The sequence below is a fragment of the Bacillus sp. FSL K6-0042 genome (assembly GCF_038006685.1).
Lineage (GTDB): Bacteria > Bacillota > Bacilli > Bacillales > Bacillaceae_G > Bacillus_A > Bacillus_A pseudomycoides.
In genome coordinates, this window is record NZ_JBBOVS010000001.1 from 115,343 (window position 1) to 230,685 (window position 115,343).

At 33.9% G+C, this 115,343-nt stretch carries 117 protein-coding genes, 22 pseudogenes, 2 riboswitches and 1 other annotated feature (1 of these 142 cut by a window edge); of the genes and pseudogenes, 97 read left to right on the top strand and 42 right to left on the bottom strand.

The window, feature by feature from the left end; all coding sequences use genetic code 11:
• The 3 genes from pdxR to MHH45_RS00560 form a co-directional block, all read left to right on the top strand.
• A protein-coding gene (gene pdxR / locus MHH45_RS00550; protein ID WP_016115540.1) for a MocR-like pyridoxine biosynthesis transcription factor PdxR crosses the window boundary here: on the top strand, positions 1-770 show its 3' portion. The gene continues 673 nt to the left of window position 1, outside the view; 770 of the gene's 1,443 nt are visible here — the last part of the coding sequence; the start codon falls outside the window, past its left edge; its stop codon occupies positions 768-770.
• An 11-nt stretch (positions 771-781) separates the two neighbouring features.
• Positions 782-1,696 (top strand): D-alanine--D-alanine ligase, encoded by a 915-nt coding sequence (locus MHH45_RS00555; RefSeq protein ID WP_016115539.1) that lies wholly within the window; start codon positions 782-784, stop codon positions 1,694-1,696.
• 387 nt (positions 1,697-2,083) lie between these two features.
• Entirely contained in the window at positions 2,084-2,491 is a 408-nt protein-coding gene (locus tag MHH45_RS00560) for an NUDIX hydrolase (protein ID WP_088094246.1), read from the top strand.
• Positions 2,492-2,555: 64 nt separating this feature from the next.
• On the opposite strand, the gene MHH45_RS00565 is transcribed toward MHH45_RS00560, so the two are convergent.
• Entirely contained in the window at positions 2,556-3,707 is a 1,152-nt protein-coding gene (locus MHH45_RS00565) for an ArsR/SmtB family transcription factor (protein ID WP_088094245.1), read from the bottom strand.
• Positions 3,708-3,832: 125 nt separating this feature from the next.
• Here MHH45_RS00565 and MHH45_RS00570 point away from each other — a divergent pair, with 125 nt between their 5' ends.
• Positions 3,833-4,312, top strand: coding sequence for a GNAT family N-acetyltransferase (locus MHH45_RS00570; protein ID WP_088094244.1), 480 nt, complete (start codon positions 3,833-3,835; stop codon positions 4,310-4,312).
• Positions 4,313-4,349: 37 nt separating this feature from the next.
• On the top strand, positions 4,350-5,582 hold the full coding sequence (locus tag MHH45_RS00575) for an MFS transporter (protein WP_088094243.1): 1,233 nt from the start codon (positions 4,350-4,352) through the stop codon (positions 5,580-5,582).
• Between the two features lie 81 nt (positions 5,583-5,663).
• Here the strand turns inward: MHH45_RS00575 and MHH45_RS00580 are convergent, their stop codons facing one another.
• Positions 5,664-6,128 carry a DMT family transporter gene (locus MHH45_RS00580; protein ID WP_088094242.1) on the bottom strand — a complete coding sequence of 155 codons (465 nt, stop codon included), beginning with the start codon at positions 6,126-6,128 and terminating at the stop codon, positions 5,664-5,666.
• 14 nt (positions 6,129-6,142) lie between these two features.
• Complete coding sequence (locus MHH45_RS00585) at positions 6,143-6,565, bottom strand: DMT family transporter (protein ID WP_016115533.1); 423 nt, start codon at positions 6,563-6,565, stop codon at positions 6,143-6,145.
• Between the two features lie 376 nt (positions 6,566-6,941).
• On the opposite strand from MHH45_RS00585, the gene MHH45_RS00590 reads away from it, so the two are divergent.
• The 6 genes and pseudogenes from MHH45_RS00590 to MHH45_RS00615 all read left to right on the top strand — a co-directional run.
• On the top strand, positions 6,942-7,145 hold the full coding sequence (locus MHH45_RS00590) for a hypothetical protein (protein ID WP_249922719.1): 204 nt from the start codon (positions 6,942-6,944) through the stop codon (positions 7,143-7,145).
• Positions 7,146-7,291: 146 nt separating this feature from the next.
• Complete coding sequence (yeiL, locus tag MHH45_RS00595) at positions 7,292-7,984, top strand: transcriptional regulator YeiL (protein WP_016115531.1); 693 nt, start codon at positions 7,292-7,294, stop codon at positions 7,982-7,984.
• A 73-nt stretch (positions 7,985-8,057) separates the two neighbouring features.
• Positions 8,058-8,795, top strand: a complete 738-nt coding sequence (locus MHH45_RS00600; RefSeq protein ID WP_016115530.1) for a metallophosphoesterase family protein — start codon at positions 8,058-8,060, stop codon at positions 8,793-8,795.
• A gap of 309 nt (positions 8,796-9,104) precedes the next feature.
• On the top strand, positions 9,105-10,172 hold the full coding sequence (locus MHH45_RS00605; protein WP_016115529.1) for a flavin-containing monooxygenase: 1,068 nt from the start codon (positions 9,105-9,107) through the stop codon (positions 10,170-10,172).
• Positions 10,173-10,498: 326 nt separating this feature from the next.
• Positions 10,499-10,747, top strand: coding sequence for a hypothetical protein (locus MHH45_RS00610; protein WP_016115528.1), 249 nt, complete (start codon positions 10,499-10,501; stop codon positions 10,745-10,747).
• A gap of 55 nt (positions 10,748-10,802) precedes the next feature.
• A pseudogene (locus tag MHH45_RS00615) lies at positions 10,803-11,098 on the top strand (DUF4180 domain-containing protein); the annotation flags it as partial.
• Between the two features lie 79 nt (positions 11,099-11,177).
• Here the strand turns inward: MHH45_RS00615 and MHH45_RS27935 are convergent.
• From MHH45_RS27935 to MHH45_RS00625, 3 genes and pseudogenes are all read right to left on the bottom strand, one after another.
• Positions 11,178-11,318: a zinc ribbon domain-containing protein gene (locus MHH45_RS27935; protein WP_422851253.1), complete on the bottom strand. Its 141-nt coding sequence runs from the start codon at positions 11,316-11,318 to the stop codon at positions 11,178-11,180.
• Between the two features lie 3 nt (positions 11,319-11,321).
• Positions 11,322-11,612: pseudogene (locus MHH45_RS00620) on the bottom strand (helix-turn-helix domain-containing protein); the annotation flags it as partial.
• A 523-nt stretch (positions 11,613-12,135) separates the two neighbouring features.
• Positions 12,136-13,173, bottom strand: a complete 1,038-nt coding sequence (locus tag MHH45_RS00625; RefSeq protein WP_016115524.1) for a serine hydrolase domain-containing protein — start codon at positions 13,171-13,173, stop codon at positions 12,136-12,138.
• A gap of 280 nt (positions 13,174-13,453) precedes the next feature.
• Here MHH45_RS00625 and MHH45_RS00630 point away from each other — a divergent pair, with 280 nt between their 5' ends.
• Positions 13,454-13,801 (top strand): PadR family transcriptional regulator, encoded by a 348-nt coding sequence (locus MHH45_RS00630; protein ID WP_016115523.1) that lies wholly within the window; start codon positions 13,454-13,456, stop codon positions 13,799-13,801.
• The gene (locus MHH45_RS00635) at positions 13,788-14,786 is read left to right on the top strand and encodes an HAAS signaling domain-containing protein (RefSeq protein ID WP_016115522.1); all 999 of its coding nucleotides are present in this window, start codon (positions 13,788-13,790) and stop codon (positions 14,784-14,786) included. Before MHH45_RS00630 ends, MHH45_RS00635 begins: the two co-directional genes overlap by 14 nt.
• A gap of 301 nt (positions 14,787-15,087) precedes the next feature.
• On the opposite strand, the gene MHH45_RS00640 is transcribed toward MHH45_RS00635, so the two are convergent.
• Complete coding sequence (locus MHH45_RS00640) at positions 15,088-16,068, bottom strand: ketoacyl-ACP synthase III (RefSeq protein WP_016115521.1); 981 nt, start codon at positions 16,066-16,068, stop codon at positions 15,088-15,090.
• A gap of 142 nt (positions 16,069-16,210) precedes the next feature.
• Here MHH45_RS00640 and MHH45_RS00645 point away from each other — a divergent pair, with 142 nt between their 5' ends.
• The 3 genes from MHH45_RS00645 to MHH45_RS00655 all read left to right on the top strand — a co-directional run bounded on the left by MHH45_RS00645 (position 16,211) and on the right by MHH45_RS00655 (position 17,599).
• Positions 16,211-16,411 (top strand): VOC family protein, encoded by a 201-nt coding sequence (locus tag MHH45_RS00645; protein ID WP_016115520.1) that lies wholly within the window; start codon positions 16,211-16,213, stop codon positions 16,409-16,411.
• Between the two features lie 394 nt (positions 16,412-16,805).
• A complete protein-coding gene (locus MHH45_RS00650; RefSeq protein ID WP_016115519.1) occupies positions 16,806-17,294 on the top strand; it encodes a DUF1648 domain-containing protein in 489 nt (162 codons plus the stop codon).
• 23 nt (positions 17,295-17,317) lie between these two features.
• Positions 17,318-17,599 carry a hypothetical protein gene (locus MHH45_RS00655; RefSeq protein ID WP_016115518.1) on the top strand — a complete coding sequence of 94 codons (282 nt, stop codon included), beginning with the start codon at positions 17,318-17,320 and terminating at the stop codon, positions 17,597-17,599.
• Between the two features lie 159 nt (positions 17,600-17,758).
• Here the strand turns inward: MHH45_RS00655 and MHH45_RS00660 are convergent, their stop codons facing one another.
• From MHH45_RS00660 to MHH45_RS00675, 4 genes and pseudogenes are all read right to left on the bottom strand, one after another.
• Positions 17,759-18,136, bottom strand: coding sequence for a hotdog domain-containing protein (locus tag MHH45_RS00660; RefSeq protein ID WP_016115517.1), 378 nt, complete (start codon positions 18,134-18,136; stop codon positions 17,759-17,761).
• 143 nt (positions 18,137-18,279) lie between these two features.
• Positions 18,280-18,426, bottom strand: a pseudogene (locus MHH45_RS00665) (IS1595 family transposase); the annotation flags it as partial.
• A 32-nt stretch (positions 18,427-18,458) separates the two neighbouring features.
• Positions 18,459-18,749 carry a DUF3784 domain-containing protein gene (locus tag MHH45_RS00670; RefSeq protein ID WP_016115516.1) on the bottom strand — a complete coding sequence of 97 codons (291 nt, stop codon included), beginning with the start codon at positions 18,747-18,749 and terminating at the stop codon, positions 18,459-18,461.
• Positions 18,750-18,771: 22 nt separating this feature from the next.
• Positions 18,772-19,338 (bottom strand): annotated as a pseudogene (locus tag MHH45_RS00675) (LysR family transcriptional regulator substrate-binding protein); the annotation flags it as partial.
• Here MHH45_RS00675 and MHH45_RS00680 point away from each other — a divergent pair.
• From MHH45_RS00680 to MHH45_RS00700, 5 genes and pseudogenes are all read left to right on the top strand, one after another.
• Positions 19,319-20,107: pseudogene (locus MHH45_RS00680) on the top strand (MFS transporter); the annotation flags it as partial. The pseudogenes MHH45_RS00675 and MHH45_RS00680 sit on opposite strands and share 20 nt — an antisense overlap.
• Positions 20,082-20,330 carry a MazG nucleotide pyrophosphohydrolase domain-containing protein gene (locus MHH45_RS00685; protein WP_033671330.1) on the top strand — a complete coding sequence of 83 codons (249 nt, stop codon included), beginning with the start codon at positions 20,082-20,084 and terminating at the stop codon, positions 20,328-20,330. The pseudogene MHH45_RS00680 and the gene MHH45_RS00685, both read left to right, overlap by 26 nt.
• Positions 20,331-20,361: 31 nt before the next feature.
• Positions 20,362-20,838, top strand: a complete 477-nt coding sequence (locus tag MHH45_RS00690) for a GyrI-like domain-containing protein (RefSeq protein WP_016115512.1) — start codon at positions 20,362-20,364, stop codon at positions 20,836-20,838.
• Positions 20,839-21,023: 185 nt separating this feature from the next.
• Positions 21,024-21,167 (top strand): annotated as a pseudogene (locus MHH45_RS00695) (TetR/AcrR family transcriptional regulator); the annotation flags it as partial.
• A gap of 124 nt (positions 21,168-21,291) precedes the next feature.
• The gene (locus MHH45_RS00700; RefSeq protein ID WP_422851252.1) at positions 21,292-21,759 is read left to right on the top strand and encodes an IS66 family transposase; all 468 of its coding nucleotides are present in this window, start codon (positions 21,292-21,294) and stop codon (positions 21,757-21,759) included.
• Between the two features lie 82 nt (positions 21,760-21,841).
• Here the strand turns inward: MHH45_RS00700 and MHH45_RS00705 are convergent, their stop codons facing one another.
• Positions 21,842-23,221: an aldehyde dehydrogenase gene (locus tag MHH45_RS00705; protein ID WP_016115509.1), complete on the bottom strand. Its 1,380-nt coding sequence runs from the start codon at positions 23,219-23,221 to the stop codon at positions 21,842-21,844.
• A gap of 220 nt (positions 23,222-23,441) precedes the next feature.
• On the opposite strand from MHH45_RS00705, the gene MHH45_RS00710 reads away from it, so the two are divergent.
• Together MHH45_RS00710 and MHH45_RS00715 are read left to right on the top strand one after the other, a co-directional pair.
• Positions 23,442-23,573 (top strand): hypothetical protein, encoded by a 132-nt coding sequence (locus MHH45_RS00710; RefSeq protein ID WP_016115508.1) that lies wholly within the window; start codon positions 23,442-23,444, stop codon positions 23,571-23,573.
• 26 nt (positions 23,574-23,599) lie between these two features.
• Positions 23,600-23,803: pseudogene (locus tag MHH45_RS00715) on the top strand (TetR/AcrR family transcriptional regulator); the annotation flags it as partial.
• A 99-nt stretch (positions 23,804-23,902) separates the two neighbouring features.
• Here the strand turns inward: MHH45_RS00715 and MHH45_RS00720 are convergent.
• The gene (locus MHH45_RS00720) at positions 23,903-24,226 is read right to left on the bottom strand and encodes a winged helix-turn-helix transcriptional regulator (RefSeq protein WP_016115506.1); all 324 of its coding nucleotides are present in this window, start codon (positions 24,224-24,226) and stop codon (positions 23,903-23,905) included.
• A 130-nt stretch (positions 24,227-24,356) separates the two neighbouring features.
• Between MHH45_RS00720 and MHH45_RS00725 the strand changes: the two genes are divergently transcribed.
• Complete coding sequence (locus tag MHH45_RS00725) at positions 24,357-24,887, top strand: NAD(P)H-dependent oxidoreductase (RefSeq protein WP_088094241.1); 531 nt, start codon at positions 24,357-24,359, stop codon at positions 24,885-24,887.
• Between the two features lie 426 nt (positions 24,888-25,313).
• Here the strand turns inward: MHH45_RS00725 and MHH45_RS00730 are convergent, their stop codons facing one another.
• Positions 25,314-25,733, bottom strand: a complete 420-nt coding sequence (locus MHH45_RS00730; protein ID WP_016115504.1) for a VOC family protein — start codon at positions 25,731-25,733, stop codon at positions 25,314-25,316.
• Positions 25,734-26,348: 615 nt separating this feature from the next.
• Here MHH45_RS00730 and MHH45_RS00735 point away from each other — a divergent pair.
• The 6 genes and pseudogenes from MHH45_RS00735 (at position 26,349) to MHH45_RS00760 (ending at position 32,147) form a co-directional block, all read left to right on the top strand.
• Positions 26,349-26,519: a hypothetical protein gene (locus tag MHH45_RS00735; protein ID WP_154214521.1), complete on the top strand. Its 171-nt coding sequence runs from the start codon at positions 26,349-26,351 to the stop codon at positions 26,517-26,519.
• Between the two features lie 350 nt (positions 26,520-26,869).
• Positions 26,870-27,868 carry a DUF3994 domain-containing protein gene (locus MHH45_RS00740; protein ID WP_016115502.1) on the top strand — a complete coding sequence of 333 codons (999 nt, stop codon included), beginning with the start codon at positions 26,870-26,872 and terminating at the stop codon, positions 27,866-27,868.
• Positions 27,869-28,681: 813 nt separating this feature from the next.
• Positions 28,682-29,314: pseudogene (locus tag MHH45_RS00745) on the top strand (class I adenylate-forming enzyme family protein); the annotation flags it as partial.
• A 479-nt stretch (positions 29,315-29,793) separates the two neighbouring features.
• Entirely contained in the window at positions 29,794-30,432 is a 639-nt protein-coding gene (locus tag MHH45_RS00750; RefSeq protein WP_314001943.1) for an SDR family NAD(P)-dependent oxidoreductase, read from the top strand.
• A gap of 30 nt (positions 30,433-30,462) precedes the next feature.
• Positions 30,463-31,230, top strand: coding sequence for a GNAT family N-acetyltransferase (locus tag MHH45_RS00755; RefSeq protein WP_088094239.1), 768 nt, complete (start codon positions 30,463-30,465; stop codon positions 31,228-31,230).
• Positions 31,231-31,247: 17 nt separating this feature from the next.
• On the top strand, positions 31,248-32,147 hold the full coding sequence (locus tag MHH45_RS00760) for a PhzF family phenazine biosynthesis protein (RefSeq protein WP_016115498.1): 900 nt from the start codon (positions 31,248-31,250) through the stop codon (positions 32,145-32,147).
• 36 nt (positions 32,148-32,183) lie between these two features.
• Here MHH45_RS00760 and MHH45_RS00765 read toward each other — a convergent pair whose 3' ends face one another.
• Positions 32,184-32,393 (bottom strand): hypothetical protein, encoded by a 210-nt coding sequence (locus MHH45_RS00765; RefSeq protein WP_016115497.1) that lies wholly within the window; start codon positions 32,391-32,393, stop codon positions 32,184-32,186.
• 176 nt (positions 32,394-32,569) lie between these two features.
• On the opposite strand from MHH45_RS00765, the pseudogene MHH45_RS00770 reads away from it, so the two are divergent.
• The 5 genes and pseudogenes from MHH45_RS00770 to MHH45_RS00790 all read left to right on the top strand — a co-directional run bounded on the left by MHH45_RS00770 (position 32,570) and on the right by MHH45_RS00790 (position 36,258).
• Positions 32,570-33,318: pseudogene (locus MHH45_RS00770) on the top strand (Nif3-like dinuclear metal center hexameric protein).
• Between the two features lie 14 nt (positions 33,319-33,332).
• Positions 33,333-33,830 (top strand): NUDIX hydrolase, encoded by a 498-nt coding sequence (locus MHH45_RS00775; protein WP_088094238.1) that lies wholly within the window; start codon positions 33,333-33,335, stop codon positions 33,828-33,830.
• 125 nt (positions 33,831-33,955) lie between these two features.
• Positions 33,956-34,804, top strand: a complete 849-nt coding sequence (locus tag MHH45_RS00780; protein WP_016131736.1) for an aminoglycoside phosphotransferase family protein — start codon at positions 33,956-33,958, stop codon at positions 34,802-34,804.
• 44 nt (positions 34,805-34,848) lie between these two features.
• A complete protein-coding gene (locus MHH45_RS00785) occupies positions 34,849-35,673 on the top strand; it encodes an MBL fold metallo-hydrolase (protein WP_016115492.1) in 825 nt (274 codons plus the stop codon).
• Positions 35,674-35,688: 15 nt separating this feature from the next.
• Entirely contained in the window at positions 35,689-36,258 is a 570-nt protein-coding gene (locus tag MHH45_RS00790) for an SGNH/GDSL hydrolase family protein (protein ID WP_016115491.1), read from the top strand.
• Positions 36,259-36,298: 40 nt separating this feature from the next.
• On the opposite strand, the gene MHH45_RS00795 is transcribed toward MHH45_RS00790, so the two are convergent.
• Both MHH45_RS00795 and MHH45_RS00800 read right to left on the bottom strand, forming a co-directional pair.
• Positions 36,299-36,469, bottom strand: a complete 171-nt coding sequence (locus tag MHH45_RS00795) for a DUF1272 domain-containing protein (protein ID WP_016115490.1) — start codon at positions 36,467-36,469, stop codon at positions 36,299-36,301.
• Positions 36,470-36,642: 173 nt separating this feature from the next.
• Positions 36,643-37,008 (bottom strand): annotated as a pseudogene (locus tag MHH45_RS00800) (cysteine hydrolase family protein); the annotation flags it as partial.
• A gap of 177 nt (positions 37,009-37,185) precedes the next feature.
• Here MHH45_RS00800 and MHH45_RS00805 point away from each other — a divergent pair.
• The gene (locus tag MHH45_RS00805; RefSeq protein ID WP_140386076.1) at positions 37,186-38,055 is read left to right on the top strand and encodes a pentapeptide repeat-containing protein; all 870 of its coding nucleotides are present in this window, start codon (positions 37,186-37,188) and stop codon (positions 38,053-38,055) included.
• Between the two features lie 405 nt (positions 38,056-38,460).
• Here the strand turns inward: MHH45_RS00805 and MHH45_RS00810 are convergent, their stop codons facing one another.
• Positions 38,461-39,348, bottom strand: a complete 888-nt coding sequence (locus MHH45_RS00810; RefSeq protein WP_016115487.1) for a DMT family transporter — start codon at positions 39,346-39,348, stop codon at positions 38,461-38,463.
• Positions 39,349-39,585: 237 nt separating this feature from the next.
• Between MHH45_RS00810 and MHH45_RS00815 the strand changes: the two genes are divergently transcribed.
• The 8 genes and pseudogenes from MHH45_RS00815 (at position 39,586) to MHH45_RS00850 (ending at position 47,070) form a co-directional block, all read left to right on the top strand.
• Positions 39,586-39,960 (top strand): SH3 domain-containing protein, encoded by a 375-nt coding sequence (locus MHH45_RS00815; protein WP_016115486.1) that lies wholly within the window; start codon positions 39,586-39,588, stop codon positions 39,958-39,960.
• Positions 39,961-40,155: 195 nt separating this feature from the next.
• A pseudogene (locus MHH45_RS00820) lies at positions 40,156-40,601 on the top strand (SRPBCC family protein).
• 135 nt (positions 40,602-40,736) lie between these two features.
• Complete coding sequence (locus MHH45_RS00825; RefSeq protein ID WP_018766274.1) at positions 40,737-41,144, top strand: MerR family transcriptional regulator; 408 nt, start codon at positions 40,737-40,739, stop codon at positions 41,142-41,144.
• A 124-nt stretch (positions 41,145-41,268) separates the two neighbouring features.
• On the top strand, positions 41,269-42,591 hold the full coding sequence (locus MHH45_RS00830; protein WP_016115483.1) for a hemolysin family protein: 1,323 nt from the start codon (positions 41,269-41,271) through the stop codon (positions 42,589-42,591).
• A gap of 53 nt (positions 42,592-42,644) precedes the next feature.
• Complete coding sequence (locus MHH45_RS00835) at positions 42,645-43,055, top strand: ATP synthase subunit I (protein WP_016115482.1); 411 nt, start codon at positions 42,645-42,647, stop codon at positions 43,053-43,055.
• Positions 43,056-43,198: 143 nt separating this feature from the next.
• Entirely contained in the window at positions 43,199-43,744 is a 546-nt protein-coding gene (locus MHH45_RS00840) for a DUF2179 domain-containing protein (protein ID WP_016115481.1), read from the top strand.
• Positions 43,745-44,205: 461 nt separating this feature from the next.
• On the top strand, positions 44,206-44,832 hold the full coding sequence (locus tag MHH45_RS00845; protein ID WP_016115480.1) for a hypothetical protein: 627 nt from the start codon (positions 44,206-44,208) through the stop codon (positions 44,830-44,832).
• A 690-nt stretch (positions 44,833-45,522) separates the two neighbouring features.
• Entirely contained in the window at positions 45,523-47,070 is a 1,548-nt protein-coding gene (locus tag MHH45_RS00850) for a malate:quinone oxidoreductase (protein WP_077295080.1), read from the top strand.
• Between the two features lie 320 nt (positions 47,071-47,390).
• On the opposite strand, the pseudogene MHH45_RS00855 reads toward MHH45_RS00850, so the two are convergent.
• Positions 47,391-47,999 (bottom strand): annotated as a pseudogene (locus tag MHH45_RS00855) (hypothetical protein); the annotation flags it as partial.
• 320 nt (positions 48,000-48,319) lie between these two features.
• Here MHH45_RS00855 and MHH45_RS00860 point away from each other — a divergent pair.
• Positions 48,320-48,652 carry a nitrous oxide-stimulated promoter family protein gene (locus MHH45_RS00860; RefSeq protein ID WP_016115477.1) on the top strand — a complete coding sequence of 111 codons (333 nt, stop codon included), beginning with the start codon at positions 48,320-48,322 and terminating at the stop codon, positions 48,650-48,652.
• A 524-nt stretch (positions 48,653-49,176) separates the two neighbouring features.
• Positions 49,177-49,548: a MerR family transcriptional regulator gene (locus MHH45_RS00865; RefSeq protein ID WP_016115476.1), complete on the top strand. Its 372-nt coding sequence runs from the start codon at positions 49,177-49,179 to the stop codon at positions 49,546-49,548.
• 272 nt (positions 49,549-49,820) lie between these two features.
• Here MHH45_RS00865 and MHH45_RS00870 read toward each other — a convergent pair whose 3' ends face one another.
• A complete protein-coding gene (locus tag MHH45_RS00870; protein WP_016131730.1) occupies positions 49,821-51,491 on the bottom strand; it encodes a ribonuclease J in 1,671 nt (556 codons plus the stop codon).
• A gap of 578 nt (positions 51,492-52,069) precedes the next feature.
• Here MHH45_RS00870 and MHH45_RS00875 point away from each other — a divergent pair.
• The 4 genes and pseudogenes from MHH45_RS00875 to MHH45_RS00890 all read left to right on the top strand — a co-directional run bounded on the left by MHH45_RS00875 (position 52,070) and on the right by MHH45_RS00890 (position 54,951).
• Positions 52,070-52,174: an MBL fold metallo-hydrolase gene (locus tag MHH45_RS00875; protein ID WP_340861714.1), complete on the top strand. Its 105-nt coding sequence runs from the start codon at positions 52,070-52,072 to the stop codon at positions 52,172-52,174.
• A gap of 62 nt (positions 52,175-52,236) precedes the next feature.
• Complete coding sequence (locus MHH45_RS00880) at positions 52,237-52,662, top strand: hypothetical protein (RefSeq protein WP_016115474.1); 426 nt, start codon at positions 52,237-52,239, stop codon at positions 52,660-52,662.
• Between the two features lie 208 nt (positions 52,663-52,870).
• Positions 52,871-53,248, top strand: a pseudogene (locus MHH45_RS00885) (FAS1-like dehydratase domain-containing protein).
• A 266-nt stretch (positions 53,249-53,514) separates the two neighbouring features.
• Positions 53,515-54,951, top strand: a complete 1,437-nt coding sequence (locus MHH45_RS00890; protein WP_088094547.1) for a YcdB/YcdC domain-containing protein — start codon at positions 53,515-53,517, stop codon at positions 54,949-54,951.
• Between the two features lie 318 nt (positions 54,952-55,269).
• Here MHH45_RS00890 and MHH45_RS00895 read toward each other — a convergent pair.
• Positions 55,270-55,401: pseudogene (locus MHH45_RS00895) on the bottom strand (DUF3267 domain-containing protein); the annotation flags it as partial.
• A gap of 236 nt (positions 55,402-55,637) precedes the next feature.
• On the opposite strand from MHH45_RS00895, the gene MHH45_RS00900 reads away from it, so the two are divergent.
• Both MHH45_RS00900 and MHH45_RS00905 read left to right on the top strand, forming a co-directional pair.
• On the top strand, positions 55,638-56,510 hold the full coding sequence (locus tag MHH45_RS00900) for a YitT family protein (RefSeq protein WP_016115471.1): 873 nt from the start codon (positions 55,638-55,640) through the stop codon (positions 56,508-56,510).
• An 86-nt stretch (positions 56,511-56,596) separates the two neighbouring features.
• Positions 56,597-56,848 (top strand): annotated as a pseudogene (locus MHH45_RS00905) (GNAT family N-acetyltransferase); the annotation flags it as partial.
• A gap of 50 nt (positions 56,849-56,898) precedes the next feature.
• Here MHH45_RS00905 and MHH45_RS00910 read toward each other — a convergent pair.
• Positions 56,899-58,083 (bottom strand): MDR family MFS transporter, encoded by a 1,185-nt coding sequence (locus MHH45_RS00910; protein WP_088094548.1) that lies wholly within the window; start codon positions 58,081-58,083, stop codon positions 56,899-56,901.
• A 105-nt stretch (positions 58,084-58,188) separates the two neighbouring features.
• Here MHH45_RS00910 and MHH45_RS00915 point away from each other — a divergent pair, with 105 nt between their 5' ends.
• The 3 genes from MHH45_RS00915 to MHH45_RS00925 all read left to right on the top strand — a co-directional run bounded on the left by MHH45_RS00915 (position 58,189) and on the right by MHH45_RS00925 (position 60,623).
• A complete protein-coding gene (locus MHH45_RS00915; RefSeq protein WP_016115469.1) occupies positions 58,189-58,743 on the top strand; it encodes a CGNR zinc finger domain-containing protein in 555 nt (184 codons plus the stop codon).
• A 68-nt stretch (positions 58,744-58,811) separates the two neighbouring features.
• Positions 58,812-59,270 carry a tRNA (N6-threonylcarbamoyladenosine(37)-N6)-methyltransferase TrmO gene (tsaA, locus tag MHH45_RS00920; RefSeq protein WP_016115468.1) on the top strand — a complete coding sequence of 153 codons (459 nt, stop codon included), beginning with the start codon at positions 58,812-58,814 and terminating at the stop codon, positions 59,268-59,270.
• A 231-nt stretch (positions 59,271-59,501) separates the two neighbouring features.
• Positions 59,502-60,623, top strand: a complete 1,122-nt coding sequence (locus tag MHH45_RS00925) for a PepSY-associated TM helix domain-containing protein (RefSeq protein ID WP_016133098.1) — start codon at positions 59,502-59,504, stop codon at positions 60,621-60,623.
• Positions 60,624-60,926: 303 nt separating this feature from the next.
• On the opposite strand, the gene MHH45_RS00930 is transcribed toward MHH45_RS00925, so the two are convergent.
• Positions 60,927-61,070, bottom strand: coding sequence for a hypothetical protein (locus MHH45_RS00930; protein ID WP_003198661.1), 144 nt, complete (start codon positions 61,068-61,070; stop codon positions 60,927-60,929).
• Positions 61,071-61,169: 99 nt separating this feature from the next.
• Positions 61,170-61,313, bottom strand: a riboswitch (cyclic di-AMP (ydaO/yuaA leader).
• Between the two features lie 42 nt (positions 61,314-61,355).
• A complete protein-coding gene (locus MHH45_RS00935; protein ID WP_016115466.1) occupies positions 61,356-61,814 on the bottom strand; it encodes a GNAT family N-acetyltransferase in 459 nt (152 codons plus the stop codon).
• A 487-nt stretch (positions 61,815-62,301) separates the two neighbouring features.
• Here MHH45_RS00935 and MHH45_RS00940 point away from each other — a divergent pair, with 487 nt between their 5' ends.
• Entirely contained in the window at positions 62,302-63,423 is a 1,122-nt protein-coding gene (locus MHH45_RS00940; RefSeq protein WP_016115465.1) for an AI-2E family transporter, read from the top strand.
• An 80-nt stretch (positions 63,424-63,503) separates the two neighbouring features.
• Here MHH45_RS00940 and MHH45_RS00945 read toward each other — a convergent pair.
• Positions 63,504-63,749, bottom strand: a pseudogene (locus MHH45_RS00945) (1-deoxy-D-xylulose 5-phosphate reductoisomerase); the annotation flags it as partial.
• Between the two features lie 140 nt (positions 63,750-63,889).
• Positions 63,890-64,100: a binding site (T-box leader), on the top strand.
• A gap of 41 nt (positions 64,101-64,141) precedes the next feature.
• Here MHH45_RS00945 and MHH45_RS00950 point away from each other — a divergent pair.
• Positions 64,142-65,140 carry a tryptophan--tRNA ligase gene (locus MHH45_RS00950; protein WP_016115464.1) on the top strand — a complete coding sequence of 333 codons (999 nt, stop codon included), beginning with the start codon at positions 64,142-64,144 and terminating at the stop codon, positions 65,138-65,140.
• 8 nt (positions 65,141-65,148) lie between these two features.
• Here MHH45_RS00950 and MHH45_RS00955 read toward each other — a convergent pair whose 3' ends face one another.
• A complete protein-coding gene (locus MHH45_RS00955; RefSeq protein ID WP_016115463.1) occupies positions 65,149-65,616 on the bottom strand; it encodes an NUDIX hydrolase in 468 nt (155 codons plus the stop codon).
• Positions 65,617-65,635: 19 nt separating this feature from the next.
• Positions 65,636-66,475 carry a DUF2785 domain-containing protein gene (locus MHH45_RS00960; protein ID WP_016115462.1) on the bottom strand — a complete coding sequence of 280 codons (840 nt, stop codon included), beginning with the start codon at positions 66,473-66,475 and terminating at the stop codon, positions 65,636-65,638.
• Positions 66,476-66,600: 125 nt separating this feature from the next.
• Between MHH45_RS00960 and MHH45_RS00965 the strand changes: the two genes are divergently transcribed.
• The 3 genes from MHH45_RS00965 to MHH45_RS00975 all read left to right on the top strand — a co-directional run bounded on the left by MHH45_RS00965 (position 66,601) and on the right by MHH45_RS00975 (position 69,530).
• Positions 66,601-67,434, top strand: a complete 834-nt coding sequence (locus MHH45_RS00965) for a hypothetical protein (RefSeq protein ID WP_016115461.1) — start codon at positions 66,601-66,603, stop codon at positions 67,432-67,434.
• A 122-nt stretch (positions 67,435-67,556) separates the two neighbouring features.
• A complete protein-coding gene (locus MHH45_RS00970; RefSeq protein ID WP_016115460.1) occupies positions 67,557-68,579 on the top strand; it encodes a tyrosine-protein phosphatase in 1,023 nt (340 codons plus the stop codon).
• Positions 68,580-68,834: 255 nt separating this feature from the next.
• Entirely contained in the window at positions 68,835-69,530 is a 696-nt protein-coding gene (locus MHH45_RS00975; RefSeq protein WP_016115459.1) for a YjjG family noncanonical pyrimidine nucleotidase, read from the top strand.
• A gap of 104 nt (positions 69,531-69,634) precedes the next feature.
• Here the strand turns inward: MHH45_RS00975 and MHH45_RS00980 are convergent, their stop codons facing one another.
• Both MHH45_RS00980 and MHH45_RS27940 read right to left on the bottom strand, forming a co-directional pair.
• Positions 69,635-69,838, bottom strand: coding sequence for a helix-turn-helix transcriptional regulator (locus tag MHH45_RS00980; protein ID WP_016115458.1), 204 nt, complete (start codon positions 69,836-69,838; stop codon positions 69,635-69,637).
• Positions 69,817-69,918: pseudogene (locus MHH45_RS27940) on the bottom strand (DUF3796 domain-containing protein); the annotation flags it as partial. The pseudogene MHH45_RS27940 and the gene MHH45_RS00980, both read right to left, overlap by 22 nt.
• Before the next feature lie 117 nt (positions 69,919-70,035).
• Between MHH45_RS27940 and MHH45_RS00985 the strand changes: the two are divergent.
• The 8 genes and pseudogenes from MHH45_RS00985 to MHH45_RS01020 form a co-directional block, all read left to right on the top strand.
• Complete coding sequence (locus MHH45_RS00985; RefSeq protein ID WP_033671327.1) at positions 70,036-70,230, top strand: hypothetical protein; 195 nt, start codon at positions 70,036-70,038, stop codon at positions 70,228-70,230.
• Positions 70,231-70,590: 360 nt separating this feature from the next.
• On the top strand, positions 70,591-71,316 hold the full coding sequence (locus MHH45_RS00990) for an ABC transporter ATP-binding protein (protein WP_016115456.1): 726 nt from the start codon (positions 70,591-70,593) through the stop codon (positions 71,314-71,316).
• Positions 71,309-72,964 (top strand): putative ABC transporter permease subunit, encoded by a 1,656-nt coding sequence (locus MHH45_RS00995; RefSeq protein ID WP_016115455.1) that lies wholly within the window; start codon positions 71,309-71,311, stop codon positions 72,962-72,964. The genes MHH45_RS00990 and MHH45_RS00995 overlap by 8 nt, the downstream gene beginning before the upstream one ends.
• 112 nt (positions 72,965-73,076) lie before the next feature.
• Positions 73,077-73,835, top strand: coding sequence for an SDR family oxidoreductase (locus MHH45_RS01000; protein WP_016115454.1), 759 nt, complete (start codon positions 73,077-73,079; stop codon positions 73,833-73,835).
• A gap of 386 nt (positions 73,836-74,221) precedes the next feature.
• On the top strand, positions 74,222-74,887 hold the full coding sequence (locus MHH45_RS01005; RefSeq protein ID WP_016115453.1) for a hypothetical protein: 666 nt from the start codon (positions 74,222-74,224) through the stop codon (positions 74,885-74,887).
• Positions 74,888-75,108: 221 nt separating this feature from the next.
• A complete protein-coding gene (locus MHH45_RS01010; RefSeq protein ID WP_170927968.1) occupies positions 75,109-75,273 on the top strand; it encodes a hypothetical protein in 165 nt (54 codons plus the stop codon).
• Between the two features lie 511 nt (positions 75,274-75,784).
• On the top strand, positions 75,785-76,174 hold the full coding sequence (locus tag MHH45_RS01015; RefSeq protein WP_016115452.1) for a VOC family protein: 390 nt from the start codon (positions 75,785-75,787) through the stop codon (positions 76,172-76,174).
• 285 nt (positions 76,175-76,459) lie between these two features.
• A pseudogene (locus tag MHH45_RS01020) lies at positions 76,460-76,549 on the top strand (RNA chaperone Hfq); the annotation flags it as partial.
• A gap of 911 nt (positions 76,550-77,460) precedes the next feature.
• Here MHH45_RS01020 and MHH45_RS01025 read toward each other — a convergent pair.
• Positions 77,461-77,637 (bottom strand): DUF4021 family protein, encoded by a 177-nt coding sequence (locus tag MHH45_RS01025; protein ID WP_016115451.1) that lies wholly within the window; start codon positions 77,635-77,637, stop codon positions 77,461-77,463.
• A 461-nt stretch (positions 77,638-78,098) separates the two neighbouring features.
• On the opposite strand from MHH45_RS01025, the gene MHH45_RS01030 reads away from it, so the two are divergent.
• From MHH45_RS01030 to MHH45_RS01045, 4 genes are all read left to right on the top strand, one after another.
• Positions 78,099-78,362: a transcriptional regulator SplA gene (locus tag MHH45_RS01030; protein WP_016115450.1), complete on the top strand. Its 264-nt coding sequence runs from the start codon at positions 78,099-78,101 to the stop codon at positions 78,360-78,362.
• A complete protein-coding gene (gene splB, locus MHH45_RS01035; RefSeq protein WP_016115449.1) occupies positions 78,359-79,387 on the top strand; it encodes a spore photoproduct lyase in 1,029 nt (342 codons plus the stop codon). Before MHH45_RS01030 ends, splB begins: the two co-directional genes overlap by 4 nt.
• A gap of 658 nt (positions 79,388-80,045) precedes the next feature.
• The gene (locus tag MHH45_RS01040; RefSeq protein ID WP_016115448.1) at positions 80,046-80,246 is read left to right on the top strand and encodes a helix-turn-helix transcriptional regulator; all 201 of its coding nucleotides are present in this window, start codon (positions 80,046-80,048) and stop codon (positions 80,244-80,246) included.
• 5 nt (positions 80,247-80,251) lie between these two features.
• Positions 80,252-80,545, top strand: coding sequence for a hypothetical protein (locus MHH45_RS01045; RefSeq protein ID WP_016115447.1), 294 nt, complete (start codon positions 80,252-80,254; stop codon positions 80,543-80,545).
• Between the two features lie 106 nt (positions 80,546-80,651).
• Here MHH45_RS01045 and MHH45_RS01050 read toward each other — a convergent pair whose 3' ends face one another.
• The gene (locus tag MHH45_RS01050; RefSeq protein ID WP_088094730.1) at positions 80,652-80,975 is read right to left on the bottom strand and encodes a hypothetical protein; all 324 of its coding nucleotides are present in this window, start codon (positions 80,973-80,975) and stop codon (positions 80,652-80,654) included.
• 112 nt (positions 80,976-81,087) lie between these two features.
• Positions 81,088-81,357, bottom strand: a pseudogene (locus tag MHH45_RS01055) (IS6 family transposase); the annotation flags it as partial.
• A gap of 39 nt (positions 81,358-81,396) precedes the next feature.
• On the opposite strand from MHH45_RS01055, the pseudogene MHH45_RS01060 reads away from it, so the two are divergent.
• Positions 81,397-81,687, top strand: a pseudogene (locus tag MHH45_RS01060) (recombinase family protein); the annotation flags it as partial.
• A gap of 459 nt (positions 81,688-82,146) precedes the next feature.
• Here MHH45_RS01060 and MHH45_RS01065 read toward each other — a convergent pair.
• A complete protein-coding gene (locus MHH45_RS01065) occupies positions 82,147-82,566 on the bottom strand; it encodes a PH domain-containing protein (RefSeq protein ID WP_088094752.1) in 420 nt (139 codons plus the stop codon).
• Between the two features lie 490 nt (positions 82,567-83,056).
• Here MHH45_RS01065 and MHH45_RS01070 point away from each other — a divergent pair, with 490 nt between their 5' ends.
• From MHH45_RS01070 to MHH45_RS01085, 4 genes are all read left to right on the top strand, one after another.
• Positions 83,057-83,743, top strand: coding sequence for an IS6 family transposase (locus MHH45_RS01070; RefSeq protein ID WP_016131757.1), 687 nt, complete (start codon positions 83,057-83,059; stop codon positions 83,741-83,743).
• 673 nt (positions 83,744-84,416) lie between these two features.
• Positions 84,417-85,955, top strand: coding sequence for a thiol-activated cytolysin family protein (locus MHH45_RS01075; RefSeq protein WP_340863369.1), 1,539 nt, complete (start codon positions 84,417-84,419; stop codon positions 85,953-85,955).
• A gap of 487 nt (positions 85,956-86,442) precedes the next feature.
• Complete coding sequence (locus tag MHH45_RS01080) at positions 86,443-86,835, top strand: RidA family protein (protein ID WP_088094722.1); 393 nt, start codon at positions 86,443-86,445, stop codon at positions 86,833-86,835.
• A 158-nt stretch (positions 86,836-86,993) separates the two neighbouring features.
• Positions 86,994-88,354, top strand: a protein-coding gene (locus MHH45_RS01085) for an IS3 family transposase (RefSeq protein WP_088094721.1) whose coding sequence is annotated in 2 segments (ribosomal slippage) — positions 86,994-87,450 and positions 87,450-88,354 — 1,362 coding nt in all. Because the reading frame shifts where the segments join, the coding sequence is not laid out codon by codon here.
• A 1,101-nt stretch (positions 88,355-89,455) separates the two neighbouring features.
• Here MHH45_RS01085 and MHH45_RS01090 read toward each other — a convergent pair.
• Complete coding sequence (locus tag MHH45_RS01090; protein ID WP_016115441.1) at positions 89,456-90,748, bottom strand: histidine--tRNA ligase; 1,293 nt, start codon at positions 90,746-90,748, stop codon at positions 89,456-89,458.
• A gap of 444 nt (positions 90,749-91,192) precedes the next feature.
• On the opposite strand from MHH45_RS01090, the gene ybaK reads away from it, so the two are divergent.
• Complete coding sequence (ybaK, locus tag MHH45_RS01095) at positions 91,193-91,666, top strand: Cys-tRNA(Pro) deacylase (protein WP_016115440.1); 474 nt, start codon at positions 91,193-91,195, stop codon at positions 91,664-91,666.
• Between the two features lie 304 nt (positions 91,667-91,970).
• Here the strand turns inward: ybaK and MHH45_RS01100 are convergent, their stop codons facing one another.
• Entirely contained in the window at positions 91,971-92,180 is a 210-nt protein-coding gene (locus MHH45_RS01100; protein WP_016115439.1) for a hypothetical protein, read from the bottom strand.
• A 482-nt stretch (positions 92,181-92,662) separates the two neighbouring features.
• Here MHH45_RS01100 and rraA point away from each other — a divergent pair, with 482 nt between their 5' ends.
• The 7 genes from rraA (at position 92,663) to MHH45_RS01135 (ending at position 100,393) form a co-directional block, all read left to right on the top strand.
• Positions 92,663-93,148 carry a ribonuclease E activity regulator RraA gene (gene rraA, locus MHH45_RS01105; protein ID WP_016115438.1) on the top strand — a complete coding sequence of 162 codons (486 nt, stop codon included), beginning with the start codon at positions 92,663-92,665 and terminating at the stop codon, positions 93,146-93,148.
• A gap of 383 nt (positions 93,149-93,531) precedes the next feature.
• Positions 93,532-95,391, top strand: coding sequence for a DUF4430 domain-containing protein (locus MHH45_RS01110; RefSeq protein ID WP_016115437.1), 1,860 nt, complete (start codon positions 93,532-93,534; stop codon positions 95,389-95,391).
• A 55-nt stretch (positions 95,392-95,446) separates the two neighbouring features.
• A complete protein-coding gene (locus tag MHH45_RS01115) occupies positions 95,447-96,238 on the top strand; it encodes a DUF4430 domain-containing protein (protein ID WP_016133090.1) in 792 nt (263 codons plus the stop codon).
• 22 nt (positions 96,239-96,260) lie between these two features.
• The gene (locus tag MHH45_RS01120; RefSeq protein WP_088094550.1) at positions 96,261-97,139 is read left to right on the top strand and encodes an energy-coupling factor transporter transmembrane component T; all 879 of its coding nucleotides are present in this window, start codon (positions 96,261-96,263) and stop codon (positions 97,137-97,139) included.
• Positions 97,112-98,773, top strand: a complete 1,662-nt coding sequence (locus tag MHH45_RS01125; protein ID WP_170927970.1) for an ABC transporter ATP-binding protein — start codon at positions 97,112-97,114, stop codon at positions 98,771-98,773. The genes MHH45_RS01120 and MHH45_RS01125 overlap by 28 nt, the downstream gene beginning before the upstream one ends.
• A complete protein-coding gene (locus MHH45_RS01130) occupies positions 98,746-99,468 on the top strand; it encodes an ECF transporter S component (RefSeq protein ID WP_033671326.1) in 723 nt (240 codons plus the stop codon). The genes MHH45_RS01125 and MHH45_RS01130 overlap by 28 nt, the downstream gene beginning before the upstream one ends.
• A gap of 214 nt (positions 99,469-99,682) precedes the next feature.
• Positions 99,683-100,393, top strand: a complete 711-nt coding sequence (locus MHH45_RS01135; RefSeq protein WP_016115432.1) for a YwiC-like family protein — start codon at positions 99,683-99,685, stop codon at positions 100,391-100,393.
• A 46-nt stretch (positions 100,394-100,439) separates the two neighbouring features.
• Here the strand turns inward: MHH45_RS01135 and MHH45_RS01140 are convergent, their stop codons facing one another.
• Positions 100,440-100,631, bottom strand: coding sequence for a hypothetical protein (locus MHH45_RS01140; protein WP_016115431.1), 192 nt, complete (start codon positions 100,629-100,631; stop codon positions 100,440-100,442).
• Between the two features lie 455 nt (positions 100,632-101,086).
• Positions 101,087-101,185: riboswitch (SAM riboswitch) on the top strand.
• A gap of 102 nt (positions 101,186-101,287) precedes the next feature.
• On the opposite strand from MHH45_RS01140, the gene MHH45_RS01145 reads away from it, so the two are divergent.
• The 4 genes from MHH45_RS01145 to MHH45_RS01160 all read left to right on the top strand — a co-directional run bounded on the left by MHH45_RS01145 (position 101,288) and on the right by MHH45_RS01160 (position 103,170).
• The gene (locus MHH45_RS01145; protein WP_003202914.1) at positions 101,288-101,548 is read left to right on the top strand and encodes a hypothetical protein; all 261 of its coding nucleotides are present in this window, start codon (positions 101,288-101,290) and stop codon (positions 101,546-101,548) included.
• A 280-nt stretch (positions 101,549-101,828) separates the two neighbouring features.
• Complete coding sequence (locus tag MHH45_RS01150) at positions 101,829-102,218, top strand: SWIM zinc finger family protein (RefSeq protein WP_016115430.1); 390 nt, start codon at positions 101,829-101,831, stop codon at positions 102,216-102,218.
• 23 nt (positions 102,219-102,241) lie between these two features.
• On the top strand, positions 102,242-102,817 hold the full coding sequence (locus tag MHH45_RS01155) for an NAD(P)H-dependent oxidoreductase (RefSeq protein ID WP_016115429.1): 576 nt from the start codon (positions 102,242-102,244) through the stop codon (positions 102,815-102,817).
• Positions 102,817-103,170, top strand: coding sequence for a hypothetical protein (locus tag MHH45_RS01160; protein WP_016115428.1), 354 nt, complete (start codon positions 102,817-102,819; stop codon positions 103,168-103,170). The genes MHH45_RS01155 and MHH45_RS01160 overlap by 1 nt, the downstream gene beginning before the upstream one ends.
• Before the next feature lie 63 nt (positions 103,171-103,233).
• On the opposite strand, the gene MHH45_RS01165 is transcribed toward MHH45_RS01160, so the two are convergent.
• From MHH45_RS01165 to MHH45_RS01180, 4 genes are all read right to left on the bottom strand, one after another.
• Positions 103,234-104,580, bottom strand: a complete 1,347-nt coding sequence (locus tag MHH45_RS01165; protein WP_016115427.1) for a short-chain fatty acid transporter — start codon at positions 104,578-104,580, stop codon at positions 103,234-103,236.
• Between the two features lie 105 nt (positions 104,581-104,685).
• Positions 104,686-105,948: a serine hydrolase domain-containing protein gene (locus MHH45_RS01170; protein ID WP_016115426.1), complete on the bottom strand. Its 1,263-nt coding sequence runs from the start codon at positions 105,946-105,948 to the stop codon at positions 104,686-104,688.
• Positions 105,949-106,048: 100 nt separating this feature from the next.
• Positions 106,049-107,248 carry an MFS transporter gene (locus MHH45_RS01175; protein WP_088094549.1) on the bottom strand — a complete coding sequence of 400 codons (1,200 nt, stop codon included), beginning with the start codon at positions 107,246-107,248 and terminating at the stop codon, positions 106,049-106,051.
• Positions 107,249-107,262: 14 nt separating this feature from the next.
• Positions 107,263-107,682 carry a MarR family winged helix-turn-helix transcriptional regulator gene (locus tag MHH45_RS01180; protein ID WP_016115424.1) on the bottom strand — a complete coding sequence of 140 codons (420 nt, stop codon included), beginning with the start codon at positions 107,680-107,682 and terminating at the stop codon, positions 107,263-107,265.
• A gap of 174 nt (positions 107,683-107,856) precedes the next feature.
• Here MHH45_RS01180 and phaZ point away from each other — a divergent pair, with 174 nt between their 5' ends.
• The 3 genes from phaZ (at position 107,857) to MHH45_RS01195 (ending at position 110,275) form a co-directional block, all read left to right on the top strand.
• Positions 107,857-108,774 (top strand): intracellular short-chain-length polyhydroxyalkanoate depolymerase, encoded by a 918-nt coding sequence (gene phaZ / locus MHH45_RS01185; RefSeq protein ID WP_170927969.1) that lies wholly within the window; start codon positions 107,857-107,859, stop codon positions 108,772-108,774.
• A gap of 120 nt (positions 108,775-108,894) precedes the next feature.
• A complete protein-coding gene (locus MHH45_RS01190) occupies positions 108,895-110,091 on the top strand; it encodes an MFS transporter (protein ID WP_016115422.1) in 1,197 nt (398 codons plus the stop codon).
• Entirely contained in the window at positions 110,075-110,275 is a 201-nt protein-coding gene (locus tag MHH45_RS01195) for an NETI motif-containing protein (RefSeq protein ID WP_016115421.1), read from the top strand. The genes MHH45_RS01190 and MHH45_RS01195 overlap by 17 nt, the downstream gene beginning before the upstream one ends.
• A 511-nt stretch (positions 110,276-110,786) precedes the next feature.
• Here the strand turns inward: MHH45_RS01195 and MHH45_RS01200 are convergent.
• Together MHH45_RS01200 and MHH45_RS01205 are read right to left on the bottom strand one after the other, a co-directional pair.
• Positions 110,787-112,076 carry a DUF5068 domain-containing protein gene (locus MHH45_RS01200; RefSeq protein WP_016115420.1) on the bottom strand — a complete coding sequence of 430 codons (1,290 nt, stop codon included), beginning with the start codon at positions 112,074-112,076 and terminating at the stop codon, positions 110,787-110,789.
• A gap of 321 nt (positions 112,077-112,397) precedes the next feature.
• Complete coding sequence (locus tag MHH45_RS01205) at positions 112,398-112,745, bottom strand: hypothetical protein (protein WP_016115419.1); 348 nt, start codon at positions 112,743-112,745, stop codon at positions 112,398-112,400.
• A 577-nt stretch (positions 112,746-113,322) separates the two neighbouring features.
• Between MHH45_RS01205 and MHH45_RS01210 the strand changes: the two genes are divergently transcribed.
• The 5 genes and pseudogenes from MHH45_RS01210 to MHH45_RS01230 form a co-directional block, all read left to right on the top strand.
• Positions 113,323-113,778: a YrhA family protein gene (locus tag MHH45_RS01210; protein ID WP_016115417.1), complete on the top strand. Its 456-nt coding sequence runs from the start codon at positions 113,323-113,325 to the stop codon at positions 113,776-113,778.
• A 93-nt stretch (positions 113,779-113,871) separates the two neighbouring features.
• Positions 113,872-114,333 (top strand): ankyrin repeat domain-containing protein, encoded by a 462-nt coding sequence (locus tag MHH45_RS01215; RefSeq protein ID WP_016115416.1) that lies wholly within the window; start codon positions 113,872-113,874, stop codon positions 114,331-114,333.
• Between the two features lie 44 nt (positions 114,334-114,377).
• Positions 114,378-114,545: pseudogene (locus tag MHH45_RS01220) on the top strand (T6SS immunity protein Tdi1 domain-containing protein); the annotation flags it as partial.
• A gap of 79 nt (positions 114,546-114,624) precedes the next feature.
• Positions 114,625-115,095, top strand: coding sequence for an Imm30 family immunity protein (locus tag MHH45_RS01225; RefSeq protein WP_016115415.1), 471 nt, complete (start codon positions 114,625-114,627; stop codon positions 115,093-115,095).
• Between the two features lie 74 nt (positions 115,096-115,169).
• A pseudogene (locus MHH45_RS01230) lies at positions 115,170-115,274 on the top strand (DUF6985 domain-containing protein); the annotation flags it as partial.
• Positions 115,275-115,343 lie beyond the last annotated feature (69 nt).

A 115,343-nucleotide genomic window follows, 5' to 3' on the forward strand; every position in this document is an offset into this window, starting at 1 on the left:
GATATGAAATCCACGGGATTGAGATGAAGGATGATGGTATCGATATTTGTCAAGTTGAGAAAAGTTTGTCCGAAACAGATTTTGATTTTGCATATCTAATTCCGTCCTACCATAATCCTACTGGGATTGTCACCTCCTCTGAAAAAAGGTCTAAAATTATGAAACTTTTTTCAAAATATCAAATTCCAATTGTAGAGGATGGATTTAATGAGGAATTACGTTATTCAGGTTCACATTTAGCGCCGTTATTGACTTTTTCCGGACCCGGGAACAATGTTGTCTATATTAGCAGTTTTTCAAAAGTTCTTTTTCCGGGCTTACGTGTTGGTTGGATTTTAGCGGATAAGAAATTAATCCACTACTTGGAAAGTATGAAAAGGGCACGAAATATTCATACGTCCACATTGGATCAGGCAGTACTTTATCAATATTTACATGATGGCTATTTCGAAAAATATTTAAAAAAGGCCAAGTCAATTTATAAGAAAAAATATGAACTAGCCCTTCATTCTTGTAATCAATACATTCCATTTAAAAGAATGACTGGAGATGGCGGACTTCATCTTTTTATAGAGTTAGAAAAAGGAATAAATGCACGTATACTTTTGAAAAAATGTTGTCAAAAGGGAGTTGTTTTTTCTCCTGGAGATGTCTTTTACACAGATGGAGGGGGAAGTAATACATTTCGATTAGGATTCTCTCGCTTAAAAGAAGAAGATATTCTCAATGGAATTAAAATAATTGGTGATACCTTAAATAATGAAATTTAGGAGTTGGGAAAATGAGAGTTGGCGTTATTATGGGAGGAGTGTCCTCCGAAAAACAAGTGTCCCTCATGACAGGGGAAGAAATGATTGCACATTTGGATAAGAGTAAGTATGAAATAGTGCCTATTAAACTAAATGATAAAAAAGAGCTTGTTGAAAAGGGAAGAAATCTTGATATTGCATTGTTAGCACTTCATGGAGAATATGGGGAGGACGGTACGATTCAAGGTACACTGGAAACTCTCAGCGTTCCATATACCGGAAGTGGCATGCTATCAAGCGGTATTTGTATGGATAAAAATATGTCGAAAAAAATGATTCGTTATGAAGGTATTGAAACACCAGATTGGATTCATCTTTCAAATACGGAAGAGCTTCAGCTTGATGAAATAGATAAAATGGGGTATCCGTTAGTGGTAAAACCAAATTCAGGTGGTTCCAGTGTAGGGGTAAAGATCGTATACGATAAGGATTCTTTATTTTCTTCTCTTGAGGATGTATTCAAATGGGATTCTGAAATAGTGATTGAAAAATATATAAAGGGTGAAGAAATTACATGTTCTATTTTGGACGGAAAGCTTTTACCAATCATTTCGATTCAACATACGGCTGAATTTTTTGATTATCATGCGAAATACGATGATATCGCTACGATTGAAGAGGTTGTGGAACTTCCGGCTACCACATATGAACGTGTTGCCGAAGCTGCAATGACCTGCTATAGAGCATTAAAATGCAGTGTTTATGCTAGAGTGGATATGATTATAAAAGATGGAATCCCGTATGTTATGGAAGTGAATACATTGCCGGGGATGACAAAAAATAGCTTGTTGCCTAAAAGTGCCCATGCGGCAGGAATATCCTATAACAAGCTATTGGATATGATTATTGAAACTTCCTTACAGGTTAGAAGGAGCGAAGGTTTCTAATAGCACATGAAATGCAGTATGGAAATCTAATTAAAATTCTTATAATTCAGGTGAAAAGAGTTCTGTGTCTAGTTTATTCTGTTTCGTATTTTTCATAGTATGTAAAAATATTATTTTAGATGAAGAACACTATGTCTTATAGTCTTTCTAAGAACCATTCGTATATTTCCGTGTTAATTCAAGTCTATATTAATACACAAAGCTCATGGTAGTTGTATGAACAAAAAATATCCCACTTTCTCCTATCATTCACGAATATTTAAGTTGTGAAATAAGTAGCATTACAAGGTTAATAAAATTAAACTAGATTAATAATGTGTCCATATTATACTCTGGTTTAGCATAAATACGAATGAATGATGATATGTAGAAAGGTAGGTAGTTCATATGAGTAATCCAAAACATTATGTTTCAGTGGGTGTCGTTGTTGTAAACGATGAAGGGAAGATCCTGTTAATTCGTGGTCCGCGTAGAGGATGGGAGCAACCAGGAGGGCAAGTTGAAGAAGGGGAATCCATTCAAGACGCTGCTATTAGGGAAGTGAAAGAAGAAACAGGAATTGATATTCGTGTGACGAGGTTCTGTGGTATATATCAAAATCTAAGTTCAGGTGTTTGTGCTACTTGTTGGCTAGCAAAACCTATAGGTGGTCAGTTAGAAACAAGTAGTGAGAGTTTAGAAGTCGGATTCTTTACTGTTGAAGAGGCTTTAAAGATGGTTACGTGGTCAAATTTCAAAGAGAGAATCGTAAAAAGTTTAGATGAAAAAGAGCAACCTTTTTTTGTGGTGTTTTAATCGATAGTAGTGGGGAATATAGTGTAATCAAAAATAGAGAAAGCGCAGCTTTCTCTATTTTTGATTAACGTTTTATATGATTTAAAAAAGTAATTGTTTTTTCAACCGTGGTTTTATTAATAGAATAATACTTTGTTTTACCTTCTTTTCTCACATGAAGAAGATCGCCGCTTTCTAGTACAGCTAGGTGCCGAGATACCGTACTTTGATGTAATCCAGTCTCATTAATAATTTCTTGGGCAAATAATTCTTGATGATTGGCAAGTGCCGTTAATATAGTTAAGCGTGCTTGATCACCTAAAGCAGTAACAGCAAGGATGATTTCATCAATATTCAACGGAGTATCGGCTTCAGTATTTTGTTGTTTAGGTGTTAGTTTTGGTTCAAATAAAATATAGAGGACTTCATCTACTTTAAAAATAGATAAGAAACTGCCCATATGCAATGTTGGAATAAAAGTAATGTTTTTGGAAGAACGAATCGTTTCAACCCATGAACTGTCAGGATATAATCCAGTTATAAAAAAAACAATTTCATCATTTGTTTTACATGAATGAGTAGAAATAGATTGTAATTGCACAGTTTCTTGCTGCAAAGTACTTGAATAATTGAGCCATACAGGTTCAAATGCAGCTTTCCAAAAGTCTTTTAATAGGGCGATTATTTTTATTTTTACCTCATTTACATCTAGAAAAAAGGACACTTTTTCTTCAGTAGATGCGATTCCCCAGCTTTCTAAAACCACAGTTAAAGCAATTTTTCGTGTAGATATATGAGATAAACATTCTTCATTAAGTTGAATGCCATGTAATAGTTGATCTATTTTTTTGTCATTAGGTAAGTTAGCGTGATAGTAATTTATATTTTCAATAATTGCATATGTAATTAATTCTTCAATTTCTTCGCTAGATAGACTTTCCCACCAAGAAATGAAAGGTCCCCATTCTGTGTGTGTAGAATCAGCTAAATCTATTTTTTTTAAAATAAATTCCCGTAATATTGCACCATGAGCGAGTACAGATCGTAAAGAAAGCAAATTTTCATGGAATGTTTGTGAAAGTTTGGGTACAGTCGCCTTTATCCAAGGAGAAGTCATAGTATGATTGCCTTTTTGGTAATCAATTAACAATATATTCGTAGCAATATTTACTCCCATAGATGTTGCAATGTTAATATTCGCTTTTGGGTATGTTGGCGTAAGAAACTCTTTTTTCATAGAAACCTCCTGAAAATAAAATATTCCATATTTACATATTTGATATATGAATGTTAATATAATTTTATAACAATTCAGAATTTATTTCAATTCATGCTGTTTATCAATTTAGGGGGGAATAAAAAATGATTCAAATTCAAAAAGCTTCAGTTTGTCATGTGGAAGGGATTTCTAAAGTGTGCTCAGATGGTTGGCGTGATACGTATGTGGATTTAAAAGAAAAAGAATATATCGATGCGGTAATTGAAGAGTTCTATCAATTTGAACGAATTTATCAAGAAGTTACTCTGCCCATGCCAGGATGGGATGGCTGGTATGTTGCTTTAGAGAATGGAGAAGTAGTTGGTGCTGGTGGAGGTGGGATGATAAGCGGAAAAGTAGGAGAACTTTTTGTGCTGTATTTAAATCCTAGTAGAAGAGGTGAAGGGATTGGAACAATGCTTTTAAACGCAGTTACAGAAAGACAAATTGAACAAGGTGCAACAAAACAATGGGTTTCTGTAATGAAAGGGAATCAAAAAGGAATTCCTTTTTACGAGGCAAGAGGTTTTGTACAACAAAGTAGTGTAGATCTGAAAATTCGCTACAGAAGAGATATTTCATAAATGTATTTCGAAATAAAATATGGAAGAGGAGAGGCCGTTGTATAAAACGATTTTAAAAAATAAAAATATAATGTATTACTTATTGGGAGGGGGAGTCTCTAGCTTAGGCGATATATTAACTGGATTGGCCTTTGTTTTTCTTGCTTATGATTTAACTGGATCAGAATTATATACAACAGGAATGGTAATTGCGACAACGATTCCTTATCTTTTGTTTGGATTAGTGGGCGGTGTTATAGCCGATTGGGTGCAGAAAAATAAATTGCTAATTATGATTGATATAATTCGTATTCCGCTCATCCTTTCTCTTGTCTTCTGCTATTACTTCGATGTTTTAACCTACACGTATATGATCATCATAAGTTTTTTTATTCAGTGCTGCGGTTGTTTTTTTAATCCAGCACACCGAGCGCTATTACCAATTATAACCCCTATAGAACAACGGAATATGACGAATAGTTTATATGATTCCGTAACGAGAGGGATAACTGTACTCAGCCCGTTTCTCTCCATATTGTTAATGAAGACAGTAGGTGTCATTCACTTTTTTACGATTGATGCAATTACATATTTCATAAGCGCACTTTTTCTTATCAAAATGAATGTAACAGAGGACGTGATGGATGCAAAAAAGAAACAGGTGAAAGAAGTAATACTCTCATTGCGAGAGTTTTGGATTTGGATGAAATCTAATAAACAAATTACATTTTTATTTCTTCTTACATTTACAATGGTTTTTATGAACACATGGGTTTGGAAAGTAGGATTACTCGTATCTTTGGGGGAGTTCACGAAAGACAGTAAAGAAGTTTATAGTGTTATTCAAGGTTTCTTCGGATGTATCGTAATCATTACAAATATGATTATTCCTTTCATATGGAAGAAGTTAGATTTAGCTATTTATACAATTGCTTCGATCATTTGGGGGATTGGGATTTTCCTACTTGGATTTACATTCAACATTCCATTTTATTTTGTTGGAGTATTCATAGTAGGCATTGGTTTGCCACTAGCGGGACTAACAAGGGTATACATATTACAAAAACTTGTTCCTAAAGATATGTTAGGGAGAGGGTTTAGTTTTAATGCGGTTTTGCTTTATTTAGCGGATACAGCATCGCTTCTCATATTTGGGATTCTTTCCATATTTGTATCTATAAATGTTATTTTTATCGTTTGTGGAATCGGAATGATTATTATGTCTGTTGCATTGAAATTCCTTGTCTTTAGAAGGCACTCTGTTAAAGAAGAGACAAAGTTGATGTGTTGAACCTGGAGGTATTCGTACGTAAAAGGAATAAGTCCAATGCAAGCGAGTGGATTTATTCCTTTTCTATTTTTTGGTATGCTGTTAGAGTTGTACCTTACTATTTTTTATGGGTTCATATGTTTTATCGACCAATAAATTATAAGTGAGTCCAAGTAATACTAAAAAACCACCGATTATTTTACCGATAGATACATCGCCTGAATTGAAAAAATCAATCAAAACTCCCATAAACAATTGTCCTACAAAAATTAATAACGTTAAATAGAAAGATGATATCTTAGGGGTAATATAGTTTGATAACACGATTACAATAACACCTACTAACCCACCTAAATACACTACAAATGGTATAGATTGCAATGTTGCAGTTGATACGTGAAGAGATTCATTGCTAAAGATTAAAAATAGAAAAGAAAAAAACAGTCCTGTAATATAATTAAAAAATGTCCCTTGGAAAATCCCGATCTTTGCTGCTAAGTTAGCATTAATAATTCTTGCAACTACAATGGAAATTCCAGCTAAAATGGCAATACAAATATATAACATGGTTCCATCCTCCATTAAAATATAGTCATAACAATGATTCCAGAAGAAATTAGCAGTAATCCAAAGATTTTTTTCTTTTCAAATTTTACGACCTTCATCCCTAATAGGCCGAAATGATCGATAATAATAGATGAAACAGATTGCCCAAGTAAACTTAAAGCGATTGTAATAGAGACACCAAGTGCTGTGAAGCTTATATTACTAAATAGTACGGTAAAAACACCGATGGCTCCTGCACTATAAAGATAAAGCGGTATCCCTTTTTGCATGCGAAGTTTGGATTTGCTAACGAGTAAAACAATGACAATAGCAACTAATCCAACGATATGAATCATCACACTAGATGTATAGTTACCTGTCATTTCAGATAAGATACCATTTAAAGGAATCATAATGGCGATGAAAGCACCTATAATAATTGAGAGCAAATTATACAATGACGTTCCCCCTTACAAATTTATCCCGCTATTCGCGAGCAGTAAGACCCCCACCTCAAAATTCAGCAAGAGCAAAGAAGTTAGGCGGGGATCAACTGCCCGTAAAAGCCCTATTCGTTCAACTAATAATCAGTGAGGGATGAAGAAAACCCCCACTGATTAAAGTTTCACTTTACATGCAATGTAGCATGATTAAATCGTGAGTTACTATGACATATGTCATAGTAGAAGGAAGAAATTTTTTTTATAATTGGCTCTGTTAAAGACTGCTGTTGATTTTTTGTTAAACTAACAGTGTAGTTTAATACAATAAAAAAGTTAATAAATTTTTATTTAAATGAAACTATAATGCGATTAACAGTAACGGGGTGCGTTTATGGATGAACGAAAGATGCGTTTAAAACGAAAGGTGAAAATAGCTAAACAAAAGAGCCAGAGATACAAATTAATGAGGTTGCTAACCGAAGATATGTCAACTGTCATAGAAAAAAGTGATGTAATCACATCTCCAGAATTAGAAATAATTCTTAATAAGGTTCACGAGAAATGGAAATTTGAATTACATAAATGGGATAATTAATTTAAAGGCTACTTCAACTAAAGAATCGGTTAGTTGAAGTGGAAACCAGAAAAGGGCTGAGTGAACCTTTTTTCTTTTCACAAGATATCAACATTATCATTTAACAAAGCCTTATAATTAAAAAGAGTTACAGAGGTGGGGGATCTATGAAGAAAATAAGCAATTCTCATAAGTTAGATGATTATGTAAGACAGAATCATATTGAATCATTTTTTAGTAATGACATGAAATCCTATATGGAACTATTACTCTTTAAAAAGAATGAACATATTTGTAAGGAGAATGAAGATATTCACTATTTATATTTCTTTGTTGAAGGAAAAGCGAAGGCTTATAACACATTAAGTAATGGGAAATCTGTATTATTATGTTTTTATGATGACTTGCAAATATTGGGAGATGTTGAATTAATCCACTCACAAAAAACAGCTTCAAATGTACAAGTGATGGTAGACTCTTATTGCATTGGAATCCCTTTAGAAAAGGTGAGAGAACGATTGCTTCAGGATGCAATCTTTTTAAGGTGTATCTGTGGTTCTTTGTCTCAGAAGTTAAATAGACTGTCAAAAAACAGTACAATTAATTTACTGTATCCTCTTGAGAATAGGTTAGCAAGTTACATTCTTGCGACTGGGGAAAGACTTATTCATAATGAACAAAGAATTATATTTAATGGGAATTTAACTGAGACATCGGAATTGTTAGGAACAAGTTATAGGCACCTACTACGGACATTAAATATTCTTTGTGATAAAAGCGTAATAAGAAAGAATAATGGGTACTTTGAAGTGACAGATATAGATTTTTTAAAAGAGCTTGGTACGGATGTTTATAAATAAACTGATTGTAAATGTAGATGTTTGAAGTTTTTTTGAAAGATTATATTAGAATTTTGGAATGGCAGGTGCTCCTATGAAACAGAAAGTAGCTATTATTTCAGATATTCATGGAAATAGTTTTGCGTTAGAAGCGGTATTAAAAGATATCTCACGTCGTAATGTTGATTTGATTTTTAATTTAGGGGATAGTGTGTATGGTCCCATAGATCCTGTAGGAACAATCAAGATTTTAATGAAGCACAAGATGAATCATATTAGAGGTAACTGCGATCGAATGCTATGGGAGTCGATACAAGATTCATCAGTTACTCTAAATGAAGTGAAAAAGCTATTAACAACTAAGCATTTAAATTGGCTAAAGGAACATCCTTCTCAATATATTATGGAAGACATTCTTTTCTGTCATGGAACACCAGATTCGGATGAAATATATTTGCTAGAAAAAATGACAGAAGATGGCGGGATATTGAAGACTACAGATGAAATTATGAAACATCTTCAAAACATAGAGCAAAAAATAATTGTATGTGGACATACTCATATTCCTAGAGTTGTATATTTACCAGATGGGAAAGTGGTTATCAATCCAGGGAGTGTAGGACTTCCTGCTTACAAAGATGACTTACCGATTCTTCATAAAATGGAATCAGGATCACCACACGCTAATTATGTAGTTATGGAAAAGGAATCAGAATGGTGGATTATCGAACAAATTTCATTACCATACGATTGGGAGAAAGCAGCAGAGAGTGCAGGTTGTAATGGGCGAAATGATTGGGCGGTGGCGTTACGAACTGGAAGGATGGGATAACAATCTTGAGATTAAAACAAACCGAAGATCCGAAGTAGTTTTAGTGATTTCTAGTGAGAAGTAATGCGAATATAAAGTATATGGATGTTGTAGCATAGATTGTTTATTTTTTAAATTTGAAAAGCACCATCTTAGTGGTAAGGGAAAGTTTCTTATCACTAAGATGGTGCTTTTTTATGTTTACATATTGGGTAGAAAAAGAATTGTTTTCCTTGATTTGTAAAAAGAAAATTTATATGATTGGATAAAACATATGAATATATGAACAATTATTCATATGTTTTTCGGAATGAAAAGGAGGATAAGAAAATGTTAGATGTAATTATAATAGGAGCTGGTCAAGCAGGATTAGCTATGGGATATTACTTGCAGCAAGGAAACTATAACTTTGTTTTATTAGATGAAGAAAAGAGAATTGGTGATTCGTGGAGAAAGCGATACGATTCTTTACAATTGTTTACACCAAGAGCTTATTGTGCACTGCCGGGTATGAGGTTAGATGGAAACCAAAATGAATTTCCTACTAAAGATGAAATCTCCAATTATTTAGAAGAGTATGTACAGCGTTTTTCTTTACCAGTGAGGCTACATACAAATGTTTTTAAAGTAAGAAAAAAGGAGGATGAATTTGAGGTGTATACTCCTAAAGAAGTACTACGATCTAAACGCGTTATTATCGCATCAGGTGCTTTTCAGCAACCTTTTATTCCTCCAATCGCTCAAAATCTTTCCAATGATATTTTTCAAATCCATTCTTCACAATATCAATCACCAATACAAATTCCAGAGGGATCAGTCCTTGTAGTAGGAGGAGGGAATTCCGGTACACAAATTGCAGTAGAACTAGCGAAATCTCGTGATGTTACGATTGCTGTAAGTTATCATCTTTCCTTTTTACCACTAAAAATAATGGGGAGAAGTATTTTTGCTTGGCTTGAAAAAATAGGATTATTATACGCTGGAACCAATACAAAGGGAGGTAAATGGTTTCAGAAGCAGAAAGATCCTATATTTGGTTATGAATGTAGAGAGCTTATTCGTAATGGAGCAATAGCATTGAAGCCGAAGGTCGTAAATGCATTGCAGAATAAAGTAGTGTTTTCAGATGATAGCACATGCCATGTTCAGAATGTAGTATGGTCTACAGGGTTCATACCAAATTATCAGTGGATTGAAGTAGAAGGTGCAATGAATCAAGCAGGATCACCAGTTCATACAAGAGGTGTTAGCGGGGTGCAAGGGTTATACTATATTGGTTTACCTTGGCAACATCAAAGAGGATCAGCACTTCTTTGTGGTGTGGGCCGGGATGCAGAATTTTTGTTTTCAATTATTCAAAAAGAAGATTCAATGTTTAATAAAAGAATAAAAAAATAGATCGGTAGCAATTCCTACCGATCAACTATATGTACATGAATTAGGAGAGGTCAAACTTTTATTAAATTCATTATAATGTATTCTGATAATTAAGAAAACTAAAAAGTGATCTTTGTATGTTGAGAAAGTTTTTTGTGCTGCAATATATGAAGAATTAAGAATATTGCATGTGAAATATGTAGTGTAGGTTTCATTTGTAAGGATAATAATACCAATTTTCGTGTTATTTAGAGATAAATTTTGGTAAAGTTATAATATGGATATTAATTTATATAAAATTGTTTTTATTTCTATAGTATATCTATCAATAGAGAGAGGGATATAGTATGAAATTTGATGATCAACGTCTACTCGGAATTAGATTAGGTTCTTTACTTGTAACGGAAGAGAATCAATATTTAGTCATAAAGAAAAAAGAACATTATTCCTTATTAGACATTGAAACGTTAGAGTGTACATCTCTTGAAGTATCATTGGATCCTCTTGAAGAAATGCTTCAAGAGGATCTTCAAGAAAGTATAAAGGAAATCATCGCCCCTGAGCATCTTAAGATTGTAGCTAAAAATATTATATAAAGAAAAAAGAAGAATGATAATTTAATGAAAAATGTAATGTTAGGTGGGGATACAGGTGGAAATACGTATTCATGAAAAAGATAATTCTAAAGTTGCCATTATAGAAAGTTCTGAAATTATAATAGGGGATGTACAAGGAGCATTAGACTTGATGGCATCCGTCAATTTTTCTATGATTGTCAAAAAATATTGATTAACAAAGTAAATATTACAGAGGAATTTTTTAACTTAAGAACTGGCCTAGCGGGTGAAATTTTACAAAAGTATATGAACTACGGCGTAAAATTAGCTATTGTCGGAGATCTCAATGTATATAATAGTAAAAGTCTTGCGGATTTTATATATGAATGTATTGAACTACCCCCACTTAACATTCTAACAAACTGCTTGAAGTGGGGGATTCCTACGAACACCAAAGTATCCATCGGCTTTATGAGTAGGCAATCCCCGTAGTCCCTACGGTTAGAAGCCTTAAGGCCTCTTTTCTCGAATTTTGTCCTGCGTTGACATCTCTATCATGATGCATACCACAAGAAAGACACTTCCATTCACGCAATTTCAGATCTTTCACGTCTTTGTTTTGTTTGTTGAAGAATCGTGAATACGAGTCAGCGAGGTTGTGAAGAGAAGATTGAAGAGCCGTGCTGTCCACTTCTTTGAGCCATACAAATTCTTTTTTGAGGGCAGGTAATTGCGAAGAACAAGTGCCATAGGTTAATCCTTTTCCTGTTTCTTTATATCTATCATTCCATTTTGCTAAAAAGTAATTGAATACAAAACGAGAACAACCCATTGTTTTCGCGATACGTATTTTTTGTTCTACGCTAGGGTAGATCCGGAACTTATACGCTTTATGGACGAGCACCACTTTCCACCTCACTTCCTATTTTAGTTTTTCTACATGCTTTTTTCACGATATTTATGAGAACGATATCATAATCAATTCAAAAAAATACTTCTCTCGTATCATTTCTTCTTTTTTGTCGAAATTCCTCTGTCACCCTTTAAAAATGTATACATATTGAAAGACTTTTATGATGGAACAATTCCTTATATGTAAAAATGCTTCTTACTGCATCATCTCCCTTCTATAGGAACGAACGGATCCCGATACCTCATACTGACTCTTCCGCAAGGAGAAATGTTAAGCTTTTGCCTAACCGCCATTCATCTCCCACCTACTCATTGGACCATGTCCTACCCATTCCTTGAGGTGGGAGTTTTCTGTCGGGAAATGCTAAAAGGAAGGCAGTATTCTTTTTAGCAGATGAAGAATCGGCTTTAAGTGCTCTACACTTTGTGTAGTATTGGATCTTTCTATGCTTGTCAGAACGAAAAAAGCTAGCTTTTTTGTAGCTTTTTTATTATAGCCCTTTTACTAAAGCTTCCTATAGTTTTAATAAGTTAACAATATCTCCAATAATCCCTTCGTTTTGATGAACACCTAAATCCGAGTTTGTCATAATGACAGCGCCAGTACCTCTATAAGGATATGCAAGCATCAAACATTGAAACCCAACGCCCCAACCAAGTGAAGAAATTTCTATTTCTTGGTTTGGAGTGTCAAGAAATATACCCAACCCGGTCCACTTTGAACAACCTTGTGGAGAAATCATATCTTTGACGATTTTGGAGGAGAGACCGAGTTTGCTTTTGCTTTGTAAAGACTGGATGACTTCTATGATTAAGGCTGCTAAATCTGTCGGAGTTGACCAAACTCCTGCAGCAGCTAAATATGGATAGGATGGATACTTTCCATCTACCACATGTCCGTTTTTATCGTGACCACAAGCGAAAGGATTATTTGTCGTATCTTGCTTAGGGTGCAGGAGTGTACTGTTATTCATATGTAAAGGATCAAATATGAATTTTTGTAATAAAAGATTAAAAGGTTCCCCAGTAACGTCTTCTATGAGTTGTTCTATTATACAAAATCCTGCATCTGAATAGTGAAAGGTACTTTCCGGTTCATATTGAACTTCAATTGGGACTGGGCAATAAAATGTTTGACCTTGAAGAATTTGAAGAATGGTAGGTTTTCCTTTTGTAGAATGATATATATCAAAGCTTTCAGGTGGATCAATAATTCCTGATTGATGACTTAATAGATTTCGTAAGGTAACTTTTTTACTACTAGTAAACTTATTCTCAGGAACTTTCCAAGATACAAGTTTATTATTCACATCTTCATCTAAGTTCAGTATCCCTTGATTTGCTAATTTCAATACGAGCATCGCTGTGAGGAATTTACTTATAGAACAAGCGTTGAAAATAGAATTCACGTTAACCTTCCTAGCTGTACCAAACTCAAGTGAGGCAAAACCTTCAGCATATTCTAATTTCCCATTACGAATAATAGCTAGGCTTAGTCCAGCTACCGGATATTGATTCATTTTTTCATATATATCTAGCGTTTTGAGTTCCATGTGATTATTCTCCTTTTTCAATGTTACATTCACTATATAATAAATGAAATGTTAAATAAAGGGAAATATGGCGGTGCAGGCTTGTGGAAGAAAAAACCAAAAAAGAAACCACAAATTAGATATGTCTAATTTGTGGTTTCTTTTTATTTCAACTTGTTATGTACTTTACTTAATATTGTTTATTTCTAAATTTTAAATAATTTTGTCACAACAATAGTGTATGTTGCATAGTATAAATTAAATACTGTATGACATATAGTAATAAAAATGAGGTGGGTGAATGAGTAATTTATTGAATTCGCTAACGACAGAGCTTAGGAGAGGAACATTAACATTAGCCGTTTTAAGTCAATTACGAACACCACAGTATGGATATTCACTTGTTCAGTTATTGGAGGAATCGGGTATTACCATTGATCAAAGTACTTTATATCCATTGCTTCGTCGATTAGAGAAACAGGAGTTGGTGACGAGTAGTTGGGATACATCTGAAAGTAGACCTCGTAAATATTATGTTTTAAGTGAACATGGGCTAGATATCTTTTTACAGTTAAAAAGGGAATGGATGGAGAATTCAAAGAAGCTCTATAGCTTATTAAAAGGGGAAGAAGACGATGAATCTAATTGAGATTTATATCCAAGAAGTTACTCGTAGGCTGCCTGAAAAAAATCGTGAGGATATTGCACTTGAGCTACGGTCAACCATAGAGGATATGCTACCTGATGATTACAGTGAAGAAGATGTAAAGGCGGTTCTTGAAAAATTAGGGAGTCCAGTCACATTGGCTAGTGGTTATCGAGATCGGCCAATGTACTTAATTGGTCCACGTTATTTTGATGTATATATGACGTTATTAAAAATGATTTTACCGATTGCCGCTGTCATTTCGTTAATTTCGATGATTGCCGAAAATTTTATTGGATATAGTGGAGAACAAGCGGTTATAAATATTGTTTTGAGTCTTATGGGCAAAGGAATAGGGAGCATCATTGAAGTAGGGATCCATGTATTCTTTTGGCTAACACTTGTGTTTGCTGTTTTAGAAAGAACAGATAATGGAAGAGATGAGCAGCCATTAACAGCACGCCTTAAAAAATGGACTCCTGCTGATTTGGAAAATATCTCTTATATCCCTAAGAAAAAAGTGATTCCGAAGTTTGAAGTATTTGGAGGTTTAATGTGGACTGCGATTTGGGCAACTCTTTATTTTTATTCGAGTCATCTTGTAGGTGTATATGAAAGTGGTAGAAACGGACTTGAATTTGTGACGCCAACTTTCAGTCAAGATGTTTTGCTTCGGTATTGGCCAATCGTTGTTATTATGATCGGTTTAGAAATAGCGTTGTCCCTTTATAAATTAATAAAGGGACAATGGACGCAAAGAATGGCAATATGCAATACTGTCCTTCAGCTAATTGGAACTATTGTATTTATTGTGATATTATTAAATCCCAATTTACTAAACAAAGATTTCATTACGTATATGGCGGATGTATTTACTATTACCACTAATCAATTTAAAACGTGGATAGTTGGCGGTGGAATTTTCATCTTTATAATATCTGCAGCAATCAGTGCATTTGATGGTTTCCGCAAAGCTAAAATTCGTTAATCCGTATTTTCTTTTCAATTAATAGTTGTTTTTCTTGAATAAGCAAAAATAGTTTATTCATTTCACTAAGTCTATTAAAATACCAAAAATCCCTGCTTTTTAATTGAAATCAGGGATTTTTTCTATGTTTAATGATTATAAGTTATGTCTGGAATCACGAAGATGATAGTCGTACTTGGGTTGCTCCTTCTTTAAAGCAATTCATTGAATGGTGGAGTGACGGAACAATTAGTATTCAAAAATTTGGAAGGAACATAACATAGAGGCCGATGCGATAAGACATCAGCCTCTATGTTATGTACTATATATTCCATCTTAAAATGAGCCCCGCATGTACAAGACCTCCACCAAATCCATACAAAAGTAAAGTGTCGCCATTATTGATTTTTCCATCTTTTAACCCAATATCGAGTGCTAACGGAATAGAAGCAGCAGAAGTGTTTCCGCAATATTGTAGGCTCATGAGTGTACGATCAAGAGAAATCCCTGTTCGCTCACAAATGGATTCAATCATTCTTAAATTGACGCTATGTGGAATGAACCAATCAATCTCTGCTATATCTAAATGATTTTTTTGTAGTAATTCTTGTACACCTTGTGGAACTGTATTTACAGCCCATTTGTAAACGGCTCTTCCGTTTTGAACGAGGTAGGGTGTGTCTTGTAATGGGGTTCCATTCATTGTTTTTGATAAGGCAGTTTGGTATAAGTTGATTCCGCCAGAACCTTTAGATCCCATATGAGTTCCTAAAAAACTAGGGCTGTGTTCATCATATTCTAAAAGAGCTGCACCAGCACCATCTCCGAAAAGTATGCAAGTAGTACGGTCGCTATAATCTGTGATTTTTGAAAGGGTTTCAGCGCCAATCACAAGTATCTTTTTGTTTGTCCCAGAAGTAATAAGGCCGTTGGCAACAATTAATCCATAAACAAACCCAGCACAAGCTGCACTTAAATCAATTGCTCCTGTATGAGGTATTTCAAAATAAGCCTGAACTTGACTTGCGGTATTAGGGAACATGTAATCTGGTGTAGCAGTTGCAACAATAATTAAATCAACGTCATCAACGGAAACGTGGAATCGATCAATTAAATTTTGGACAGCTCGGATACATAAAGTTGTGGAAAATTCATCAGAGGGAGTAATTCTTCGCTCATGCATACCGGTTCGTTGAACAATCCATTCATCTGTTGTTTCAACTAGGTTTGATAAATCTTCATTCGATAGTACTTTCTCAGGTACATAAGTTCCGACAGCTGTAATTCGTGCTTTTGAATTCATATAAATACCTCCTATTTATAACTAAGTTATAATACCTAGTTCTAATTATAAATAAAATTTCTTATTAGTTCAATTATTTGTAAAATTAAGTTATTAATTATATGATCTGAATATAGAACTGAAATAGAAGGGAGCGTTTGTGATGTTGATAAATAGAGTTACTTTATACAGTAATGCATTAGAAGAAATGAGAGATTTCTATTTACATAAATTAGGTTTTCATTTATTAGAGAATAGTGGTGAAACAAGTTTTAGCATTCAAGTAGGAGAGAGTGAGTTAGAATTTTGTAAAAATAATTCGAATACCAATCGGGTTTTTACGGGCAGTTTATCTCCCACCTAACTTCTTTGCTTTCACCGAATTTTGAGGTGGGAGTATTACTGCTCGTTAATGCGGGATAAATAGACAAGGAGAATGTAACATATCCATTAAGAAATAAAGCAGTCCAGATAAGTGCCCTCATCCGTTTAAGGATGAGGGCAGCAGTATTGCGGTATTTTGGGGAGAATCTTGTATCGAAATATGTATAAAGTCCATCCTGACATAATGACCGGAATAATAATTGTTTTATTTTCGATTTGCTTTTTGAAAATGAGCCAGCCTACTATATCGAATAGTATGTTCAATACAATGCAAAAAACTATAAGTTATAGTGGGGATTTTGATATATTGAAACTCAAACCTTCATTATGTATTAAATTCATAATATGGTAAAATTTAGAGGGGTGATATAGAGATGGAACAGAATATACAAATTCCAAAAACAAAATTTGAAACATGTATAGAAGTACTATCCTTTGTTTTGTTATGCGGTATATTTATATATGTATTTTTTATGTGGTCGGAATTACCAGAAAGGATTCCTTCCCATTTTGACGGAATGGGGAGACCAGATGGATGGAGTGGAAAAGAAAGTATTTTAATCTTGCCAATTGTAGGCTTGCTTTTATTTTTTCTATTATACATGTTAGGGAAAGCTTCCCAACTATTTAATTATTCTATGAATGTGTCAGAAGAAAAGGCACCAAAATTATATGCAGAAGGAAGAAGATTGATGATTGCTTTAAATATTGAAATTAGCTTCTTTTTCTTTATTGCTACATGGAAGGAAGTACAAACTGCGATAGGGAAAGCGGATGGATTAGGTAGTTGGTTTTTGACAAGTTTTATAGTGATTTTATTTGTTACTTTGATAGTTTATATCATTCGATTTCGTCGTGTATAAAATAAGTTATAAGGAGGAGTGCTATGGGGTTTTGGGTGGTACTACCAATAGTTGCTTTTGGTGTCATTTACATTGGAGAAAAGATAAAGCAAATAGAAAAACGAACAGATGCTAGACTAAAGCGTATGGAAACTAGATTAGAATTAATAACAAAACAAATGGGAATTAGAGAGGTAGAGCCCGAAATTAATAATGAACTGCGGCAGCTTGTGAAAGCTGGAAAAACAATTACAGCAGTTAAGAAAGCGCGCGAAGCATTTGGGTATTCATTGCTGGAAGCGAAAGAATATGTGGATTCTTTATAACAATATAAATAGATCCATCTCTTAATATGGATTATACTGAATGGAAAGCAGAAAAAAGATAAGCAAATTTGCTTATCTTTTTTCTTTTTCGCTCTGTTAAATTTTAATGTTGCTAATCAGATTCTAACGCTCCAGTTAATTGAAGAAGGTAGAAAGAATTCACAGTATTACACCTGAAAAGTTGCCTTTTAATACTACCTTTTCATTCTGATTTTTACATAAAAAGGATGTAATAATAGCTGTTCTATTATTTTCTTGCCTTTCGTATTTTTCAATTTTAGCTTCACAAATTATTGTATCCCCTGTAAATACAGGTCTTAAAAACTCAAAATTCATAGTACGAGCCAGTACGTTATTATCTCCACCTATTTTCGTTGGTAGAGTTGCCGTTAGTAACCCTTGGGTTACAAGTCTTCCCTGTTCATCTGGGGTTATATGGTGAATCCCTTCATCACCTGAAACCTCTGTAAATAATTCAACATCTTTTACTGTAAAAGTTCGTTCAAACATAATTATATCTCCGACTTTTAAAGACATATAAATCTCCTCCCTAAAGTTTAAATACTGTTATGGTTTGTTATAGTTTGAATATTGTAACAATTAAGAGCGGTGTTCAACTATTCCGACCGTTAGCTCAATAAGGACTACACATTGAATTTTGATAAGCGTAAACCGTCATACGTTTTTCTCATTTCATTGATTAGACGACCACCAACAGAGGATGTAGGTTCAACAGAGTGTTTCTCTCATTGAAAAGCTTGCTCTTTTTTCGTTTGAGATAGTTTGTCCATATGCTTTAATAAGCTATTAAACGCTTTGTTAACCATTTCCCCTTAACAGAGCCTTCTTTTTAGAAGGATTAGTGAACCATTCTCGTATTCACGTAAGCTGCTAATATAACATGTCCAACGATAATAATAGGAACAATAATTTGTGTGTTGGGCGTAGTGAAGACGCTACCAATTGCCGCAATGACACCAGCTGCTAAGTTATAAAGCCCAACTATGTTTGCTAGTTTTTGCTTATCTTGTACACGTCTTTCATTAAATCCAGATAAGAGCCAAGTATACTGTTTTACTCCTACAAAGTAAGATAATGCGAAAGAAATTATAGCGATGATACATAATGATGGAGAAGCGAAGAGGGCCATGATTACACCTCCGAAATCATTCTTATGTGCATTCTACAAATCGTCTAGCACTGTTAGAGAGTTTCCGATCTTTCAACCATATTATTGATGATTCAGATTGAAATGGAAAATCTATTAAATCTACTATTCTGATAAATTCTTGCGGGATATAAGATACAGCACTTTTAGGTAGAATAGATGCTCCGATCCCAGCCATGATGAGCATAAGTACAAATGAAGAGTCGGGACATTCACATGCTATATTTAATTTTATACCATGGCGGTTGCATTCATCAATGACGAGCTGATGGTAACTGTCTTCTTTATCTTTATGTAAAAGTAAGAGGGGGATATGATCTAGTTCAGTTATGGAGATTGGAAGATTTGAATGATGAAGCCCCCATTTTGCAGGCATGACTAATACGAATGGCTCCTTTGATACACAAATACTAGAAAAAGCCTTCGTATTAAAAGGGGTACGTAAGACAGCGAGTTCAATATTCCGATTTTCTAATTGCTCTATTAAGTATAAAGGACCACCTTCCCATATTTTTAAGTTTACATTTGGATAGTTCTCTTGAAAATAACGGATTTTTTCAGATAAAAAAGGACCAAAATTTGTATGGATCGTAGCTGCAACTACCTGGTCAATTTTTGAAATTGCGACCGCTTTTGCAGGAGAAATAGGGATGGCTGTTTTTGGTGGCTCTGCTTTAGCAGGATTTGCTCTTTTCCGCGTTTTGTTCGGATTAACAGAAGGGCCGTCTTTCGCCGTTTCGAATAAGACAGCCGCAAACTGGGCAGCGCCAAAAGAACGAGCTTTTCTAACATCCCTTGGCTTTGTAGGTGTTCCGTTAGGTGCAGTATTAACTGCACCTGTAGCGGTTATGCTACTGTCTTTTACAAGTTGGAAAATGATGTTTTTTATCCTTGGTGCAATTGGTATTATATGGGCAGTTATTTGGTATTTTACTTTTACAAGTATGCCTGAAGATCATCCGCGAGTGACGAAAGAAGAACTAGCTGAGATTCGTAGCTCTGAAGGTGTGCTTCAATCAGTAAAAGTAGAGAAAGGGATCCAAAAAGAGCCGTGGTATTCTTTTTTTAAAGTTCCGACATTCGTCATGGTTACGTTAGCGTATTTTTGCTTTCAATATATCAATTTCTTAATATTAACTTGGACACCGAAATATCTGCAAGATGTATTCCATTTTCAATTATCTTCTCTTTGGTATCTTGGCATGATTCCTTGGCTTGGAGCCTGTATTACATTACCGTTAGGGGCGAAGCTATCTGATCGTATTTTACGTAAAACAGGAAACCTTCGTTTAGCTCGAACAGGATTGCCGATTATTGCTTTATTCCTTACAGCGGTTTGCTGATGCAACGATTGAGAGGCGTACAATGTATTTGATGACTGAACTAGGGGAACTAACAGAAGCGGTATTAAAACAAAATGATGATGATAATATAAAAAGAGAAATAGGATTAGAGATGTTTGATGTGATTTGGAATGTATGTGACCTAGCGAATAAATTAGAAATCGATTTAGAGAAAGCATTTCAGGAGAAGATGGAAATCAATCGAGATAGAAAATGGTAAAGACCCATAAAAACAGAGAGGAAATAAGTATATGTCAAAACAAATATTACGACATCCGACTGTTAAGAAGCTGGATGAAATAAAGTTGGTGGGATTTCGAGTTCTCTGTTCTGGTGAACAATATATTAATGAAATACCGAAAGCATCCATGCGTTTATGTAAACGTATGAGTGAAATCAAGCATGTAATCAATCCTTCGTTACAATATGGAGCATTTGTTGTAGAAAATACCTTAGACGAAGAAGAAGGATATTGGATTTGCGTTGAAGTGAAAGAATACGAGGAGATTCCAACCGATATGGTATTTTTATCAGTTCCCTCTCAAAGATATGCTATTTTAAGACATCAAGGATCTAATGACAAGATTATGGATGCCTATACTCGCTTACATAAATGGATTGAAGAGAATGAATACAAAAGGCTGAAAGATAAATGGCATTTAGAAATATTTTATAATTGGAATGATACTGAGAATATAGATGTAGAGTTGTTAGATACGATTGAATGATATAAATTTATTATGTTTTAAAAGCATAAGTCCTGCATAAAAACAAAAAATCTCAGAGCATAAAGCTCTGAGATTTTTTGTTAATTATCAAACTATTTTAATCGTGAATTGCGCTGTTAAGGGTTTTGTTTGAAAAAATGAAATTTCGAAATATTAGTTATTTAATTTGTGTTAAATACTGTGAAATGATAGTGGTACCGAAAGTACTAAATGAGTACTTTAAGTTCAGGGGGGCGACTATGAAACAAAGAATCTTAACAGAAACAATTCATCAAATTCAAACGAAGGGGTTTACATTTACAATTAGTGACTTAGCAACACAATTAGCGTAAGCGTCAAATATTCCCCACCTACAATTTGTAAATAACCCATGAGATAATCTCCTTACATACTACATGTGGAGGTTTTTTTATGAAAAAGGAATTTGGATGTTTTTTCCGAATTTGTTTATCTATGAAAACAACACTTTCACATTCAAATCAACCCACAATTGAATCACTTCAAGCTCAAGTAGAGGAACTCACGGCAAAAGTAAGATGGTATGAAAAACAATTTCGTCTCAGTCAACAAAAACGGTTTGGTACGTCTAGCGAAAAAACACCTAATAATCAACTTGCTTTAGAACTGTTTAATAAGGCTGAGAAAGAAAGTGATTCTGAAACCCCTGAACCAGCTGTTGAAACAATCACCTATCGTCGCAAAAAGAAACACGGTCATAGGGATGAGTCTGTCCAAAACATTCCGGTTGAAACCGCAAAAGAGAACAATTTAAGTCCTTATCATTATCTTCGTTATTTGTTTGAAACGCTCCCCAATATCGATTTAAACAATAAAGAGGAAATTGATAAAGTCTTGCGGTGGTCAATGGATTTACCATCTAGTTGCAACGTACCGAAAAAAAGTGAAGCAAACAAAAAGTAACTCTAAAATCAACCTTTATTGTATATTTTGGAGTTACTTGACGTTTACTTATAAATAATAATGGCAAACAGTGTCTTTCTTATTACTTAAAAATCTTTCTTAAAATTTTAATTTTGTTCCTATACGGTGGAAATACCAACCCTAAGTCTATCCTTGAGCTTTTCTTTAAAATGCTTTTACGATGTGTAAAAGTATCAAAACTATGTTTGCCATGATAGGCACCAAACCCTGCATTTCCTACTCCACCAAAAGGCAAGTGGAGATTAGCCATATGTGACATTGTATCATTGACGCATCCTCCTCCAAAAGAAATTCGTCCTAATACCTGTTTTTCAACATTTTTATTTTCAGTAAACACATACAAAGCTAATGGTTTAGGGTTGTTGTTAACCATATGAATGACCTCATCTAAATCATTGTACTCCATAATTGGTAAAATCGGTCCGAAAATTTCTTCTTTCATAGCTGCATCATCCCATGATTTTACTTCAAGAAGTGTTGGTTCAATATATAAATGACTTCTAGATGAATTTCCACCAAATACTATATAAATTTGGTCTTGTTCTAATATAGAAATAAGTCTATCGAATTGTCTCTCATTGACAATTCGACCATAATCATTGCTTTTTGATACATCTGATCCATAAAAGTTTGTGATTATCTCTTTCATTTTCGAAATCAGTTCTACCTTGACAGATTTGTGTGCAATAACGTAATCAGGTGCTATACAGGATTGCCCAGCATTTATGAATTTTCCCCAGATAATACGTTTGGCTGCTATATCGAGGTTAGCTGTTTCATCGACAATAGCTGGTCCTTTTCCACCAAGTTCTAATGTTACTGGTACAAGGTTTTTCGCCGCAGCTTCCATGACAATTTTTCCAACTGGAACGCTACCAGTAAAAAAGATATGGTCAAATGGTGCATGAATCAATAAAGAAGTTGTTTCTCTATCTCCTTCAATTACACGAATATATTGCTTATCAAACGTTTCACTTATTATTTTGTTAATTACAGCTGAAACATTTGGTGCATTTTCTGAAGGTTTGAGGACTACACAATTTCCTGCCGCAATTGCCCCAATAAGAGGTTCAATTAATGATTGGAATGGATAATTAAAAGGTCCAATAATTAGCACTGTACCATATGGCTCTTTTATTATGTAGCTTTTGGAAGGCGCAAAATGAATAGGTGTTTTTACTTTTTGAGGTTTCATCCACTGTTTTAGGTATTTCATTATAAAGTTGATACTGTTATATGCGAAACCAATTTCTGCAGCATATGCTTCAAACTCGCTTTTGTGTAAATCTTGATATAATGCGCTCAGCACTTGATTTTCATATTGCTTAATAGAATTTTTTAATTTTTCTAACTGTTCAAGACGAAATTGAAGACTTCTTGTATAATCATGATGGAAAAATTGTCTATGCTCTTGAATAAGTTGTTGAATATTATCAACCATTAGGAAATCCCTCCAATAGCAAGAAAATATTTAAATACTATGTACATCAATTGTAAAAACGATTTGATCCCAATCCATTTATTGTACGTATTAGTCAGACAAATCATTCTTTCTATTAATCTTACAAAATTGTAAGATATCTGTCATCTTCTTCAATAGCATTTAAAAATACCCAGCTTATATACTAAAGGTAAATTTACTAAAAGAGGAGTGTGATAATATGCATGAAGTGATTGAAGAAGTGGTAGCTGGCCTATGTGAATTCGTAGTTGAAGTTGCAGGTGAAGTCGTTACTAGCATCTTTACAGATTGGAATACAGAGGAAGAAAAAGAAGAAAAAGATATATTGTAAATTAAGATATACGATTTTACATGTTCCAATTAGCTGTGAGTAAGAGGACAATCTATGAGCACTTCTCTTCAAAGGACGAGATAGTAGATGAAATTATTCGTAATATAATAGAAAGTATTCAAGAAAAGGAAAAAAATATCGCTGAAGATGATACGTTACAAACAGTTGGAAAAATAAGATGCATCTTAATTTGTATTCCACAACAATTTAAATTCATGGATGCACGTTTATCATTTTAACCGAGAAGACCCACTCCTCTAAACGAGGTGAAGGTGGGGGTAGTTCAATGAAAAGAACCCTAAAAAGGGTTCTTTTCATTTTTTGTTTTTCTATTTTGTTGATTTTTTGACTTGATGATCTTTTCCCCATTCACACATTTCATTCATAATTTGAATTAAAGATTTTCCATATTCACTTATTGTATACTCAACTCTTGGTGGAACTTCTTTATATACAGTACGATGGATAACCCCATCAGCTTCAAGTTGTCGCAATTGTTGCGTCAGAACTTTTTGTGTAATATCTGGGATTGCACGTTTCAGTTCGTGTGTCCGCTTCTTTCCGCTCATGAGAATGCATAAAATACTACTCTTCCATTTTCCTCCGATGACTTCAAGGGTGGTAGCGATAGGAAAGTTATGATTCTGATTCATCTATATATTACACCTCCATAGGTACTTTGAGGTTCCTATAGCACCTGAAAGTACGTACTTTTCAATTATATGTAACTAATACATACTAATACTAAAGGATTTCATTTATTTATAAGGGGGAAGAGAATTTATGAAAACACTTGTAATTGTAGCACATCCAGATATTGAAAAATCAAGAATTAATAAAAGATGGAAAGAAGAATTGGAGAAATATTCTAATGAGATAACAGTACATGAATTGTATAAAGCAGCTCCTAATTGGGAATTCGATGTTGATTATGAACAGAGGCTATTATTAGAACACGATCGTTACATATTTCAATTTCCGTTCTATTGGTATAGTTCACCACCATTACTAAAGAAGTGGTTTGATGATGTGCTGACGTACGGTTTTGCATATGGTTCTACAGGGGATAAAGTACGTAATAAAGAATTTGGTTTGGCGATTTCTATAGGGGGATTAGAAACACAGTATCAAGATGGACTTACAATGAACGAATTAACAAAACCATTCCAGGCGACTTGTCTATATACGGGGATGAAATTCATACCAACATTTACGTTGTATGGAGCAGAGTATCAACTAAAGGATGAAGATATCGAGAGAAGTGCAACTGAGTATGGTAAATATATTATGAATAAAAGTAATCTCTATATATAATTTAAAAATATCCCGATCCTTTTATAGGTATCGGGGTATTTTTTATCCCGCATTAACGGACAGTAACACTCCCACCTCAAAATTCAGCGAAAGCAAAAGAGTTAGGTGGGAGATGAACTGTCCGTAAAAGCCCGATTGGCTCAACTAATAATCAGTGGGGGATGGAGAAAACCCCCACTGATTAAAGTTTCATTTTATGTAATGTATTGGTTTGGAATAAAGTTTGATCAAAATGGGTTCTTTTTGTCTGGATGAACATTTCACTTTATCAAAAAGGTTGCTTAAAACTTATGTAGAAGCCTCGTTTTTATGTATGTAAGATATGTTATATTTTTGATCGCTAGTCAATATGAAAGGTCCCTGAAAGAAGAGGGACCTTTTTCATAATTACTTCATATGAGTTATGACTTGTTCGGTTGAAAGTTGTTATGTAAGGAGTGTGTCATTGGCTTTTGAAACTTTCTTACCATCTTTATAGTCAAGGCAAGAAACTTCAATTAATAAACCATTAAATACTGTAAAATAAAACCCGTAACTACTACCTCTCATCGTATAAGGTTCCTTATCTATTTCGATGCCTCCAGCTACTAAACGATTATATGCTTGATCAACTTCACTTGAAGTTTCCACCAAAAAACCAATATGAAAAGCTTCAGGATATCTAACAGCCTTGTTTCCCTTGAATGCTTTTGGATCACTTAACACAAGAATAAATCCATTCTCATCACTCATTACTACAAGAGCCTTTCCTTTTTGTTCTAAAAATTGAAAATCAAAAAACGTCTCAAAGAAATGTCTAGCTTCTGATAAATCATCAACACATAGATTCAAATGATTTAACTTCATTCACTCATCTCCTTTTAAACAGGGATTCCCTATATTAGTAACATTTGAAAGGGAATAGACAAGTATTTAAATGTTACGGTTATGGCTTTCTGTTTAGTTATAGTTAAGTCAACTAGACTATATATATGCTACATAACATCATAATTATTCTATTCTTACCTTTTGATCTTTACTAGAAATATTAAATTGTTATCTCTCTACAAATTCATACTGATAAAATAAATCGCGATAAAAGTTGAAAAGTTTTAGCGGTTAGAATGTGGATTTGTAAACGGAATGATTGGTAATGACGATGATCTACACATAGTACAGGGACAAGAAATTGTTAGTAAAGAGACGGGGATAGAATAAATTCAAAATGAGGATGGATCTATCACAGAAAAGCATGTAGAAAGAACAGCACGAACAATAAGGATCAAAACCTTATCACCAAATGGATATATCAAAAAATTGGTGTGAGTTAGGAGTTATAATAAAGACGTGAGGTTAGCAATTATGACTAGCCGGTTATTATTAGATAGAAAAGAAGAACTTTTAACATTTTGGGATAAATATGGTAATATTGAAATGGTTATAAAACTAAATCTTTAATTTTTCGAATATATTGAATACGATGTGGAAAGTGGTATAGATGCTGTCATTTGGTTTTCGTATGCGAAATTAGAGGAAGAAGAACAATTAGAAAATTGTTATTTAATTAGTGGAAATACAACAGACTATCTTGGTAAAAAGATAGCGATTCATGAGAAGTTAGCAGAGAAATCAAATCGTTTTACACTAATTTAAAGATATGTATGCTGTACTTACCGCTTCGTTCATGGAACCGTATAAAGAAACCCATGAATTGCTTAATTCTCTAAAAGAGAAAGATTGGAATTGTGACGAGATTTTGGGCTTCTTAAATCAAGATACTTCTAAAAGTTTTATAAAAAAATATTTATAGTAGCGTTAGTAACGCCAACAATATTTATGAACATGTGATCATCTTGTAAAAGGTTTAAGACTATCAAATAATAGTTGGTGACTAAAAGGTGTTTTCTATTGACGAAAGCACCTTTTATTAATATATTATGTCATTTTTTCTGGGGAACAGAGGGAGAAAGCGGCAAATAAAATAATAAAAGGGATGGGAAAGTATGAAAGCAAAGAATTTAGTATGTTTTGCACTTCCACTTATGCTATTAGGAGGTTGTGGAACAGACTCATCAGAGAAAGATTCTAAGAAAGCAGCGACTACAGTACAAAATGAAGATAAACCTTCAACAAGTAAAAAGGAAGATAAGTCTTCTACTGAGAAGAAAGAAGATAAACTAACAGCGGCAAAAGGGGATCAACTAACAGTAAAAGAGTATCCTTCTAAAATTATGGCTTTAGCTGCTGAATTAATTAAAACGGGTGTTGATATACAAACAATGGCTACTTCAAACAAAACTGAAGCTGAGAAGATAAAGGAGTTTGAAGGATTAGTTGAGAGGCTAAAAGCGACGACAAAAAGTATCAAAGAAGTAAACCCACCTAATGAATTTAAAGAAGACCATCAAACTGTAATTAAAGCGATGGATACATATAGTAAGGCCTATACTCTTCAACTAGAGTCTGTAAAAGAAATGGATGAAGAGAAGATGAAAACTTCATTAAATATGATAGCAGAAGGCGGTAAGTACTGGAAAGAAGCTACAGCAAACATAGCTAAGAAGAGAGATGAACTAACAAAAGGAGGAGACGGTACTGTATCTAACAAAGAAACAAAGGACCTAGATAAGAAAGAAGGAATTGACTACGATGCAGTTCAAAGTAATGTAGTAGACGGTACGGAACTAATCGGTAACTGGGGAGTACAGACTACTGACGGATTCAAGTTATCATTTATTTTAAAAGGTGGAAGTCCTAAAACTTTTGAAGTTTACAATGCAGGTGATTATCCAAATAAAATCAATCATATAGAAGGTACATGGGATTATGATAAAAATTCTTTAACATTAAACCTTCATATTACGAAGCAAATGTCAAATGGGGTAGAAGCAGAAGTTGTTCACAAAGACATTGCTTATAAAGTCCAAAACTTTGATAGAAAGAACTTACAATTGTTTAATGATAAATCATCCAATACAACTAGATATGTAAAACAAAGCTAAAAATAAGTGAGGACTAGGTTTATGACCTAGTCCTTTATTCATGCCTACGCCATAGGTTAATGTCGGGTATTTTGTAATAGCCGCAGAAACATCAGAAGAAGCTAACAGAGGAAAGAAAGATTATTTTCAACATGTTAAATCAAATAAAAAAGCTTAAAGAGGAAAATGCAACTATGAATACTTTTCAAAAAACAAATGATTTCACAGATATCGCAAAAGGACGTAAAACAATTCTTAAATATATGTGGGGTTCTTGTACTATAGACTCGATGTCTGCAGCCACTCTTTAATCAAACTTTCTTTTAAAGCAATAACAGGATCACAAAAAACGCATCTACATAGATGCGTTTTTTGTGTGGTGAACCTCTTATAAGTTCATATAAAGCAATTAGGACAACTTTTGAATAAAGATGCGATACGTTATCTTTTTAATCAAAAATTTCTAAATGAGTTTTGATTAAACTTTTTTATAAAAATTTCATATTTAGCTAAAAAGAGTGACTCCACTTTGATCAAACTTTATTCCAAATATACAACTCTAGTCACTTTTGAATTAACAATTATGCGTAACTTCTAGCTCGTTTTTCACGAGTCTTTTTTTATGTACGCCAATGTTCTGAAAAATCGTGAATGTATTTCAAAGATACATTATAAATAAAATTTATCAAGTTTTAATCTTTAGTAAATTAATAATTAATGTAGTAAAATAAAAATCTAAAAAATGAAAAGGGGCGTTTTTCTTGAGCACAATGCAACAACTTTCACAAAAAAGAGCAAAACAATCAGCTGATGTACAGGCACTTGTTGGAGGGGGAAAAAGGAATTTATATGGTCCAAGGATACGGAAGTACAGAAGGATGGGTTGTTAGTTCTTGGCGACCAGACATGGGGAAAGAGAAAATGTCTTCTGTAGGAAAGCCAATTAAAAATGTAGAAGTGAAAATTCTTCATCCTGACACAGGTGAAGAATTACCTGAAAAGGAAGCTGGAGAAATTCTTGTAAGAAGTCCATATATGTTTAAAGGGTATTGGAATAATGAAAAGGCCACAAAAAAAGTCTTAAAGGATAGTTGGTTTTATATGGGAGATGCCGGCATGATAGACGAAGATGGCTTCTTATATATAATGGGAAGATATAAAGATGTCATTGTACACCGCGGCGATAATGTATATCCGGATCAAGTAGAAGAAGTAATCCATGAAATAAATGGTGTATTGGAAGTTGCTGTAGTTGGAATTCTAGATGACTTTTGGGGAGAGATTCCAAGAGCTTATATCGTTAAAGATACTCACACACTTTTAACAGAAGAAGAGGTTATTCAGTACTGTAAACAAAAATTAGCAAGCTACAAAATACCGCAAGTAGTGTTTGTTGAGAGTTTACCGAAAAATGCGTTAGGTAAAGTATTGAAGAGAGAGTTGAAAAGTGGTGTTTTAATAAAATAAAAATAAAAAGTCCAGTTATGTTTTGTGCATAACTGGACTTTTGTTTATTTCGATATCGTATTGATTTACTAAATTTTATGATTCGATTAAAATGATAAAGAAAATTCGAATAATAAATAATATTTCTTCGGAAATAGAATTTATAGCATTGAATATGGAGGGAGAGATAAACATTGAGAAAGTCATTGTTACAAGTAGAGACGGAACGACTGATCCTTCGTCCTTTTCAAGAAGAGGATTATGTAAGCTGATATGAAGGATTCCATAATCGATCGGCATCTCAGTATAAGTATGATGATGGTTATCAAGATATGGCGTATTCAACAAAAGAATGGTTTACCGAATGGATACGTGGCTTTGATGAATCAGCAAAATGGGATGACATGTATGTGTTAGGAGTGTTTTGTAAAGAAGATGGTGCGAATGTTGGTAAAGTTGAGCTTATTACAATTTTACGAATAGATTATCAATGGGCGATGATGGGGTATTCAATCCACAATCAGTATTGGAAAAAGGAAGCGAAAGAGCATCTAATTTTCTTATTTCCGTCTAGATGTTTTTCTATATTAGCAGACTTATCATCTGATGACAGTATCAACCTCATAAAAGAGCAACTTAAACAACAAACAGAAGTGGTTGATCTTATTATTAATAATGCTGGAATACCGGGAAAAGAAACGGAGATCTTGCATACAACTTCAGAGGAATTAATGGCATTATTCAATATGCATTGTTTAGGTGTAATTCGTGCTGTTAAAGGTGCGTATGCTAATCTAATACAATCTGAAAATCCAAGAATTATTAATATTTCTTCACGTTTAGATTCTTTATCTAAAATGGCAGCTAAAGAATTTCCACAAGGGCAGTTTTCCTATTCATATCGTATTGCGAAGGCAGCACAAAACATGTTGAATTTATGTTTACAACAAGAATTTGAGGAAAAAGGCATTGTAGTGACCGCAATTTATCCAGGAAAGTTAAAAACAGAGATGGGGGCGTATGATGCAGATATAACACCAGATGAAGGAGCATACAACATATACAATTGGATAATGAGTACAAATGATGAAATTTCGGGTAAGTTCATTGATCCATCTTTAGGAGAGTTAGATTGGTAGTTTCAATTTTTGTATAGAAAGGTGAACACAATGTGTAATCTTACAACCATACAAAACATATTTGGTCCCTCGAAAAAAATATTAAATGGTTTACCGAATGCAATAACAATTGAAGAAACTGAAGAAGATTTACTGTATGATCATCAAAATTATAAAGAGAAGATAAAAAGATTTGTAGAGGTTTGTTCATGTTGGAAATTGAAAAGAGCAAGTGTTTTACTAGACAAAAGTTTCAACAGTTATACTCCGAGTGTAAAAGTGTTACGTGAACTTGGTTTTCAGCTCTATGCAGCGAAAATAGAAGTGTTTCGCAAGCTTACGGATATCGTAGCTCCAGAAAAACAATATGATTTTCGCTCTATAGCCGAAAGGACGTTGTCTGAAGCGGAATTTAAGTCGCTTTGGGAGCGATGTATGTCAGATTCGGATAATAAATCATCAATTCTTAATATCGATGAACATTTTTACGCTATACAAGCAGAATTAGGTGAGGATTGGCAAAAATCATGTATTGCTTTTTATGAAAAGGAGCAATCGATTGGAATATCCATTCCTCATATTGAACCTGGTACGAAGAATGAAGGTCGATTATTTTATTTTGGACTATTGCCGGAGGAACGTGGAAAAGGACTTAGTGCTCATATCCATCTTCAATCTTTATACATGTTAGAACAGATGGGGGCTACTTATTATATTGGAAGTACTCATATGACAAATGAAAAAATGCAAAAGGTTTTTTGGAAAAACGGATGCTCTATAAGGACAGAAACGGAATTGTATTGCAAAATATTTAAATAAATTCAGGAGATGAGAAAATGAAGGAAATAAAAGTTTTCCATTATGATGCATTTAGTACAAAGCCGAATATGGGAAATCCAGCTGGTCTTGTAATAGACGCAGAACGATTGACAGATGATGAAATGCAGCTGATTGCAGAAAAAGTAGGATTTAATGAAACCTCTTTTGTGCTTCCTTCCAATGTGGCTGATGTAAGAATCCGTTATTTTACACCAGGGCATGAAATGAATCTTTGCGGACATGCGACAGTGGGAACTATATATGCACTTCACGAAAGAGGGCTACTGAAGGGGAAACGAAATCTCACAATAGAAACGAAAGCAGGGGTTTTACCAGTACATATAGATATAGATGAAAATGGAGAATCATTTATTAAAATGAGACAAACAGCGCCACAGTTTCAAAAGTTTGATGGTTCCACTGAAGAATTAGCTCACAGCATTGGACTTCATGAAATGGATTTAGATGAAAAGCTACCAATTGTTTATGGGAGTACTGGAATTTGGACTTTGCTAGTCCCTATTAAAACGTTGGATGCCTTTCAAAGAATGAAACCAAATAATGAAGAGTTTCCATCTATTCTAAAAGAAGTACCAAAGGCATCGATTCATCCTCTTTGCTTAGAAACTTATGATGAAGTAGCGCATATGCATGGTCGGCATTTTTCATCACCTTATTCCGGGACGATAGAAGATTCAGTGACGGGAACTGCTTCTGGTGTAATGGGGGCTTATTATGCTAAATTTTTGAAGCAAGATTTTGATGGTGAAATGACATTAATTGTTGAACAAGGACAAGAAATGAATAAAGATGGTCGGATCGCAGTTTATGTAATAAAGAACCAGAAAGATGATTCACTCCAAATTGAGATTTCTGGAACTGCCGTGTATGTAAATGAGTTTCAAATTTTAATTTAAAAGTATGAAAAAAGTCCGGTCATATACCGAACTTTTTTATCTGTTTAAAACTTCAATAAAAGAGGCATTTCCATTTTGTCTCATTACAGAATGAAAATTGCTATTTTCTAACGTTTCGGCAACCTGTTTTAACTGTCTCACATCATCATGATGAATCAGTAAGCTGTCTGCTCCGCTTTCTTCAATGTGGATATGTTCGACATTACCAATGGCTTCGTGTACGGCTTGTAAAAAATCAGGTTTCATAAATGTCCTCCTATATATACAGGTGTTTTTTTATAGCATGCCCGTATTTATCAAAATTAAAAGTTGGCGGGAATACAAGAAAGGCTCATTGTTTCATACTTCTAATTCGAAGCAGGTTTTCATTACATGAAAATAAAATATGTATTAGGGAAAGAAGTGTGAAAAGGAGAATTGAAATGAATATAGCAGAGTTTAAAAAATCGATTGAAATGTTATTTGGAGAGCATCTTCATAAATATGGTGATGATGAATATGGCTTCACCCATATTAGTAAAGATGAATTCCATAAAATAGGTTATACAACGAACCTAACGCTGGAAACAATCGAAGAAGCACGAGTAAAGTAAGTCGATATGATTGTTACACATCATGCGCCGTGGAGCTTTTTATTCGGTATGGAAGAGGCTTGTGTTGGGAAATTAAAAGAATATGAAATCAATCATTTTTGGATACACTTGCCTTTAGACTTTGTGAATTTTGGAACTTGTATTTCGTTATTTAACGAAATTAAAATTGATAAAATACTTGAGTATTCTTCATATGAGGAAGAAGAGCTCCCTGGAATTGGAGAATATGAATCCGCTATTCCATTTTCGAGTCTAGTAGCAAGAGTCGAAGAAAGACTAGAAGAGAAAGTAAAAGCGTGGGAAGATCACAATCAACCAGTAAAACGAGTAGCAATTTTGACGGGGGCAGGAACAGCACAAATATTATAAAAAGAGCATTGGAAAAAGGTTGCGATACATATATAACGGGAGAGAAAACGTTATATACAGTTCAATATGCAAAATTTAAGGGAATCAATCTTATTGTTGGTAGTCATACGTTTACGGAAGTTTTTGGGGTGGAAAGTTTAGCTTATAAATTAAAAGAGCTGAATCGGGCATTAGAAATTACTAGATTATATGAAGAGCATTTGGAGTGAAGGGAAGGCAGCGGATGACAACGATATACACATACTATGGAGAATCAAAAGTTAAATTAACATGGAAAAAAGCTAATATATTACCAGACTATAAAGGTATTACGAGTGTCCATGGTTTTTGTTTTTATAAAAATAAAGTTGTATTAATAGATAATCATAATCGTAGTTGGGATTTTCCTGGAGGGCATATTGAAAAGGATGAAACGCCAGAAGAATGTTTTCAGAGGGAGGCGTGGGAAGAAGCGTATGTGGAAGGGAACTGTACCTTGCTTGGATATATCATTGTAGACCATAGTGAAAATCCGAATTGGAATGAAAATGATTCATATCCCAAAATAGGATATCAACCGTTTTATCGGATGGATATTACAGAAGTGCATGATTTTAATGGAGAGTATGAATCAAATAGAAGAATATTTGTGAGACCAAGCGAGGTTACAGTATATTACCCAAAGTGGAATGAGATTTATGATGAAATATTAGTTGCTGCATTATTGGTTCCAAAAGGATGAAGATTGCTTTTTCTATAATATAAAGATTTTTAAAGATTTTTTCTTGTATTTGTCAAATAGTAATAAAGTCATTTCATCTATAAGTAGTGATATTTAAGTAAGGATGTAGAATAAGGGTGGGAAAAGTGAAGATTTCAGAAATTATTGAACAGTTGGTTGTTAATGAAGTGATTGTTGATTATCCGAAAGGGTCCAAAAAATTAACTGGCGGTACTACAAGTAGACTGTATCTTCTAGAAGGAAAAGAGCAGTGTGTTGTAAAGTTGAATGAACCAAAAGTCATTGAAGAAGAAGCGTATTTTCTTGATTTTTATGAAAACGAAAGTATATTTCCTAAGCTTTTGTATGTAGACCCGCTCAATAGATATATGGCCTATTCATTTATCCCTGGTTCCACAAGTTATCATGCTGGGGATAAAAGAGATATTCTTTGTACACTTGTACAGAAAGTGATTGATAGATATAAAACAGCTATGAGTATGGATCAGTGGGGATGGAAAGAAGAACCGGTACACTCTTGGCAAGATTTTCTTTTAGAAAGGGTGATGGAGGCCCGTGAGAATGTAAGATCCTATATAGCAGAAGAAGATTTTCATACTGTTCTTAAATTGGTACATAGTCCAAATAGAAAGGCATATAGTAATCAACCATTTCTATTACATGGTGATTGTGGATTTCATAATTTTATATGTAGAGAAAATAAATTGTATGGTGTGATTGATCCTTTGCCAGTTTTGGGGGATCCAATATATGATTTGATTTATGCATTTTGTTCGACGCCAGAAGATTTGACGAAGGAAATGATAGGTGAGGTAGTAGAAAAGAGTGCTTTTCATAATAGGGCGAGAAACATTTTATATGAAGAAGTCGTAATTGTTTTATATTGCAGGTTAGATGCTTGTATGAGACATCATCCTGAAGATTTAGAAGCTTACTTAAAAGCTTGGTGTTATTGGATGAATCACATTCGTTAACGATGAAAGTTTAACAGAAAACAAATGGGGGTAGGAGAATGATTATGAAAAACTTTATTTGTACAACATGCGGCGTACAATATGCAGCAAGTGTAGAGGAACCAGTGAATTGTATGATTTGCAATGAGGAGAGACAGTATATTAATCCGAAAGGTCAATCTTGGACAACACTGGAGGATTTACAAGAGAGTAATACATATAAAAATGAAATCATTGAGGAAGAAACAGGGCTTTATAGCATTACAACAAAACCAGAATTTGCGATTGGTCAAACAACTTATTTGGTAAAAACAGAATCGTATAATTTGTTATGGGATTGTATTACTTATTTCGATGAAGCCACAATTGAGAAAGTGAATGAACTAGGAGGATTAGATGCGCTTGCGTTATCCCATCCACACTATTATTCTACTCAAGTAGAATGGGCGGAAAGATTTGATGTACCAATCTATATACATGAAGATGATAAACAGTGGGTGACGCGTTCAAGTAAACATATTGTTTTTTGGTCAGGAGAATCATTGCAATTAGCTGATGGACTCACTATACATCGTCTAGGGGGACATTTTAAAGGTGGTTCTGTTTTACATTGGTCACAAGGGAATGATGGAAAAGGGATTTTATTAACAGGGGATATTATTCAAGTTGTAGCGGATCAGCAGTGGGTGAGCTTTATGTACAGCTATCCAAATTTAATTCCGTTACCAGCGAATAAAGTAGAAGAGATGGCTAAAAGAGTAAAGTCACTGCCTTTTAATCGTTTATACAACGCTTTTCACCGAGTAGTAAAGGATGATGCGGATGAAGCTGTTCAGCGTTCGGCACAGCGTTATATTGCAGCGTTAGAAGGCAAATTGTTTCATACATAAAAGGGAGATATAGAAATGAACACATTAGTATGCTTTGGTGATAGTATTACAGCTGACGAAACATTTTGGAATGGAACACAGAGATTAACACCACGTTTACAAGAGCAGTTTTCGAATTGGAAAGTAGAAAATGCAGGTGTTCCTGGTGACAATACGTTTGATGCTTTAAAAAGAATAGAAGAGGATGTCCTATCTTATAAGCCGACATTTGTAATGGTCTTTTTTGGTGCGAATGATGCAGCATTTCATAAACAAGTATCACTACAAGAATATGAAGAGAATCTAATTAAGATTGTGAAAAAAATCTCACCAGAAAAGGTGCTGCTAATTAGCCCAGCACCAGTGGATGAGGAAAGACAGCATGCAAGAACAAATGAAGTATTAGGACAGTATGCAAAAGTGGTGGAAGAAGTATCAGAACAAACAGGAAGTCATTTTCTTGATTTACATACTCATATGATTGAAGAATTAGATTATAAGAAGTTCGTAGAAAATGAAGAGCGAGATGGATTACATTTTAGTGCTGCTGGTTATGAATATTTATCTGAGTTAATTGGGAATCAATTAAAAGAGATTTTTAAATAAATATGGTAAAGAAAAAGCAAAGCTACGAGTAGCTTTGCTTTTATTTTCTTGGTCTACGCACTAATTCACCACCGCAGTTTAGACACACTTGATGCGTTTTTTCTGTGCACGGTGCGCAAAATGTACATTCGTAAGTACAAATATAAGCTTCCGAATCCGTTTGAAGTGAAGTGTTGCAAGTTTGACAGTTTGTTTTCATTTCTAATGCCATAGTAGTTCCTCCTATTCTATGAAAGTTTATAATTTAATGATAATATAAAATGATGAATATATCCTTTTCGTATGAAAATATAATTAGAAGTTAATTTAGCATTTGCAATGAAATGTGCTATTTTATTTTGAAATTGATTGTTTAGTGACTTTTAAAGATTCATTAAGGGGGATTTAAAGCAAATCTATAAGTTTGTTAGTTGTTAAAACGGTAGCAAACATTTCATGAAGACTTACTAATGCAAGCTGATGGATATCTTCTGCATGATGATAATTTCCATCATATGAGATTCTACCAAATGTAGCTGTCGCATCTGAAACGACATAAGTTGAAAAACTTAAATTACCAGCCATACGTGCTGAAGTGGATACGCAATAGTCCGTTGTTAAACCGATAATGACGGCAGTTTCATAATTGTGTTCTCGTAAATATGCTTCTAAATTGGTTCTGATAAAAGCGCTATTCACATTTTTTTGAAATACTGGTTCATTTGGAAGTGGAGTAGCAAAGTCTTTAAATTCACTTCCGCTGCGTTCTTTACCCATTCGAGATTTTCAAAAGCAAAGAGCGATATATTTGATTGCACGAAATGAAAGGATTGGTAAAGTTCTCTTTAAGATGTTTACAGGAACTACTATGTAATTGTCGGAAGGTATTTTTTTAGTACTTATCTATATAAAGTTAAACAAGTAATACAACAACAGGGGGTACATGTTTTGTTACAGAATAATAATCATTTTGATTCAAAAAATGATGTGAGTTTTCACAGTTTACGAGCTGACTGTGAGAGTTGCTTTGGTTTGTGTTGTGTTGCACTACCATTCGCAGTTTCAGCAGATTTTGCAGTGAATAAAGATGCTGGGAAACCTTGTTCAAACTTGCAATCAGACTTTCGGTGTAGCACTCATAAAAATCTTAGGAAGAGCGGATTTAAAGGGTGCACCGTTTTTGAATGTTTCGGTGCAGGGCAAAAGGTTTCACAGGTGACTTTCGAAGGTGTCGACTGGAGAGAAGGCCCAGAACACGCGAAAAAGATGTATGATGTTTTTCCAATTATGCATCAACTCCATGAGATGCTTTGGTATTTGAATGAAGCTTTAACGTTAAAGGTGACAAGTCTGATTTATGGGGAGATTCGTGACGCGATTGAGGAGACAGAACGACTTTCAAGGCTTAGTCCAGATTTACTAATGAAAATAAATGTTCCATTACACCGAGCAGATGTAAATACTCTTCTTTTAAGGACGAGCGAACTAGTATGGATGGAGTCACGTCACGAGTATAAAGGCTCCAAAAAAAATAAGAGACCTGACCACCGAGGAGCGGATCTTATGGGGGCAAACCTTAAAAAAGCAAATTTGAGGGGAGCGAATTTAAGAGGGGCATACCTCATTGCTGCTGATCTTCGAGGTGCTGATTTAAGAATGGCTGACTTTATCGGTGCTGATTTACGAGATGCTGACTTAAGCGGAGCAAATCTAACAGACACTATTTTTCTAACTCAAGTCCAGATTAATGCAGCGAAAGGGGACGCAAACACGAAATTACCAAGTTTACTTTCTCGTCCAGCGCACTGGTCTGCTTGAGAAAAATATAAATTTGATCTTCATAAATACTAAAAAACACAGGCTATATTTTTTATAACGGGTTTGCTTTAAGAGTACAAAAACTTAATTAGAGCATTTATTTTAGGTCCAAATCGCATATGGTTTGGACCTATTATTTTTGTTGATTGTGTGTGACAATTGGGGGGCAGTTCAGATCTGCGTTTCCTAAAATTTTTATTTATTGGAAAAAGGATTAATGTAAATCCATAAAGGAATATGTTAGATATTAAGCTAAAAAAGCAGAAGGAAATGATAATTCTTCTGCTTTTTTCTCTGCGTTTTTAATGTTGAAAAATTTGAGATTTATAACGCTAATTCAGTTGCGAAATAAAATTTTGTACTTCAAAACCGAACCCGTTATATTTTTTATAGACTGTGTTATTGTTATTTTTTCTTTTCGAGTGTAGTTATTGCCACACTAAATATAATAAGAGCACCACCAATAAAAAAGTTCCGATTCAACGTTTCATTTAAAAGTAACCAGCCTAATAATGAGCCAACAATAGGCTGAAAAAAGAAAAACAATGAACCGATGCTGGCATCCATTAACTCAAGTCCTTTATTCCAAAGAAAAAAGGCTCCAGCGGTCGAGATGATTCCTAAATATAAAATACCTAAAATGATAGTGGTATTTAAGTCCCCAATTGGATTAGATTGTAATTCCCAAATCATACAGGGTGTAATGAAAAATAGTGAAAAGAAGATTGCGTACGTTGTAATGACTAAGGATGAAAATTGTTGAGAAGCAATCTTTACATAAATAGATAGTAGAGCCCATGTAATCGCAGCCCCCACTAAAATGATTGTGCCGATAAAATAAGAGCCTACTTCTATATCCCACCCAATAACAATTGTGACGCCTATTGTAGCTAAGGCGGTAGAGAGTATTCTGCGAGTCGTTAACTTTTCTTTCAAAATCAATGTAGCAAACACGACCATAAATGCTGGAGTGGCCGATGTAACTAAAGAGCCTGTGTGCGCATCTGATAATTTTGTTCCAACAAATTGGCACGTAATTGAAACAAAGTAGCCGATGAAGCCAATCCAAGCAAAAAGTTGCCAATCTTTTGTGTTTATTTGTATCGTTGTTTTTTGTTTTCGTTTTGTCGTTTTTAAAATCATGTACAAAACTACAAAGGCAATAATAAAGCGAAGCCAGACAAGTGTGAGAGGCGGAACAAAGTCTAGTACATATTTACTAACAACATACATACCACCCCAAATACTTGCTGCAAGTGATAAACATATAGCGCCTAAAATTGTTTGTTTCATTGTGAAATACCTCCGTCTATTTATAGGATTGTAAAATAGGGAATCCTAAGACGAGGCATGTTTTTTATAAAAAATACGTATGCCCGTCTTAGATTATAGACGGATTACAGGTTGATCGTTTTCAAATAGGTTGTTGTAGTACATAAGAATTTCTCCTCTCAATATTTTGTATTTGTTTATCATAAATAAGTTTTATAATAAAAGTATAACTTAATTTTCAGATTATTGGAGGGTAAAATGAAATATGTTGTGATTCAGTCTCACGCTAGTAATTATCCAGAACCAATCAGTTTAGAAAAAGGAGATCAAGTGCGGGTTGGGAATGTATATTCAGGGCCAGAAAACTGGAACAATTGGGTATATTGCCGTGCTGAGCATAGTGGTCTGGCGGGATGGGTTCCAGAGCAAATAATAACATGTGAAAACAATGATTCTGGTATTGTGCTTGAAACATATACGGCGAAAGAATTAAATGTAGAAAAAGGAGATATTCTCATTGGTTTAAAGGAATTAAATGGTTGGCTATGGTGCAAGAAAATAGAATGTGAAGAAGTTGGTTGGATTCCGAAAGTAAATGTACGGTTAAAGCAAAAGATGTATTTTGAAAATTAATATGATGAAATATGAATAAAAATATAACTCAATTCTTTTCGCCCTTGTGTTATAAATTATAAATTCAAACTCATGAAACTCTAAATAAGAGAAATAATAGTAAAATAACCCTTGTATTTCACTGGGTAAAATATGGCATAATCATTTTGCCGCAAAATATATAGAGAAATAAGGGTATGTAAAAGGAGAAAATGAATGAGTTTTGCTATTGAAGTTTTAATTCAAGCACCAATTGATGTGTCGTATTTGAATATGTAAAAGATGATGAAAAAACGAAGGAATGGAATACATTTTTAATTGAAAATCGTTGTCCGTTAGAGCGAGTGAAAGAACATTCACGTGTAGGAGATACATTTATTTCCGTTCAAAAAATGGGTAAGAAAATATTTGAGTCGGAAGTGGAATTTTTAGAATATGAAGCACCGTATATCATTACTCTTGGCGGTGAGATGAAACAAGGATATTCTACTACAACATACATATTGGAAGAAGAGGAAGGCACACTTCTTACATTAATTGTTGAGTATACACCTAGCAATCTATTCTATCGTATTTTATATAAATTAACAGGTTGGATGGATCAGATTGAACGTTTAGCAGAGTGTGTAGAAGCTACTCATAATAAAGAAAAAGAAATATAGGAAGAAGGAGATCTGCAACATATAGCGGATCTTCTTTGCATATATTGTGAATAATAAACCGTCACGTTTGACTGTACAGTTTATGTGTTGTATGATGTTCTTAACATAAATGGGGAGGGAAAAATCGTTGGGAAGGTGTATCGAATCGGACAGTTGGCTCACTTGGCTCACGTATCGAAACGAACGATTGATTATTATACGAATCTAGGTATCTTAAAAGCGGAGCGATCTCAATCTAATTATCGCTATTACGATGAAACAGCATTTGAAACATTACAATTTATTGAGAAATGCAAGGAAATGCATATGCCGCTTTGTGAGATTAAAGAGAGGATCGAGGAGAGGAAGAAGCTGCTCGGTATCAATGAACACGTTTCGAAACAAGTGAATGAAGTGACAAACCACATCCATCGATTAGAAACAGAGCTAACACAGTTGAAACCTCTGTTAGATGGGTTAACAGATTCACAACGTGAAAAAATATCGAAATCTTTATCGGGTCAAACGACAGCTTTAATACAAACACTGATACTATTTTTATAGTTAAAGTTGGATCCAACTCTTTTAATTTCTGTATAGGGCTATGTTTTCTAAAGAAACAGAGAATAAGAAAACATTATAAGTATACAGGAGGTGAACACCTTAGTTTTTTTACTAAGGGGATTCATTGGAAATATTTAATTTAGTCATGGTTGCGTTTTTAATCGCATTTACTGGATTTTTCGTAGCAGCAGAGTTTGCGATTGTTAAGGTACGTTCAAGTCGTATAGATCAGCTTGTTGCGGAAGGAAAACGCGGTGCGTTAGCAGCAAAAAAGGTAACAACAAATTTAGATGAATATTTATCTGCTTGTCAGTTAGGAATTACAGTAACGGCAATGGGACTTGGTTGGTTAGGTGAACCGACAATAGAAAAGCTATTGCATCCATTATTTGAGAAATGGAACTTAAACCCTTCTATTTCACAAGTATTGACTTTTGGCCTTGCATTTATGACAATGACGTATTTGCACGTTGTAGTAGGGGAATTAGCTCCGAAAACAATGGCAATTCAAAAGGCTGAAAGAGTAACTTTATTATTTGCTGGACCTTTAATGATGTTCTACAAAGTGATGTATCCTTTTATTTGGATACTAAATAGTTCAGCGCGTGTCGTAACTGGCTTATTCGGTTTGAAACCAGCTTCTGAACATGAAGTAGCACATACGGAAGAAGAGTTACGTCTGATTCTTTCAGAGAGCTATGAAAGTGGAGAAATTAATCAAGCAGAATATAAGTATGTAAATAATATCTTTGAATTTGATAATCGCATTGCGAAAGAGATTATGGTACCACGGACAGAAATCGTCGGTTTCTATCTCGAAGATTCAGTAGAAGAACACATGAAAATTATCCAAAGCGAACGATACACACGTTATCCAATCTTTGGAGAAGATAAAGATGATATTATCGGTATGGTCAACGTAAAAGACTTTTTTATTCGATATATGAAAGGCGATACAGAAGATTTATCATCTATTCGTACGTATATGCGTCCGATTATTGAAGTGATGGAAACAACTCCAATTCATGATTTACTTCTGCAAATGCAGAAAAAGCGAATTCCAATGGCTGTATTATATGATGAGTACGGAGGTACAGCCGGAATCGTAACGCTTGAAGATATATTGGAAGAAATCGTCGGCGAAATTCGTGATGAATATGATGAAGATGAACATCCACCAATTCAACACGTAAATGAACATCATAAAATTGTTGATGGAAAAGTGTTAATTACAGAAGTGAAAGATTTATTTGGCCTACACATTGAGGAAGAAGATGTGGATACAATTGGTGGATGGATTATGATGCAGAATCATGAAATTGAAGAGGGACAATGTGTCGAAGCAGAGGGATATGAGTTTAAAGTTCTTGAAAAAGATGCATATCAAATTAAACGCATTGAAATTCGAAAAATTGATCATCAACAAGAGAAAGCAGCAACTGTGTAGGTTGCTGCTTTCTTTTTTACCTATCGCAAAACTTGAAACAAGGAGCGGATATTTTGATTGAAGTTGCGTTACGAGTATACAAACTACAATTATATATGATTTTTAGTGGTTTACTACTTCTATGGACGATAACGCCTTTTTCAAAGCAAGTTACTGGATTCGGGATCGGATTAGCTGTAAGTGCATACTGTCTTTGGTTGTTAGCAAGACGAGTTGAAAAGATTGGGAAAAGTATTGTATTAAAACAACGTGCGCCTGGATTAGGAATTTTAAATCGTTTTGCAGCTGCGATACTAGGTGCGATCATTATGTATGAAATTGAACATGAAATGGAAATGTGGGCATTTGGTACGGGCATTTTAGGTGGTCACTTTTTAATGATTGCGAATTTAGCGTATGCGAATATGCAGTTAGTAAGAGAAGAAGAGGAAAAAAGAAAAAGGGTTACACAGGATTCAAAATAAGAAGATAAAAGGGAACCGAAAACGGTTCTTTTTTTATTTTCTTATTTTTTCATGGGAAAATAAAAAAATTTAGAAAACCCATCGCTTTCTAAAGGTTATATATGTTATTATGACAAAAGACTTTTTGAAAGAGGTGGATGCAAATGTTACAAGCGCTACTTATTTTTGTACTTCAAATTATTTATGTTCCAGTTTTAACGATCAGGACGATTTTGCTTGTAAAGAATCAAACAAGATCCGCTGCTGGTGTGGGATTACTAGAAGGTGCAATCTATATTGTAAGTTTAGGAATTGTATTTCAAGATTTATCAAATTGGATGAATATTATAGCCTATGTGATCGGTTTTAGTGCCGGACTTTTATTAGGCGGTTATATAGAAAATAAATTGGCAATTGGGTATATTACATACCAAGTTAGTTTACTAGATCGTTGTAATGAGTTGGTAGATGAATTAAGACATGCTGGGTTTGGCGTAACTGTATTTGAGGGAGAAGGGATTAATTCTATCCGTTACCGCCTAGATATCGTTGCGAAGCGCTCTCGTGAGAAAGAGCTATTGGAAATTATTAATCGAATTGCACCGAAGGCGTTTATGTCTTCCTATGAGATTCGTTCTTTCAAAGGTGGCTACTTAACAAAAGCGATGAAAAAACGAGCATTAATGAAGAAGAAAGATCATGCTTCATAAAAAAATAGCTAATTTCTTCTGAATTTAATAGTGTTACACATTGTATAAAAAGAAAAGGATAGATGCAGGCAGAAGCAATCTGAGTGATCTATTCTTTTTTTTGCCACAAAAGAGCTTATTTGCCACTACAACATAAATGGTTGTAGTATGGAAGGGTGACTTGTTGATAGAATAGCTGAAAAAGAAAGTTTTAAATAAATTTGATATTTGTTTCGCATCGTCATCTTTTATTTTTAAATACTCAAGAGATATTTTGTTCTAGACATCATTTTTTCGTTACAGTGATCAAGAAGATAAGGAATCGCGGGAACAGCTGAAAATCGCATATGCGAAGATGTATGAAAGAATATGATCAGTTAATTGGAGAAGGGATTTGAATTACCAAAAGAGAATATATTAAGGATCTATAAACCATTTTATTCCAACATAATGATATTTATTGAAGACGAGGAGGGAAAAACGTGTATAAATTACCGTTAGGCTTACAAATACCAGATCGAATACCAGATCGAATTGATTATCCAAGTGGGGATGATTACGATACTATACAACAAAAACGGGCGAGAGCGAACATTGTGGAAGGATACAAGATGAGAGAGATTGAAGGTGGAAAGTTTCAGTATTTTACCGAAATCAATATTGATGCTGATAGAATTTGGCACTTGTTTGTAACATTAGTTAATACAATGATTAAAGAAGGGATAGCTTATGGAATTGTAGGAATGAAAGGGGAAGAGCCCGTTCTTAGTCGCTTTACTGAATCTGACCGAATCATGAATCTTTTCAAAGAATATAAATTTGAACTTACAAATGATGGATTTCTCCAATTTGGAATTGCGACTGAAGATGGTACATCCTATAATGAAATTTTTGTGACAAGTTTTAAAACCTTTCGAGTATGGAGTGAAAACAAAAGTGACGTTCTAACTGCATTGAATCAACTGCATTTAAAGGAGTATAAGGACCTGGAATTCATTCATGATTTTCCAATAAAGTCAAAAGCACTTTCTCCACAACAATACCCTGGGATTCGACATTACACAGAGGTTTTGGAAGAATTGGAAAAAGCTTTTTCTCTCTTATTATAATGAATATGTTCTGAAATAGGAAATCATAAGAAGGCGAATAAAGAGGTTTATAAAAGAAAAAAGTACATCACTTTAGATAAATGATGTACCAATAGATATATAATGTGTAACCTTATATAGTTTTTCTTTATCGTGGATTATATGGTTTGTAATGCTATAAATATATTTTATCCAAAGGTGAAAGGTTACATAAAAGATATTATTGCATTGGTGGCAGAAAACGTTCAAAGTAAAAAAGTATTGATGATATTTTAGTATCAAAAGCTTATCAAGACTGGTACTTTACTACATATTTTAAGACAAACTTGAAAAAAGTTTATGATTTTATCACTAAATCAGTGAACTAAGAAGAGTATAAAGGATATAAGATAAACATAGTTGCACTTGAAGAGAAACTGGTTTTTGTTGAACTAACGAGGATTTTTCCGGAATAAGTAACGAAAAACATTCACTTCTTTAAGTCTAATAAAAAATCAATAAATTCCACCTTTTTATGTAGAAAAGTAGAATTTATTTTTGTAAAAAATCTATATTCTCTCTTAAATAGTTAATAATTATCAGATAATACTAGATATTTTAGTCTATTAATTATTATAATAGAGTATGAGATGGTTATATTTGAGGCAGGAGAGATAGGTTCCTAGGTAGAGGGGTCTAGGCGACGCTTTGCTTTTTGCGACCTTTAAGCAGATGCACCTACTCTTTTTTGCTAATATAGGGGATGGAGAGATTATCATGAGCAACATGCAGCAAAAAACAGACGTTATCTTAATTGGTGCCGGAATCATGAGCGCGACTTTGGGATCATTACTGAAAGAGTTAGCACCTGAATGGGAAATCAAAGTGTTCGAGAAACTCGCAAACGCAGGAGAAGAAAGTTCTAACGAATGGAATAATGCGGGAACGGGCCACGCTGCACTTTGTGAACTGAACTATACATCCGAAAAATCTGATGGATCTATAGATATTCGCAAAGCTATCAAAATTAATGAACAGTTTCAGCTTTCAAGACAATTTTGGTCTTATCTTGTAAATAGTAATCTGATTCGTAATCCGCAAGACTTTATCATGCCAATACCTCATATGAGTATGGTACAAGGGGAAAAAAATGTAACGTTTTTGAAAAAACGTTTTGAAGCGCTTTCAAATAGTCCGCTGTTTCAAGGGATGGAATTTTCTGATGACCATGAAAAGCTGAAGGAGTGGATGCCGCTTATTATGGAAGGGCGTACATCGAATGAGCCAATAGCGGCAACAAAAATCGATTCTGGAACGGATGTCAACTTTGGTGCTTTAACACGTATGTTGTTTGACCACTTGCAGAGTAAAAATGTCGAAATAAACTACAAACATAGTGTCGAGAATATTAAACGTGCTAGCGACGGATCATGGGAAGTGAAAGTGCATGATATGGATAGTGGTAAAATCGAATACCATACTGCAAAATTCGTCTTTATCGGCGGTGGGGGCGGAAGTCTGCCTTTACTACAAAAAACCGGTATTCCTGAGTCAAAACATATTGGAGGGTTCCCGGTAAGCGGATTATTTATGGTATGTAACAATCCGGAAGTTGCAGCGCAGCATCATGCGAAAGTATACGGTAAGGCTAAGGTTGGTGCTCCGCCAATGTCTGTTCCGCATCTTGATACAAGATATATTGACAACAAAAAAACATTGCTGTTTGGACCGTTTGCCGGCTTCTCACCAAAGTTCTTAAAAACTGGTTCGAATTTTGATTTGATAGGTTCCGTAAAACCAAATAATGTCCTCACTATGATGGCGGCAGGCGTAAAAGAGATGTCATTGACAAAATACTTGATCCAGCAAGTTATGTTATCGAATGAAAAGCGCATGGAAGAATTACGCGAGTTTATTCCGAACGCCAAAAGCGAGGATTGGGGTATAGTGGTAGCGGGCCAACGTGTGCAAGTTATCAAAGATACTGATGCCGGTGGTAAAGGAACACTTCAATTTGGTACGGAAGTTGTTAGTGCCGCTGATGGCTCGATAGCTGCATTGCTCGGCGCTTCTCCGGGTGCTTCTACTGCTGTTCACGTTATGCTTGAGGTATTAGAAAAATGCTTCCCACAACGTATGAAAGAGTGGGAACTGAAAATAAAAGAAATGATTCCTTCTTATGGCGTGTCACTAGCGGAAAACCCAGAGATTTTCCAAGAGATTCATACTTCAACAGCGCAGACGCTTGATCTAAGCCAAAAAGAACTAGTTTACAGTTAATTCTTTGGATGTAGGAACAAGGGCATTTAAGGAAGTTAAACAGTTCATTGAACTACCCCCACCTACCTCTACACGAGCTTGAGGCGGGGGATTCTACTATTTCAAAACACTTCCTCTCGTTCAACAAAGAGGATACAACGATATAGAAATTCCGTAGTGTCCTTATGTAAGACGACCTATTCTATCTTCCGTGGAAAACAGGTACAGCTACTTTTTTCTTATATCGAGGTGTAGAACACTTTGTCATGCATCCAGTTCCTAGACTTGTTATCTACTCTGGTAACAAGTGTAAGAGACTGAGACAAGGTGTTCTTTTTTCTTTATGCAAACAATTTTCTTAGCTTTTTCTTTTCACTTTCAAATACGTCTAATCGCTCGATCTGTAAGGCTTCTTTCGGCTTATTATACCGCTTCGCTAAGTCAACTAAGCGAATGGCTTCCACTTCGATGATCTTTGTGATTTGTCCGGTGGATTTACCTAGAATCGAAAAATGGAGGGAACCACTTCCTTTATAATTTCCATCCTTTGTTACATTTGCCCACGCAAAATGCTCAAGATTGCAATCTACACCAATAACACCATCTGCTTTACTATAATTTGTGTTTGGATTTTCCGGTACATCGACTAAACATTTTGCAATGTAATATTCACCATGGTCTTCCACAGACCACGCAATCGGTTTACCGTTTTTTTTCTTATTTTTACACTGTAATTGAGTTATGATCACTTCTTCAATGATTTCTTGTCCATACGGGAACGTAACCGCTGGAAACATAACCGGTTTTCCTGTACTTGTCGTCATCCATAATTCCTGTTTCTCGATCACATACTGGAATACAAAATTTTCGTGTTTCGCATCTTTACGACCAGATAGAATGAGTTGTTTATTTTGAGCACGGGAAAAGAATGTTTTCCATTTGTCATGGTTCGTAAGCGTCAAACTGTCCCCACCTACCAATAGAATCAGTTCCATGTCAAAACAGATCAATCAATAGCGTGGAAGAATCGAGTGGACGCTTGTTGTTCCAGTGGTTTAAGCATCCGAAGCTCGTAAGAAAAAGAAAGATGTTTATTTAAATCTTAATGCGTTCGCTTTTACTGTTGGTTATGATTGGTAGGGACATTCTCCATTAATAATTCGTAGGAAAGAGATAAACATTAGAAAAACTGTCAATAAAAATTCATGTAAACCCTCTAAAAAAGTCTTACAATCAAAGCGGAGAGACTTTGGAACGGGAGGCGCTAGCCATGAATCGAATTGAACGTGAAGAGAAAACAATTAGCATTATGATTGATATGTATTGTAAAAACGAACATGAACAAGATACTATATGTGAAGAATGTCAGAAGTTAAAAGAGTATGCTTATTTTCGTTTATCAAAATGTCCATTTCAAGAGAAGAAGCCAGCATGTCAAAATTGCAAAATTCATTGTTATAAACCAGATATGAAAGATTTCGTTAAGGATGTTATGAAGAAGAGCGGACCGAAAATGATTTTAAAACATCCATATTTCGCGGTCATGCATGTTGTTGACACGATAAAGAAGGCTCCTGACTTACCGAAAAGAAAAAAGAGCTAAAAGAAAAAACGGGTTGTCTAACAAGCCCGTTTTTTCTTTTATTAACGTAAACGACAAATAGACCTAAAAAATCAATTTTATTATATCTTTAGGTCTATTTGTCGTTTACATATAACAAGGATTTAACAATAGGAGTCAAAAACGGACGTTTAAGGAACTTTATTGAGTTCTAACGAAACTAACAGAAAGATGGTCAAAAACCAGTTCCGAAACTCATTATCAAAAACAAAGTCCCGTAACAAGCATTAAATATCGTTTATGTTGTTTTATAAAAAAGATAGATTATTTAAAACAAAGTTCGATTATTTATAATAAAGATTGATCATTTATAATAAAGTTTGATTAAAAATCCTGTGTGAATATGCAGGATTTTTTCTTGTTCAACAATTGGGCCATATTGTTGAGTAAGGCTTATTGAAAAATGACAGTTTATTTTAAGAAAGTAGATCGATAATATAGTAAATAATACTTCCCTTGACCCTGTACTATGGTACAGGGTTTATACTTTATATGAGGTGAGATAGATGCAATATCGTATTGGAGAACTGGCTGAAAAGTGTGGCGTTAACAAGGAGACCATTCGATTCTATGAACGATTAGGCTTAATTCCAGAGCCTAATCGTACCGAAAAAGGATACCGAGTGTATTCCCTACAAACGGTCGATCATTTGAATTTCATAAAACGGACGCAGGAATTGGGATTTACCTTAAATGAAATTGACAAATTGCTAGGGGGTGTCGATCGCAATGAAGCAAAGTGCCGTGACATATATGATTTCACTGTTCTTAAATTAGAGGACATCCAACATAAAATTCAAGACCTTAAAAAAATTAAACAATTTTATTTTAACCCCATCCTAAAATCAGCATGGGGTTATGCGTGTTTGAGGTTTTAAAATTAAATAATTTTATTGTCACTTTACATATTTCTCGTATAAAAATCGCATATCTGCTATTCAGTCTAATACTTTATTTTAATAAAAACTTTTTTCACGAAATGAAACTTAGTCCGCAGTCTAAATCTTTATTTTATTAAATTAGAAAAATAAGAATAGAGAAATCTAATCAGACCAACGATGTTCGGTCTAAAACATTTTTATAACAGGACAAGAATTGCGCCCAATTGTTGAAGATCAATTAATTCATTTTTTTGAAAACTTTCCCCCTATTAGATTTCAATAAGTATAGGAACAATCATTGGCTTTTTCTTAGTATGTGTATATACATATTGTCGTATTGATTTTTTTATTTGTTTTTTTATTACATTCCATTGGTTTCTATTTGCTTCTTGTAGCTCGTTAACAGTTTTTGTAGTAAGTCGATTAACGTCTCTTCGGAGTTCCGAGAAATCTCTATCCACAAATCCACGAGAAATGGTATCGGGTTCAGAAATCAGTTTTCCTTCCGCTTTGCTCATAGTTAAAACAATCATGAGCATCCCATCCTCTGAAAGTTGTTTGCGGTCTCGTAACACAACTTCCCCAATATTATCGACATCCCCCCCGTCTACGTAGGTATTCCCAACCGGTATTTTCCGGGTCTGACGGGCAATGGTATGTTCAATATCGACGACATCGCCATTATTGATGATAAACGTGTTTCCTTGCTCTACTCCAACGGATTCACCTAACAAACGGTGATGGTGTAGCATTCTAAATTCACCGTGAATGGGAATAAAATATTTTGGTTTCATTAATGTAAGCATTAGTTTTAAATCTTCTTGATAACCATGGCCAGAAACATGCATTCCGGATGTACTTCCTGATCCATAAATCACTTTGGCTCCAAGTGCAAATAAGTTGTCTACGATACTCGTGACATTTCGTTCATTCCCGGGTATTGGACCTGCTGCAAAGATAACCGTATCTTCAGGTAAAATGTCGACACCGCGAAAGTTTCCAGTGGACAGGCGAGCAAGAGCAGCCAATGGTTCTCCTTGACTCCCCGTGCATAAAATAGCCACCCTTTCAGGAGCCATTTCATTGATTTCATGTGGGTCAATTAACATTCCATATGGAACTGTTAAATAACCACGTTCCATAGCAACCGCTACGACCTTAACCATACTTCGTCCAAGCAACGCAAGTTTTCGATTTGTTTTTTGCGCTGCATTCACGACTTGCTGAACGCGACTAATATTTGAAGCAAAGGTAGAAAGAATAACTTTGCGTTCGGCTTTCATGAAAGCTGCTTCCACATGTTCACCTACCATTTGTTCCGATGGGGTCAAACCAGGACGTTCTGCATTGGTACTCTCAGACAATAGAAGCAAGACTCCTTCTTTGCCGATTTCAGCCATTTTATGAATATCCGAATTCTCATTATTCGCAGGGGTTAAATCGAACTTGAAGTCCCCCGTATGTACAATATTACCCTCTGGTGTGTGAAAGACCATTCCCAAGCAATCAGGAATACTATGGGTCACTTTGAAAAAGCTTACACTCATTTCTCCGATTGTCAAGTTTGAGTTTGAGTTGATTTCAACAAGTTCGCTTTCTCTTAGAAGTTTATGTTCTTTTAATTTGATTTCAATTAATCCTAGTGTGAAGCGTGTGGCATAAACGGGTACATTCAATTTTTTTAAGAAGAACGGGATCCCCCCGATATGATCTTCATGTCCATGTGTGACAATTAAAGCCCTGACTTTATCTTTATTTTCTACTAAGTAAGCTATATCAGGGATAATCAAATCAATTCCTAATAAACTTTCATCTGGAAACTTATTGCCACAGTCGATAATCACGATATCGTTTGAATATTCGATTGCATACATATTTTTCCCGATTTCATTCAAGCCGCCTAAGGCGAAGATAGATAATGCATTCTCTATTGTACTCAAATTTATATCCTCCCATTTTAAATATAATCTTAGTATGCCCTTTGGGTTTCCCTTTATCAGTGGGTCGAATGCTCGAGCTTCCTATAAAAAAGGGAACTCTAGACTTGTTTTTTTCCTAAAAATACTGACTATAACATTGATGTCTTAGTTTCTCACATCGTTATCGAGGTCTTTCCTCCCGTGGAGACAGCTGCTATTGAAATCACTCATGGTTTTTGATTCTTAATAAAGACGCAATTCTTTTATAAGAAATACGCCCGATAATGGAAGATCGTTATGCAGAAGTGATGCGAAAGAGACAGAGCAATTAATTAAAGAAACAGGCGTTTCTCCAGAAGAGTTACATCTTATTGTAAACACGCACTAGCATAGTGACCATGTAGGAGGCAATTATCATCTTCAAAAAAATTATGCTGTTACGATTGCTGCTCATAAATGGGACGCCGATTTAATTAATTCTTGTGACCCTGAAGCCTGTAGTGCAGAATGGTTAGAGCAGCCTGTAGAACCTTATCGAGTCGATACAAAGCTCTCAGATAACGATGAGATTAATACAGGAAGTAGAACCTTGAAAGTTCTTGTACACACCAGGACATACATTAGGGCATATTTCTTTATATGAACCTGTAGAAGAGATATTAATTTGCGGAGATCTTTTTCACAAAAATGATATCGATGGTTAAATATTTTTCGAGAGGGTGTGGCATCCATCCAACGATCTATTGAAAGTTTGGAAGGATTGTCCATGCTCCGGATTCAACAGGCATATTCAGGACATGGACCTCAAATGGAGAATCCTCTCGCTGCTATTGATGCAGCAAGGGAACGGTTTGAAAAGTGGCTCAGGATGCCAGAAAAAGTTTCATGGCATGCCTGCAAGAGGATTTTTTCATTCACATTAATCCTTAAAAACGGATTGGCAAAAGAAGAAATCGATAACTACCTACTAAAGTGTGGTTGGTTCCAAGATTTTGCACGCTACTCTTTCCAGCTTCAGCTAGAAGAATTTATTCAAATACTACTCGATGAAATGATTCGTTCCGGAGCAGTAAGCTGGCACAATAATCATTTAATCGCTGCCATCCCATACCAAGCAGCACAAAAGAAATGGATGAATAAGAGCATAAAGCCGATAGATTGGAAACCTCAAGATTTTCTCACAACAAGATAAGACTTCAATAGAATGAACTGAACTCACCTCAATATTTAGTATTTCCCTTAGAAAAATTTAAGTACGTGCTTGTATAACTAACAGGCTACCGTCTGCATGCAGAGACGCTTTTTCACTAACGGATGGGTTATTGAATATCGTTTGGTATTGTTGTAATATTCTGATTATTATTAAGTGTACAGTATAAAACCTTCAGAAGGAGATTCATATGCCATTAAAAGTAGGAGATATAATTACATTTGAACGGACTTTTACAGTAAGGGATGTTGAATTATTTACAGAGCTTTCAGGTGATGAAGGGATTCATCATATAACCCCAGATGAACAGGGTAGACTTGTAGTTCAAGGTTTATAAACGGCAACTTTACCAACAAAAGTTGGTGGGGATCATAACGTACTGGCTCGTACTATGAATTTTGAGTTTTTAAGACCTGTATTTTCGGGGGATACAATAAGTTGTGAAGTGAAAATTGAAAAATACGAAAGGCAAGAAAATAATAGAACAGTTATTATTGCATCTTTTTTATGTAAAAATCAGAATGAAAAAGAAGTGTTAAAAGGGGATTTTTCAGGTGTAATACCTTAAATTTTTATACTTTCTTCAAGCAACGGGGGCGTTACTTGAAGAAAAATAAGCTAAGTTGTATCTGTTTCTCTATTTTTATTATTCTATTATAGGGCCATTTTGTGGAATATGCAGGGATTTTTTGAAAAGGTTTCGAAGTAGTTATTATACTGACGTTATTCAAAGAAGCAGAAAAATGCAAGAAAGTATATCAATTCTTTTAAGTAATGTAAAATTAAAATAGTGGAGAAAGAGAAAGAAATATCAAAAATACAGAGGTGGCTTGCTTGCTAAGAGAAGAATTAAAGAAACGTGCAATATCGATGGTCCAAATTCCTAGTCATTTTCAACCTCTCATAGAGGAGTATGTTGAGCGAGAGAATGGAGAAGGGGAGGCTATGTTTTCATGGACAAACGAAGAACAAGATGAGGGTATTACTATTAACCTGGATTTATCTGGTAATTTGACTGGTTTATCAATTGATAATAACGATAAAAATTCAGATGTGATGCCTTTAAATATAGAGGAAAAAAGAGAATGTGCCGAACAATTCTTACTTAGCCATTATCCTGAAGCATTAAAAGATTTAACATACTATAAAACAAAAGAAATTACTTGTGCAGACCGTTTTTACTATGAACAAATCGTAATGGACTTACCGTTAGAACATGCTGGTTGTTATATTGATATAGACCTCGCGGGGAATATTGTTAACTTTACATATGAAGGTGTGAAAAGGATTCCTGATATTCCGAAAACGTTGATTTCAAAAGAAAAACTGGTTGAACACGTACAAAATAGACTTAATTTTCAACTGACAATTGCAAAGTTGTATACTGCTACTCATGATATAGCAGTAGATGGACTCCGTCTTGTGTACGAACCTGAGCAATTTTTTATGAAATATAAAGCTGGCGTTTTGAAACCAACGTTAACGATTATACATGACGAAGACGCTCCGCAAACATATGTCTTGCTTACTCCTCCTTCGAGTACGACCTTACGAAAAGATTTATCTATTGAAGATATCATTGGTATTACCGAGAGGATGGAAGTCATTCGTGAAGTAGATATGGGAGAAGAAACGGGCATAGTGTGGCGTGATCGGGACTGGGAGATGAAGGAAGGAGATTTATCTATAAATGGCTTTTTCAAAAGACAGTCAGAAGATACAGTTAAAGCCTTCATTTCAAAGAAAACTGGTAAAATCAGAAGCTTTATGTGGTTTAATGAACGAAGTGGCGATCTTAAACTTAGTCGTGAGGCATGTTATCAAAAAGCCATTGCGTTTTTACAAATGATTGTTCCAGATTATTATCGATATCTACAACTGATTGTTCGAGAAAACGAGGAAGAAGAGGATGATTCTTCAATGAAAGAATCATTTACATTCCATATGCATAACGGTCATGGTATACCAATTCAACTTGAATTAGTTATGGTTGTTGTTAATCGTCAAACAGGACAGGTTGATCATTATAGTGGACCGCGTTTTGATATGGAACAATTGAGCCAAATCCCTGTTGAACCGGTTATTTCTAAAAAAGAAGCAAGTGAAATATTTATCAATCATTTGGATTTTGAATTAGCTTGGAACAAAAATTATGATAGTGAAACAGAATCCTATATCCTTGTTTATCAAGCGTGTGATTGTCATTCCAGGACCTCCATCCAGTACATTGATGCCATGACTGGAGCAGTTATTTCCAATATAGATAAATAACATGTGATGACGTCAAATTGGACAGGTTCAAAGGGACAAAATTAACTAACCAAACTATAACTATGTTTTCTTATTCAACTAAATCTATAGTTAATTAAGAATTAAGTGATTTTAAGATAGTTATTCCATTAAAGGGCGCGATTGTGAAGCAACATAGATAGGGAATGATCAGACTTTTTTATAAAAGAGTGAACCAACTGAAAATATTAAGAGCGTGTTTTGATTAAATCTTTTTTCAAAATGAATGCTTTTTATTTATTGCATAATGCTGGCTTGCGGGGTATTTTTGACCAAACTTTATTTCAAACCAACATAATACTATTTCACTTGATAATAACCTCTGCAAAAAACTGAGTTCTTCGGTTTAATTGCAATTAAAACTGAATTGTAGATATCTGAGGAGGAAATTAATGAGTTTATCCAACATACAAATAATAGGATTGATTTAATAATATGCCCGTTCTGTAATTCCACAATCGGGCCACTTTGTTGAATAACAGCTTAAAAGAAAATTGGATATCTTTTTTACATTTTAGAAGAGATTGTGAAAAAAATTACTTAAAGAGGCAAAATACTTCAAGAAATATTCTGATGGAAATGTGTTAGAATAGTTATTAGGAATGAGTTTAACTGATTAAAAAATGTGTAGTAATGAAAAGGAAAAAAGTTTGAAGCGAGGAAATTATATGAGTACAATCAAAAAGAACAAGCCCCATAAACTAAAAATCGTTTTACGAGCATTAATGATTATTATTGGGGCATTTATAACAGCGTATGGACTAGAATCAGTATTAATCCCAAACAACGTATCAGATGGTGGTGTGACGGGCTTAAGTATCGTTAGCTCAGAACTATTTGGATTACCATTAGGAATTCTAATTGCAGTCATTAATATCCCTTTTGTTTGGTTAGGATATAAGCAAATTGGTAAAAGTTTTGCTGTTTATTCGGTTATCGGTATTGCTTCACTAGCAATCGGTACTGTCCTTATGCACCAAGTACCAACTATTATTCAAGGTGATACATTGTTAATTACCGTTGTTGGTGGGATTATCATCGGCTTTGGTATGGGGTTAGCATTGCGTAATGGTGGCGCATTAGATGGAATTGATATGTTAGCCGTATTACTTTCTCGAAAATTACCTTTTGGGACAAGTGATCTCATCTTATTTTTAAACATGTTTGTCTTTATTTTTGTCTCAACAGTATTTGGTCTTCAAGGAGCTATTCTTTCGGCAATTGCTTACTTTATTGCCTCTAAAGTAATTCACATCGTTGAAGTAGGTTTAAGTGGTTCTAAAACCTTTAAAATTATCACAAAGGAACCTGAATTAATGGTAGAAACAATTCGAGATCGCTTAGGTCGAAGTGCAACGTATAATGAAGTTTACGGCGGTTATTCAAAGGAACAATTTAAAGAAATCACTTGTGTCATTAACCGTTTAGAAGAAAGTAAAATGAAAGAACTCATTCATGAAATTGATGAAAATGCCTTTATTACCGTATATGACGTAGCAGAAGTAAAAGGCGGTAATTTCAAAAAACATGATATTCATTAATGGTTTCACAAAAAAACATCTTTTAGTTTTACTAAAAGGTGTTTTTTATACTGGATATTATTATGGATTTGAAATAAAGTTCACTGCATAATGGACACTTAGATAGACTGTATGTTCATAAAGATTATCAAGGACAAGGTATAGCCACAGCTTTAGTTGATATGCTTGAATCTGAGACGAAGAAATTAAATCTTTTAGAAATTGATACAGAAGCAAGTATTACAGCTAAGCCATTTTTTGAACTTGGAGGCTACAAAATGGTTTGTTCACAAACCGTAGAACGTAAAGGTGTTAAATTGACTAATTCTAAAATGTTAAAAAATTATAATTTTTTATGAAAAGCACCGTTCAATAGACTGGACGGTGCTTTTCATTGCATTATATACGTTTATAATCCTGTATGAATCATCTCTTTTTCGTGTTTTTGCTCCATATTTTTTAAAATATGAAGCAAAATAAAACCTATAACACCAAGTGTTCCCAAAATAAACCAAGGTGTATATGTCTCTTGCATCTGTGATGTAAGCCATGTTCCTGTATAGTTTCCAATCATAAATCCGGCAGCGAGAGATAGCTGGTAAAAACCAAAATATGTAGCTGTATAAGATTCATTACTGTAATTCGCGATTGTAATGTCAGCATTAGGTAATACAAGTGTTTCACCAATTGTAAATAAAATAACACAAACAAATAGCCAATACGGATCTTGAAATAAGGGGATTAGTAAAAAAGAAATTCCCATTAATAGAACGCCATATTTTACAATCGATAGTGTAGTGTATTTGTGAAAGATTTTCCTAAAAGCAATCATAAATAAAACGCCTGTAATAGCATTCATTGTAATAACAATTCCTCCTAATTTTTCATTATGACTGATGTTGGTCATATGAAGAGGAAGAGCAACAGTAAGTTGAGTGAACATAATGTAAAAGAAAATCATGATGCCTGAGAATGAGAGAAAATGTTTATTTTCAATAACGGCTTTAAATCCAGATAAGAGCTGTACATTTTCCGTAGAGACTTGAAAGTGACTTCTAAGAGGATAAAAAAGGACAGCAAATAATAACATGAGTGATCCAGTAAGTATAAATGGATACAAAGGATTCCATATGAGTAACAGGCTGCCAGCAATTGGGCCGATAATAGCTCCGCTGTTAAAAGCGAGATTTAAGTATGTAAATAAATCTTTTCGGATACGAGCAGGTTGTGAGGCAAATACAGCGCGTGCAGCGGGTTCATAAAATGCAGTTCCGAACCCAATTAGTGAAGCAGAAATTGAAATAGTATGAAACTCTGAAAATATTCCTAAACAAATAAAGCCAATGCCTCTTAATAGTAAACCAGATATCATCATAATCATATAGCCTACTTTGTCGGCAATGATACCAGAAAATAAAGGGATAACTCGTGATGTGATAGTCATAATTGTTAAAATTGTTCCTACTTGCATGGCAGAAAAGTGTAAAAAACTTGATAAATAAATAGCGAGAAAGGCATACACAGCAAAGTATCCAAATGCCATGAAAAAGGAAGAAATGAGTATAAAACGTATGGGTATTGAAAAGTTTTTCATAAAATCCCTCCTGGAATGTAACCGTTAAAAATTTTTAATGGTTAACTGTTTTATATTATAATTATACATAAAGTCAGAAAAAAGTAAATTTTAGAAAGATGGTGAATGAATTTGAGTCACGGCCAAGAGGCACCAGGACAATTAGAAGTTGTAAGAAATTTTTTAAATACATGGAGAATTCCAAATGATACAAGGAAGCAGGTAGATGAGCTTAATACAATAGATGATGTACTTCAATTTATGAGAAACCATTTTGATGAGGAACTCTCTTTTGGTACGTTGGATGAGCTGAAGCAATTTAGAGATGGAATTCGTTTCGTGGTTGAGGAGAAAGGGACACTACAAGAATGGTTTGGAAAGTATCCGTTTCGAGTATGTGTGACAGAGAATATGGATTCTGTTGCATATGAACCAATTGGAGAAGAAAATTTGTATACGATGATTTTACAAAGTATTTTGGTTGCTATTGATCAAAAGAGATGGAGCCGGTTAAAAGCATGTCCAGATTGCCGCTGGGTTTTTTATGATTATTCTCGTAATGGGAGTAAACGTTGGTGTGGTATGTATGCTGGAGGTAAAGATGGGAGAGCGTGTGGTACGATTGCGAAAGTGAAAAATTATCGGGCGAAGAGAAAAGGACGCTCAGGTTATATGATGTGAATGTTACCGACGACTTTAATTGTTAAAGCAAGAAAATAAGTTACTGTATAAAAAAGAAGGTGTAAATAATGAGTAATATTAATATGGTGAAAATTGGAGAGGTACATTCTTCTATCGATGAAAAAGTATATAGTAATTGGGGAAATGTTATTTCTAATATTAGGATATACCCAGAATATATTGAAGGATTAATTGGCCTTGATGAATATTCTCATGCCACTATTATTTTCTATATGAATGATTTTCAGGAAGAAAACGACAAATCATGGATTAGAAGACCAAGAGGATTAAGTGACTTTGATGAAAAGGGATGTTTTGCACAAAGGACAAAGTATCGTCCGAATCCAATTGGAATTACTACTGTTGAAATATTAGAAATTAAAAACAATATTATTACAGTAAAAGGGTTAGATGCTAATGATCAAACAGCTATTTTAGATGTAAAACCATATATTGCTGCATTTGATGTGAGAGAGAATGTTCGTGTTCCGAATTGGATGAGTGAGCTAATGAAGAATTATTTTTAAAACAGTACTTATAGATTGATACATTATCAAATTGTTAGCTAAACAAAGAAAGAGAGAAACGGAATGTATATTTCAATTTTCTCTTTCTTTATTTGTCTATTTATGGATTACTCATTTTTGAAGAAATATGTAACTGGTTAAAAAGAAAAAGTAAACTAACTTTTCGTTATTGACAATGATAATTATTCTCTTTAATATTAATTTGATTTTCATAAATTAAGGGGGATATGTATGAAAGTACGAAAGGTGATTAGGAAGATTCATCTATACCTTAGTATGATAGCTGGGATGTTTATTGTACTAATTGGATTGACAGGAAGTTTACTTGTTTTTGAACACGAGCTAAATCGTATATTACATCCTGATTTATACAGAGTAACAGAAGGGGAAAAGGTTACTTATGAGAAAGCAATTCAAACTATAGCAGCAGAACACCCAAAAGGTGATATTCAACGTGTGTATACACCTGATGAACCAAGTGCCCAAGGTGTTTACTTATTTCGAGTGAAAGAAGGAAAAGAAAAACAAGAAATTTATATTGATCCAGGTAGCGGTAAAATTAATGGAGAATTAGGAGAAAAAGCATTTTTTAATCAAGTAGGTGAACTTCATTATCATTTACTTCTTAATGATTTTAAGGGGAAAGAGATTGTAGGTATAATTGGATTTATTTTCTTTTTTATTATTTTATCAGGGTTATATTTATGGTGGCCTGGAATCAGAAAATGGATGCGTGGATTTATTATTCGTCAAAGCAGGAATCAATATGTAAAGCAATTTGATCTACATAGAGTTATTGGTGCTGTTTCTGTTCCATTTTTACTTATCGTTTCGTTAACGGGTGGTCTTTTTGTGTATGATAAAACTATTTTTGGATGGTTTGGTGCAAAGGCTACTGTGATGCCAGCGAAAGAACAGCTAATTTCTAAACCCCTTTCAGGTGGAAAGCTTCCTCTTGATCGATTATTACATACAGCTGAAAAAGAAGTGCCAGAAGGAACAATTATGCAAGTGAGAATTCCGGAGAAGGTGAAACAAGGAAAGGCAGAAGGGGCTATCGAAATTCGTATGAGCCGTTCGTATGATCCAGGAAACGGGAATGTAAAGGTGTGGATGGACCAGTATAGTGGAAAAGTAATCGCAAAGATGGATCCCAATGTAGATCGTGGACTTACCTATCAAACTTGGCATCTTCCGTTACATACAGGGACATTTGGTGGAATATTTACAAAAGTCTTATATGTAATCGGTGGACTTACTCCATCTATTTTAATGTTTACTGGAATATATATGTGGTGGTATAAGAAAAAGAATAGGAGAGAGCAGAAAGGAAATTCAGTAACTGCAGCATAGGGTCGTATGTTACAAACTTTGCAGTCTCTTGTTTATAAAGTGTGCTTTGTTTTGCGCCTATATAATTGTAATAAGGAAGCTTAGTAAGAAAGAGAAATTATATGAGCACTAAAAGGACGTATGTTCTAAGTGATTCAGTAGCAAACAAAACTTCATTACACATGGTAATGAAGTTTTGTTTTTTTTGAATAAATCGAATAATGTTTTTTCACTTAAAGAAAGAACATAAAAGGGCTAACTTAGTAAAGTTTTTTTATTTACAACGTTTCTACCTTTACCTATTAGCAATTTTAGCATGTTAATTTATCTTTTCGGCTGAAAAATATGTTGAAAAAAGTATTTGTGATGTAAACTATCTACAATTTTGTTTGCTTGATACGTACGCTGTTGCTCCAATCGGAGGCGTTGCTCCATCATTTTTATTTCATGATCTGATAAACGTAACATTGTACAAGTCTCCTTTACTATAAATATAGTTTTTTGTGATAACGATTCCATACACTTTATAGTTAAGGAGGGATACTGTGTAACATAGGTAAAAAGCACCTTCCCTCTCCCATTACGCTTACGAGGTTAGCTGTCGGACTCGGGAAGTGAGAGTTCCCCTACTTAAAAAAGATTCGCCCCAAGTAGCATAGGCTACATAAATGGTTCCCCCGTTCCAAAATTTGGATTCAGCAAAAGGTTTTATAAAGTAAAAAATAACATAATAAAACAAATAAGTCAAACTATTTATTTTTTTCTGTCTTTTTCTAATTGAGTAAGGACGATTCCGTCGGGTACTACAATGTCGTTTACTTCAACAAAGCCGTGTTTTTTATATAGAGAAAGGGCAGGGGTGTTTGCTTTCCCTGTTTGTACAATATATTTACTTGTATCAGGGGATGCGCTAAATAAATGAAGGAGTAACTTTGTTGCAATTCTTCTATGGAAATAGTCGGGTGATACAACTAGGCGATGGATATCAATAATTGTTCCTTCATTTACAAAAGAAATAAAACCTATTAGTTTATTTTCAAAGATGTATCCATAAAATGTCTCATTACAATTTTGAATGTCTTTCACAGTATCATATAAACGTGGGATTGCTACACTGTTAATGTATTTTGCTTCCACCTGATAAGCAGGAATTTGGATTGCTAAAATAGCGGATGCAACTTCAATAGAAGCAGGATTCATTTTAAAAATCATTTGTTGATCTCCTTTCTGAAAGAGGGAACGTAGGTTGGTTTTTGTCTTGAAATAAGATACAATTCACATCGAATAGTGCTAAAATCCTAATTTAGAATGAAAAAAAGATATTTTAATATACTTATAATCTCCATGTTGTTTGACAGAATTTAGTTTTTTTGGATACAATGTATGTACATAATTTCGTGTTATTGTAGTAAATCTCCTTTTATATTTAATTATAAATCAACATCTTAATAGAAAAAGAGAACGGAAAATGGGATGGATTATCACATTTTTCGTTGGGGCTATTATAAGTATTGCAACAGATAAGGGAAGGGATTTCTTCATGGCATGTTTGGTAATATTATTATTGGTTTATTAGGTGCAATTGTATCGGCTTTAAGTGTATCATTTGTAGTAAAAGCTACATGTAAATAGAAATATATTACTGATTGTCTCATAAAGCCCTTTTTAAGGGTTTTTCATACTTAGAGAGGTGGTATATTTGGAGAAAATAAATTTACGAAAGAGAGATAAACTGAAAAAGTTTTTTAAAGAGCAAAATTATTTAGCGGTGCTACTTGGATTTGCCTTACTATTTGTGAATATATTATTACTAACAAAAATTTCGTTTGTATTTACACCGTTCATTGTCTTTTTAAAAACAATCTTTTTTCCAGTGTTGTTAGCTGGTGTACTATTTTATATTTTACATCCATTTGTTTCGCTTTTAGAAAGAAAAGGTGTTTCTAGAATCATTTCCATTGCTTCTATATACATACTTGTAACCGGGTTGTTTGTTTTTCTTGTTGTAACAGTTATTCCGATTATTAAAGATCAAGTAAATGCATTAATAGATAACTTGCCATATTTCGGTCATGAAATTGAAAGGGCAGCACGTAGATTTGGAGAAAGTAATATAATTGGAAAGGTTCAAGATAGCTTAAATATTGATGTAGGTAGTATTGTAAAAGATTCTACAATAAATTTTACAAATTCACTATCATCAGTGACAGGGAATGTAACTGGGTTCTTAAGTACACTTACAGAAGTAGTTCTTACATTTGTAATGGTTCCTTTTATATTGTTCTATCTCTTAAAAGACGGTGAACAATTACCAAGATACTTTTTGAGATTTATTCCAGAACAAAGACGATCTTCAGCTAAGCTTATATTAGATGATATGCATTACGCCATCAGCTCATATATTAGAGGGCAAATTATTGTTAGCCTATTTATTGGTATTATGTTGTTAATTGGTTATTTAATTATTGGGATTAAATATGCCGTGTTACTTGCAGTTTTAGCGATGATTGTAAACGTTGTACCGTATGTAGGGCCGATTATTGCAATTACACCTGCTTTAATTATTGCTTTTATTGACTCGCCAGCAATGGTCTTAAAGGTAATCATTGTTATGATGGTTGTTCAATTGGCAGAAGGAAAGTTTATTTCACCACAAGTAATGGGGAAAAAATTAGATATTCATCCAATTACAATCATTTTTATTATTTTAACAGCAGGAAATCTATTTGGGATGATGGGTATCATTTTAGCGATTCCTGGATATGCGATTTTAAAGGTACTTGTTACACATGGCTATAGATTTATTAAATTGAACACGTAAAAAAAGAGCTAAAACAGACGCATTCTGTTTTAGCTCTTTTTTCATTTTCTAATTAATAATTCGTTTGCATATTCACGAGCTCAACGATCGGCGTCTAATACTGTTTCTAAATCTGGATTTGCAATGTTGTGATGTGCCTAGAGTGTAGAATAAATTGTTTTTTCAATATCAAAAAATGAAATTTCATTTTTAAAATATAGTGCATCTGCAATTTCATTAGCTGCATTTAAGACTGCAAGTGTTGTACCACCAGTTTTTCCAGATTCATAAGCATAATGTAGGCAAGGGGATTTTTTGAAATCTGGTTTTTCGAAATATATTTTACCATGATAATTCCTCCAAAGTTGTAGAATCCTTTTCTGCAAACCTATATATAATTAAACAAAAAAAGGTAAAATTCCTTCTTCAGAAAACAGAATATTTATGTTTGTAAGAAAAATAAATGTGATAAAATGTAAGAAATAAACAAAAAGTGATGATAGTGAAGAGTACATATTTAGAACTTCACAGAGAGCTGATGGTTGGTGGGAATCAGTAGGGGATAAATATGGAATGGGCTCGGGAGCTTCTAGCTGAAATGAGTAGGCTAAGACGATTTGCTTCGCGTTAAAGAAGCATCAAGTGAGCTATGACTATAGCTAATAAAGGTGGTACCGCGGGAGTCTCTCGTCCTTTTCTAGGATGAGGGGCTCTTTTATTTTGGAAAGGAGGAGCTAGTGTGAGTGAGAAAATAATGTTAACAGGGATTAAGCCAACTGGCCACCCGCATTTAGGAAATTATATCGGGGCGATTAAACCTGCATTAAACATGTCTAAAAAACAAGAAGGGAAAGCACTGTATTTTATAGCGGATTACCATGCATTAAACGCTGTACAAGATCCTAAGCTTTTTCGTGATTATACAAAAGAGGTAGCTGCAACGTGGTTATCATTAGGGCTTGGAGAAGAAGTTATCTTTTATCGACAAACTGAAGTTCCGGGAATTTTAGAACTAGCATGGATTTTAGCTTGTCTGACTCCAAAAGGCCTTATGAATCGAGCTCATGCGTATAAAGCAAAGATAGAACAAAATAAAGAAATAGGTGTTGATATTGATACAGGTGTCAATATGGGATTGTATACGTATCCAATTTTAATGGCTGCAGATATATTGTTATTTCAATCTAGTCATGTGCCTGTTGGAAAAGATCAAATTCAACACATTGAAATCGCTCGGGATATTGCGACGTATTTTAATCATACATTTGGAGAGACCTTTAGGCTTCCAGAGTATATTATCCAAGAAGAAGGAGCCATTTTACCAGGGCTTGATGGACGAAAGATGAGTAAAAGTTATGGGAATGTGATTCCGCTATTTGCAGAACCTGAAAAGCTTAAAAAGTTAATTTTTAAAATTAAAACAGATTCTTCACTACCTCATGAACCGAAAGAACCTGAGACATTATTTATGATATATAAGGAATTTGCAACAGAGGAAGAAATACGAAGTATGCAAGAGCGATATAGAGAAGGTATTGGATGGGGGGAAGTGAAGAAAGAACTATTTTACGTTGTAAACCGTGAATTAGAAGAGCCGAGAGAGAAGTATGAGAGATATATGAATGAGCCTCACTTATTGTATGAAGCTTTAGAAAAAGGTGCGAAGCGTGCGAGAGAAATCGCGAAGGTGAATTTAGCTGAAATTAAAAAGCGGATTGGATATGAGAGGGAACGATAAGCGTTCCCTTATTTTTCTGTTTTCGCTGCATATGATTGTTGAAATTGATCAATAATCATTTTAGGTACAGCGCCAATATTATGTGGGAGTGTATGCAATGGGAAAAAACGTAATTCTTTTGATTCATTAGGGTCACATTGCAAATCACCTTCATAATTACGGCAAATATAAACAACCATGACACCATATACTTGATCGCCGTTTGGATATACTTGAAACAAGTTTGGTCCTGAAAAGGTGTGAAAGAGTTCTAAATCTTTTATGATAAGTCCTGTTTCTTCCAATACTTCTCGGTTTGCAGCTTCTTCTAATGTTTCTCCATATTCAAGAGCACCACCAATAATGCCCCACATATTAAAATCAGTGCGGAGTTGAAGTAATATCTCATTTTTCTCATTTACAATAATAACGTGTGAACCAATTAGTATAAGCGGGTGATTACCTACGAGCTTCCGCATGTCTTCGATATATCCCATTTTCTTTTCTCCTTTAGAATTAGCAATACTTATGTAATTCTCTTAACATTTTTTCTGCTCGATTTGCTACAGAAGAAAGGTTTGGGTCTATTTTTGTTCTGAAAAATAAGGTTCGTAAAAAAGTTTTTAAATTTGCGCATAATATACAGTATTCATGACAAGAGAGCCTTTTTTTGAATTGTGGTAAACGTTTTATTTTTTTATAAATAATTGAAAAAAGTTGCTCTCTTGAGAAATCATAATAAAGCATAGATAGGAGGGGGGTTACAATTCTTTCATCTTCATTATTATGATATAAGGCAGAGTAAATGAAAATTTTATTTAATATGCAATGCGCAATTTCTTCATAACAGGAACAGCTAATATGTGCGCTGTGCACGAGTTCGTTAAAGGCATCGGCTGCATGGGCAACACTATGAGCCCAGCCTTTATCTTGTACATATCCACGATAATCTGTTTCAAGATTCATATATGTAATAAGCTTTTCTTTTACTTTTTGCACGGTTTCTTGTGATAAGAATGAGTGAGAATTATCGAACTGTATAATTAATCCTATTAATAAAGTGGTATAGGAACGAGTAAAAACATCATCTGTATTTGGAGAGGAGATTTCTTGATATAAGTAATCATCGCCTAGACAGGTTGTTAACAAAGTCTCCAAGTTATCATGAGATAGGAATTCATTTTGAATAAAATGTGCAAAGCATTTATATATTAATTGATCACGTACATAGCTATCGGTCGTTCCAATATGCCCAATCATATGAGAACTTAACTCATTCAGATCGATGTTCTGAATCTGCGTATAGTCATTTTGTTGAATGAGATCGAGTTGTTGTTGCAATGTAACGATATCCAAGGATGTCCCTCCTCTGGCCTTAATAACACCTTGCTTCCTAGTATTCTATATATTCGCAGACAATCCTGCTCATGCAAGGATAAATAATAACATCTCCCGAAGTAGTCAAGAAGGAGGGGGCTATTATGTTAAAACAAAAACTTAAACATATAATTACGCTATACCCAGTTGTGCTATTTGATGGATGGCATATTGAAAATGTATCGGAGCGCAGGGAAGGAGAGAAATGGGAAACACTTCGGTTTCAAGTTTTTACACGAACAGGAGTATTTCGAGTAAAAGAGTTTTTTCTAGATATTATGGAGCCAACATTTCCTGATAGTTGTATGTATCAAGCACAAGGTGAATGCTTTCAGTATAATGGTCTTGTATATTGGAGGGGGCTGAATTATAAAGGGAAAGTTAGTTATGCCATATCTAAATGGAAAACGCAGATTGAAATTTCGATTGATGAAGGGTTTGTGCAACAACAAGAAATGGAAAAGTTCTTGGAAGGTTTGCAACCATTAGATTTAGAGAAGGCAAAAAAACAAATCAATAAACCGTTTCATCAATTAAGTTTTCAAGCAAGAGTACCAAATGGTGGTGAAATAAGCAGATGTAGTAAGTGGTTTTCACCAAATGAAATACAATATAACTCTTTACCAATTACAGTCTCAAATTCTTGGCGAATCGAATCTATTGGTTTAGGAAATAATGAAATGCAATATGTGTACTGGGATGTAAAAGAACAACTATATGCACTTTGGGCGTGTCGCCATGTGAAGCGTAATTACTATCCAGCATCTTCATGGATTAAAAACTACAGTTCAATGCAAATGATAAATGGACTAGAATTTTATACACATCCTCAGCGTGGCACAGTCGTATATCAAGATTTAGGTGACGAGCAGATTGCCTATGTATTTCGTGGTATTCCAACTACAACATTCTTAAAAGTACAAGAAATCTTTTCTTAATTTCTAAGAAAGACAAGGGAGTGTCATAAATATAGTCACGACAGAACTAGTATATTTGTAATACAATAGAATAGAGTATTGCTTGATTTAACGGATTATATAGAGAAAGCATTGGTGAAATTATGAAACAACATAAAAGCTGGTTACAAGCAAGTGTAGAACGAAATCTAGATAATAAGTTACATATATTATGGGAAGATGAAGTAGAGGAAGTTGCTATTTATTGGAGTACTTCATCAGAAAAGATTGAGGAAAATGGACAATTTTTATTAAGAGTATCAAAAGCATCTTCTTGTACGATAGAAGATCCAAGCCCTAAAGCACGTCCTTATTTTCGATTAGTAGCAAGTAATGGACAAGTAGTTACTGTAGCTGAACGTAGGTTATCACTACAAGGAGCATTTAATTTCCGTGATTTAGGTGGTTATGAAACAAGTGATGGCCACAAAGTAAAGTGGGGCAATTTATATCGTTCAGAGGAATTAGCAGGATTAACAGAATGGGATATTGCTTATTTACAACAGTCTGGCTTAAAACTAGTATGTGATTACCGAACAGATTTTGAAGTAAAGCATAAACCAAACCCAAGTATCACTGGTGTTCGTCAAGTTTGTTTACCAGTCATGCAAGATATAGCAAAAGATTTAAATATTAATGAGTTTTTCCAAGTCGGAGATTTATCGATGCTTGGAAAACCAGGTGAATATTTAGTGGAAATGAATAAAGGCTTTGTAGAGGGTAATGAAGCATTTGTACGCTTTCTACAGCTAGTTCAAGATCCGGAAAATTTACCGCTAGTTAATCATTGTACAGCTGGTAAAGATCGAACAGGGTTTGGTTCTGCTTTATTATTACTTCTTCTTGGTGTCCCAGAAAAAACGGTGATGCAAGATTATTTATTAAGTAACGGATTCCGTGAAAAGTTAAATCAAAAAATGATGGCCTTTTTAGGTGCAAAGTTACAAAATGAGGAAAGTAAAGAGATATTAGGGGCTATGTTTGAAGCTCGTGCAGAGTATTTACAGGCAGCAATTGATGAAATTACCCATAAATTTGGCAGTATTGAAATCTATGCTGAAAAAGGACTTGGCTTTACAAAAGAACAACTAGAAAATATGAAAACATTGTTACTAGAAGAGAAGTAACATGTAAATTGTTTTGATGGGAAATCCTGTATTATGTATATAATATAAGATTTTTATTAAATGAAGAATGAGACAGAATAAATGAACAAAGCTGTATTAAAAGAACTGAATTTCGAAGGGGAAATCCAGGGTCAGCTACACAACATGTAGTAGAAGAGAGAGAAAAAATATAGGTAGGTTTATAGACGTTCTGATTATGAACAGAAATTGAAATATATATTCAAACTAGAGCAGTAGTGAGTAATGGAGGTACCTATGAAATATAAAGTTATCTTATTCGATGTGGATGATACATTATTTGATTTTAGTATGTCTGAAAAAAAGGCATTAAATAAAACGTTTGTAGATTTCGGATTACCTACGGGATTGGTGGATTATGAAGACAGCTATAAAGAGATTAACAGAGTATTATGGAGGGATTTAGAGCAGGGGATTCTAACTTTATCTGAATTGGGAGTGGAGAGATTTAGGAGATTATTTCTAGCTCATAAGCTTGAAATAAATGCTGATATATTCAACAGTATATATCTTGGCTATTTAGGGACGGAAATACATATGGTATCAGGAGCTGTAGACTTGTGTAATACGCTTGCTGATTGTCGGTTAGCTATTATCACGAATGGGTTCACAGATGTGCAGAAATCTAGAATCAAGGGGTCGCCTCTCTGTGATACTTTTGAGCATATTATCATTTCGGAAGAGGCGGGATTTCAAAAACCAGTGCGAGGGATTTTTGATTATGCATTTTCAAAGCTGCAGATTACAGATAAAGAGAGCGTATTAATTATCGGTGACTCGTTAACTTCCGATATTCAAGGAGGAATAAATTACGGGATTGATACGTGCTGGTTCAACCCGTGTTGCAAGGAAAATAATATAGGCATTAAACCAACATATGAAATTCGTGATTTAACCGATATTATAAGGATTGTAGGAAAGACGGGGAACTAAGGGTTTTTTAATGAATTCTTTTAGCTACACTGGGCTATTCTCAACAATAGGTGCAAATTTCACAAAAATCCCGCTTTCTACGTCATAGTAGAGAGGGGGATTTACTATACTTCATCAAAAATGAATATTTTCTCAATAGAAGCGTTCAATGCTTTTGCAATATCATAAGCCAATTGTAAAGAAGGGGTATATTTTCTCTTTTCCAAATGACTAATGGTTTCGCGTCGAACACCAATAAGCTTTGCTAAATCGTCTGGGGTCATATGTGAATGGGCGTGGTATTCTTTTATTTTTGTTGTGAATGCCATGGCGCATCTTCCATTTCATCAATTGGTTTGTTGTACAAATAAATAGAGAATCCAAACGTAAGAATAAGTAAAACAAATAGGTAAATGAAAAGTGAATAATATATATAATTAAAGTTCAGAAAAATGTTAATATTTAAAAGTTATAAATAGTAAAAATATTATAAAATAGTTGCAAGAGGAAGGGGGAAATGGAACACATGATTAAGTGGATGTTAATTGTTTTATTGATTGTGGCAGTAATTGTTGTTGGAACAATAGTAGTCGGGAAAAATGGAGATGAAAATTATAGTAAATCAACGAAAGGGAATATTACAAGGCTTACAATGATTTACCTTTTGTTAGCAGTTGTTTTAATTGTTGGTCTAGGTTTATATATATATTTTAATGGTTAAGGAACTATATATAGATTGAAACATCGATATAAAACTTTCCTTTTAGGTGGGAGAGAGCGTCCGCCTTTGCATAGAAGCGGTCAGTGTCTTTTTAGCCCCATGCCATGTGAAACCAAATGGAGAAAATGAGTGGGGATTCCTTTTTATTTTCATAGCCGTGATTTACATGTCGGAAAATCAAAATGAATATATATACTTACTATAGGAATAATAGTGAATTCCTTTTTCTGAATGCACAGATAAGTTATAAAAAGATTTTGTGAGAGTATATTTAATCTAAAAAAATACAAAAATCTAAAAATAAAAATATGCTATAATAGGGATGTAGTTTATTGGTAAATGAGGAAAGGATTGGATAAAATGATTGAGATTGTAAATGTATCAAAAAGTTATAATGGTTCTTCCTATGCTGTGAAAGATTTAAGTTTAACAGTACCTAGTGGAGAAATTTTTGGATTTTTAGGGCCGAACGGTGCTGGGAAATCAACAACAATTAAGATGGTAACAGGTATTCATGCAATAGATAAAGGAACAATTTCGATCAACGGAAAAGATGTGATGAAAGAGCCTATGGAGGCAAAGAAAACATTTGGTTATGTTCCGGATAGTCCAGATATGTTTCTGCGATTAAAAGGGATAGAGTATTTGAATTTTATGGCTGATATGTATGAGGTGCCGAATGCAATTAGACAGGAAAAAATTCAATTTTTAGCAGAGAGATTTGATCTTTATAATGCCTTGTCTGACCAAATTCAGAGCTATTCACACGGAATGAGACAGAAAATTATTATTATCGGTGTTCTTCTTCATGATCCAGATGTATGGATTTTAGATGAACCGATGACAGGACTGGATCCCAAATCAGCATATATTTTAAAACAGATGATGAGAGAGCATGCAGATAAAGGGAAAACGGTGTTTTTCTCTACACACGTATTAGAAGTAGCTGAGAAATTATGCGATCGCGTAGCTATCATTAATAAGGGGAATTTGCAGTTCCAAGGAAATTTAAATGAAATGAGAGATCATTTTAAATCCAATGAATCACTTGAGAAAATGTTCTTGGAGATGACTGGAAATGAATAAAATTTGGACATTAACAAAAGTATTATTGAAATTAAATTATGCAGAAATTATAACGGATAAAAAGAAAAGGTGGGCGTATGCATTTTCATTTTTAGCCCTACTATTTGCTGGATTTATATTTATTGGTCCACTTACATATGGAATGTATGTTGGAATGAAATCAATTGGTCAGGAAACATCGATAATCGGAATGGGATTAGCTGTTGCGAGCATATGGGTATTTGTAATTAGTATTACGAATATTTTAACTGTATTTTATTATAATAATGATGTTGAAACCCTATTACCTTTACCACTACAACCATCACAAATTATTACGGCGAAATTCATTACGGTATTAATTACACAATATGTAATGGGATCTTTTATTTTATTTCCACTCTTTATTGTTTACGGTTTGCAAAGTGGTGCATTTATTACATACTATGTATATGCACTATTAATTTACATATTTTTCCCTGTTATTCCATTAGTACTCGCATCACTCTTAATGACAGTTATTATGCGTTATACAAATATAGCCAAGAATAAAGATCGCAGTAATATATTTATCGGAATATTAACTCTATTATTCGTCGTAGGTATTAATGTATTTATTCAGTGGAGAAACAAAAGTGCAGTATCAGGGGATATGGTTGCAAATTACTTTGCTGATAACCAATCGTCTCTGTTCGTTCAAATGACAAATTATTTTCCAACAACATACTTTGGTGCAATGGGATTAATAGAAAATGCCTCTTGGAAAGGAATTATATACGTTGTGATTTTTGCAGCGATTTCCTTAGCGTTTTTTGGGTTGTTCTTCTATGTTGCGCAGCGTACATATTTAAAAGGAGTTATCGGACTTTCGACGAGTACTGCAAAAAAAGAGGCTATCTCAGCAGAGAACTTAAAAAAATCGACTGTACAAAGTTCACATATAAAGGCTTATGTAAAAAAAGAGTTCAAAATTTTATTCCGAACACCACAATTTTTTATAAATTGTATTGTGCAAACTTTCGTGATGCCAATTATGTTATTCTTTATTCTTTTCGTACAAGAGGGAAACTTAAAGTGGTTAACAAAATTTATAAAAGAGCCAGAATGGTCTGGTCTAGCTCTTGGCATAGGTTTTTGTGCAGGACTATTCTTAATGGGAAGTAATGTCATTGCTACAACGTCTTTTTCAAGGGATGGAAGCTCGTGGTTTGTTAATCGTTATTTACCAGTAAAGGCAGCAGATATATTTTTTGCAAAAGTCTTTACAGCATGGCTTATAAATATAACAATTTTAGCTGTGTTTGGTCTTATCATGACAATTGTTGCCGGTGTTTCACCACTCTTTATGTTGTTATGGTTTTTACTAAGTGCAAATGGCCTTTGGTTAACGAATTTAATCGGTACACGTTGGGACGCTCAAACGGCGGATATACATTGGGATTCAGAGCAGAAGTTGTTTAAAAGCAGGTATACAACTCTGTGGAATTTCCTTGCAAATATTGCGATGGATCTAGTAATCGTAGGCGGGGTTGTTGGATTATACTACTTCTTTGGAATCGGTATGTGGGGAATGTTTAGCATTCTATTAATCGTATTTACTATTATAAATGTAATAGTAACACGCAGTTTACAATTAGGAGCAGAGCGCATTCTAGCAAATATTAAATAAAAAACGATAAATCCTCTGTATTCATGCAGGGGATTTATTTGTAAGGAATATTACGCATGATTCTAATTTACTAGAAGGTATATTTTACTTTGCAAAATAGGGGGAGAAACAAGTGACGAAAATAGCAATTGTTACAGGAGCGACACGTTTAAATGGAATTGGGGCAGCGATTTGTAAGGCACTTGCTCAAAATGGCATTGATATTTTTTTCACGTACTGGCCTAGGTATGATAAGGCAATGCCATGGAGTATGAATGATGAAGAACCATTTTTATTGAAAAGAGAAATTGAAAATTATGGCGTTCTCTGTGAAATGGCTGAGGTGAATTTAGCGCAGTCTTATTCCCCTAACCGTTTATTATATATGGTATCAGAACGATTAGGAGAACCGTCTATTCTGATTAACAATGCTGCGTATTCTACAGATACAAATGTTGAAGGGTTAGATGTAGAACAGTTAGATAGACATTATACGGTAAATGTGCGCGCTACGATGCTATTAAGTACATTATTTATTAAAAATTATACGTTTGAAACGAGTGGAAGTATTGTCAATCTTACCTCTGGACAATCGCTTGGACCAATGCCGAATGAACTTGCTTATATAGCAACGAAAGGAGCGATTGAAGCTTTTACTACTTCAGTAGCACCAGTTGCAATGAAGAAGGGGATTACTGTAAACGCTGTTGATCCAGGACCAACCAATACAGGGTGGATGACAGAAGAAATGCAACAACATTTAGTAACCAGATTTCCTGCTGGAAGAATAGGAGAGTCGGTGGATGTAGCACGTTTAATACCGTTTTTAGTAAGTGAAGAAGCAAAATGGATAACAGGACAGGTCATTCATTCGAATGGTGGATTTTATTAATAATCTATAATTATATTATGTAAACAAAAATATTGAGAAATAATACGAAGTGAGAAATATTTTATGAATTTATTTTCTGTGTAAAATAAATGTATTGTCAGAAAATGGGGACTTCTGATAGTGAAAACACAATTGTAAATATATGGGTTATTTTTTGTGGTTCTTTATAGGTCAATACATCCTCCGATTTTTATTGGAGAAAGTATCGTATAAAGCATGTTATATAGAGTAGAAAAAACGCGGATTTTAAAATTAGATTCATAGTTAAGTGTCGTATAAATATGAAGATTCCTGTCGGAAAGATGATGGTTAGAACAAAAAGGGATTTTTATGGATAAATAGAATCGTAAAGGGGAGGATAAAAATGTAAATATAGGAGGCTTTTTATGAAAATGAAAAAAATAACAATTGCATCACTAGCAATTGGTACAATGCTCTCCATTACAGCTTGTAATACCTCCACAGAAAAAGATCAAGTGAAAAAGGAACAAACGAACGCGCAGGAAGAAGCGAAAACAACGAATGCTGATGAAACATCTACAATGAAAAACGATGAGAAAGAAACAAACACATCTACTAACGAAAAAACAGAGAAAGATCAAAAGAATTCCAAAGAATCATCTGGAACTGAGAGTAGTGCGAAAACAACAAATGAGAAAACGAAAGAAAAAGAAACAAGTACAAAAACAACAGACCAGGCTACTAATGGAAAAACTGCAACGAAAGATACAAATAAGGATACAAATAAAGGCGTGGCTGTGAAAACGAATGTGAAAGCAGTTGCGCAACTTATTGACAGTTTGGATAAACAATTAGCTGCAAACCCTAAGTTAGATACAGTGAATAAACTAGGGAAGCAAATAAATGAAAAATGGGATGTAATCGAAAAAGAGTTAGAAGCGACTCATCCAACTGATTATAAAACAATTGGACAAAGCATGTATCCTTTAATTGTTGCAGCTGAAAAAGAAAAAATAGATGTGAAACGAATAAAATCATTAGCGACGAAAACAAAGCAAGATTTGAATCAACTATTAAACAAACTCTCATAATATAATTTGGTTATAAAATAGAATATTTTATGGAAAAGGAGAAACAATATAGGTTTCTTCTTTTATTTGTGTCTATTAAAGTTTGAATTTTCACACTATAAATGTACATACGATGAAGAAGAAACAATAAATTTTGGATTAGCAGGTAGAAATTTTGCGGGAAAAATTCCGTTCCTACATATTTTAGCCGGTATAGTTTGAAAGTTCTTCAAGAAGATTAAGTGGTAGTAGAAAGTCAACAACCAAGACCAATTCCGGAAGCTTTGAGAATAGAAGCACATGTATACGCAGATGCAGCGCGAATTAAGTTTAGGCAGAGATGGTTTCAGTTTTTAACAAGTGAAGAGCGAACGTGCTATTTAGATAAACAATATAATAAACCATAATTATATTATGTAAACTTAAAATGCTATTTGAAAAAGAGCGAGATATATTACTGAATTACATACAAGAAAGAAAAAGTTAGAATCTTAAATAACTTCCGCTAACGAAAATTATTTAAATATGTAAAGTTGTCAAACGACTATATGAGGTGCCGTCACATCGCCATAAAGCTAAGGTTTTAATATACCCCCTAAATGAAAATTTTCTTTCTCTGCAGGTAGTTACTTTAAAAAGTCAGCTCATTTTCTCGTTTGGGAGGCGTTTATTTTTCTTTTTTTGATGGGTATGGGGCACCACATCAAAAAAAGAAAATTGTAGCGAGTTAATCTATACCTTTAAGTCCATATTCATATAATCAAATTCCAATAAAATTCATACCAAAGTCCTACTGTTTATTAATTTATACGTCTTTCATCTTAAATAGCTCTCCCCTGAATGATGGATTTTAATCTGGATATCTCTAACATATAATAGCTATTGTAAGGCTTTTTAAATTTAAAAGGAGGGAATTGCATGAAGAATTGGGTTCAGTTTAGATTTGCAAGACCAACAGATAAATTTGAAGAAGTTATAGGTTTTTATGAAACAGGATTGGGTTTAAACCGTATAGGGGAGTTTCAAAATCATGAAGGATACGACGGGGTCATGTTTGGATTACCTGATGAAGAGTATCATTTAGAGTTCACAAGGCATGTTAATGGAAGTCCATGTCCTGCGCCGACAAAAGATAATTTACTAGTTTTTTATATGCCTAATAAAGATGAAATTGAAAAAATAACGAATCGGTTAAATAAAATGGGCTATCATGAAGTTGAGCTGGAAAATCCGTATTGGATAGAGAAGGGAACGACGATAGAAGATCCGGATGGTTGGAGAATTGTACTCATGAATGCAGTTGGATAAAACAAGCTTTTTTTAATATTTAATAGAATGTAACAAACTTGCTCAGACATAAATCCCTACAACATTTGTAGGGATTTTTATATAAGAAACTCTTACTAGGGGTAGCACCCCATCGCTATCAAGCTAAGAAAGGCAAATACCCAAAACGAGAAAATTGGCATCTCCAGGTGAAAATGTACAATTTTTTGTTTTGGGGAGCGTTATAAAATTCTTAAGTTGATGGATGTGGTACGGAAACGATTCTGGGTATGAGGGGCCGCCAGTTAATTTCTTGAGATGAATTCAATTGCAATAGATAGATTTTCTGTCCTTATGCTGGTTCATGGCAAGCAACAATTGGTCTATAAACAAGCCATTTCTACAATTTCTACATAATGCATACTGGATTTATGTGGAAATTTCCCAATATTATATACTATATGTAATATAATATAAGTAATTCTTTTTATTATTTACATTTTTGTTATTTCCTGTTGCAGAATCCTTATTATATTATAAGGATTCCTTTTTTGGTATCAAAAATCTACAAATAAAAAGATAAGATTGGGGAACACGATCTTATCTTTAGCACAAGGAGAAAAAAAGGCAAAAACCATCTTAATTCTTATAATATTATATTTTTTAAAATTTTTGATATAAAAACTATATATAGCAGCTATATCTATATTGAGAAATTTATTACAAAATTAGTTATAAATGTTTAAAAACCGAAAGTAAACTTTTATTTCAAAGTTTACTTTCATTTTTGTAGTGAAACAAAAAGAACTTGTAAAAAATACAAGTTCTTTTTAAGATAATGTAAACTGAAGGGCAAAACAAACTATCTTATCAGAAAAACTAGGGATCACTATGTCTTAAGACTACTAGGACACCTTTATTATATAACAGATATTAACATTTTTAGGGATGATATTTGAATATTGTGTGAATTTTTAAAATCAAAAAGAGAACTCTTATGATAAGGATTCAGCCCATGCCAATCAACTTAAGAAAAGTAAACACCCCCAAAACAAAAAAATGAGCTAACTTCTCAAAATAACCAATTTTTTAACTTGATGTTGATGTGGCGGAACCTCAAGTATGTATAAACTTAAAAAAGTCCCTTCATAATGCTAAAGGGACTTGCTCAGCACATCAATTCATCTTTGATATGCAGATCATTTGTGTGAGCAAAATCCTAAAGCTTCATAACATAATACAATTGAAAAAACCAAGGGAATTTTGATTCCCCTTGATTTTTTATTGGAAAAGAAATATGTATTCAAAATAAAATTAATATTGAAATGCTAAGTATTCTTCAAGCTTCCGTTTTCTTGATGTTCTTTGTCTTCAATATCAGTTTCTGGCATTCCGTACAATCCATTCATTGCTTGCTCCACTGGTTGAAGACCGGTTTGTAAAGTATTAGATTTTAAGTTTTTAGAATTGCTATTCTCTTCTTTTTTAGAATATGGAAAATTCATTTTTATAACCTCCAAACACTAAAGTTTTAAAAAATAAAAAGCTTATGAAAAGAATTTGGAAGATAAACACATGTATTATCTGCCAATTGAATGAACAATAAATTGAACTATTAATGTAATAGCACATACATAGTATGTCATCCTTTCTAGAAAATATGTGAGATGATTTAGGAAATAATAGTAAGTTATATTTATGCAGCTTATATTGGTGTTATCTCTTGGTGGTTAGAAAATAATATACCTTGTACCCTATCTTCTATGGCGGAGCAAGTGATTCGAATCAATATGCGAAGTCCTATTAAATTGTTAGAAAACTATTTGTACTGATTAGTTTTTAAAAAATATTATTAGTACATTTAACTTTTCCATAATAAAGAAAACATAAATTTACGCACTAAAGACAAAATTTTAGTAATGAATAACTTTTTTCTGTAGATTTTATAAAAAGAAAAGGTGATGAAATGGAATTTTCTAACGAAAGTAAAACTTATAATGCTGGAGATATTGTCTATGTTTTTTACCGAAATCCCCACACCCAGGATGTTGCAAATATACAAGCAGCAGCAGTTGTAAATAACCCTGTGAATCCAAATGAATTAGCTTTATTTCTTTATGAAACTTATTATCCACTATCAAATGAGATGGCTGTTTATTCTTCAGAAGAAGAGGCAAACCAAGCCTACAATTACTATTATGGAGATGCTTCAGAGGGGATATTAGAATGAATAGTCCATTTATACCCAAGCTTGTATACTTTGAACCCAAAGCATTAGATTATCCATTAGGAAGAGAGCTTCAAGAAAAATTTGCAAATATGGATGTCGAGATTCGATATACCACTTCCCATAATCAAGTGAGAGATCTTCCAGGAGAAAACGATTTTCAAAAGTACCGTGTAGCAAAATCTACTCTTGTCGTCGGTATTAGAAAAACACTAAAGTTTGATACATCAAAGCCTTCAGCAGAGTATGCTATTCCCTTCGCAACAGGCTGTATGGGGCATTGTCATTATTGCTATCTACAAACAACGATGGGAAGTAAGCCTTATATCCGCACCTATGTAAATGTCGACGAAATTCTAGAAGCTGCCGACAAATATATAGAAACACGTGCACCTGAACTGACAAGGTTTGAAGCCTCCTGTACATCCGATATTGTAGGGATTGATCATTTAACTCATACCCTTAAGCGTGCAATTGAACATTTCGGAAAGTCCGATTATGGAAAACTAAGATTTGTTACGAAATTTCATCATGTTGATCATTTACTTGATGCAAAACATAACGGAAAAACAAGATTTCGGTTTAGTGTAAATGCTGATTATGTTATTAAAAATTTTGAGCCAGGTACCTCTCCCCTAGCTAAACGGATTGAGGCAGCAGGAAAAGTAGCAAGAGCAGGGTATCCACTCGGATTCATTGTAGCTCCAATTTATCTTCATGAAGGTTGGCAGGATGGATACTATCATATGTTTGAACGTCTTGATGCCGAATTACCCCTTGATGCACGGGATGATATCACGTTTGAATTTATTCAACATCGTTTTACAAAGCCTGCTAAGAGAGTGATTGAAAAAAACTATCCCATGACAAAATTAGAATTAGATGAAGAGAAAAGAAGATATAAATGGGGGAAATATGGAATTGGAAAATATATTTACCAAAAAGAAGAAGAAGAGGATCTAAAAACTTATCTGTATGCCTATATGAAGAAGTTTTTTCCAAATGCAAAATTAGAATATTTCACGTAGAAGGATAACAACTTACTACAACTAAATATAGGAATTTGAAATAAAACGCATTATAGGGCTCAAAATTACATTTTAAATGTAAAAGGGTACGATCTAAAAGTCAGTGAAACAAACATTTGGGTAACCCTTTTTTATCCATAAATTTAACAATAATGCTCTAATTGTTAATTGAACCTTATTTCACCTATATATCCCATATCGTAACATAAAAAACTTTAAGAAGAAGAATCAATATTGATTCTTCTTTTTATTTTGTTCCTAAAGGTATACTTTATCAATACAAGTTTTTTACCATATATATTAAAATTAAAATACCCTTTCAAAATATGACAACTCCTTTCACCAATCGTGGAAGGAGCTTTTTTCGTTCGTAAAGGTACACCTTTTGGTTCATTTTTCATTACTACGTATTCAAAGACGTAAAGAACACTTGATATGTCTATAAAAGTATACTTTTACGGATGGAACAAAGGCCCCCTTAAAAGGGGTGTTGTGGATTTAAAATAAAGTTGCGATGTTTATAAAAAAGATGCGAAGCTTTGCCCCTTTGTATAAAGGTATATTTTTTGTGCGTATTTTTAATTGTAAAAAATATTTTGTCAAAAATACTTTACGAATTGTAAGAAATAAATTACAATCTTTTCAAGAGGTGTTGCTATTGTTACATAATAAAATTGTAGTTTGTCGAGCAGAAAAAGGTTGGACTCAAGAAGAACTGGCAAAAAGGGTGGGTGTTAGTCGACAAACTATCGCTACTCTTGAAAAGAATAAATATAACCCTTCTCTAATTCTTGCCATTAAAATCGCAAATGCATTTGAAAAGCCAATAACTGACGTGTTCGATTATCAGGAGGAGTGATACATATGTTGTGGTTAAAAATTTTCTTATTTGTTTTATTATTCATCAGTCAGATGTATGTAATAAAATTTCAATCAAGTGATGAAGGAAACGACGAAAGAGGGAGAGAAATTCAATATAAAACAAATAATGTGTTGTACAACATCCTATATTTAGGTATCATTGCCATTATTGTTTTTCAATCGATAGATATTGTTTCTTCAGAATTTCTACCTGATTTATTGTTATATTTTGTTCTTTCATTAAGTGTGCTAGGCAGTGTTTTTATATTTATCAACAGAAACAGGAAAAATTACTAATAAATCGTAATAGGGGTACGGAAACGATTCAGGGTATGAGGGACCACTTTGGAAAAATATTCAATAATAAAAACCGTAGGAATTGATAAGTCCTACGGTTTTGTGATTAGAATTCTCTAATATTAATTGCAAAGTGAGGCTTGAATCTCACTTCAATTGCCTTTTTTTCTTCTGTACATTGAATATGAAGCGTATCATTATAAGAATAGACTTGTTCTACAGACTCCATATTAGTATCAAATATACGTCTGTCTTTATAGAGCATTTTTAAATTAACAGTATTTTCATAGACTGACATAATCATTACTAACTCAAATCCTAAATCATCCACTTTACTATATTTATATACTGCAGCACCAGGAATAATAAAATCTTCAGGTTCACTCTCAAATATTTCTAATAACTCATATTTATCATATTTAATATCCAATTTTCCAACCTACTTTCTGCACCAAAATGTTATAGTTATAATGCTAGAATACAATAGTTTTTATTGTTTTTTCTTTGCAGGAACAACTGTCACAACATCTCCTTTATCATTAATAACAACGTAACCATTTTCCTTTGACTTTTATATAGGTTTCATCTAGTTTCCAAGATAAGTGTACGTGCTTCTTTTTCTTCTTCCATATTTGATAGATCAAGTTACCATATTCATGAACCCAGCGCATGATGGTTGTAGGATGAACTGAAACACCACGTTCTTTTAAGATTTCAGATACATCACGATAGCTTAGAGAAAAACGGCAGTAGTAGCCGACAGCTACTAAAATAATATCTTTTTTGAATTGTTTTCCTTTAAAATATCTCATCTGTGATTCTCCTCGTTTTCTTTTCCGAAAGTGCAGCTTAGTTTAGAAAACTTTATTACCGATCTTGTGTTACAAATTTTGTCCTGGCTTGCTGAAGAAGAACGAACAAAGATAAAAACTCGTCAACGTGAAGGAATTGAGTTAGCCAAAAAACAAGGAAAACATTTAGGAAGACCTAAAACAAAAATTACAGATGAATTTATTGTTGCTTATGAGGAGTGGAAAAAAGGTGACATTTCAGCATTAGAAGCGATGAGAAGATGTAATATGACAAGTCCGACATTTTATCGGGTTGTAAAGAGATATGAAGAAAAGGAATGTAGTAAATAATCGTATACAAGTACTCCCTTACGATAGATATGTGAGGTGCACGAAAAGACAAAGAGGGAAAAGAATGATAAACATTCTTTTCCCTTTTTACCTACTGAAACTTTCATTTTCATTAGCTTTTCCGTACATCGAAAAATGCTGTAGAGTTTACCTATTCCATTATAGCAATAAAACTAGCTTATATCATATGAAATATTGCATATGGAGGGTAAGGTCACGAAATATCACATTTTCGCATTAAGACATGTATTGGAAATTAATTGTTTCCTAAAACAAAAAAATGAACTGAATTTTTATAGATAACTGTGGTGAGATGAAATTTTTTTTTGGGGGTACTTCAAAATATTAAGTTGATGGATGTGTGGTGTTACGCTTTGAAGTGAAAGTAAACAAATATTAAAAAGTTTACATTCATGATTTTCTAGATTTAATATAAAAATAATAGACAAGCCATTATTTTTATTGATTAATGGGTTTGTCTATTATTTTTATGTTAGGGCATTTATTTGTTAATAAATTAATGAATTCTTCTTCTTTTTTTGGTACACATACTGTTAAATTATTAAATAATCCATACATAATTTCTAATCGTTGTCTTGACCAATTTTTTGAGTTCAATGATTTTCCATGGTATTTGATATGCTGGATATCTTCAAAAGGTATTTCAGTATTTGTAAAATAATATTTGATAATTAATGATTTGTCAGTAATTTTATAAGTGGATCTGTAAATAAATAAAAAATTGATTATGTTTAACAAAATCATACAACTTAGGTAAATATTATTAGTGCCTTGTATGAAAAGCATAGCAATAAAAATGAAAATAGTTAATAGAAATATCATCATATGAATAGGATTTTGTTTAATCTTAAATTTCATTCATGTTCACTCCTTTATAGTTAAGTATAGGGAAAAACGGCTATAATATCCATAATTTTGTATATCATTATTAATAGATTTAAAATGTATACTTTTATTTTTGTAGTGAAACAAAAAGAACTTGTAAAAAAATACAAGTTCTTTTTAAGATAATGTAAACTGAAGGGCAAAACAAACTATCTTATCAGAAAAACTAGGGATCACTATTTCTTAAGACTACTAGGACATTTTTATTATATAACAGATATTAACATTTTTAGGGATGACATTTGAATATTGTGTGAATTTTTAGAATCAAAAAGAGAACTCTTATGATAGGGGTTCAGCAGCATGCCCATCAACTTATGAACAGAAACAAAATGAACTTTCGTTCAAATACATTAAAACAATCTTAAAGAACTTTTTACCCTTAAAAATGAGTATACGGTTCTGTTGCAAAGTTTTTTAAACTAAGCTATATTCTAGAAAAATGAGACGAGGAGAATGACAGATGGGATATTTTAAAGGAAAACAATTCAAACAAGACATTATTTTAGTAGCCGTCGGCTACTATTGTCGTTTTTCTTTAAGCTATCGCGTTGTATCTGAAATCCTGAAGGAACGTGGTGTTTCGGTTCATCCGACAACCATCATGCGCTGGGTTCATGAATATGGCAACTTGATCTACCAAATTTGGAAGAAGAAAAATAAAAACGTACAATTGTCTTGGAAATTGGATGAGACTTTTGTAAAAGTCAAAGGGGAATGGCGTTACCTATATCGTGCGATTGATAAAGAGGGTTACACATTAGATATTCAACTGCGTAAAAAGCGAGATCATCAGGCCGCATATGGCTTTATGAAAAGATTAGTGAAAAAGTTTGGAGAACCAACGGTTCTAACAACAGACAAAGCTCCAGCATTACTTTGTACGTTTAACAAATTAAGGGAACAAGGCTTTTATAAACATACAACTCATTGCACAATCAAGCATTTGAATAATCTCATAGAACAAGACCATAGACATGTAAAGCGACGTTTTGCCAAATCCGCAGGATTTCAAAGTCTTCGCCATGCTTCACGTACCTTGAAAGGAATCGAAACGATTCATGCCATACATAAACGAAAACGCAGTTTGCAACCAAACTGCGTTTTTTCAACATACAATGAATTACAGCAATTACTTAGAATTGTATAAAATCCATCTGTAATCAGCCCAATTTTTTATCTATTAAGAAACTTTGCAACAGAACCTAGTTATTTATAAGAGCGCGTCATATTTAAACCTATATCTTGATGCAATTTCGCATATCTAAATAAAGGGAATCGATATGCAGAGTGTGATTAAATTATATTAATAATATTTAATTTATATTAACTATTTTTTGTGGATTAAAATAGTTATTTTTTAACCTTATATATCAAGTTGCAACTGTTATAGTTACTTGTATAAAATCAAACAATAATTTTTGTAGTATAATATTTTCATTTTCGTTAATGCTCAATATTGAATTTTTTTGATATAATCGAAAAAATTCTGCTATTTACGCATTGGAAGTTTAATGATTTAATAAAAACATAACTGGTATGACCACTAAGGAAGGAAAAGATTACGCTAATATAAGTTCGGTAAAGTTATGAGTAACATTATTTTTATTGTATTACCTTAATAATGTGATAATAAGTCTCGAAAACAGTCTATAATCACAAAATTATTGCATTTATAAATAAAATTAATGAAAGACTTTTGTAACATTTATGAAAGTGTATTGAAAGATACTTAAACTAAGATAAATATAGCAAAAGTGATTTTATAGAAATGATGAAAGAAAGGAAGAGATAACATGAATCATACGAAAAAAAAGGAAGGGATTGGTTTTTTGAAAATCCAGAAAAATAATAAAGGAATAAAATTACTAGCATGTTTATCAATTGGCTTATGCACTTTTAATTATTCTTCTATTTCTTTCGCTGAAACACCTAAAAGTAATTCAGCTGATGCAACAAAAAAAGCTATTAACATTGATACTGGTATAGCAAATCTTAAGTATAATAATCAAGAGGTTTTAGCAGTAAATGGTGATAAAGTAGAGAGTTTTGTTCCGAAAGAAAGTACAAATTCAAATGGTAAATTTGTAGTAGTTGAACGTGAGAAAAAATCACTTACAACTTCACCAGTGGATATTTCGATTATTGATTCTGTGGCTAATCGTACTTATCCAGGAGCAGTACAACTTGCAAATAAATCTTTTGCGGATAATCAACCTAGTTTATTAGTGGCTAAGAGAAAACCTTTGAATATTAGTATAGACTTACCTGGCATGAGAAAAGACAATACAATTACTGTCCAAAATCCTACATATGGTAATGTGTCTGGAGCAGTAGATGAATTAGTATCTACTTGGAATGAAAAGTATTCAAAAACACATACGTTACCTGCAAGAATGCAGTATACAGAATCTATGGTGTATAGTAAATCTCAAATAGCAAGTGCTCTTAATGTTAACGCTAAATACCTTGACAATTCACTGAATATTGACTTTAATGCTGTTGCAAATGGAGAGAAAAAAGTAATGGTTGCGGCATATAAGCAAATCTTTTATACCGTAAGTGCAGAACTACCTAACAATCCATCAGATCTTTTTGATAATAGTGTTACTTTTGATGAGTTAACTCGTAAAGGGGTAAGTAATGCGGCTCCGCCTGTTATGGTGTCAAATGTAGCTTATGGTAGAACAGTTTATGTGAAATTAGAAACATCATCTAAGAGCAAAGATGTACAAACTGCTTTTAAAGCCTTAATTAAGGGTCAAGGCGTTGAAGCGAGTGGACAGTACAAAGATATTTTTGAAGACAGTACCTTTACCGCTGTAGTATTAGGCGGAGATGCAAAAGAGCATAACAAGGTTGTTACAAAAGATTTTAATGAAATCCGAAATATCATTAAAGATAATGCAGAATTAAGTTCTAAAAATCCAGCATACCCAATTTCATATACAAGCACTTTCTTAAAAGATAACGCAACTGCTGCTGTTCATAACAATACAGATTATATTGAGACTACAACTACAGAATATTCTAGTGCTAAAATGACGCTTGATCATACTGGTGGATATGTTGCTCAATTTGATGTATCTTGGGATGAATTCTCTTATGATCAAAATGGAAAAGAAGTACTAACCCATAAAACTTGGGAAGGAAACGGCAGAGACAGAACTGCTCATTTCAATACAGTCATACCACTTCCACCGAATTCAAAAAATGTAAAAGTCGTAGCAAGAGAATGTACAGGTCTTGCATGGGAATGGTGGAGAACAATTATTAATGAACAAAATGTTCCATTAACAAATGAAATGAAAGTTTCAATTGGAGGAACAACATTATATCCAAGTGCTAATATTAGTCATTAATTAAAGCCTAATATATGTCCGAAGCGCCCTGTTTACAGGGCGCTTTTTTACTTGGTCGCAAGTATATCGGCGTTTTTTTAAATATATCATACTCATCTAATTGGAGAGTCAACATGCTATTTTAAGTAAAGAAAAAACGCCCAAAAAGGCGGTTTACTTTTATATTGGGGTAGCACGCACATTTTAACCTTTTTATACGCTAAGGGATTCTCAAAACTCAATATTGCCTATTTCAATTGAGACTTTGATTTAGAGATGAGTTTTGAGACATATTTAAAGTTATTTTTAGCATATTCTAGGTTCAATTTCATTTGTCTCAAATACCGTCGTTTTCGGTACTTTTAGAGAAACTTAATTGGATAAATATATTACAAAAAAAGATTATGAAGAAATATAATTCAACTAACAAGGCGGGTTAACACCATACTCAGAAAACTGTTATAATAATTTAGATTATTATAAAATTTCAGTAAAGGAATGATTCTAGTTGAAGAAATCCCGAAATCCAGAAACAGTGCATAAACCAGTAGCACCATATGTCCATCAAATAGAAGTAACAGGTCCTAATAAATGGCTCACATTATCAGGTCAATTAGGCATGGAAATAGATGGAATGGTTCCAGAGGATCCATTGGAACAGTTACAATTAGCTCTAGATAATATTAGAAGAAATCTTGTGGCTGCTAATATGAACGTAGAAGATTTAACGAAGATGGTATTTTATTTAGTAGGTGATTTTAATGCAGATAAGAGAAGAAAAATTATTGGAGATTTTCTAGGTGAACATCTTCCTTGTACTACTATGATTTATGTGGTGGCATTAGCAGCTCCTGTATTTAAAGTAGAGATAGACGCTTGGGCATGTAAGGAAATTATTTAATTTCTTTTGATAAACAATAATTAATTATATGATGAATCTTATTGTATTATCGGGAGTTTTAGTCGAATAAATCAATCTAAAAAAGTCGAGTCCTTAGCGTACAGGTGAACTGCCCCCCAATTGTTAGACACAGTCTAACAATTGGAGGGCAGTTTTTTATGTCTAAATTTTCTTCAAAAGAAAAAATACGAGCAGTGAGACGGTATTTAAGTGGCAATGAAGGTGGAAAAACAATTGCTAAATCTATAGGGGTTCACCCCAGTATACTTCACCAGTGGATTAAACAATATGAATTTTCGGGTAAAAATGCTTTTGAAAAACGCTATACATCTTACTCTGTGCCGTTTAAACTGAATGTACTCAATTATATGAATGAAAAAGGGACATCTATCAGGGAAACAGCGGCGATTTTCAATATTCCATCTTATGAAACACTTCGGAAATGGAAAGTGGCTTATGAAGCAGGAGGATTGGATGCCCTACAATCAAAGAAAAAGGGGCATCAATCCATGAAAAATAAAAAACTTAACACGACTAAAGATCACGGAATAGTTGAAGGTTCAATAGAGGCACTACAAGCGGAAAATGAGCGTTTACGTATGGAAAATGCGTATTTAAAAAAGTTAAATGCCTTAGTTCAAAACAAGGAGAAATCACGAAACAAGACAAAGCCCAAGTAGTCTATGAACTAAGGCATGAATTTTCAGTGAAGGTGCTACTTCAGCTCGCAGGTATTCCGCGCAGTACGTATTATTATTGGGTTAAAAGATTCGATCTTCCTGATTCAGATGTAGAACTAAAAGGATTGATTCGAACCATTTATGACGAACATGAGGGGCTTTATGGTTATCGTCGTATTCGTGATGAACTGACGAACCGCGGACACAAAGTAAATCATAAAAAAGTGTATCGAATTATGAAAGAATTAGGCTTGAAGTGTCTCGTTCGTATGAAAAAATATCGTTCTTATAAAGGGAAAGTTGGAAATATTGCACCGAATATTTTAAATCGCAATTTCCAAGCGGAAAAACCAAATGAAAAATGGGTTACGGACATTACGGAGTTTAAATTGTTTGGAGAGAAGTTATATCTATCACCGATGTTGGATTTATTTAATGGTGAAATTATCACATACACAATTGCTTCAAGACCAACCTACTCCCTTGTTTCAACAATGTTAGACCAATCTTTTGAACGTTTAATAGACAAAGATACACTTCTGATTCATTCCGATCAAGGATGGCACTATCAAATGAAGCAATACCGTCATTCTCTTACTAAACGTGGCATTACACAAAGCATGTCTCGTAAAGGAAACTGTTACGATAACGCAGTGATTGAAAACTTCTTTGGCATCATGAAGTCAGAATTTCTGTATCGAAAAGAATTTAAGAGTATAGAACATTTTAAGCAAGAACTAGCAAAATATATAGAGTACTATAATCATAAAAGAATTAAGGCAAAACTAAAAGGCATGAGCCCGGTACAATACCGGACCCATGCCCAAAAGGTTGCCTAATGAAATAATCTGTCTAACTTTATGGGGTCACTTCACCATAGCTTATGGTGAACGGCTTTTTTCGCGCGGTACTTGGTGCTATCTAATTAAGAGATTCGTAATTCCTAAAGAAAAATAATTTCGTTAAAATCCCCATACCCATCAACCTAACAGAATAGGTTGCTCCAAAAATGATAAGAATGAACTTCGTTGCTATAAAAGACATAAAACCATAAACACTTACTTCATATTTACTTTTGTTGTGGACGGTAAAAAGTATCTACCAATTGATTATACTCGCTTCTTGAAATTTCTTTATTATACAGTTTAATTAATAACTCTTTATGCGCCTTCGAAAACGCTATTTTGTCAATAAATTTTGGATACATATGATCATTCTCTCCTCATCTGATAAATTATTATGTTGCACTTCCCTTGAGTATTATAATAAAATAAACAACCAATGTTTTATGGAATATTGTATATCGAGATGAATGGATATGTTTGTAAACTCTTACTATAACGAGAGTATAAAAATTCATAATATTTTAATATTAAAAATAAAGAAATGATTATGGCAATCCCAACAGAAGTTTTAACATGCTTAGGTGGAGCAATTACAGCACTAGAAGAGGCTTTAAAAGTAGCAATGTAATATAATTCTTTACGCCTATTTTTAAAATATGTTAAGTAATGTAATGAAAGGAGCTGAGTTGATATCACGGTATTAGAACAAATAAACCAATCCTCTCAATTATTATTACTTTTATCAACACTTTGTTTTTACATGTATTTACGAAAAGAGAGACAAAAAAAGAAAACTTACTAGTTTAGAATTTACGATGTATATAGTAACGTAATGTGCCTATCTTCTTTGGGGAATTAGTTTTATTGGTAGAGTGTGGGGGTAATGTGACTGTCTTTGTAAGCAGTAGAATTACGATTTATGAACGAGGGATGAAATGATAATAGTATGTAAATTTAGTGCGATATAGAAATATAATAGAGAATAGGGGGACAAAAAATCCACTTTTAAACAAATAAAAACCCATGGAGAAATGCTATTTTCTTCGTGGGTTTTATTATTTTTTTTCGCAAATCACCTAATAGGTAGATGATCTCTTATAAGTACTTACTTAAAGTTCCGTCTTCAATACAAGAGAGGGGAATGGTTTGTTCAGTGCTTCTTACCATATTTCGTAAAATAATTGTTTCTGTTTGTATCTCATTTTCACCAATAATAAGCACGTAAGGAATATTCTCTTTATTTGCGTAATTAAGGGACCGTTTTAATTTACGTCCAGCAAGTTCCAGCTCAACTTTGAAAGTACTTTTAGAACGCAAAAGTTGTGTAATTCGTAAACATTCCACTTCGGTGTTAATAGGAATAATGAAAATATCAGCACAAGTAGATTCCGTTTCTTTTTGCGTAAGAGCTGTATAAATAACATCCAAGCCAAAGGAAATCCCTACTGTTGGATAGGATGTATTGTCGTTACGAAAGGCTCCAATTATATTATCATAACGTCCGCCACTACCAATACTTGAAGTAATGCTTCCATCTGTTAAAAAAATTTCATAAACTGTGCCTGTATACATTGTAAGTCCTCTTGCTAGGAATGGATTGAAAATCGTATTGTTTTGGACGCCAAGAGCGAGTAAGTATTGCTGTAATTGTTGTAGTTCGTTGATTCCATCCGTAACAAGTGAATTTGAGAAAATTTGTTTAAACTCATTAAGTTCTAATGTCATACAAGATTCAACCGTATGACAAACAACCTCTATAGTGTCATTTACTATTCCACGGCTTTGTAAATCCTTCCGTACACCATCAATTCCGATTTTTTCAAGTTTATCTAATGATAAAATAACATCGTTTGTTTGTTCATCTTGAATTTCAACTGATTTAAGAATACCTGTTAATAACTTCCGATTATTATATTGAATTGTAACATCTAAGTTTAAAGTTTTGAAAAGATCAAATGCCATGGCCATCAATTCAGCTTCAGCAATAACAGATTCTACGCCGACTATATCAACGTCGCATTGAATAAATTCACGAAACCTTCCTTGTTTTATTGGTCCATCACGAAAGACCTTTCCAATTTCATAGCGTTTAAAAGGCAGCCTGATATCCGGGTTCATTGCTATTACTTTTGCAAATGGAATCGTTAAATCATACCGAAGAGCGATTTCACGATTTCCTTGATCACGTAGTGTGTACATTTCTTTTAAAATTTCAGCACCGCCTCCATATTTATAGGCCATAAGTTCATACATATTTAATGTAGGTGTTTCAAGCGGTTTACAACCATATCGTTCAAAAGTCTCTTCACAAGCACGTTTAATTCTATTTCGTAACAACTGTTCCGCGGGTAAATAATCTTTTGTTCCTTTTACATTTCTTACATCCATTTGAATCACTCCTTTTTTAAATTAAAAAAAGCTATGCAGGTATAAAAATACCCACATAGCTTTATGAATGCTTCGTGGGTAACAGGAAAAGCCCTGTACCCACGAAGAAAAAATTCTTCGGATACACGGCATTATGTATGATGATGAAGTTGGAAAGAAGTATTAGAATTAAACATATTCAATCTCTCCTTAAGTTTTTTCAAAAGTATAACAAATGTTTTTTGAAATATCAATGTTTTTTGAAAATAAAAACAAGATTAATGGATGAATTAATCCTACTGTATATAAACAGTTTGAGTGATAGAATATGCTTGTCATCACTTGTTAAAAAATAGCAAAGTAAGCTACAATACTTATGTATTTGAAATTATATTTCCAACGTCTTTATCTCAATTCATATATTAAATAATACATATAAATTTGTTGCAGGAGGATTTTAGCACAATGGAATACAAAACGAATGTAATGCGGTTATTAGATAAGAAAAAAATCAATTATAAACATTATAGCTATGTGGATACTGATGCGATTAGTGGAATAGATGTTGCTTTGGTATTAGGACAATCTCCTAATCAAGTATTTAAAACACTAGTCACCATGGGGAAATCAGGGCAGCACTATGTTTTTGTTGTACCTGTAAATAAAGAATTAGATTTGAAAAAAGCAGCTTCTAGCGTTCGTGAAAAATCAATAAGTATGCTGAAATCTAAAGATTTACTCTCGCTCACCGGCTATATTCATGGTGGCTGTTCACCGATAGGGATGAAAAAATATTTCCCTACGGTCATTGATAATAGTGCTACGGAGTTGGATACAATGATCTTTAGTGCCGGGAAGATAGGGTATCAAGTTGAACTAGGACTAGATGAATTTAAAAAAATAATTCGCTTTGAACTACACGATATTGTAGTTGAGTAGTATATTATTAATTCCAATGATTGAGTTGGAGATATAATAGATCCATGTACTGGAATGTAATAAAAAGAGCCATTTGGCTCTTTTTATTATTTTATCCCGCATTAACGGGCAGTAAGACCCCCACCTCAAGATTCAGAGAGAAACGAGGAAGATAGGTGGGGGATCAACTGTCCGTAAAAGCCCGATTGGTGAGGGCTAATAATCAGTGGGGGATGAAGAAAACCCCCACTGATTAAAGTCTCACTTTATTGAGAAGGCTTGCTCTTCTTAATGGAGTGAAGGTAGTGGGGCTAGGTACTGAAATTTAATTCGTATTATTTTGGAATTTCGGTATCTTTTTAATGCCTTCGGTTCCTACGATACTGCCAATAAGTGCAATTAATATACTTGAAGAAATAAATTTAATTATATAGTAAATTCCTGTTCCAGTAACTAAATCTAAGATTAAAAACTTTTTTATAGTTGAGCCTTTTATTATGTGAATAACAATTTGATCGTTTTTTCTATTCAACATTGTCACACCCTTATCCTTTTACAAAAGAATATTACAAGGAAAGGTTGTCATATTCACTCATGACTACATAATAGTTATCTAATTTCAGTGTTGATGATTAAAAAGTAAAAAGAGGTTAACTAGCTTTTTAACAAAAGCTTCATTATAAAAACAAAAGAGCAGCTAGCAAAAGCTAACTGCTCAGCCCCAGGGAAAGGGAGAAAAGATTGTAGGTACTACAAAATTTGATTAAAGCTGTTCACCAGCCTTTATACAGTATGTACGGAATTTGAAATATTATACAGGAGGGAGAGAAAGTGAAAGTATAGAAGATTTCTGATCATGTAACTGAAGTTAATATGAAGTTTCTGAATGAGAGGTCTTCCGATTGTTCTTTATATGTATTTCTTCTTATTAGTATACAAAATTTCGCAATATAAGACAGGTGAAAAATAAAACGACAAGAATATGTAACGTAAAGGAAAAAGAAAAGAGGGAGAAAGATGTGGAGAACGACAGATCTTTGTGATGCCTTTGAAGGAGACGTACAAGTATGTAAGCCTATTTTTCAATCATATGGAAAGAAAGAGCAATTTCATGGGAAGATTGCAACGGTTAAAGTGAAAGATGATAATGTATTAGTAAAGGAAGCGCTACAAACTTTACCAGAGGGGACTGTGTTAGTAGTTGATGGAGGTGCTTCTACGAACTGTGCATTACTTGGAGATAATTTGGCAAACATTGCAAAGGAACGAAATATAGCAGGGATTATTGTATATGGATGTGTTCGTGATTCTAAGGAACTACGAAATATTAACATTGGTATTTTAGCATTAGGTACAATGCCGAAGAGAAGTAGAAAAGAGGGAAAGGGAGAAACAAAAATTCCTTTGCAATTTGGAGAAATTGAGTGGATTCCTAATCAGTATGTGTATGCGGATGAAGATGGTATTATTGTATGTGAACAACCGATTCATAGCAACCTGTAGTATCTATATAATAGAAGCTTTATAATTTAATGTAACCGGCTATTATTCTTAGAAAATAAATCAGAGAAAACATAGACAAAATCTCGTGTCAATAGTAAAATAATACAGAAATTTATAATTTGATGAATGTATAGGTATGTCGTTTATACGATAACTTTAAAAGGAAATTGGTGGAAATAAAATGGGTTCGCCGTTAAAAGTGAATGTTATCACAATGATACATTCATAAGCTACATGCTCTTTCCTATACAAATACAACCGCTACCTATGCGGATAGGAGGAGGTGTTGTGCATTTTGTTTAGCACTCACGGTAGAGTGCTATTGCACGCCCTTGAAGGGCCTTTTTTTATGTATATGTAAGCAAAGGGAGGAATAACCAAGGATGGCAATGATAAAAAAATGGCTGCTTACGTTGATAATGGCAGTGGCATTAGTATTTGTTTCATTTACAAATACTGTACATATTACGTTTGCTGAAGGGAAAACAGCAACACTTGCGATCATTGGAGAATCGCAAAAAGGAGTTATTTTATGTCCGAAAGAAGTGCCAATTGAAGATGGAGAAACAGCCTATAGTTTGTTACAAAAAGTTATGGGGACTAAAGTAACAGCTGAGAATACGAAGTATGGTATGTATGTTAAAGGTATTGACGGTTTAATGGCTGGTGATATAAGTGCTACAAGCGGATGGGCATATGATGTGAATGATCAAGCTGCCATGGTAGGGGCAGATAGTTATAAATTAGAATCTGGAGATGTTGTTGCATTTCGTTTTGTTGTAAATTGGGACAATATGAGCACAGAAAAGTTGCAACAAGTACTCGATAAGATTGGAACTTGTGAAAAAGATCCAGGTACTACAAAACCAGAAGAGCAAAAGCCGGATGGTCAAAAGCCTGAAGAACAAAAACCAGAAGAGCAAAAACCAGAAGAGCAAAAGCCAGATGGACAAAAACCAGAAGAACAAAAGCCAGATGGACAAAAACCTGAGGAACAAAAACCAGGAGAACAAAAGCCGGATGGACAAAAACCTGAAGTTCAGAAGCCACAAGAACAAAAGCCTAATGAGTTGAAAGAACCAATCAAAAATGAATTACTAATAAAGCAATTAGATCAAGCGATTGCGAAAACATCAAAAAAAATGATGGAAGATGGAATCGATAGTGATTGGGTAGCAATTGCACTAGCACATTCAGGGAAAAATATTCCAGTAGGAACAAAAATTAGTTATTTACAATCTTTAACACAAAAAGTAGAAAAACGTGTGGAACGATTTAGCGCTACAGATATAGCAAGAACTGTTTTAGCGGTATTAGCGGTAAATGGAAATCCAACAAATGTTGCAGGAAAGAATTTAGTTCAAAAACTATATCAATCTGAAAAACTAAATTCTGTTACTGGTTATACATTTGCTTTACTTGCACTTGATACAAAAAAATACGAAGTACCAGCTGGAGCAAAGTGGAACCGTGCGGCTTTAGTAAAAGAGATTTTAAATGCACAACATACAGACGGTGGTTGGACATACAATGTGGAAAGTAGTAAGGAAGAGGCTAGTAATATTGATGTAACAGGTATGGTTTTATCAGCATTAGCACCATATCAGAAACAACCAGAGGTAAAACAAGCTGTAAAAAAAGCAGTGCAATATTTGTCAAGTAAACAATTGAACACTGGTGGATTTGAAGCTGATGGTCAAGAAAATTCAAATAGTGTTGCACAAGCAATTATTGGACTTGCTATTACAGGGATTGATCCAACTAGTGAAACATTTACTAAAAATAATGTAAACGCAGTTCAAAATTTAATATCATACCAACTTGCAAATGGTGAATTTAAATGGTTGCCAAGCGACGAAGAGGGTAGCAGTATGGCTACTGAACAAGCACTTTTAGCACTTGTTCAATATAAGGCATTTGTAAATGGTAAAGGTTCTATATATGATTGGACAAATTCATCAACTGAAGATGATATAAACTCAGTTGAAGAGCCGAAGGAACCTGTAGTGGATGAGAGCAATGGGATTGAAAAGCAAGAAGTGATTCAAAAACAAGAGAAACAAACAAACGATGAGAACTCTCGTGTTGTTACGAAAGATAACACAGTAAATAATGAAAAAACTGCGAAAAATCGTCAGTTACCAAAAACAGGAGCATCTGCTTGGGATACTGCTATGCCAGTAGGAATGGGCGTATTATGTATCGCTTCAGCATATGTTTTATGGAGACGAAGAGCAGCTTAACAAAAATTAGGAGCAATGATTTGCTCCTAATTTTATTAGGAAAGGTGAGAAAAACATGAGTATGATGAAATGGTTACTCTCAGTTGTCCTTTCATTTGGATTGCTTGTTGGATGTAGTCAAAATGAATCAAAACCTGAACAAAAAGCAATTTCAAAAACAGAACAAAAAGAAGAACTGAAACAAGAAGAGAAAAAGGAAGAAAGTAAACCGGAAGAACAGCAAGAATCAGTAGAGAATAAACAACAAGAAGAGCTACAAAAGGACAATCAGGAACAAAAATCGCAAGAACAACCTGAAATAAAGAAAGAAGAGAAAAAAGAGCAAGAACCAGTTGCTCAGCAAAAACAACAAGAACAAACAAAAGCGCAGCAAGAAAACGCTGAACAAAAGAAAGCACCAGAAGTAAAAGAAGAGGCTAAAGTAGTTAATCAGCCAAAAGAAACACCAAAGCAGGAACAGTCGAAAGATCCAGAACCTAAAATAGTCCCAAAGCCACAACCTCAACCCGAACCAAAGCCAGTACCAAAACCAGTACCAAAACCACAAGCTCAGCAAGTTACCATTTCTGTACGTGGTGATCAAGGGTATTTATTAGGTGCGAAAAAAGTAGATATGCAAGAAGGAACTACAGTTTTTGATGTGTTAAACAATACAGGGCTAGATATTGATTCAACTGGATCTGGAAACAGTAAATATATAAAAGGGATAAATGATTTATATGAATTTGACAAAGGACCAAAAAGTGGATGGAAGTATCGTGTAAATGGTACTTTTCCAAACCGAAGTGCAGGTGCATATAAAGTCAAGCCAGGAGATAATATCGAATGGGTATATGTGTTAAATTAGGAAAGGGCTTTAGGTAAAGGTTATGAAAATTATCTTTTCTTCTTTACATCCTTTTGTGAATTTTTTTTATTATATTGGGGTGATGATACTATGTATGATGTGTCTTCACCCTCTTTTTTTAATGGGTGCGATTATTATGATTGTACTGTTAAACATCATGCAAGGAAATGGCGAGAAAATAAGAACAATGTTACCAAGTACGTTTCTTTTCTTTGTAATGGTGATTGTGTTAAATCCTTTGCTAACGCATAGGGGAGCGACTACATTGTTTCGTTTAGGGGATAATCGAATTACATTAGAAGCGTGCATGTATGGATTCATAATGGGATTATTGTTACTTGCTATTATGTTCACATTTACTTCCTATAATGATGTGATTTCAAGTCATAAATTTTTGTATTTATTTTCACGGATTTCACCGAAAGTTGCGTTACTAACAATGATCACAGTGCGTTTCGTTCCTTTATTTATCCGGCGTTTAAGACAAATTACACTTGTTCAAAAGACAAAAGGAGTGCAATTAGATTCAGGCTCATTCATAGGGAGAATCAAAAATGGAATGAAACTCTTGCAGGTGTTGCTTGTTTGTTCTTTAGAAGATGCATTACAAACGGCAGATTCCATGCAAGCGCGTGGATTTGGAGTGACGAAGCGTAGTACGTACATTCGATATCGAATGGAAAGGCAAGATTGGTACATACTTGCGTGTTTAGCAATTTTATTACTAAGCTGTTTTGTGTTCAATTTTTACGGTGCTGGCAAACTATTAATCTATCCAAGAGTGGAATCGCTTGTATTTCAGCAATATGATGGAATATTATTCGTGTTATTTATACTGTTTATTAGTTTACCAATCATAATGGAAGGGGGGGAATGGTTATGGTGGCGCATGCAGAAATAAAAAATTTAGCATTTACGTATGCTGATGAAAAAGTACAAGCATTAACGGGCGTTTCCTTGAGGGTCTCTCAAGGTGAGTTTATTGTGCTTGCTGGCCGCTCAGGATGTGGTAAGACAACACTTTTGAAACATTTTAAGAAAGAGTTACTCCCAATTGGAAAGTGCACAGGCAATATGTATTATAATGGAACTTCTTTACTGGAGATGCCAGACTTATTGTCAGCACAAGAAGTGGGAATGGTATTTCAAAATCCTGAAAATCAACTTGTTATGGATACGGTAATTCAAGAATTGGCATTTTCTCTTGAAAATGTTGGTTTAGAGACAAGTATAATTCAAAAGAGAATCGCTGAATTAATTAGTTTTTTAGGGTTTCAAGATTTGTTACACCAGTCTGTTCACACGTTATCGGGGGGACAAAAACAACTTGTTAATTTAGCGGCAGTTCTTGTTTTACAGCCCAAATTATTACTCCTTGATGAACCGACAGCACAGCTTGATCCAATTGCAGCAAAAGATTTTTTAGGGTTATTGAAACGAATTAACGAAGAACTCGGGATTACAATTATCATGAGTGAACATCGTTTAGACGAAGTAATGCCACTAGCAACTCGAGTTGTGTTTATGAATGCTGGGGAAATTATTTATGATGGAATCCCGCAACAGGTTATATCGAAAATGTGGACAGTAGAAGAATTTCGACCGTTTATCCCTCAAATTCCAAGATTGTTTTTAGAATGGAATGTAGAGCAAATACCCTTTACGGTAAGGGAAGCACAAACACAAATTCATTCTGAGTTATCTATCGAACATGAAGTGCCAGTTATATCACGGGCAGAAAAAAAAGAAGTGATTTTACAAGTAAAACATATATCCTTTCAATATGAAAAAAATAGCCCTTTTATTTTAAAAGATTTAACGTTATCGATTGAGCAAGGGAAGTGGACTGCGCTTGTTGGGAAAAATGGTACTGGAAAATCAACACTTTTAACCATCTTGGCAGGATTAAACAAAACTAGAAGAGGAAAAGTACGGTGGAACGGAACGGAGATTTATAAAATTGATTCAAAGGAACGATTTAAAAGAATAGGTTTTGTATCGCAACATCCATATTATCATTTTACATTTGAGACGGTGTGGGATGAAGTTTTTGAAAGAGCGAATGAATTATATGGTGATAATGGGAAAAAAATAGCCGAAGATATGTTAAAACGATTTTGGCTTCATTCTATTCGAGATCGTCATCCACATGATTGTAGTGGGGGAGAACAACAGTTAATCGCACTATGTACAGCTTTATTATCGAAGCCAAGTTTATTATTACTAGACGAACCGACAAAAGGGCTTGATCCAGAAAAAAAAGAAAAATTAGGTGTGCTGTTTCAAGAGTTACAAAAAGAAGGAACAACAATTGTGATGGCAACACATGACATTGAATTTGCAGCTAAATATGTTGATCATTGTATGATGTTATTTGATGGGAACGTAATTATGGATGATACACCAAAGAAATTCTTTAGTGATAATTTCTTTTATACAACATCTATTAATCGTTTTATTCGCAAGCAATTACCTTATGCATTAACGTGGGAGGATGTGTACAAATCGTGTCCAAACGATATTTTGCTCTCATAATGCTTAGTTTCATTATTGCAATAAGTACGCTTCTCTTTACTTCTTTTGTAACAGATAAATATTATATTTGGTGTAGTTTATTTTTATTATCCATTATCATGTTACCTTTTTATATACGATTTGAGAGGAAAGCATTTGTTTCACGTGAAATAGTCATTGTAGCTGTTTTAGCAGCAATAGCAGCAGTTAGTCGTGTACCGTTTTCCATTATGCCGAGTGTACAACCAACATCTTTTGTTATTATTGTATCTGCAATTGTTTTTGGAAGTGAAACAGGCTTTATGATTGGGGCAACGGCAGCACTTGTATCTAATATATTTTTAGGACAGGGGCCTTGGACACCGTGGCAAATGTTTTCTTGGGGAATGATAGGTTTTATAGCTGGTTTACTTCGAAATACATTTATAATGAGAAAGTTATGGGGGAGAGTCATCTATGGGTTCATAGCCGGTTTTGTTTTTGGCTGGATTATGAATTTGTGGGGGATACTTGGCTTTTTAGAAGGATTAACATGGAAAGACTTTATTGCATACTACGCTGCAAGTTTTTACTTTGATCTAGCTCATGCACTCTCAAATGTAATTTTTCTTGTTTTGTTTGGCTCATCGTGGATTAGAATTATTACAAGGTTTAAAAAGAAATATGGAATTTTAGATGATGATAAAGAGCTATTATCTCAAGTAAACAAAGCATAAGTATATATCATAAAGCATAAGAATATAAAGTAGGGTCGCGACTTACATATTCGTTTGCCTCTTTCATGCTTCTTACCACTGGTGAGAAGCATTTTTTCATACATATTATATTGTGAAAAATGTCAAGAAATCGATTTAATATGCTTCGATTTTTATATGAGATTTTTTATATAATAGTAAATGAGAAAAAATTCAAAGAGGAGATGCCATATTCATGAAGCTAGTTGTTCCAAAGCAGCACGGTGCATGGGGGATGCTGCTGATTCCGTTTATACTTAGTGTAATACTTGGTAAACCTACTTTCTATCATATTCCACTCTTTATCGCTTGGTTATTTATCTATTTAGCAACGTATCCATTTTTGATGTATATGAAGCAAACGCGAAAGAAAGAATTTTTACATTCAGCAATTATTTATTTTATTATTGCATGTGTCTTCGGTATACTATCTTTACTATACGAGTGGAAAATTCTTTTCTTCGCAGCTATTATGATTCCGCTCTTTTTTGTGAATATATATTTTGCTCGTCAAAAAAGGGAACGAGCTTTAGTAAATGATATTTGTGCAATACTTGTTTTTTGCATAGGTGGTTTAATAAGTTATTATTTTTCGATGAAAACAGTTGATGAAACAGCATGGTGGATTGCAGCAACTTCTTTTTTATACTTTTTAGGTAGTACATTTTATGTGAAAACAATGATACGTGAAAAGAATAACCCGACCTATCGCTATGTATCATGGGGATATCACATTTTCTTAACTGTTGCATTGTTTGTAGTAAACCCATGGCTTTCTCTAGTTTTTATACCTAGTCTAGTTCGAGCAATTATATTATATGGTAAGAAAATATCTATTTTAAAAGTAGGGGTTTTAGAAATCGTTAATTCTGTATATTTTTTAATTGTCACGGCAATACTGTTTTAGTATGCCATTTGAGTTACATCCCATCTAGTAAATAGATGGGATGTATTCATTCTTGTTCCAAAATATGAACCGTATGATCACATTTTTGTAAGGCGTGCTCCACAGCCTGCAAGGATTGTTCTATACGTTCTCGATTATCAGTTTTTTCGACTGTTTGTAATGCGTTTTCTAAAGATTGTTTTGCTTCATGTAAAGAATGATAAGAATCTTGAACATATCCACGTGCGTTTTTGTTCATTATATATTCCTCCTTTATCCCGCTATTTGTGGGCAGTAATACTCCTACCTCAAAATTCGGTGAAAGCATTGTCCGGCTCTAGCGGCTAAAATCTCCGGTCGTTTCGTCCCCTCGGACGAGGAAAAAAGCGCCTCTCTGTCGGGGGCTCCAACGTCCTGTGATTCTGAGCGAGCCGCTTCCGCTTTTCTAAAGAAGTTAGGTGGGAGATAAACTGCCAGTAAAAGCCCGATTGGTCGGGCTAATAATCAGTGGGGGATGAAGAAAACCCCCACTGATTAAAGTTTCACTTTATTGCATACACTTCTAGTATGAGCGTTAGAAAAGAAAATATAACTTGTTTTAAATGTTTTATCCCTGCTATTACAGATAGTAATGGTTCAATTGATTAAAGTTTCACTTTATATGATTTGACAATTGAAATGAAAATGGCTATAGTAGGCTATAAAGTGAATATTTTCTTATCCAGAGAGGTGGAGGGACTGGCCCGATGAAACCCAGCAACCGCGATGCAGGTGCTAATTCCAGCAGAACATATTTGTTCTGGGAGATAAGACGAAGATATATACGTAACTTCTTCTTATCGAAGAGGTTTTTTTATTGCAAAAAAACCGATTCTAAAAACAACAGAATAAGAAGAAAGGGGTTGCAATTGTACTGTGACACTTGAAAAATACGTAAAGCTGCGTAATGCAGTATATGAATATATGATGGAGCAAGATAAACCAATATCACTATTAGATATTCAAGAACATATCGTTTCGCATCATGAAGGAAAATTCACGAAAAAAATGTTACACCAATTTTATTTATCAAGGCTATTAGACGAACTGAAACTGGATGGGAAAATTACTTTAGCTGATGAAGAATATCTCTATGCTGAAAAAGGGGTATATTATAAGGCGCGAAAAGGGAGCTAGTCTCTCTTTTTTTTATGTTATAATTTATCTGAAAATTAAAAGGAGTATGTAGAGTAAAAGACTGCTAAAGCAGCCTGATACAAGGGAATGGTGTTGAGTGTGTAGTGTCAAAAGTTGAATATGCCCTGAAAGAGGCATTTCATTCGGCTAAAAACGAAAAGAGACACCTTCGCCGAGTAGGTGTCAGTTGTTGTGTCATGTAGGCTTGCTACTTGACATGTATTAGAATATCATGCAAACCAGGCGGAGTCAAAAGGGAATTTAAGGAAAGGTAGATGTTATGTACGCTTTTTTAGTAACTGAAATGAAAAAATGGATTTCTAGGCACATTATAGATAGAGGATACGAATATTATGAGGAGGGACATGTAGAGGATATAGAAATACATAATGGTAAAGTATTTGCGTTCGTCACAGGGAATTATGGGAATTATGAAGTAATCATTGATCTTGTAGATTTTATGGGAAGTAGTTGTGAATGTCCTTATGAAAAACATTGTAAACATATGGCAGCAGTTGTGTATGCAATTCAAGGTACTGGAGAAAGGAAGATTAGGGAGAAGTTGCAGATGTTAGAAAAAGAGGAATTGATGGTAATCATGCAGAGATTATTAATGAGTTCTAAAAATGTAATGATTGTAGAGAAGATATTACAAAAAAGGAAATTTTAAATTAAGAAAGGTGTTGTTTGGAGATGAATGTACTAATCATATATGCACATCCCAATCCATCTAGTTTCAATGCATCCATTTTAGAACATGTACAAAAAGGATTGCAAAAAACAAATCATTTTGTTACATTGCTCGACCTTTATAAGGAACAATTTAACCCAGTACTTATTTTTAATGAAGATAAGAGAAGACGTGATTTAGTATATGAAGAAGAAACAGAAAAATATAGAACATTGGTTAAAGAGGCAGATTCTTTTATCTTTATTTATCCAATATGGTGGTGGGGGATGCCTGCTATTTTAAAAGGATTTATTGATCGTGTTTTTGTTGCAGGATTTGCATATAAATATGAAGGGGTAATACCGAAAGGATTACTTACAAGGAAAACTGCGTGGGTTATCAATACACTAGATTCACCACTATGGTACGTGGCACTATTATATCGCTCTGCTGATTGGGTGATTATGAAAAAGGGTATTTTACGATTTTGTGGTATACGCCAAATAAAACGTTCAGTCTTTCAATCTGTAAAAACAAGTAAAGCAGCAAAACGTGAAAAGTGGCTTATGGAAATCTACCAAAAGGCTAAAAATTTATAATGAAAAAAATAGAAAATATAATGAAATGCTGTAATCGGAATGATGAATTGTTTCGTACGTATATAGCTTGTTTATTTCAATTGAAACATCATAATGAAGCGTTTAAAAAGGTATGCCAAGAATTAAGAGCAGATTATTTAGTAAGGGGAATTTGTGAACGAGAAGTTGAGGGGATCATCAAGGAAAGTAAAGAGTACAAAATGTATGATTTACCGAGAGTATTAAGGTGGGATTTTTTACGAAATAATCCATCAATGATTGAAAATGTTTGTACGACGTTATTTACATATAGAAGATTAAATCTTTCATGTGAAGAATGGATAAATGTAATAAGGTGCATAGAAAAGAATTGATTTATATAAAAGTTATTATGTAAAAAAGCTAGTATAAAACTAGCTTTTTTGTATGTTTTAAAATCAAATAAAAAGAAAACATAAACCGATAACTACGCCAGCATAAAGTAGATTAACAACACAAAATCCCATAATGTCGCGCGCACTTAAACCGGCAATTGCTAAAGCTGGTAATGCCCAAAAAGGTTGTATTAAGTTCGTCCAAGCATCACCCCAAGCGATTGCCATCGCAGTTTTCGCAGCAGGTACACCAAGTTCTGCGCCAGCTGGAATCATAATAGGAGCTTGTACAGCCCATTGACCGCCTCCAGAAGGGACGAAAATATTTACAATTCCCGCACTTAAAAATGTAAATAGAGGGAAGGTGGTTTCATTAGAAATGCTAATAAAGAAATTAGAAATCGCTCCTCCTAGAGAGAGCCCTTCGCTATTTGCCCCAATCATCATTCCCATAATTCCTGCGTAAAATGGAAATTGGAGTAAGATGCCAGAAGCACTTTTCGTTGAATCTGAAAAAGCACGAATATATTGAATAGGGGTACGATGAAAAATAAGACCAGTGATTAATAATATAAAAATAACGATATCTAGCGTGAGATTAAAACCTTTCGTACTAAAATAATGAAAGATATAGATAAGTCCTAATAGCCCAATGCAAATAGTCATCCAAATACTATTTTCCATCTTCTCAGCAAATGTACGAGCCTCTATTTCTTGGGTAGCCGCTTCTTCTTGAAATACACTCGGATTAACAGTAATCGTATGATTTTCATCAGGGTGCATCGCTCTATTTATAAGCGGCATTGTTACTAAGAAGATGATTACAGGAACAATTGCATACGGTGAAAATAATGTTTCTGTTATTGGGATTGCTTCCTTTATACTTCCAGCGGTTGTTTTAATTAATGTTTCTCCCCCAGATGCTAAAGTAAGTGGTATAGAGGCAGAAAGTCCCGCGTGCCATATAAGAAAACCGGAATAGGAAGAAGCGATGGCAAGTCGATAATCTAAGCCTTGTATATGCTTTGCAACTTCCTTTGCATATAAAACGGACACAACAATGCCAAATCCCCAGTTTATGTACGCACCTAGTAAACTAACAATAGAAATAGCAATAATACCTTGTCCGCTTGTTTTCGGCAATTGTGCAGCTTTTGCTAAGCCTTTGCGAATAAGTGGAGCGTTAGCTAAGGCAGAACCTGTAACAAGTACGAGTGCCATCTGCATGGCAAAGGCTAAAAGGCCCCAAATTCCATTCCCCCAATGGGCAATCATTTCTACTGGTGACTGCTGCGTTGCAAACATTCCAAAGAAGATAACAAAAATCGTTAGTAAACAAGATAAAATAAAGGGTTCTGGTAAAAAGCGCTGCACAAGAGCGACACAACCATTTGTAAAAGAACGAAACAAATACATCAACCTCCTTAAGTTTATTTCTTTACATATTCGCTATAGTCAATGGGATAACCTCCATTAAACTGAAGATTCAGATAAATGATAAATAAAGAAAAGCTTTCACTCCTGTGAAAGCTTTTCTAAGTGTTTTGCAATTTGTACATACATATTGGAATAAGTAGCATGAACATCACTGCTCGGATTCGCATTTGAAGAAAAATGTACAATTACCATATTCGCTTTGGGATCTATATAGAGACATTGTCCATAGCTTCCCAATACTTCAAATGCACCGTGTTCATTATGGGAAATCCACCATTGATTATGATAAGAAATGGAAGCACCAGGCCAGATAGCTAACTCGCCTTCTCGTATGCTTTTTATATCTTCTGGAATAGAAGAAGGTAGAACTTGTTTTCCATTATATTGACCGTTATTTAAAATCAATTGACCAAATCTGGCCATATCTCTTGCAGTCGCATTCAAACCGGCGCTTGCTTGTTCAACTCCTGTTTCATCAGTAACATAATAAGCGTTTTCTTCCATACCTATTTTGGACCAAATTTGTTCACCGACATTTTCAGCTAATGATTTACCAGTTACTTTCCGAATGATCCAGCCCAGTGTTTCGGCAGAACCATTATTATATGAAAACTCTGTTCCAGGTGGTGCTGTTTCTTTTGCTTCTCGCAACATATCATAAATTTTCATTGGACCGTCATAGTTTTTAGAACGAGGAAGGATATTACTAGCTAAATATAATTGAGCATCTTGATTTTCTAATCCCCGTTGTATATACCCATGTGTCGGGTATTCAGCAGAAATCTGCATGTCCATTAATTGTTGAATCGTTGCTTTGCCGAATGGAGTATTTCGTAATTCTTTGATGTATGTTTCAGCAGTCGAATTTCCATTGATGAGTCCTTCTTCGGTTAATGATTGTATAAGCGCACCAGTAAATACTTTCGCTAAAGATGCCATTCCATGCGGTTCATTTTGTTTATATCCATTGAAATACTGTTCATAAACAAGCTTGTCGTTATGCACGACGACAAATGCATCTGTTTTATTCTCATCTAATAGCTTCTTTAAAGGAACATTTCCTCCGTTTTCTTTTTGAACAGAGAAATCATCTAAGTTTTGTAATGCAGTAGGGAATGTGGCTACTTGTTCAGGGTTATTTTTCACTTCACTTGTTAAAGCTAGTTCTTTCATATGTGTGTATGACCAACGCAAATAGGGATCTTGTAACCAATTTTCCTTTGTCACGTTCTCTTTAGAAGGGGGGACTTTATTTTGTTTAAAAAATGCAAATCCAAGCCCTGTTACGACAAACAATAGTATAAGTATAAGTAATAAAAAGGGAGATTTTTTAAAGTTCATATATATACCTCCTTGTTATTTCTACAGTAAGTATACGCTCGTTTTCTTAGAAATACAAAATAAGGAAAGTAAACAGAGGAGTTTACTTTCCTTATTGATGTTAAGCTGATATTTTTCCATCTGTAAGTTGCTTTTTGAATTTTTGCTTTCTGCCATGTAAGAAGTAATAAATAAGTAATGTAAATGCAACGATAATGGCAGCAATGAAATACATATTATGATAACTTGATTTTGCAGCTATTATACCTAAAATGAAAGAACCAAACCCAATACCGCTATCAAAGAATGAAAAATAAGTAGCAGTTGCTGAGCCGCGTCGATGGTTTGGAGCCGCAGAAATAGCAATGGTTTGGAAACTTGGAATTAATGTTCCATAGCCTAAACCAATTAATACACCTGCACCAAGGAACCAAAATGACGTTTGTGCTTGGCTTAAGATGAACATTCCAATTGTGAAAATAATAATCGAAGGATAAACAAGTACATTTTCACCGAAACGATCAAATATCTTTCCTGTAAATGGGCGGGAAAGCACAACAACGAGTGCGTATACGATAAAGAAGTAACTTGCAACTTCTCCTAAGCCAATTTCTTTTGCGTAAATAGGAATAAAAGATAATATGCCACTATAAGAAAAAGCAAGAACAAATCCTGTAAGAGCAATTGGAACAGAAGAAGGTTCAATTAAATCTTTCCATTTCATTCGTTCACATTTTTGTTTACTTACTGGCTTTTCATGTGAGATATTTACAAGTAAACCTAATAGAAATGCTAGTAATGAAAATACAGAACAAACGATAAATAGAATAGTAAATGAAAAGTGCGAAATAATCGTTAAACCTAAAAAAGGACCGATTACCATCGGCAGACTCATAAATACACCGAAATAGGCAAGTGCTTCACCGCGTCGATGAGGCGGTGCGACGTCTGTTACAATTGTACTTGTTGCTGTAGTCGCCATTCCAAATCCAATACCATGAAGGAAGCGAAGGGCAAGTAATAAAAATAAACTTTGTGCACCGAAATACATCACGGTAGCTGCTAAAAATAATGAAAGAGAAATAAATAAGATTTTCTTTCTCCCTAAATCGTCAAGCCACTTTCCGGTAAATGGGCGGCATAGGACAGAAGAAATAAGGAATACTGTTGCGACTAAACCAATTTCTTCGGGTTTTCCTTTCAGGCCCTCTATTACATAGACGGGCAGGGTGGTCATAAGCATGTAAAACGTTAAAAAGAGAAACAGACTACTAAAACAAGTTCCAAGGAAGTCCTTCGTCCAAAGTCTCTCACTTTGCATCGTCATCCCTCCAATTAATCATCTAAATTTTTAATAATAGCTTCTAGTACTTGAAATGCTCGCTGCAAGTCTTCTTCATTAATATCCTGCAACGTTTTTTCTTCAAAAGTATTAACTTCTTCTTGCCATACGGGAATCATTTCCAATGCCGTTTCTGATAAGGAAATGAGCTTTTCACGGCGATCTTTTCCCTCAGTTCGAATGATCCATCCCATCGTTTCCATACGTGTTAATGTACGAGTCATCGTTGGAGATTCAACGTTTAAGTATTGACATAGCTCAGTTTGTGTACAAGGCCCCGTTTGATTGATTCGGAAAATAACAGCCCATTGTGCACTAAATAAACCTGTTGGTGACACACGTTCATTAAATTTCTTCGTAAACTTTCGAGAAGTTTGACTGACAATGTGAAAAAAATGTTGTTTTTCGTCCATGTATTTAATCCTTTCAAATTAGTTACCTAGCTAACTATATACCTCTTTACCATAATTGTCTAGCGATAGACATGTTGTTTTATGTAAAAATTTTGTATCGTTTTCATATTGAGAACGTACATTCTATATGGTATTCTAAAAATAAGTTTACAATTTTCTTTCTATTATAGTTGAATGGGGGAATGTATGATGATTAAGCCTGCAACAATGGAATTTGTTTCGTTATCAAATGGAGAAACAATCGCATACCAAGAAGTTGGAAGGCGAAATAAAGAAATACTTATACTCATTCACGGGAATATGACATCTTCACAGCATTGGGATTTAGTCATTGAGAAATTACAAGATAAATATCATATTTATGCCATTGATTTAAGGGGCTTTGGGAAATCGACATACAATAAGCCAATAGATTCATTGCAAGACTTTGCAGGTGATATAAAGCTATTTATAGATGAGCTACAATTGAAGAAGTTTTCACTGATGGGCTGGTCAATGGGTGGTGGCATCGCGATGGAGTTTACGGCTTGCCATACGGAGCTTGTAGAGAAACTTATTTTGGTAGAATCAGTTGGAATGAAAGGATATCCAATCTTTAAAAAGGATATTAATGGTCAGCCTATCGTATCCACGTTATTAAAAACAAAAGAAGAAATTGCACAAGATCCTGTTCAAATTGCTCCTGTACTAGATGCCATTAAAAATATGAACAAGCTCTATTATCGAACGGTTTGGGACTTACTCATTTATACACATAACAAACCAGATCCAGAGCGCTATGAAAAATATTTAGATGATATGTTAACACAGCGTAATTTTGTTGATGTAAACTATGCTTTAATTACATTTAATATTTCAGATGAACATAATGGAGTCGTGCCTGGAAATGGATATATCCACCGTCTGCAAGTTCCAACTCTTGTCGTACAAGGAGATCGGGATTACGTTGTACCGCAAGTGGTAGGAGAAGAATTAGCGAAGCATCTTCCGAACGCCGAGTTAGTCATATTAGAGGATTGCGGGCATTCGCCGTTTATTGACTGTTTAGATGAATTTACGCAGCATGTTACAAATTGGTTGGAATACAAATAAGCTGAGCATATAAAAGGAGGTTAGAAGCGGGTTTTCTAACTTCTTTTTATATGCTTACACATTGTTGCTTAAAACGTTTATAATGAAGGCTGGTGAACATGTAAAGGGAGAGGGAACAGGATGTCAATACGATTTACATTTTGGATTATGGTGGGGATTGTTGCGATTTCTGGATTATCGCAAGGGATGCTTCTACCAGCTATCGCGATGATTTTTGAACAAGAAGGAATTCGTTCTAGTATTAATGGAATCCATGCAACTGCGTTATATATTGGAATATTATTTATTTCGCCATGGCTTGAAAAACCGATGCAGCGGTTTGGAATGAAGCCAATTATCGTAATCGGTGGATTTCTCGTTATCATTTCATTATTCTTTTTTACACAAACATTTTCATTCTGGATATGGTTTTTACTTCGCTTTCTAGTAGGAATAGGGGATCATATGTTACATGTTGGAACGCAAACGTGGATTACAACGACATCTGATCCAGGTAAAATTGGAAGACAAGTATCTATATATGGAGTGTTTTTTGGTATCGGTTTTGCAGTAGGACCATACTTAGCGAGTACTGTTCAGTATGGACTTGCAACTCCATTTATTGTATCGACGATTCTTTGCTTAATAGGGTGGTTGCTATTACTTCCAACTAAAAATGCTTTTCCAGCTCAAGATGAAACAGGGAAAGAAAATGAATCATCGCTTTCTCGTTATAAACAAGTATTTATTCTTGCGTGGATTGCACTTATTGGACCTTTAGCATACGGTGCGCTAGAAGCAATGCTGAATAGTAATTTGCCAGTATATGCACTTCGAAAAGGTTGGTCTGTTTCTGATGTATCCTTCTTATTACCCGCATTTGCAATCGGGGGAATTATTACACAAATTCCACTTGGTATATTAAGTGATAAATACGGGAGAGATCGCATTTTAACGTGGACATTCAGCATCAGTACAATCGTTTTCTTACTTGCTGCGGTGTTTGACGGGTATTATTGGATTGTATTTGGGTGTATGCTCTTAGCGGGCATGGTAATCGGTTCATGTTTCTCATTAGGGCTTGGCTTTATGACGGATTTATTACCAAGACACTTACTGCCAGCTGGGAATATATTATCCGGAATTGCCTTTAGTATAGGAAGTATTATGGGTCCTGTATTAGGAGGCATATTTATAGAGAAAATACAGTATACAAGCTTTTTTATAGCGGTTATGATAATAATGGCAATTATTGCACTTCTATATATCACATATATGAAAAGTCAAGTCGCATCAAGAAAAATAGAAAGTAGGTTAGGGCATGACAAAACAACCTAATAAGAAAAAATTTGAAGTACAAGAGAATGAAACCATTACAGATTGTTTAGCTCGTATGGAACGTGAAGGATATGCACCTTCACGCCGCATGGAAGAGCCAATCTTTCATGAAGTGAAGAAAGATGGACAAACAGTTGTAGAACCGTGCGGGAGAAAAATTGTTTTTGAAGGAAAGTTGAAGTAAGGAGAGGGGTCTTTGTACTGTACCTCAAAAGTTAGACTTTAATCGGAGTGATTCCTCACTCCGATTTTTCTTTTCGTTTTAATCTAGTTTCGATACGATTTCAAGTATGAACATTGGGATTTTATGGAATCATAGTTCGATCGTGTGTTAATATATGAGAGAAACAGGTCATTATTGTAATGACCTGTTTTTTATTGGAATATGTAATTAATCTGTTGCCCTAGGTGTACACAAATAATAAAGTCGTTGTTGAATTGTAATAAAGTCACTATGTTTTAAAAAGAGATGCGATGTTTATAAAAAAGTCGCACCGTTTTAAAGATAGTAATACCGTTTGCAAAAAGGTTACATTGTTTTATTCATTTTTGATTAAAGAATTCTAAGTGAGTTTTAATCAAACTTTATTCTAAACTAACAACAAGTAAAGAACCCTCTTCGTCAGCTTGAAGAGGGTTCAGGGGTATAGCTACATATTTAGTTTTTTGTGTGAAACCGTTGGGAAATATCTATTCTATTTTGGTAATGTAAATTTCACTTTGTGTCCTTTTGAAATGTCTTTTGCATCCTTATTCATCATAGGACCTAATTCAATCTCAAAGTTCTTGTTTTTCCATATCTTTTCATATTGCTCCTGGTCTAAAATGAAAATCTGTAATAACTCTCCAGATGTTCCAGTTTTAATCGAATCATTATATTTGTAATTTAGTAACATACCTTGGTTGAGCGTATATTGTGCACCATCATTAACTCTTAATGTAGAACTTATTGAAGACGGCGAAATATCTTCGGTCTCTTTGTTATCGAGTTTAAATTTAACTGTCAATAAAACAATTCCATTTTTGAAACTTCCAAATCGAGGGGCTTCAGCGGAATTTGGTGTGAATTTGGTAAATTGATATCCATCTAATGTAACCTTGGTAGCACCTAATTGTTCACTTTTATTAATGTTTGATTTCTCATTTAGCATTGTCTTCTCGCCCATGTTTTCAGCTGTTGCTTTATCTTGATAAAAAGTTTTATCTGTTGTAACTTTTTGATCACCTTGTTTATTTAAACTTAATGCCAAATTTCCAGCACTTCCAATTGGGGCGTCATATTTTCCTTTATTCGCTTGTGCTTCAGGAACTTTGGCTGAAACTGTCGATAGCTCTAAAATTTTTGTTAAATCATCTTTACCAAATGGATATGCAATATAACCAGAAATGCTTTCCCCAGCTTTTACTAAATAATTATTGCTTGGAGATAGCTTTGTAGGTAATTGTTCTTCCTTTGGAATTAAATCCTTATAGTTACTGTAATCTCTCTGAGCACCTGTAAATGTAATATTTATATTTGGCATATAATAAACATCTTTATTTGAATCATTCTTTACAGTATAGTGTGCAAGAATAACTCCACCATTTGTTTGGTCGTTAAAAGGAATATTAAAATCGGTATGAAAATCATTTAATTCAACTAACGTGTAGTTGTCAAGTGATACTGAAACATCTTGTAACTTATGTACTTGCGGTTTTTTGTTTTCATAAAGGACTTTCGTTTTCCCTTGTGTTTCTTTTTCCATATATGAGATAAGCTTTGAATAATCGTTTGATGTAGCTTTCGTATCTTTAGATTCTTTTTCTTTTGATGTATCCGTTTTTTCTTCTTTATTTTCTTTTTGTGAATCTTTTTTCTCTTCCTTATTTTCTTTTGTCACATTCTTTTTTTGTTCGGTAGTTGCTTTATCACTTTGACCACAACCAGTTATCATAAGAGCTGTAACCATCGCAACAGAAAATAAAGACATTAATTTTTTTGACATTCCTCTTCCCCCTGTTTTTCCTCTATTAAACTTTTAATCTACACTATCAGATGATTGGATATATCCCCCTCCCTATAAGCCCTAAGTTTTATTATAGAGAAAGAATTTCCATTTTACTACCTTTTTCCTGTGTTTTACAGTATCCAAATCCCTTATGATTTTGTATAAAAAAGTTAAAATGTATGTGCTATCTGTTTTTGAACTACTCACTACTTAACATCCTCACGGACTGTTTGAAGTGGGAGATTCCTAAGTACGGATATTGAGTGATAATAAAGTTGTTTAATTTCAGAAAGTGAATCATCAATAATAGCCACTTTTTTAAACTCCAAAGTGAATCATATATTTATTCTCTTCTTTTGCTTGAATAATTTTTTTAGCTAATTCGTTAAGATCAGCAGATTGCTTCATACCTTTGTAAGATATAACCACATCTAAGAATTGAGATAATGATTCAGGTGGAATAATCGTAATACCATAATACGCTAAACCGTATTCGGAACGTTTTAACGAATGAAAATACGTTTTCATTGTTGATAAGGATTTAAGTAAATTGCTGATAATATCATCATTTATACAAATACAGTTATGTACATCTGGAGTGTAACTCTTGTAAGTCTTTTGATTATTAATGTCATTAATTATGCCAAATTCGTGATTTAAAGCCATAAATTCAAATCCCCTTTTAATAATTTACTTGACTAACCAAATATCGAAATATTCTTATTTTTATTATACCGAGAATCATTAAAAGATGGAGTGGGTTCTAATTTTTACCCCGTTTTTTTAAACAACTTTATTGAAAATTAAACAACTTTATTATTCCTAAACATCATAGAATTGAAGAAAAACTATGTTTTTTAAACATCTTTAATAACCATCTAGCAAAGTGATTGCTAGATGGTTATTGTATTTCTAAGAAAAAAATTAAACAAGTTTATAATCTCTATACATTAATCAAATTGAATTTTCGGGTATTTAAAATTAAAAATACTAAAGGGGGATTTAATTATGAGTAATATTGGTAACAAACAAGTTAAGAAGTGGATTTTTCGCAACGCCGGAGCTACAAGGAAAATATCTAATAGAACGTTCACTTTAGAGGAACTTCAAAAAAATATTTGAATGGCATGAAAAAAACAATGGGGAGTTTGAAACTAATGCCTTATGATGGTTGTACCATTATGGATTACTATGTGCAATTCTAGCATAGAAAAGGAGTAAATATTTATTAGAAGGTGAATTTATGTGGAGAGAGAAAGTTAGTCAGATTTCCAAAATAAGAGAGAAACGAAATCGTAAACTCAATTTACCTACCAATGAAAACGAGTTATCGAGATTTCGTAAATCTGTAGTAGAAAAATTTGGTGAAGAGATACTGCCACAGCAGTACTATGAATTTTTACAAACAGTTAATGGAATTGAATTTAATGGACTTAAAATGTATGGGATTGATCAAAAGTTTTTGGATTCTGAGCCGATAAATCAGGTAGATTGTTTTTTTGCTGCCAATGAAACATGGGAGTCAATTAAAGGCGAAGATGAGCTGGTTTTTTTGGGAGATTCAGATATAGCTTGGTATTGTTATAATGTTTCTAAGAAAAGTTTTGTTGAACTAGATAAGCCTTCAGGTGAGCATATGGAAACTTTTTGCGATTTTGATACTATGCTTGAATCTGCTTTCTCTACAGCACTTAGTTAAAGGTACAAGTCGTTGGCAACTATTGTTGGAGCACACAAAGCCTGATCAATCACTAACTGTTTAAACTAGATAAAGATAGTGTAGGGGGATTCTATGGATAGTAAGGAAAAAGCAGTGAAAATCTATGATTTAATTAAGAATGGTGATATAGAACAAGCGAAAGGGATAATTATTACTGATAAAGATTTGCTTGATGTTGTAACGCCTTTTGGAACGTGGCTACATGTTGCGGCTAGAGCTGGTAAACTGGAAATGATAAAATTTCTAGTTGACTCTGGTATGGATATTAACATAAACGAAGGTGTACCAAAGTCTGTGCCTATTGCACATGCAGCTAGTGAAGGTGAAATTAGTATTGTAGAGTACTTATTTGATAATGGTGCAGTATTAGATGTTAGTGACCCAAATAGAAATCCTCTATTCTCAGCGATTTATGGTAGGCACTTTGATATTGTAAAGTATCTTGTTCAGAATGGTATTGATATTACTGTTAAGTATACAGGGGATACTATGAAAGATATGTGGGCTTATGAATTTACTATTGAAAGAGGGTAAACAGAAATTGCTGAATATTTAAAAATGAGTACTTGAAGTGGTAACCATATCTTGATGCAGTAGAAAAGTATGGGACTCCAAAATATAATAAATGTTTCGGGTATGTACCTCTTCTTGGACTAGGTGGATCAGAAAAAGTGGAAAACTTACAACAAATAAAACTTATTGAACATATTAATTTAATTACTCAATTCATGGGACCAATTGAATAGAGATTTAAATGTAATAGTATGAAAAAGTAATATTCTATAATATCTAACTTGATTAATTCATTTAAAAGGAGTAGTTTATATGGATTGCAAATTTGAGATTAAGAGATTATATAGTTGTAGGTTTCTAACAAATCAATCGGAATGTGAAGAGTTTGACAATGCATTAGAAAACTTAGCAGATTGTGATGATGAAAAACTTATTAAAGAGTTGTGTCTGGTATTTGAGGATGAAACACAAGAGGAAGAAGTTATGTTTGGCCTAGTTCATTTAATTGAAGATTTTGAGGTGGGAAAATATTTAACGGAGATGCCTAAAGCTTTACCAAAAATGGTTGAGAATGCAAAAGAATGGGCAATGCTACTAAACAAAAGAATTTTAAATAATGATTTGTATAGAATTGAGTATGCTAAAATTCTTGTAGGAATGAATAATGATATAAAATTAACAGTAATCAATTTGCTCAATGAAATTATTGCTGATAATCCTAAGAAATTTGAGAGCGCTGCCAATGAGGTTCTTAGTAAATTAAAAGATGCTGATCAAAAATAAATAATGATGAGAAATGGGTACATGGATGTGAAAAATTCATGTATACCAGGTTTATGGAAAAATAAACGGGGATTATTGGGCTAACATTTGATTGTGCATGGGACATAGAAAATGGATTAGGTATTCGTTTAATAAATGAAGAAGTAGCTAGGATAGGTTACCAAGATGTTGCGATTTAAATAGCAATTGAAAAATGGGACTCTATTAAGAGAAAGAGAATAGTTAAGAATAAAAATACACCTACTATA

What these genes read in the sequence shown, in the direction of transcription:
- MHH45_RS00860 (WP_016115477.1), top strand. Translation starts at nt 48,320, where the DNA reads ATGAATCGAATTGAACGTGAAGAGAAAACAATTAGCATTATGATTGAT.
- MHH45_RS00985 (WP_033671327.1), top strand. Translation starts at nt 70,036, where the DNA reads ATGATTAAGTGGATGTTAATTGTTTTATTGATTGTGGCAGTAATTGTT.
- MHH45_RS00930 (WP_003198661.1), bottom strand. Translation starts at nt 61,070, where the DNA reads ATGTTACGTTTATCAGATCATGAAATAAAAATGATGGAGCAACGCCTC.
- MHH45_RS01015 (WP_016115452.1), top strand. Translation starts at nt 75,785, where the DNA reads ATGAAGAATTGGGTTCAGTTTAGATTTGCAAGACCAACAGATAAATTT.
- MHH45_RS01070 (WP_016131757.1), top strand. Translation starts at nt 83,057, where the DNA reads ATGGGATATTTTAAAGGAAAACAATTCAAACAAGACATTATTTTAGTA.
- yeiL (WP_016115531.1), top strand. Translation starts at nt 7,292, where the DNA reads ATGAAGAAAATAAGCAATTCTCATAAGTTAGATGATTATGTAAGACAG.
- MHH45_RS00850 (WP_077295080.1), top strand. Translation starts at nt 45,523, where the DNA reads ATGCACCTACTCTTTTTTGCTAATATAGGGGATGGAGAGATTATCATG.
- MHH45_RS00640 (WP_016115521.1), bottom strand. Translation starts at nt 16,068, where the DNA reads ATGAATTCAAAAGCACGAATTACAGCTGTCGGAACTTATGTACCTGAG.
- MHH45_RS00865 (WP_016115476.1), top strand. Translation starts at nt 49,177, where the DNA reads ATGCAATATCGTATTGGAGAACTGGCTGAAAAGTGTGGCGTTAACAAG.
- MHH45_RS00645 (WP_016115520.1), top strand. Translation starts at nt 16,211, where the DNA reads ATGTTGATAAATAGAGTTACTTTATACAGTAATGCATTAGAAGAAATG.
- MHH45_RS00970 (WP_016115460.1), top strand. Translation starts at nt 67,557, where the DNA reads ATGAAACAACATAAAAGCTGGTTACAAGCAAGTGTAGAACGAAATCTA.
- MHH45_RS01045 (WP_016115447.1), top strand. Translation starts at nt 80,252, where the DNA reads ATGTTGTGGTTAAAAATTTTCTTATTTGTTTTATTATTCATCAGTCAG.
- phaZ (WP_170927969.1), top strand. Translation starts at nt 107,857, where the DNA reads ATGGGGGAATGTATGATGATTAAGCCTGCAACAATGGAATTTGTTTCG.
- MHH45_RS01025 (WP_016115451.1), bottom strand. Translation starts at nt 77,637, where the DNA reads ATGAATTTTCCATATTCTAAAAAAGAAGAGAATAGCAATTCTAAAAAC.
- MHH45_RS01210 (WP_016115417.1), top strand. Translation starts at nt 113,323, where the DNA reads ATGTGGAGAGAGAAAGTTAGTCAGATTTCCAAAATAAGAGAGAAACGA.
- MHH45_RS00995 (WP_016115455.1), top strand. Translation starts at nt 71,309, where the DNA reads ATGAATAAAATTTGGACATTAACAAAAGTATTATTGAAATTAAATTAT.
- MHH45_RS01110 (WP_016115437.1), top strand. Translation starts at nt 93,532, where the DNA reads ATGGCAATGATAAAAAAATGGCTGCTTACGTTGATAATGGCAGTGGCA.
- MHH45_RS00670 (WP_016115516.1), bottom strand. Translation starts at nt 18,749, where the DNA reads ATGGCCCTCTTCGCTTCTCCATCATTATGTATCATCGCTATAATTTCT.
- MHH45_RS01065 (WP_088094752.1), bottom strand. Translation starts at nt 82,566, where the DNA reads ATGAAATTTAAGATTAAACAAAATCCTATTCATATGATGATATTTCTA.
- MHH45_RS00655 (WP_016115518.1), top strand. Translation starts at nt 17,318, where the DNA reads ATGGGGTTTTGGGTGGTACTACCAATAGTTGCTTTTGGTGTCATTTAC.
- MHH45_RS00555 (WP_016115539.1), top strand. Translation starts at nt 782, where the DNA reads ATGAGAGTTGGCGTTATTATGGGAGGAGTGTCCTCCGAAAAACAAGTG.
- MHH45_RS00705 (WP_016115509.1), bottom strand. Translation starts at nt 23,221, where the DNA reads ATGGTTGATAATATTCAACAACTTATTCAAGAGCATAGACAATTTTTC.
- MHH45_RS00580 (WP_088094242.1), bottom strand. Translation starts at nt 6,128, where the DNA reads ATGTTATATATTTGTATTGCCATTTTAGCTGGAATTTCCATTGTAGTT.
- rraA (WP_016115438.1), top strand. Translation starts at nt 92,663, where the DNA reads ATGTGGAGAACGACAGATCTTTGTGATGCCTTTGAAGGAGACGTACAA.
- ybaK (WP_016115440.1), top strand. Translation starts at nt 91,193, where the DNA reads ATGGAATACAAAACGAATGTAATGCGGTTATTAGATAAGAAAAAAATC.
- MHH45_RS00760 (WP_016115498.1), top strand. Translation starts at nt 31,248, where the DNA reads ATGAAGGAAATAAAAGTTTTCCATTATGATGCATTTAGTACAAAGCCG.
- MHH45_RS01180 (WP_016115424.1), bottom strand. Translation starts at nt 107,682, where the DNA reads ATGGACGAAAAACAACATTTTTTTCACATTGTCAGTCAAACTTCTCGA.
- MHH45_RS00630 (WP_016115523.1), top strand. Translation starts at nt 13,454, where the DNA reads ATGAGTAATTTATTGAATTCGCTAACGACAGAGCTTAGGAGAGGAACA.
- MHH45_RS00965 (WP_016115461.1), top strand. Translation starts at nt 66,601, where the DNA reads ATGTTAAAACAAAAACTTAAACATATAATTACGCTATACCCAGTTGTG.
- MHH45_RS00725 (WP_088094241.1), top strand. Translation starts at nt 24,357, where the DNA reads ATGAAAACACTTGTAATTGTAGCACATCCAGATATTGAAAAATCAAGA.
- MHH45_RS01200 (WP_016115420.1), bottom strand. Translation starts at nt 112,076, where the DNA reads ATGTCAAAAAAATTAATGTCTTTATTTTCTGTTGCGATGGTTACAGCT.
- MHH45_RS00700 (WP_422851252.1), top strand. Translation starts at nt 21,292, where the DNA reads ATGAAAACAACACTTTCACATTCAAATCAACCCACAATTGAATCACTT.
- MHH45_RS01135 (WP_016115432.1), top strand. Translation starts at nt 99,683, where the DNA reads ATGAAGCTAGTTGTTCCAAAGCAGCACGGTGCATGGGGGATGCTGCTG.
- MHH45_RS00900 (WP_016115471.1), top strand. Translation starts at nt 55,638, where the DNA reads ATGAGTACAATCAAAAAGAACAAGCCCCATAAACTAAAAATCGTTTTA.
- MHH45_RS00755 (WP_088094239.1), top strand. Translation starts at nt 30,463, where the DNA reads ATGTGTAATCTTACAACCATACAAAACATATTTGGTCCCTCGAAAAAA.
- MHH45_RS01175 (WP_088094549.1), bottom strand. Translation starts at nt 107,248, where the DNA reads ATGCAAAGTGAGAGACTTTGGACGAAGGACTTCCTTGGAACTTGTTTT.
- MHH45_RS00610 (WP_016115528.1), top strand. Translation starts at nt 10,499, where the DNA reads ATGAAATTTGATGATCAACGTCTACTCGGAATTAGATTAGGTTCTTTA.
- splB (WP_016115449.1), top strand. Translation starts at nt 78,359, where the DNA reads ATGAATAGTCCATTTATACCCAAGCTTGTATACTTTGAACCCAAAGCA.
- MHH45_RS00740 (WP_016115502.1), top strand. Translation starts at nt 26,870, where the DNA reads ATGAAAGCAAAGAATTTAGTATGTTTTGCACTTCCACTTATGCTATTA.
- MHH45_RS01155 (WP_016115429.1), top strand. Translation starts at nt 102,242, where the DNA reads ATGAATGTACTAATCATATATGCACATCCCAATCCATCTAGTTTCAAT.
- MHH45_RS01140 (WP_016115431.1), bottom strand. Translation starts at nt 100,631, where the DNA reads ATGAACAAAAACGCACGTGGATATGTTCAAGATTCTTATCATTCTTTA.
- MHH45_RS01205 (WP_016115419.1), bottom strand. Translation starts at nt 112,745, where the DNA reads ATGGCTTTAAATCACGAATTTGGCATAATTAATGACATTAATAATCAA.
- MHH45_RS00690 (WP_016115512.1), top strand. Translation starts at nt 20,362, where the DNA reads ATGTCAAAACAAATATTACGACATCCGACTGTTAAGAAGCTGGATGAA.
- MHH45_RS00790 (WP_016115491.1), top strand. Translation starts at nt 35,689, where the DNA reads ATGAACACATTAGTATGCTTTGGTGATAGTATTACAGCTGACGAAACA.
- MHH45_RS00625 (WP_016115524.1), bottom strand. Translation starts at nt 13,173, where the DNA reads ATGGAACTCAAAACGCTAGATATATATGAAAAAATGAATCAATATCCG.
- MHH45_RS00935 (WP_016115466.1), bottom strand. Translation starts at nt 61,814, where the DNA reads ATGATTTTTAAAATGAATCCTGCTTCTATTGAAGTTGCATCCGCTATT.
- MHH45_RS00815 (WP_016115486.1), top strand. Translation starts at nt 39,586, where the DNA reads ATGAAATATGTTGTGATTCAGTCTCACGCTAGTAATTATCCAGAACCA.
- MHH45_RS00880 (WP_016115474.1), top strand. Translation starts at nt 52,237, where the DNA reads ATGCTCCGGATTCAACAGGCATATTCAGGACATGGACCTCAAATGGAG.
- MHH45_RS01005 (WP_016115453.1), top strand. Translation starts at nt 74,222, where the DNA reads ATGAAAATGAAAAAAATAACAATTGCATCACTAGCAATTGGTACAATG.
- MHH45_RS01090 (WP_016115441.1), bottom strand. Translation starts at nt 90,748, where the DNA reads ATGGATGTAAGAAATGTAAAAGGAACAAAAGATTATTTACCCGCGGAA.
- MHH45_RS00765 (WP_016115497.1), bottom strand. Translation starts at nt 32,393, where the DNA reads ATGAAACCTGATTTTTTACAAGCCGTACACGAAGCCATTGGTAATGTC.
- MHH45_RS00565 (WP_088094245.1), bottom strand. Translation starts at nt 3,707, where the DNA reads ATGAAAAAAGAGTTTCTTACGCCAACATACCCAAAAGCGAATATTAAC.
- MHH45_RS00605 (WP_016115529.1), top strand. Translation starts at nt 9,105, where the DNA reads ATGTTAGATGTAATTATAATAGGAGCTGGTCAAGCAGGATTAGCTATG.
- MHH45_RS00650 (WP_016115519.1), top strand. Translation starts at nt 16,806, where the DNA reads ATGGAACAGAATATACAAATTCCAAAAACAAAATTTGAAACATGTATA.
- MHH45_RS01120 (WP_088094550.1), top strand. Translation starts at nt 96,261, where the DNA reads ATGAAAATTATCTTTTCTTCTTTACATCCTTTTGTGAATTTTTTTTAT.
- MHH45_RS01115 (WP_016133090.1), top strand. Translation starts at nt 95,447, where the DNA reads ATGAGTATGATGAAATGGTTACTCTCAGTTGTCCTTTCATTTGGATTG.
- MHH45_RS00560 (WP_088094246.1), top strand. Translation starts at nt 2,084, where the DNA reads ATGAGTAATCCAAAACATTATGTTTCAGTGGGTGTCGTTGTTGTAAAC.
- MHH45_RS01170 (WP_016115426.1), bottom strand. Translation starts at nt 105,948, where the DNA reads ATGAACTTTAAAAAATCTCCCTTTTTATTACTTATACTTATACTATTG.
- MHH45_RS00600 (WP_016115530.1), top strand. Translation starts at nt 8,058, where the DNA reads ATGAAACAGAAAGTAGCTATTATTTCAGATATTCATGGAAATAGTTTT.
- MHH45_RS01160 (WP_016115428.1), top strand. Translation starts at nt 102,817, where the DNA reads ATGAAAAAAATAGAAAATATAATGAAATGCTGTAATCGGAATGATGAA.
- MHH45_RS00720 (WP_016115506.1), bottom strand. Translation starts at nt 24,226, where the DNA reads ATGAATCAGAATCATAACTTTCCTATCGCTACCACCCTTGAAGTCATC.
- MHH45_RS01190 (WP_016115422.1), top strand. Translation starts at nt 108,895, where the DNA reads ATGTCAATACGATTTACATTTTGGATTATGGTGGGGATTGTTGCGATT.
- MHH45_RS00975 (WP_016115459.1), top strand. Translation starts at nt 68,835, where the DNA reads ATGAAATATAAAGTTATCTTATTCGATGTGGATGATACATTATTTGAT.
- MHH45_RS00775 (WP_088094238.1), top strand. Translation starts at nt 33,333, where the DNA reads ATGACAACGATATACACATACTATGGAGAATCAAAAGTTAAATTAACA.
- MHH45_RS00635 (WP_016115522.1), top strand. Translation starts at nt 13,788, where the DNA reads ATGAATCTAATTGAGATTTATATCCAAGAAGTTACTCGTAGGCTGCCT.
- MHH45_RS00785 (WP_016115492.1), top strand. Translation starts at nt 34,849, where the DNA reads ATGAAAAACTTTATTTGTACAACATGCGGCGTACAATATGCAGCAAGT.
- MHH45_RS00710 (WP_016115508.1), top strand. Translation starts at nt 23,442, where the DNA reads ATGCATGAAGTGATTGAAGAAGTGGTAGCTGGCCTATGTGAATTCGTA.
- MHH45_RS00915 (WP_016115469.1), top strand. Translation starts at nt 58,189, where the DNA reads ATGAATTTGAGTCACGGCCAAGAGGCACCAGGACAATTAGAAGTTGTA.
- MHH45_RS01100 (WP_016115439.1), bottom strand. Translation starts at nt 92,180, where the DNA reads ATGTTGAATAGAAAAAACGATCAAATTGTTATTCACATAATAAAAGGC.
- MHH45_RS00925 (WP_016133098.1), top strand. Translation starts at nt 59,502, where the DNA reads ATGAAAGTACGAAAGGTGATTAGGAAGATTCATCTATACCTTAGTATG.
- MHH45_RS00980 (WP_016115458.1), bottom strand. Translation starts at nt 69,838, where the DNA reads ATGGCATTCACAACAAAAATAAAAGAATACCACGCCCATTCACATATG.
- MHH45_RS00730 (WP_016115504.1), bottom strand. Translation starts at nt 25,733, where the DNA reads ATGAAGTTAAATCATTTGAATCTATGTGTTGATGATTTATCAGAAGCT.
- MHH45_RS00810 (WP_016115487.1), bottom strand. Translation starts at nt 39,348, where the DNA reads ATGAAACAAACAATTTTAGGCGCTATATGTTTATCACTTGCAGCAAGT.
- MHH45_RS00750 (WP_314001943.1), top strand. Translation starts at nt 29,794, where the DNA reads ATGGGGTATTCAATCCACAATCAGTATTGGAAAAAGGAAGCGAAAGAG.
- MHH45_RS00990 (WP_016115456.1), top strand. Translation starts at nt 70,591, where the DNA reads ATGATTGAGATTGTAAATGTATCAAAAAGTTATAATGGTTCTTCCTAT.
- MHH45_RS01030 (WP_016115450.1), top strand. Translation starts at nt 78,099, where the DNA reads ATGGAATTTTCTAACGAAAGTAAAACTTATAATGCTGGAGATATTGTC.
- MHH45_RS01150 (WP_016115430.1), top strand. Translation starts at nt 101,829, where the DNA reads ATGTACGCTTTTTTAGTAACTGAAATGAAAAAATGGATTTCTAGGCAC.
- MHH45_RS00590 (WP_249922719.1), top strand. Translation starts at nt 6,942, where the DNA reads ATGGATGAACGAAAGATGCGTTTAAAACGAAAGGTGAAAATAGCTAAA.
- MHH45_RS00910 (WP_088094548.1), bottom strand. Translation starts at nt 58,083, where the DNA reads ATGAAAAACTTTTCAATACCCATACGTTTTATACTCATTTCTTCCTTT.
- MHH45_RS00570 (WP_088094244.1), top strand. Translation starts at nt 3,833, where the DNA reads ATGATTCAAATTCAAAAAGCTTCAGTTTGTCATGTGGAAGGGATTTCT.
- MHH45_RS01125 (WP_170927970.1), top strand. Translation starts at nt 97,112, where the DNA reads ATGGTTATGGTGGCGCATGCAGAAATAAAAAATTTAGCATTTACGTAT.
- MHH45_RS00955 (WP_016115463.1), bottom strand. Translation starts at nt 65,616, where the DNA reads ATGGGATATATCGAAGACATGCGGAAGCTCGTAGGTAATCACCCGCTT.
- tsaA (WP_016115468.1), top strand. Translation starts at nt 58,812, where the DNA reads ATGAGTAATATTAATATGGTGAAAATTGGAGAGGTACATTCTTCTATC.
- MHH45_RS01225 (WP_016115415.1), top strand. Translation starts at nt 114,625, where the DNA reads ATGGATTGCAAATTTGAGATTAAGAGATTATATAGTTGTAGGTTTCTA.
- MHH45_RS00840 (WP_016115481.1), top strand. Translation starts at nt 43,199, where the DNA reads ATGTTACAAGCGCTACTTATTTTTGTACTTCAAATTATTTATGTTCCA.
- MHH45_RS01195 (WP_016115421.1), top strand. Translation starts at nt 110,075, where the DNA reads ATGACAAAACAACCTAATAAGAAAAAATTTGAAGTACAAGAGAATGAA.
- MHH45_RS00795 (WP_016115490.1), bottom strand. Translation starts at nt 36,469, where the DNA reads ATGGCATTAGAAATGAAAACAAACTGTCAAACTTGCAACACTTCACTT.
- MHH45_RS00660 (WP_016115517.1), bottom strand. Translation starts at nt 18,136, where the DNA reads ATGTCTTTAAAAGTCGGAGATATAATTATGTTTGAACGAACTTTTACA.
- MHH45_RS01215 (WP_016115416.1), top strand. Translation starts at nt 113,872, where the DNA reads ATGGATAGTAAGGAAAAAGCAGTGAAAATCTATGATTTAATTAAGAAT.